Origin of the sequence: Paenibacillus solani, from assembly GCF_050475945.1 — a bacterium.
In the GTDB taxonomy this organism is placed as follows: Bacteria; Bacillota; Bacilli; order Paenibacillales; family Paenibacillaceae; genus Paenibacillus_AQ; species Paenibacillus_AQ solani_A.
On record NZ_JBCMXJ010000015.1, the window covers coordinates 687,139 to 780,343 of the forward strand.

Consider the following 93,205-nt stretch of genomic DNA (forward strand, 5'->3'; position numbering starts at 1 on the left):
CCAGCGTTGGTTACCGATGATGTCCCACTGCTCTGACGGAAACGAGCGGCGAAGTCCGGGAGCAATATTCCAGGCCATCATCGCGGCTTCGATCAGAATCGTTCCGGACCCGCAGCACGGGTCATACAGTGGGCGATGCGGGCCCCAGCGGCTTAGCTGCAGCAGAGCGGAAGCCATAGTTTCCTTGAGCGGAGCTTCCGTAACCAGCTTGCGGTAGCCGCGTTTATGCAGGGCAGGTCCCGTTGTATCGAGCGTCAATATAGCCCGATCCTTGAGCAGAGATACCTCGATTACATACCGTGGACCATCCTCGGGGAACCACTCGGTATGATGCGAGAGCTTCAGCTTCTCCACGATTGCTTTTTTTACGATGCCCTGACAGGCGGGAACACTGCTGAGCTGCGATTTATGGGAGCGTCCTTCCACAGGGAACTCGCCATCCGCCGGAATCCAATCTTCCCAAGGAAGTGCCTTTGTTCCTTCAAAGAGCTCATCGAAGGTGAGTGCCTTAAATTCTCCCATCTTAACGAGAATACGATCCGAGGTCCGGAGCCACAGATTGCAGCGGCAAATATCGATCAGGTCACCCGAAAAGGTAACTCTTCCATTCTCTACTTCCATGTCGGTATACCCGAGCTCCTTCAGCTCGCGGGCAACGACGGCTTCAAGCCCCATGGGGGCAGTCGCGATCAATTGTAATCGAGGCATTAACGATGTCAACTCCATTTAACATGTGTACGGCGATAGACGCCGCCAGTTTAATCTATATAGTATAGGCGATTGCATTGACTAAGACAATTATCATATGATAGTTCTCGTTAGGTTTAACGGGAAGAAATGATACATTGCCAAGAAGAAGGAGGCAGCCACAGTGCTTACGACCCCTGATGATTATGTTAACCAATTATACCCGGAGGATGAAGAGCTACAGCTTGTGCTTGAGGCTATCCGCGAGCAAGGAATGCCAGAAGTTTCAGTAGCACCGGCATACGGCCGACTGCTGACCATGCTGGTTCAGATGGCAGGCGCGCGGCATATTCTCGAAATCGGTGCACTTGGCGGTTATAGCGGCATCTGTCTGTGCCGGGGTCTTCCCGAGGACGGCAAGCTCACCTCCCTGGAACTGAAGGAAGAATACGCGGCACTGGCAGGCAGGCATCTGGAGAAGGCCGGATTCAAGGATCGGGTGGAATACCGAATCGGTCCAGCTGCGGATAGCTTATCGGCTTTGAAGCAGGAGGGGCGGAAATTCGATTTCTTCTTTATCGATGCGGATAAGGAGAATTATCCTGTATATCTGGACTATGCGATGGAACTTGCCAATCCAGGAGCCCTGATCGCAGGGGACAACTGCTTCTTGCGGGGCAGAACATTGAACTCGGAGAAGAACGGACCTTCCGTCCAGGCCGTGCGCCGTTTTAACGAGATCATTGCATCTGATGAGAGGCTTGTCAGCACGCTGCTGCCTGCCTATGACGGGTTGATTCTCGCCCGCGTGAAATAAGCTCATAATAACCATAAAGAGGGCTGTCCTTCGGGTCTATGGAAGACCACGGGACAACCCTCTTATTGGTTCATGATGAGATTGTGAGTCTAACTCTGAGCCTAAGCGTCGGGCGTACATCCTTATGTCACGAAAAGACAGGCGTCAGTCAGATTAACGGTATTTAGGTGAAGGGTGGTGGGAGAACAGCTTCCTTCTCACCCAAATCATATTGATGATCAGCAGGCAGCCTGACGTAATAAATAGTCCTTCGATTCCGATGAAGCCTGATAAAAAGCCGCCAATGACCGCACCCAGCATATTGCCAAGTGCAAGGGAGCTTGTGTTGAAGCCGAAGGAGCGGCTCTCCATGCCGTCCGGTGTATAGGAGCGAATCAGAGCGTTTACGCTGGGCAGTAAGCCGCCCATGAATACGCCCATCATAAAGCGTACAATGATTAACTGCCATACGGATTGAACAAAAGCCTGTGGTATCAGTGTAAGTCCCGTACCGATCAAGGCATACGTCAATATGCGATGGGCACCAACCTTATCGCTAAGTTTGCCGAGGATCGGGGAGGCAATCATATTCGACAGGCCTGTTACAGCGACAACGAAGCCGGCCCATATGGCAATGTCTGCCGCGGTTCCATGAAGCTTCTGAACATACAGAGGAAGCAGCGCCATGGGGCTGATCATAGCGAATTGAAGCAGGAATGTAACGGCGAATAGCGATGGCAGCTGTGGAATGTGGCTGAGCTCCTTAAGTCCCGCTATAACCGAAGGCTGAGGTAACTTTGCTGCTTGCTCGCGGTTGAAATTCTCTTTAACCAGAAACAAGGCGAGCAGCGAAGCCGCAAATATCAGTGCGCCAGTAATATAGAAGATGGGCCGGAATCCAACCCAGCTGGCCATAAGTCCGCCGATCAACGGACCGAGTATCGTGCCTGCAACTTGTCCGGATTGCATGATGCCCATAGCGAATCCCATGCGGTTCTTGGGTGTCGTACCCGATACGAGAGAGATCGCCGCGGGGTTAAATCCCGAAATCGTACCATTTAGAAGGCGCAACACGAGCAGATGCCACGGGTGGGTGGCAAAGCCCATGCAGGCAATGACAAGCGCCATACCGAAACCCGAGCGCAGCAGCATCAATTTACGACCGTATTTGTCTGCAACTTTGCCCCAGATTGGCTGAAAAATGAATGATGTCAGGAAATTGGCCGCGAATATCAATCCGGCCCATACTCCTATTTCCCGGTCCCCAACGACATTCAGATCTTGTGCCAAATATAATGTCAGGAACGGGGTAATCATGGTCATTCCCGAATTGACTAAGAATTGACCAAACCATAGCACAATGAGATTAATTTTCCATTTAGCCAATATGCCCTTCACTTCCTTTCTAAGCTGTCCGAGGCTGAATGAACCGGACGTATGAAAATTTGTCCTGAAAAAAAGCCGTTCTTTCAGTATAGCATATTTAAAAAATGCCAAAGGCCAACAATGTCATAAGATTGTCATGTGATTTTCATAGGATATCCATGTAAGGCAGTTGTTACTTACTTTTAAAAAGGGCATAATGATCTTTAAGAGACTTTTTATATTGATGGGGGCCTAATCATGACTTATAATGATCAGTTTATCCGTGCTTGCCGAAAGCAGGAGGTAAGCCACGTTCCTGTATGGTACATGCGACAAGCAGGACGCTACGACCCGGAGTATCGAAAGATCAAAGAAAAGTATTCATTACTTGAAATATGCAGTCAACCGGAGCTGGCGGCAGAAGTAACTTTGATGCCGGTACGCAAGCTCGGCGTCGATGCGGCTATTTTATATTCCGATATTATGAATCCTGTTGCCTCAATCGGGATAGACTTCGATATTGTGAAGAATATCGGTCCTGTGATTGACAATCCGATCCGATCGGCGGCGGATATTGAGAAGCTTCGTCCGATTGATGTGGAGGGGGATCTGGGACATGTCCTCGAGACCATCCGAATTTTGGACAAGGAGCTGGAAGTGCCTCTGATTACGTTCGCCGGGGCGCCCTTTACGATTGCGAGTTATCTCATTGAGGGAAGGCCATCCAAAAACTATCTCCGCACAAAAGAGCTTATGTACAGCGAGCCAAAGGTGTGGTTCTCGCTGATGGACAAGCTTGGTGACATGGTTATCGCTTATTTGCGTGCTCACGTTGCTAACGGCGGAAAAGCATTTCAATTGTTTGACAGCTGGGTGGGTGCGTTGTCTTCACAGGATTTCCAGACATACGTCCTTCCAACCATTAAACGCATCTTCTCAGAGCTTCAGGATCTGAACGTTCCGAAGATTTATTTCCCAGGCGTAAGCTCGGGGGAACTGCTGCCTACACTTACGGATCTCAGTGCAGATGTTATCGGTCTTGATTGGAGAGTGTCCATAACCGAAGGCCGCCGCCGTTTAGAGCATAAGTATGCCGTTCAGGGGAATCTGGACCCGACTGTTCTGACCGGTCCGATGACGGTCATTCAGCAGTATGCAAAGGACATCATTGATCAGGGAATCCAAGAGCCGGGCTTTGTATTTAATCTGGGACATGGCTTATTCCCAGAAGCTTCGCTCGAGAAGCTGCGTGATTTAACATCGTACATTCACGAATACTCCGCTCAAGTAATTAAGGCAGGAGCACAACGCTCGTAATTGGCGAATATTCTATTAGTCAGAGGTGAGACGGTATGAAGAACAAAATTGGTGTATTGGTAATGTCCTACGGCACACCTGAAAGCATGGAAGGAATCGAAAGCTATTACACACATATCCGCCGGGGAAATAAGCCGTCGGAGGAGCAACTCAAGGAACTGACTGACCGCTATGAGGCCATCGTGGGAGGCGTGTTTCCACTTCGTGCGAACACAGATCGGCAGGTACGTTCACTCCAGGATACCCTTAATGCGGATCCCCGAGCTATCGATCTTGAATTTGTATGCTATCAGGGATTGAAGCACGCAGCCCCATATATTGAAGATGGTGTTGAGCAGATGGTGAAGGATGGCATTAAGGAAGCTGTCGGTATCGTGCTGGCTCCTCATTACTCCACCATGAGCATCGGCTCCTATGTGAAGCGCGCTCAGGCTAAAGCGGATGAACTGGGACTGGAAATTTCGTTCGTGGAGAGCTATCACATTCATCCAAAACTGATCGAGGCTTTTGCAGACCGGGTGTCTGCCAAGCTGAATCAATTCGAGGAGGCTGGAGCTGATCGGGACAGCGTGAGAGTATTATTCAGTGCTCACAGCTTGCCAGAGCGTATTTTGTCAATCGGCGATCCTTATCAGGATCAACTGCTTGAGACATCCAAAGCCGTAGCCGAGAAGGCAGGTTTGAAACAGTGGCAGTTCACTTGGCAAAGCGCCGGACGGACGGCTGAGCCTTGGCTTGGTCCCGATATCCTGGATACGCTGCAAACGCTGAATAAGGAAGAACAGGTAGAGGATGTTCTGGTTGCGCCTGTTGGCTTCGTCTCCGATCATCTGGAAGTGCTCTATGATCTGGATATCGAGGCTAAGAGCATTGCGAAGGAAATGGATATGCGGCTTGAACGCATTGACTCCCTGAACAGTGATCCGCTTTACATGGAAGCACTCAGTGATTCCGTGATCACCTTGATTGGTTTGTGAACGCGTTATACTACATCCAAGCATGAATAGAAGCGGTACCTAGAACTCCCCGGCAACGGGGGGTTCTATTCTTTACCTGGAAGCTGGTATAATGGGAGAAGTGAATCATAACGTGAATTATTATTAGTTTAATAAGCGAATAAGTAAATAGAGGAGTGACCTATGCAACTGTCACGATCAGAGAAGAGCAAAGCTGAGAAGAAGGTACGTAAGCAGAAGACCGGCCAGATCTGGATGATTCTAAACGTATGCCTGATTATTTTGATTGCTGCTTTGCTAGTCTATCATTTTAAGTTTAGAGAAGATCCGCTGCAGCAAACGGCCTCCTTGCCAGGTATGCCGGACTTTGTTATGGAAGAAACTCATGCGGATAGTCCGGATACCGAACACCAAACGGACGGTGAGGGAACCAATCCAGATCCGGCGAAGCCAACCGGAGACGACGAGTCTTCAGATCCCGATATATCCGGACAGGAAGACGATAGAGCGGATGAAGCTGTCGATCCCGATGGATCGAAGCGGGTGGTCATGCATTTTGCCGGCGATACCTTATTCTCTGGCAAGGTGGGGGAACTGCTTAAGAAGCAAGGGTATGATTATCCATATGAGCACTTGGGTTCTATGTTTCTGGAGGATGATCTTACCGTGCTGAATCTGGAAACCCCGGTTACGACGGGAGGCGTTGGCGCGGCCAATAAACAATTTGTGTTCAAGTCCTCCCCGGATGTACTTCTAGCTATGCGGGAAGCAGGCGTAGAGGCTGTGAATCTGGCTAACAATCATATCCTGGACCAAGGCCAGGAAGGGCTGCTGGATACGTTGAAACATTTGCAGGACCAAGGTATTCGGTACGTAGGAGCCGGCCGGAATGAGGAAGAGGCCTTTAAGGCTCAGTATTTCGAGCTCCAAGGTATGACGGTTGCTTTACTCGGGTTTAGCCGGGTCCTTCCAGAGACGTCCTGGTATGCGCTCGAGAACAGGCCGGGGGTAGCCGGGGCATATGATCATGTGCTGCCTAAGGCGGTTGAAGCTATCCGGGAGGCTCGGTCCAAGGCTGATCTGGTGGTCGTCATTGCGCATTGGGGAGAAGAGCTGCACAAGACGCCGAATGGCCATCAGATCAATCTGTCACGCGCATTTATCGACGGCGGGGCTGACCTGATTATCGGCGGGCATCCGCATGTGCTGCAAGGATTGGAGCAGTACAAAGGCAAGTGGATTGCTTACAGCACCGGTAATTTCATTTTTACCAAATCTTCGAATGCCGATACATGGAAAACAGCGGTTTTCCGAGCTTCATGCAGTAAGGAAGGAGACTGCGATCTGCAGCTGACCCCTTACCGGACGGAGATCGGGAAGGTTATTCCACTGGAAGGAGAAGAAGCGGTTTCTGTGCTTAAAGAGGTGCAGAAACGTTCTATCGGTGGTGTCAAAATAACGGAGACTGGGGAAGTTATATCAGGAAAACCAACGGACTAATTCATGAACAGTGACAGCAAGGAGGTTCCACCATGGACAATTTATGTGTGGCGCACCGCGGCTTTTCCGCAAAAGCACCTGAAAACACGCGCACAGCGATTCAGATGGCGATGGATGAGCCTTTTGTGCAGTGGATGGAAATTGATGTGCAGTTGACTCGGGACGGGGTCCCTGTCGTGATTCATGACTATAGCGTAGATCGAACGACGAGCGGGAAAGGCAAGGTCAAGGATCTGACCTGGCAGCAAATCCGGAGAATGGATGCCGGTGAATGGAAAGGACGCCAGTTCAGGGGAGAGCAGGTTCCTTCACTGGATGAGGTGCTGCAGCTTGTCAAGGGACGATTGAAGCTTAATATCGAGCTGAAAACGAGCGGAAATATGTATCCTGGCCTCGAGGAGGCTGTGCTGGAACGGATTCATGCCCATCGGATGCTTTCGGATGTTGTACTCACTTCGTTTGAGGCAAAAGCTTTAATTAAAGCAAAGGAATTGGATTCGGATGTGAATACAGGGCTTATCATTGATGCCCATCCACGTAATCTTTTGGCAAGATTAAAGCAAATGAAATGTTCTTTTTTATCGATTGGATTCTCTCACCTTGATGCGGCTTTCGCGTCGGATCTGGTGAAGAACGGTATTACGCCTATGGCTTGGACAGTGGACGATGCGAAGAGCATGAAGTCCCTGGCCAGAATGAATCCGGCTATTATGATCTGCACGAATCGGCCGGATACATGGGGTCAGACCTTTATTCATAAAATTGCACCCAAGGTTCCATTCTGGAGAAGAAAATGGAGGTTTTAATATATGTGCGCCTTAGTAAATAACGTTTATTGTGTAGGCCGTAATTATCGACTGCATGCCGAGGAGCTTGGCAATGCCGTTCCTGAAGAGCCGATGATCTTTCTGAAGCCTTCGCATGCCGTTGTTCCGATGAACGGCAGTGTCCTCAAGCTGCCTATGGACCGCGGCAGTCTGCATTTCGAAGGAGAGCTTGTCATTCAGCTGGCGGAGGATTATGCTCCCGGAAAAAGTGTAGACGAGCTTGTAAAAACGATGGCACTTGGCATTGATTTCACACTGCGTGATGTTCAATCAGCCATTAAAGCGAAGGGGCATCCATGGACAGCGGCCAAAGCGTTTAAATCTTCTGCGCCGCTTACACCATCCATCGCCTTCCCGGGGACAGCGGAGCTTGCGGATGTTGATTTTACGGTATGGAAGAACGGCCAGGTGGTCCAGCGGGGGAATGTGAAGGATATGATCTTCTCCCTTCAGCGTATCATTGATTATATAGGCGAGAACTATGGTCTCGGTAAAGGCGATTTGATCTTCACGGGTACCCCGGCTGGTGTAGGACCAACGGAATCCGGCGATGTATTTGAGCTCTACTGGGGCGATGTACGTCTGGGGCGCTGCGAAATCGGGTAATCCGGCATGCTTTATTATGGGAGGGATCATGGATGGATTGGCTGATCGGTGCGGCAGGTGCCATCATCGTGGCAGGTGCCGCTTATAGGAAACGATCATTATCGGGTTCGGGAGCCGCAGCCGCTATTCTGATGGGGACTATATACTACGGAGCAGGGAACTTGTTTTGGTTCGGAACCCTGCTTCTTTTTTTCATCACATCTACACTGCTTTCCCGCTATGGAAAAAAACGTAAGGCAGATTTGGAGAAATCCTATGCCAAGACGGGCCGGCGGGATGCTGGACAAGTATTCGCCAATGGAGGAATTGGTATGGTGCTGTGCCTATTAAATGCATGGTCACCATCTGATCTCTGGGTATTTCTGTTTATAGGTGTTATGGCTACGGTAACGGCCGATACCTGGGCCACGGAGCTTGGCAGCCTTAGCCGGAAGCCACCGCGCTCCGTCCTAAACGGCAAGGTACTGATTGCCGGGGAATCCGGCGGCGTCTCCTGGTTCGGCTCTACGGCCGCAGCGGCAGGGAGCATTCTGATTGGGGCGGGCGGATGGTTACTTGCAGAATGGAGCGGTATAGAAGCAGAATTATTACCGTATGTTCTGGCAGCTCTTGCGGGCGGATTGGTTGGTGCTTTTGCCGATTCGTACCTTGGTGCGACCTTACAAGTGATGTATCGCTGCCGGGTCTGCGGTAAGTCGGTGGAGGTATCTCAGCACTGCAGCGAAGCTACCGAGCGTACACGCGGGTATTTCTGGATGTCCAATGATGCGGTTAATCTGATCAGTTCACTTCTCGGCGGCGCGGCGGCTTATGGGATTGCCGTACTGATTGCGTTATAATATATCCATCTTGCCAATGAACGAGCGATCAACGAAATCTATAGATGTAAGTAGGGATCATAACAATGAATATTTTGACCGTCGAACAGGTTACAAAAACTTATGGTGACAAAATTCTGTTTCAAGATGCGTCCTTCGGAATGGAGGATCAGGATAAAATCGGTATAATCGGCGTAAATGGTACAGGAAAATCGACATTCCTGCGCGTCATTGCAGGGCTCGAGCCGTCCGACTCTGGGAAAATATCGATGGGCAATCGCATCCGGGTGCGTTATCTGGCACAAAATCCGGAGTTTGACTCGGATAAAACCGTCCTGCAGCAGGTGTTCGAAGGCGATCTGCCGGAGATGAAGGCGGTGCGGGAGTATACCGAAACGATGGAACTGCTGGAGCTGAATCCGAGTCATGAGGAGCTGCAGCAGAAACTGCTGAAGCTCAATCAAACGCTGGATACGCTGCAGGCGTGGCAGCTGGAGAGCGATGCAAAAACCATCCTGTCCAAGCTGGGAATTCGGAATTACGAGGCGAAGATGGGGACGCTGTCTGGCGGCCAGCGTAAACGGGTGGCGTTAGCCGCCGCCTTGATACAGCCTTCCGATCTGCTTATATTAGACGAGCCAACGAACCATATCGACAATGAATCTGTCGCCTGGCTGGAGCAATATTTGCAAAAGCGGCGCGGCGCCCTGCTCATGATTACGCATGATCGGTATTTTCTCGACCGGGTAGCTAATGTCATGCTGGAGCTGGATCATGGACGGCTGTTCCGATATGAAGCGAATTACAGCCGATTCCTGGAGCTGAAGGCAGAACGCGAGGAGCGTGAAGCCGCTTCTGAGCAAAAACGCCAGAATTTGCTGCGCAGCGAGCTGGCCTGGATTCGCAGAGGCGCAAAAGCCCGCACGACCAAGCAGAAGGCGAGGATTGAACGCTTCGAGAAACTCAAGGATCAGGAGATCGTGCACAGCTCGGGAGAACTGGACGTTTCGGTCGCTTCTACTCGACTAGGACGCAAAATTCTGGAGATCGAAGGTCTCCGGAAGAAGGTCGACGATAAAGTATTAATTCAGGACCTTTCTTACATCGCTGTTCCCGAAGACCGCATTGGTATCGTAGGCCCGAACGGTAGCGGCAAATCTACGCTGCTCAATCTGATTGCAGGAAGACTTCAGCCTGATGGCGGGGAAGTTATACTCGGACCGACAGTCAAGCTCGGTTACTTTACGCAGGAGCATCAGGAGATGGATGGCAGTCAGCGTGTGATTGAATATATCAAGGATGAAGCAGAGGTAGTACGTACGGCAGACGGTTCGGCGATTACCGCGGCCCAGATGCTGGAGCGCTTCCTGTTTCCGCCCGCACTGCAATGGACGCCGATTGCGAAGTTGTCCGGAGGCGAGAAGCGCAGGCTGTATCTGCTGCGAGTGCTGATGAGTGCACCGAATGTGCTGCTGCTTGATGAGCCGACCAATGATCTGGATATTCAGACATTGTCCGTTCTGGAGCAGTATTTGGATGAGTTTCCGGGCGTCTGCATTGTGGTGTCCCATGACCGGTTCTTCCTGGATCGAACGGTGGACAAAATTATGGCGTTTGAGGGGAATGGACATATCCGTGTCCATGTCGGATCTTACAGCGAATATGCGGAATGGATGCAGCGTCATGGCGGAGAAGCTGCCGGGAGCAAGACGGAAGCCTCCGGGCCCAAATCTTCTTCGGGGAGCAATGGAGGCACAGGCTCAGGCAGCGGTTCGGCACAGGAAGCCCCACGAGAGCGCTTGAAATTCAGCTATAAAGAACAGCGGGAGTATGAACAGATAGATGGTCTCATCGAATCCGCAGAGGGCAAGCTGGCATCGATTCAATCCGAGATGGAGACTGCTGGCAGCGATGCAGCTCGGCTTCAGGAGCTGATGAAGGCTCAAGAGGAAACGGAAGCTGAGCTGGAGCATCTCATGGAGCGTTGGACTTATCTGAATGAGCTCGCGGAGAAAATTGAGCAGAGCAAGAAATGATAATCATTACGCGATCCATATAACTGAATAATAAAGGGGCATCCCCAGGCAGAGTATAATGCCTTGTCGGGACGCCCCTTTTTGTTAAGTTATAAGATGTTTAAGCTTTCAGTGTATGTTGTTCAAGAAAGTTTTTATCTGACGTAGGCTGCCAGCAGCTTGACGGTATTAAGAACCGCTTGTTTATGGGTTCTTTCCATGGCATGGGATGCGTGAACACCGGGACCGATCAGTGCGGCCTTGATGTTGTTGCCAGCGGAGAGCGCCGCGGAGGCATCAGAACCGTAATGAGGATAGACATCCACTGCATAAGCTATGCCTTCGCTTTCGGCTAGCTCGATCAAACGGCTGGTCATGTCATAGTCATAGGGACCGGATGAATCCTTCGCGCAGATGGATACATCGGTTTCCTTGCAGCTCAGGTCATCGCCGATGCAGCCCATATCGACAGCAATCATTTCATTGATATCGGCAGGAATGTAGGCTGCGCCATGCCCTACTTCTTCATAGTTCGAGATAAGAAGCTTTACATTGTGTTTAGGTTTCCAGTTATCCCGCTTCATGCTTTCGAGCAAGCCGAAGAGTGCGGCAACGCTGGCTTTGTCATCCAGATGGCGAGATTTGATGTAACCGCTTGGTGTAATAACTGCGCGTGCATCGAAAGAGACGTAATCTCCAACCCCAATGCCGAGTTTCTTCACATCATCGGCCGATTCCACCAATTCGTCGATCCGGACCTCCATATGGGCTTCCTGGCGCTTGAAATCGCGTGCATCGCTGTAGACGTGAACGGAAGGATGCGTGGACAGGATGGTACCCGTATATTTCTTGCCGCTGCGGGTATGGATAATGCAGTATTCATTCTCAATACTGTTCATCATGTATCCGCCAATGGAGGTAAGGCGTAGCGTACCCTCTGTTTTTACGGCACGAACCATTGCGCCAAGCGTGTCCACATGGGCGCTCAGACCAATCGTGCGGCTGCTGTCTTGTCCGGGTACGGACAGAATGGCACCGCCTTTTTCATTCCATTCGAGCGAAACATCAAGCGCTGTGGCTTCCTGCTCAACCCGCTTCATAATGTCATGCGTATATCCAGTTGGGCTCGGTGTATCCAGCAGTTCTTTTAACAGATCCAGTATATAGGTTTCGTTCGGTTGTGTAGTCATTGTGATGTTATACCTCCTAGATTCGGTTCACTTCATTCATGATGGCTATAGACTTCCATCTACGGTTCCACCGGCATGTCCTGCTGCTCTTTTTTCTTTTCCTCTTTGGCGGCTTGCACTTCAGGTGTGTATCCCGTTGCTTGACGGATATGTATAAGTTGCTCTGCCAACGAACGGATTTCCTTCTGCATTTGGTACTGGCGGTAAATGCCGAAAGTTCCGACAATCAGTCCTCCGATCAAGGAGCATCCGATAATCAGCAGAATAAGGGGTACGTTAACGGTTCCGAATAACAGATTTACTGAAACCGGATTGACATTGATTACTGCAAAAACAGCTGTAATCAGGGCAAACAATAAGGCTGCGATTAATGACCATTGAATTTTCATGGGGAATACCTCCTTCCTCCAAACAGTATAAAATCCCTTGCCTGTAAAGGGCAAGGGATTTTATTCCACTGGTCAATTTGAGAGCGTAATATCTTGCTGTTGCGGTGTTTATTTCGTCAATTGCTCCATTTGACGGATGATATCTTCAAATACACTCATAGCCTCGCGGATCGGCTCTGGAGAAGACATATCCACGCCAGCTTTTTTAAGGATGTTGATCGAATAGTCGCTGCCGCCGCTCTTCAGGAAGCCAAGATAACGATCGACAGCCGGCTGGCCTTCCTCGAGAATCTGCTTGGAGAAGCTTGTTGCAGCCGAGAAGCCGGTTGCGTATTTGTATACGTAGAAGCTGTTGTAGAAATGGGGAATACGAGCCCATTCCATTCCGATCTCCTTGTCGACCTGCATACCTTTGCCGTGATACTTCACATTCAGCTCATAATAGATGTCGGAAAGATCCTGAGCCGTCAGGGATTCTCCGCTCTCCGCACGTTCATGAACGATCTTCTCGAACTCGGCAAACATCGTTTGACGGAATACCGTGGTCCGGAATTGATCGGCATAGTAGGTAAGCAGGTACATTTTCTGCTTCGGATCCTTGGCATTTTTCAATAAGTAATCCATCAGCAGCGCCTCGTTCGTGGTGGATGCCACCTCAGCGAGGAAGATGGTATACTGTGCATCGCGATATTTCAGTGCATTGTCAGAATAGTAGGAGTGAAGAGCATGACCCATCTCATGAGCAAGGGTGAACATGCTGTTCAGATTATCTTTATGGTTCAGCAGCACATAAGGGTGGGTGCCGTAAGCGCCCCAGCTATATGCGCCAGTCCGTTTGTTCTCGTTCTCATAGACGTCAATCCAGCCGTTGTCATACCCTTCTTGCAGGCTGTTCAAATAGTTTTCACCAAGCGGCGTAAGACCTTCCTTGGTCATTTGCTTCGCTTCTTCGTAAGTGATATCCCACTTATACTCTTCGACGAGTGGCGCGAATAAATCATACATGTGAAGCTCATCTACACCCAGCAGCTTCTTGCGAAGCTCCATGTAGCGGTGGAGGAGAGGCAGGCTCTCATGAATCGTATCGATCAGGTTCGTGTAGACTTCCTTCGGAATGTTGTCGCCATAAAGGGCCATTTCCAGAACGGAAGGGTACTTGCGAACACGAGAGTAGAAAATATTCTTGTTGATATTGGCATTCAGCGTAGCCGCAATCGTGTTTTTTTGCTTGCCATAGGTTTCGTACACGGCTTTGAAGGCACGCTCGCGAACCTCGCGGTTCGGGCTTTCCAGGAATTGAATGTAGTTGCCGTGCGTGAGTTCAACTTCTTTGCCATCTTCGTTTGTGATTTTCGGGAACTTCATATCCGCATTGTTCAGCATGCCGAAAATGGTCTGCGGGGCAGAGGAGAGGTTGCCGACTTGGGCCAGCAGCGCTTCTTCCGTTTTGGACAGTACATGCGCTTTCTCCCGCTTCATTTCGGTCAGCGTGAATTTGAAATCCTGAAGTGAAGGATCATCAATCAGTTTGTCTAGCTCTGCTTCAGACAAGGATAGAATTTCCGGCGTGATGAAGGAAAGAGCTTCTCCAGCCTCCACATTCAATTTTTTGGCCTTGGCAGACAGTGCTTGATATGTAGGGTTTGCTGTATCCTCATCATGATGCATATGAGCATACACATATAGACGCTCCGCGTTATATGAAATTTCGTCTTCAAGCTCGAAGCAGGCTTTAATGGAAGCTGCGTTGTTTAGCTTTCCTTGATAATCGGCTGCACGTTTCAGGAGATTCTTTAATTCGGCAAAGCTCTCGTCCCAAGCCTTCTGATCAGCGAACATATCCTCAAGCTTCCATTGATGTTCTTTAGGTACATCTGCGCGTTTTAACAATTGTTCCATGGAAATCCTCCTTGAAAGATAATTATTGGTTGAAGTCCGGGTATCTTTGGATAAAACTTCGGAGCGGGTAGTAGAAACAGCGGTTAGGCAGATTGCTAATGTAATACAGAGCACCCTGGCGCCTCGCATGGCAATGACCTCCTCGAATTGAAGCATCCGAGCGATAGTATGCCGCGTACCCGTTCCTTTCATGCTCTTTAATTTAAGAGGAACCCGGATTCAGGAAACTGTATACAATAAGGAAAAAGGCAAACAGGATGAAGGCGACGGCAATCAGGGCCATACCTCTCCTCAGTCTAGGTGGTATTTTCTCACGGTACATGATCATGATGGCACCGAGACTGAAGGCGAGAATAATAAAGATCACAATATTCGTATAATCCATAACTTACACCTGCTTAAAGGCAGTCATCATTTCTCTCCACTCGTCTTCCCGTCCTTCGAAATCTGCTTTGGGAAAACGGTTTTGAGCCCAATGCATTAAAGCTGGCCGACTCATGAAGGTATGTGTTTCCTCACCCCATTGGTCAGAAATTTCGCGGAGAACAATGTAGCGGCCCTGCACTTCGACCGTCATCATATTCCACTTGTCTTTTTTGTATATTTCATGTTTTTTGATCATATGCATTCTCCGTTTGCTACTTAGGCTTTTGGGTAAATGATAACGCACTCAGAGGCTTAAAAGCAAATAATCTTCCGATTAATATTGCGGTTTAAAAAAAGCCCCACAGGGTGATTTGACGGATTGCATTGTTGGAAAACATGGGATATAATATGGATATTCGCCATAGATGGCGGTATTTTTAGGAGGTTGTTCATTTGAAAGGTACAGTTAAATGGTTTAACGCAGAAAAAGGCTATGGCTTCATTTCCGTTGAAGGTGGCGAGGATGTATTCGTACACTTCTCCGCAATCCAAGAAGAAGGCTTCAAGAGTTTGGAAGAAGGCCAAGCGGTAGAATTCGACATTACTGAAGGTAACCGTGGTCCTCAAGCAGCCAACGTAACAAAACTGTAAGTTAGCTCCAGACCGGAGATCTTATAGAATTACCAAGGCATGAAGCACAGTTCTCGTCAGAGAACTGTGCTTTTTTGTTTTTCAGCGGGTCAAGCCCCATGTCGCTGCCTTCGATTAGGAATAAGGAACAGTAATCGTCAATATTCCTGCCACTTCCGTCTATGATATGCGTTATTTGTGCAATTTGAACGATCATATTATAATAGGGGTGATTTGGATAGGGATAAAAAGACAACCATGTGGAGGCAGAGTTCATTGAATAATCAAGAGCTAAGCCGTAAGGTTCCGCGCAGTCCAGTCGGACTAATGACCCGGGTTTACAAATTTATACTCCCGGAAGTGCGGATCGAATTGGATAAATGGCGCCGGGAGGCTGAGCTAATTCCCGATGAGGAGCTTCGTAAGCAGGCTCTTGCCAGCATAGAGACCAAACGGTTTCATTGTCAGGGGGGAGCTGTTTATGCCGCAGCTAATTTGCCGGAAAAGCATATACTCATTCCATTGATTGTGGCTTACCAGACGATAAGTGACTACCTTGATAATCTATGTGACCGCAGCACTTCACTCGATCCGGCGGATTTCAGACAGCTTCATCAATCCATGCTGGATGCTGTTACGCCAGAAGCGGAGCCGGCTGATTATTATGCACTCCGCACCGAGAGAGAGGATGGGGGATATCTTCTCCGTCTTGTGCAGAAATGCAGGGCATGTATTAGTGAATTATCTGGGTATGAAGCAGCAAAGCCCTACATAAGGGATCTGGCAGGACTGTATACCGATCTTCAGGTGTATAAGCATATCCATCCGGATAAAAGAGAAGCGGCGCTGCTCGAATGGTGGTCCCTGCATGCACACCGAACGCCTCATTTACGATGGAACGAGTTTGCTGCTGCTACAGGCTCAACTTTGGGTGTATTTATGCTGTTTCTGGCTGCAACCGATCCGTTTCTGGATGACGAGGATGCATCTTCCATCCATGCGTCTTATTTTCCGAATGTATGCAGTCTCCACATTATGCTGGATTATCTTATTGATCAAGACGAAGACAGGCTGGGCGGCGATCTGAACTTCTGTAATTATTATGAAGACGCCGATATGATGCTGAGCCGGATTGCTTCCATTGTTGAATGGGCCCGGAAGGATGTCAGAACAATTCCCTCGACCACGTTTCATCGTATGATCATTGAGGGGTTACTGGCGTTATATTTATCCGATCCCAAAGTCAGCGAGCAGCAGTTGGTTCGCACCGCATCCAAGCGTTTGATGAAGAATAGCCCAATGGCACGGATTTTCTTCTACGTCAACAGCCGATGGATTCGCAAGCATAAGTATGAGTGACATTGAAGGAGGAATAAGAAACATGGCAGAAGTTAAAAAAATAGCAGTTCTTACAAGCGGTGGCGATTCTCAAGGTATGAACGCCGCGCTTCGTGCAGTTGTTCGAAGCGGTTTGTACTATGGACTTGAGGTTTATGGAATTCAACGCGGTTTCCAAGGGCTTTTGGAGAATGACATTATTCCTATGGATCTGCGCAGTGTAGGGGATATTATCCAGCGTGGAGGTACGATCCTTCGTTCTGCCCGCAGTCAAGATTTCAAGACACCGGAAGGCCAGCAGAAGGGCGCTGACATTCTGAATCAGCACGGCATTGATGGACTGGTCGTTATCGGAGGAGACGGTTCATACCAAGGTGCTAACAAGCTGAGTAAGCTTGGAATCAAAACGATGGGTCTTCCAGGTACGATTGATAACGATATCTCCTTTACAGATTATACAATCGGCTTTGATACTGCCGTCAACGTCGTGGTAGACGCAGTAAACAAATTGCGCGATACCATGTCTTCGCATGCCCGCTCCTCTGTTGTAGAGGTAATGGGTCGTCACTGCGGCGACATCGCCCTTCATGCTGGACTGGCCTCGGGAGCAGAAACCATTCTGGTTCCGGAAGTGAAGTACGACCTGAAGGAAGTGGCTGCACGATTGCAGGAGAATTTTGCGAAGGGTAAGCGTCACAGTATCATCATTGTGGCGGAAGGTGTTGGACGCGGCGAGGATATCGTTCGTGATCTGAAGGAATGTCATGCCTCGATTGATGCCCGTGTAACGGTGCTCGGCCATATTCAGCGCGGTGGGGCTCCAACTCCATTTGACCGTAATTTGGCTAGCCGTCTTGGCGATTTTGCGGTTCGCAGTCTGATTGACGGCCAATCCGATAAAGGATGCGGCATGATCAAGGGCGAACTGGTCCTCACAGACATCGACAAGGTCGTGAACACGAAGAAGGAATTTGACCGCGATCTGTATGATTTGGCACTTCGCTTGTCTCAATAATCAGGCAGCTTAGTGAATAGAGAAGCTATATTTCAAAAAGACCGTCTACCGATTCAGAATGAATTCTGAACGGAGACGGTCTTTTATTCGTTCTAGCGCATTACGTTACGGTTCTCTTATGAATTAGATCGAGACGGGGCTGCTTGCTCGCGAGCGAATTTGCGCTGGACTTTGACTAAACGCATAAGCATGAGGACAGCGCCGACTGCTAATCCTGTGATCAATCCGATCCAGTAGCCAAAGGCTTGCCAGTCTGTAAAGTTGGCAAGGACATATCCAACAGGCAGCCCTATGATCCAGAACGACAGAAACGCGAGCATAAAGGCGACGTTGACATCTTTGTAGCCGCGGAGCGCTCCTTGAGTCGGTGTCGCGATCGCATCGGAAATCTGAAAGAAGATTGCGAAGAGCAGGAAATGCTGAATCAGCGCCACAACCGCAGGTTCGTTGGAATATAATCCAGCAACCTGGCGACCGGCCATAAACAGGATGACAGCGGTGATTAATGACAAGAAAACAGCTGTGCCGATCCCGAGTTTGGCATACTTCCAAGCATCCTTTGTCCGTCCGGAACCCACTTCATAACCTACAAGGATCGTTAGACTCATACATATGCTCAGCGGCAGCATATAAAGTGTCGTAGCGAAATTTAGGGCAGCTTGATGTGCGGCAATGGTGGCGGTATCGAAGCTGCTCATGAGCAGGGTCACGGCCGCGAAGACCGCGGTTTCGAGAAAGATGGAGAATCCAATGGGCACCCCGATTTTCAATAGGTCCTTCCATGCTGCCAAAGATATTTTCTGAAGCTTCTGGAAGATACGAAATGAGGTGAACGGATGGTTCTTATGAATAATGACGATAGCAATCACCAGTAAGGTCCAGTATGTAATGGCAGAAGCAAGACCAGCGCCAACACCTCCCAGTCTAGGGAAGCCCCAGAACCCATAGATTAACAGAGCATTCAGCCCGACATTCACCGGCAGGGCGATCAAAGTAATGACCATAGAGATTTTGGTTTGGCCCAAGGCATCGATGAAGCTGCGGAGCACGGTGTAGGCAAACAGCGGAATGATGCCTAACGATATGGCGGCAAGAAATTGTGAGGCGACTCTTCGTACCTCCGGCTCCAGCTGCATAGCTCCGAGAATGCCTGGCACCACGGCATACCCGAGTGCAAGAACAATAATCGCGAGCAGGGTAGACAACCAAAGTGCCTGGTTCACCTGATAAGCGACTTTATGTTCCTGTTTCTGGCCGACCAGCTGAGAGACGATAGGGGTAATCCCCATTAAGATGCCGCTAAGCCCGGTTTGAACCGGAATCCAGATGCTTGTAGCGATCGCTACGCCTGCCAAGTCGATTGAGCTGAACTTTCCGGACATATTGGTATCAAAAAAAGTAATAGCTGATAAGGCAAGCTGTGTAACCAGTATGGGGATCAGAATGATCGCAAACTGCTTCAGCTTTCCGCTTGTTGTATACGTCTGCTGCATGGATGATTAGCCTTTCTAATTGGAATGAAGGAATTTTGAGGGTGACTTATTCCCATGATCCATCATAGCATTTCCTGTCAAGTGATCCCTCCAGAATAAATAAAGGGCAAGCCATTCGTATGGCTTGCCCTTTATTTATGAATGATTAATATTATTTATGATTGACGCCTTCCGTATATCGGTTGGAAGCATTCCAGAGTAAATACTCCTCTACATTCGTATCCTTCAGGGCACGAATCTGCTCTTCAACTTCCTTTTTACCATACTTAGCATAATTTCCGCTTCCAAGCCAACTGGCGGTAAAGTCCTGAATCCAAGGTCTTATGATGGGTTTTTGTTCTCCTAATTCCTCCAGCTTCTTGTGGGTATCCTCCATGGAGCCCTTAATGGTCTGGTAAGGAGCCTTGTCCGGGACAGGGGAGCCGAACCAACCTGCTGTATAGTGACTTGGGTAAACCATGGGGCTAATAATATCCACATTTTTGGAAATCTTGACGAAATCCTGCCCAATGCCTTCCGCAGCTGGCACAGAGGCGGCATAACCAAAGATATCGACAGATACACGTATGCCGAGCGGTGCTAACTCTTCACGTGCATATTGTACGAAGTCAGAAATGACATCCACGCGAGATTGTTCCGTTTTGGTGTACTTCAGGGAATCGGCGCGTTTCTCGAAGCCTTCCGGAAAACGGACATAGTCAAACTGGATTTCTTTGAAACCAAGCTTTGCGGCTTCCTTGGCAATTTCGATGTTATAATCCCAAACCTCCTTGCTGTACGGGTTGACAAAGCTGTCGCCGCCACCGTTGGCCCAGACGCTGCCGTCTCCCTTACGGAAGGACAGTTCAGGATTTTTCTTGGCGAGGATCGTATCCTTGAATACTACAATCCTGGCGATGGGATAGATATCATGCTTTTTCAACCGTTTCATAAGCTGATCGATGTCTCTAATAAAAGGCTGGGGTTTGCCGAGTTCCTGCAGTTTAGGATTATCCGTCTTGTATGTTATGTATCCTTCATCATCCTTAATATCGATGACCATGGCATTAAGATCTGTATTGTCCATCAGATCCACGAGCTGATTCATTCTGGAGCCGCCTGCGCTATAAGCCGTTACATAAATCCCTTTGACTTTAGGTGCGTCAATTTGCGGATCGATTGTTGTCGTATTAGGCTTTATGCCACCCCCGCCTTGGTTTGATTGGTTGCTTTGGTGTATGCCTTGAATCATGGCGGTATTAATAGATGCCTGCAGTTTGGTGCCAAGACTGTCTTCTTGCGCCCCCGAACCGCTTAAGCCTGCAGAGGCCAAGATGAATAAAGCCAAGATGATATTCATAATTACTCTCTCCCTTGTGTACATTCACACTATGATTATAAAGGAACCGATGCGCTCAAAAAGAACAGGATTGTTACATTCGACAAAAATTTGGCAACGATGGGCGAGCGTACTTAGTTTATTAAACGGGGGAGGGGCTTTTTAAACGGAATTTAGCGAATTTATCAAGTTAACTTATGAAATTCGGGAGACATGCATAAGTACAAGAGCAATAGCTACAACTGGAGGAGAATGCTGGCAGAGATCTTTTTGGATGGGGAATATGTGCTTTTAGTCATTTACATTTACTCACAAAAAAATGCCGTTATTCTCCGGCGGATTTAACCGGTAAATAACGGCATTCGTCGTGCGAATGTCACGCATTGCATAAAATTAATGAAGCGGAGTTTGATTCTGATGCTCGCAAATGCTGAACTGAATAATTTCAAGAGCGTCCTCCTGCTCCAAAATCCTCAGCCCGTCCCTAAGAACGATCATGGAATTCAGCTCGTTCTGTCTGAAGAACGGTATCATTTCCGGGAACCACTTCATGACGATTTGTGACAATTTTACCGTTTCCATTTCCATCCAAAATCACCCTTTCCCTCCGAATTGGTTAGGCAGGACGTTCTTCTGTAAAACGGAAAAACAATTAAAATTGGGCCAAAAGGATGCCCGGGAAACAGATCTCATGAATATTGTAGGAACCGCGCATAAATATTATACCACAAATTTACCGATTCTTCACTGGATGAAACATTTAGTTTTTCCGGAATTGTCCCATGACAGCTGTAGTTTCCACGATGTTTACAAAAGCTTCGGGGTCTGTTTCTGTGATGATTTGCTTCAGCTCAGCTAGCTCATACCGAGTCGTAACCGTCATGAGCATATCCTTCTCTTTATGGCTAAAAGCTCCTTCGGTTTTAATCTTGGTTATGCCGCGGGGACGCTTAAGCAGCTTCTCCAAGAAGGCCTCTGTTTGGTTCGTAACGATAAAAACGGTAACCTTGATATGGCTAACGTGAAGCATATCCACCATTTTCCCGGCTACATAGATGGAAGCCATGGAGGCGAGCGCCAGATTCCAGTCTTTCTCTAAATAAGCAACCGCCATAATGACGATGGCATTGAGTGTTACGAGCACACTGCCAACCGGAAAATCGCGATATTTGGTCACGATGGAACCGATGATATCAAATCCCCCGGTTGAACCGCCAACTCGAAAGGAAAGGCCGGTACCGAATCCGACGAGCACTCCGCCGAACACGGAAGACAGCAGCATATCGCTTGCAACGGGAGTAACCGGGATAAACTCCAGGAATAAGGTTGTTATGACAACAGAGAGCACGCTGAGACCAACGAATCTTTTGCCCAGCTTGAACCACCCGGCAATCAGGATCGGAATGTTGAGCACAAAATACAGGATACTGATATTAAGCGGCGTGAAATATCCGATAATCAATGCGACGCCGGATACGCCGCCACTAAGCAAATGATGGGGGATCAGAAATAGATTAAATCCACCGGCAATAAAGATTCCGCCAAGCACGATCGACATATAGGTCCATAGACGCCTCAACATAGGAATCACCTCCCGGTTATTATGACTTCTTTAAGCTTGCTGGTATTCCAGAATTGTTTTGTGATATAATGTATTGGATATTCTTGAGTAGTCCGTTACATTGATAACTTTGCAAGCTTATCAGGATGATTATACATTAACCAGTCCTTACACTGGTGATAAGAGAAATATACCGGTTCACCTTATGCAGAAAATCCTGCTGGCCGGGAAAGCCTATAAACGTTACCACTACTTAAGAATACAGAGAAGAAAGTGGATGTCCACAGATAGAAGGAGTATGAACCTATTGAAAAATTTCGCAGATTTTGGCTTGGAGCCGCGCGTGCTGCAAGCAATCACTGAGCTTGGCTTTGAAGAAGCCACACCGATCCAATCCCAATCGATTCCGATCGCTCTAACCGGAAAAGATATGATTGGACAAGCACAGACAGGTACAGGAAAGACAGCGGCATTCGGACTGCCTCTGATTCACAAGATCGCTAAAGAGGAAGAACGTATCGTCGCCCTCGTTATGACACCAACCCGTGAACTTGCCATTCAGGTCGCAGAAGAAATCGGCAAACTGTCCCGCTTTAAAGGTATCCGTTCCTTGGCCATTTATGGTGGACAGGATATCGGACGTCAGATCCGCGCTTTGAAAAGAAAGCCTCAGATTATTATCGGTACACCAGGCCGATTACTTGACCACATTAACAGAAAAACCATCCGTCTTGATGACGTACAAACCGTTGTACTGGATGAAGCGGATGAAATGCTGGATATGGGCTTCATGGAAGACATCCAGTCGATCCTAAAGCTTGTTCCAGAAGAACGTCAAACCTTGCTGTTCTCCGCAACGATGCCGCCTAACATTCAGAAGCTGGCATCCCAGTTCCTGAATGAACCCGAGCATGTATCAGTTATTCCTAAGCACGTAAGTGCTCCACTGATTGACCAAGCATATATCGAAGTCCCTGAACGTCAAAAATTCGAAGCCTTGAGCCGCCTTTTGGATATGGAATCGCCAGAGCTTGCGATCGTTTTCGGTCGTACCAAGCGACGTGTCGACGAATTGGCAGAAGCTTTGCAAAAACGCGGATATTCAGCAGATGGGCTTCACGGCGATCTGTCCCAGCACCAACGTGATACCGTTATGCGTAAATTCCGTGACGGCAGCATTGATGTTCTCGTGGCAACAGACGTGGCAGCGCGTGGTCTTGATGTATCCGGCGTTACACATGTTGTTAACTTTGACTTGCCGCAGGATCCGGAGAGCTATGTACACCGTATCGGCCGTACAGGACGTGCGGGTAAAGAAGGTACTGCCTGGTCTTTCGTTACGCCGCGTGAGATGGATCATCTGTATTTCATCGAGCGTGTGACGCGTCATCGCATTCCTCGCAAGCCGCTTCCGACGATCGCTGAAGCGATTGAAGGCAAACAACGCATCATCGCTGAGCGAGTGATCGAAGTGATTGACCAAGGCGAATTGACTGAGTACAAAGGCCTTGCCATTCAATTGCTGGAACAGTATGATTCCGTTCAATTGCTGGCAGCAGCAATGAAAATCTTGACGGGCGACAAGAAGGAAGCATCTGATATCCACCTTACGCCTGAAGACCCGATTCGCGCAAAACGCCGGAAGCCGGACATCCGCAGTGGCCGCAAGCCAAGTGGCGGATATGGTGGTCGCAGCAACAACGGCGGATATCGTCGTGACGGCGGCAGTGGTGGAAACCGTGGTGGCTACTCCAAAGGCGGATATAACCGTGATGGCAACAGCAGCTACGGCAACCGTGATGGCGGTGGTTATAACCGCGACCGTAACAGCAGCGGTGACCGTAAACCACGTTCCTACAACAATGATCGCCGCCCTAGCCGTGGCGGAGATGAATAAGGGATAAATCGGTTGACTTCTTGATGAAGTAACCGAGTAAAAGACGAAGTAACTGCCTTTAGGAAGGGCTGTGCTTCGTCTTTTGTTCATGATTAAAGGAGATGCACCTAGGCGCATCTCCCTTAACTTTCAGCGTATAAGCATGATTACTGGATCATCCAAAGTCGATTAGATATAGAATGTGCTAAGAATGATTACAAGGAGAATGAACAGAACCAAGACAATACCAACATTACTTCCGTAACCGTAACCGCCGCCACCTTCACAAGACATACATAATCCCTCCTCGGTAATTTGGATAATGAATTGTTTGTTTGGATTACGTGATATGGTATGGTGAAATAACGGTACCGGATTGGATATATACCCAGATCGAAGAAAATTAGGCTCTGGCAATGCATGCATAAAATAAGGTATATTAATAGATACATGCATGATTTGAGTGAGGAGGAAACGGATTTGGAAATGAAAGGAGCCATGGGTGGCTTATATAAGCTCACCGAATGGATTACTCGTATTGCTTTTTCGAACGTTTTGTGGGTTCTATGTACATCGCCCTTCTTGTTTATTGTTTTAACCAAATTTCTGATGGCTGCTCAGACACCGGATGCGCATAATGAGCAGTTGCTATCGAATTGGTTCCTGGGAATATTATCGCCTTTTGTATTATTTCCGGCTACAGCGGCTATGTTTACCGTTGTCCGCAAATGGGTCATGGGCAATCCTGATGTTCCGGTGTTCAAAACTTTCTTTAGAGGGTATAAAGAAAACTATAAGCAGAGTATGATCGGCGGTATTTTTTATACGCTTCTGTTCGTCATTATGTATGTGGATTACACCGTGTACATGACACAGCTTGAGGGATTCCAGCTTGTCGGTATCATCATGCTGGTGCTGCTCATCCTGTTGTTTGTATCCTTGTTTAACTTCTTCTCCATGACAGTGCATTATGAGATGAAGACCCTGCAGTTGTTGAAAAATGCTGTGCTTCTTACCTTGATCAGACCGTTCCGTGTATTTACAACTTTGGTCGGAAGCGCTGTCTTGGCATATATCGGTACCCAAATGCCAGTGCTGTTCATCTTCTTCCTGTTCTGTCTGATGGCACTGTTTGCTTTCTTTAACTTCTATGCAACCTTCACCAAAATGCAGGAACAACAGGAGAGAATGAGGAAAGCTGAAGAAGAATCCGAGACGGAGCAAGCGCTGCTGGATAGCATGGATTCCGTCAAAAAGGAAGATAATGGATCGAAATCTTAGCGGTGAAAGGTTTACTTTTGCGGCAAAACCCCCTATAATAAGACTACATCCTGCGATGTTCGTTTCGGTTTTCCGTTGTTTTGAACCAATGACGATGTCTAGGGAGATCTATATGTAACCGTGGCTGGAATGCCCTGTCTATATGACAAGGGGAATTCATAAGCGGTTCTGCGGTCACCCACCTGCTATAGCAGGTTCGAAGACAATGTTTACCGGACGGCATAGGCGGGTTTCGTTAGACCAATGAATGGGCATCTCTTTTATTTCGAACTCGAAATGAGAGGGGTGCCTTTTTGCTATATATTATGGTTTGCTGAAAGCATAAACAATGTTAAACTAGAGTATGGAAAGGAACGGTCATTTATAAAGGAGGAACGGTCTTTGTCATTAAAACGAGTTCTAATTGGTTTGGTGCGCAGCTATGACGGCACAAGCGACCGTGCTAAAGATCCCAAGCTGAAGACGCGTTATTACAATCTATCAAAAGAAAAGTGTTTTGAAGAGGTTTCCTCGACACTAAAAAAAATTCAGGGCTACAAAGTACTGCATGAGGTTCAATCCGTGGGAGAGATTACACTTGAGAAAAAAACCTCCTTTGGGCGCACACTGGACATTACCGTATCCGTGCTTGGCATCAGCCCGGTTCGCAGTGCAGTTGATATGTATTCGGCGTCTCGCGGTTCCCTCGGGGATCTGGGAGCGAACTACCGGGTCATTCTAAATTTGTACGCGGTTCTCGACAAAAAACTAAGCAAATATAAAGTGGATGCTTAGTCCAATAAGAAAAAGCGGGAGAGTTGCTCTCCCGCTTTTTAAAAGTGTGCTTTATATGTAACCTTAAGAGTGTTACCGCAGAGATTTCACGGCTTCCACGGCAGCTTCATAATTCGGATGCTCTGTCATTTCACCGAGGTATTCGGCATAAGTGATCTTATCGTTAGTATCGACAACGAAGATCGAACGCATGTCGAGCTGGAACTCCTTAATAAGCACACCATAGGCTTCACCGAAAGAGCGCGATTTATAGTCGGAAAGCGTAATGACACGGTCTACGCCAGCGGCTCCGCACCAACGAGCTTGGGCAAATGGAAGGTCTGCACTGATTGTAAGTACCACGACATCATCACCCAGTCCAGCGGCTTCCTCGTTGAAACGGCGTGTCTGTGCGTCACATACTCCGGTATCGAGGGAAGGAACGACGCTGATCAGCTTGATTTTACCAGCATAATCTTTAAGGGAAACATCCTCGAGCAGGTTCTTGCTTACTGTAAAATCTGGCGCGGCATCACCAGCCTTGAGCTGTGGTCCGATGAGAGTAATAGGATTGCCTTTAAAAGTGGCAGCTCCTGAACGTTCTTGAGCCATGATAAATCTCCTCCTTGGATATCAAAGTTTGGTGATCAGGTTCATGGTACATTATAATCTTTTTAAAAAGGGAATGTCCACTAAGAGACATCCCTGTCCTGATTTTGGATGAGGAGGATGCTATGATATTCGTACGATATGAGAATTGGAGAAAATACCTGCGTTATTACCCGGTTACATCGCTGCTGATTGTGATTAACCTGGTGATGTTCGTCCTGACGTCGATTGACGGGGGATCGAGAAATCCATTGACCTTGATGAAATACGGGGCTTTATCGGATTTGCCGCAGTTTGTTGATGAAGCGTGGCGATATTTTACCGCGATGTTTCTCCATAACGGATTTGATCATTTGTTGTTTAATAGCTTCGCACTGCTGGTGTTTGTACCCCCGCTGGAGAGAATTATGGGGAGCTGGAAGTTTGCGATCCTGTATTTGCTCAGTGGCCTGCTCGGCAATATAATCGGATTGGCATATTATGAGCGCATGGAGGGTTTCCACTTCCTTGTCGGCGCTTCTGGAGCCATATATGGTGCTTATGGCGCTTATCTGTACATTGCGCTGTTCCAGCAGCAAGTCATTGATGAGTCGTCTCGCAAGACACTGTTCACCCTGCTTATTTTGGGAATTCTGTTCTCGTTTACTCCAGGGGTCAGTCTTATAGCCCATGTGGGCGGATTGGTAGGTGGATTTTTCCTCTACGGTCTCATGATTCGATTATTCAAACATCGAACATAATCGGGCCTTAGAGGGTCTGTTATAATAGAATTGTAGGGAATAAGAATGGAGCGATAAAAGGCGTGGAATTACGACAGTTGCAATACTTTGTAAAGGTTGCGCAAAAAGAACACGTTACCCAAGCGGCAGAAGAGCTTCATGTGGCTCAGTCAGCCGTTAGCCGTCAAATACATCAACTGGAAGAGGAACTTGGTGTTAATTTGTTCATGCAAAAAGGCCGGAACCTGCAATTAACCCCGGTAGGTCAGCTTTTTTGCAAACGGGTGGAGAGCATTATGAAGGACTTGGACCGTGCGGTTGTCGAGATACATGAATTTCTGGATCCCGAACAAGGGGAGATCCGCATCGGATTTCCTCATAGCCTGGGCATACATCTCATTCCGTCCATCGTGGCTGAATTCCGCAAGAAATACCCGAACGTGAAGTTTCGCTTCAAGCAGGGGATGTTCCCGACACTGATCCGGGATGTGGTTGGGGCAGAAGTGGATTTGGCCTTTGTGTCTCCGTTTCCGGAGCGTCATGATCAAGTGGATGGAGATGTCGTCCTAACAGAAGAGCTGTTTGCGATTCTGCCGCCGAATCACCCGCTTGCCGGGGAGCAGTCGATTAAGCTGGAGCAACTGAAGGAGGAGCGCTTTGTGTTGTTCAGCAAGGGTTACTCCTTGCGTCCCATCGTATGGCATGCCTGCCTCGAAGCCGGATTTACACCGAAAATCGCTTTTGAAGGCGAGGAAACGGATACGATCCGCGGTCTGGTTGCTGCGGGTATGGGAGTCAGTCTGCTGCCTGAAATGGCGTTATTCCAGACGAATCCGTTGCAGCCGGCACGTGTCCGAATCTCGGAGCCGAAGGTAACACGTTCGATTGGTCTGATTCACCGTGCGGATGAGAAGCTTCCGCCAGTTGCGCAGGCGTTCCGTACGTTCCTGCTTCAATATTTTGGGATTGACCCATCATCCAAAAAGGAAGAGAAGGCGGATTCCGCTGCGTCTCCCTAAGGCTTCATTACATTACGAGAATGACATTATTGAATTATACAAAAAGAGGGCTTTCCTCTCCACCGATCGATGGTAGAGAGGAAAGCCCTTTGTTTTGCTAAGAATGTTCATTTAATTTAAGTAACTGCTTAGTCCCGATTGCTTGTAAAAATCATGATATAACGGATCAGCTCGAGCAGGGAGATCAAGGCTGCAGCGACATAAGTCAGGGCTGCGGCATTCAAGACTTTAGCAACCCCGCGCTCCTCGTTATTGGCGATATAGCCTTCTTGAACCATGAGTTGACGAGCACGGTTACTTGCGTTAAATTCAACCGGCAGGGTGACAAGCTGGAAGGCAACGGCGCAAGAGAAGAAGATAATTCCGATACCGACCAGGTTCATCGCATTAAACAGGAATCCTGCAATCAATAGAAATGGAGCGATGCCGGATGCAAAGTTAACGACAGGGAACATTTTGTGCCGGGCGACAAGCATCGGATAATGTTCCGCATGCTGGATCGCATGGCCGACTTCGTGGCAAGCAACAGAGACAGCCGAGATGGAACGTTCGTAGTATACAGGCTCGGACAACCGCACAACGCGTTTGGTAGGGTCGTAGTGATCCGAGAGCGTGCCTCGTACCGGTTCAATCGGTACATCGTGAAGACCGTTGGCATCCAGCATATGCCGGGCTGCATCGTAGCCGGTCATGCCAGTGCTGTTCTCCACTTTAGCCCATTTATTAAAAGTGCCCTTCACACGGAATTGTGCCCATAGTGAGAAAATAAACGCAATAATTATGAGTATAAACATCCAGTCAGAATACATTTATCATACCCCCATACATAGTTGTCAATTGGTGTGGCATCGTTACATTGAAGTAAAGTGGTTCAGCAAAATTTGAATGGACTCGATGCAAGCCGCTCCCTTAGGAAGAATATTAGCAAGCACTTCCCTTGCTTGACTGGGTTTTAATTCACTCAGCAGCGGGTTTAGTTCCTTAACGTCTCTCTCAAGCTGTCTCATCTGGATTTCGAGCTTGGTTAGCTTCTCCGTCATTTCCGTATCATCCGAAACTGACTTCCACCGATCCAGTCGCTCCTTAATCTCATCCAGAGTATATTTCTCTTGCTTTAACTGATTAATACGTTCGAGAGTGCTTAAGGTTTCATTGCTGTATAACCTGTAATTCTTTAACGTCCGTTTTTCAGGGGAAATCAAACCCAACTTCGTATAGTAATCAATGGTTCTCTCGCTGATTCTAGCAGCTTTTGCCAGTTCGCCTATCCGGAAGAGGCTACCGCTCTTGATCCCCATAATTCATCACCTCACAAGACATCATGGAATTGGACATTAATGATTGCATATATATTTTCATTTTAATAGAAATATGATACATGATCTTCAACCATACAGTCAAACGTTGTAGTTGAAACGGAATATTAGCATGGATTCTTGGTGTGGAGTGATATCAGGTATGATGTTATGAGATTCGAGTTGATTATGTTATATTATATTACACAAAACTTGTGTTATTTGATTATTTTGTAAAAAACACATTGCGAATTATAGCTAATCCCTCGTATACTGGCCATAAGTACTCAATTATATGTAAATAAAACTAACATTAGGAGTGAGGGTATGAAGAGGAAAACATGGCTGAGTGTGATGATTGGGGCAGCAGCGTTACCTGCTTTCCCGGGTAGTGTGTTCGCCTCCGGTGAAGGAGCAACGAATGTTGAATTAACGGTTGGTTTGAACTCCGTCTTCGTATTCTTGGCAGCATTGCTCGTATTTTTCATGCAAGCAGGGTTTGCACTGCTGGAGGCTGGGTCGGTTCGAATGAAGAATGCAGGACATGTGGCAGGCAAAACTTTTTTGACCTTCGGGATATCCATTGTGGCTTTCTGGGCATTAGGGTTTGGTTTGGCCTTCGGTAACGGAAACAGCTTCTTCGGATTCGAAGGTTTCTTCTTAAGCGGTGACCATGCTTCGGGATCATTTGATTCCTTATCCGGATATGACGTTCCAACCACCATCATGTTTCTATTCCACTTATCTTTCGCCGCTGTATCTCTGGCTATTGCTTGCGGAGGCATGGCCGAACGTGCAAAGCTCAGTGTGTATATCGTGTTCGGATTGTTGTTCACCATTGTGATTTATCCTATTGTAGCTCATTGGGTATGGGGCGGCGGCTGGCTTGGAGCATTAGGAATGCAGGACTTTGCCGGGTCGACAGTTGTTCATCTGACTGGGGCTACAGCAGCTCTTGCGGCTACCATTCTGCTGAAGCCTCGGCTTGGCAAATATAATAAAGACGGCAAGCCGAACAGCATACCGGGTCACAATCAGGTTCTATCTGTGCTGGGTGTCTTCATTATCTGGATCGGTTGGTTCGGATTTAATCCAGGCAGTACTATCTCAGCACTTACTGATGGATTCTTTGGATTTGTGGCATTGAACACGAATATCGCTGCGGCGGCGGGAGCACTTGCTGCATTGCTGATCTCTTGGGCAGTGCTTGGCAAAGCCGATATTCCCAGCATGCTTAATGGAATTCTCGCTGCTTTTGTAGCCATTACGGGGGCTTGCGCCTTCGTTGAGCCTTGGGCTGCTGTCGTGATCGGTGCTATAGCTGGTATAATCACTTTCTTTACGGCTCAATGGTTTGACCGCAAAGGGATCGATGATCCCGTATATGCTTTCTCCGTGCATGGTATTGCCGGTATGTGGGGGGCTGTATCGACCGGTTTGTTCGCAGCACCGCGGCTTGTTGAAATTACGGGCGTAGGCAGCAAAGGGGCTTTTTATGGCGGAGGCTTCGGGCAGCTTGGGGTTCAGCTTCTGGGTCTGATCGGTACGTTTGCATTCGTATTGGTGATCTCATTCATCATACTGTATATCATGAAAGTTACGATGGGTATCCGCGTGACGGAGGAAGAAGAAGTGATGGGGCTTGATATCAGTGAGCATGGAACTTACGGATATCCGGAGCAAATGAAGCTCCACGCAGAATCGGAAGGGCAGTCCCGGGAATATAGCGCTGCCGGAAGCGATGCAACATGAATAGCACTGGAACAAACGATTCTGACAGAGCGAAGCCCCATAAGGAGGGCCGGCATGAAACCTCAGAAGTCTGAACATGAGTTTCCACTATTATCGGAAATATGGAACGCATCGAGTGCACAGCAATTACGAGATCAACGAATTGCTTGTCAGAACCAACTGATCGATATGCGCAGTGAGCTGGAATTAAGGGAATGGATTGCACTTATCAATGTGATGCATGATGTCATTGGACAGCGTGCTGCGGCGATCTGTGAACAGGACATGTGGAAGGCTGGCTTTGGCCGGCCTCCTGCACGTTATGCGTTTGTTGCTTTTGGCAGCAGCGGGAGACAGGAAGCTACGCTGTGGAGTGATCAGGACAACGGATTGATCATCGGGGATGAGCTGAAGGAGGAAAGTCACCCTTATTTCCGGGAATTTGGCCTTCGGCTGGCGAATCTGCTGGAGTATGCTGGCTATCCCAAATGTCCGGGAAAGGTGATGTGTTCCGAGCCCTTATGGAGCCAGAGGCTTGGGGATTGGAAACATCAGATCAGCAAGTGGTGTGAAGACCAACAGTGGGAGCCGATTCGCTATTTCGTCATCGCCTCGGATCTCCGTCATATTGCTGGAGACAGCGAGTTATCTGAGGCATGGGTTGACCACTTTCGATGCTCCGTCAAGCTGCACCCGGACATCGGTCATGCCGTGCTCCGAAACACAGTCAACCACAAAGCTACACTAAATGTGATGGGGCGGATTGTAACCGAACGAACTGGTGAGCATGCTGGTGATTTTGATGTGAAGTACGGGGTTTATATCCCGCTTGTGAACAGCATTCGTACCTTGGCTTTGCAGCGAGGCATCATCGAAACCTCGACGCAGAAGCGCATGGAGAAAGTACTACTGCTTGAAGAAGGCAGCTTGCTGCTGGAGAGCGTGGATCGTACATGGTTGACGGGGCTTCGTCTAAGAAATAACACGCCTGCTCGGATTGAAAAAGGAATCGTGGTGAGCAGCAGTTATATTCCCGGGGAGCTGCTCAAGAACAAAATCATCCAGTACGAGCTGCGTGATACGCTAGCTGTCGTGAGACGGCTGCACCGGGCATTGCAGCGAGAGCAGCGTCTTGCAGAGAGAAGGAGCCTGTGAAGGAGCCGGATCGACCAAGTGTAGGCTTCTGGAATTCAATTCGTTCAGGAAAATTTCATTCTGCCTTTGCCTTCATGCGCGAAGCACAAACAGCTCAGCAGCTCGCGTTCATCCGCTCCCTAATGAAAGACAACCGACGGCCGGAGATCCTGGGTATCCCGCTGAATGAACTTGAGGTTGTCGTGTTTGATCTGGAGACGACAGGGTTTCATTACCAACAGGGAGATGGGATTCTATCATTTGGTGCAGTCAGAGTCATCGGAGAACGGGTGATCGAGCATGAAACCTTTTATACGATCGTTAACAGCGGGATTCTTGTTTCTCCATTCATTACTGAACTTACAGGTATTACGCAGCCTATGGTTGAAGCTGCTCCGTCACTGCTGGAGGGGCTGCATGATTTTATGGCTTTTGCCGGAGGCAGTGTGCTTGTGGCCCATGCGGCGGCACATGACCGCGGTTTCTTGAATGCCGCGTTATGGAAGACATCGAAGGTTCGATTAAACCACCGCTTACTGGATACGATGATGCTCGCGAAGAGGTTATATCCGGAGCAGGCGGATTATAGTCTGGATGAGCTGCTGCGCAGCCGAGATATCCCCGTGGAAGGCAGACATCATGCATTGTCAGATGCTTGTATGACCGCGCGGTTATGGACAGATTACATGAAGACGATCCGGACTCTTGGTCATGCAGAGACGCTCGGAGATATTTATGTTTATTTAAGTAAGGGATAATTGAGATTCATGCGTGTTTGAAAGTTGGGGTTTTCGGGGTACAATAGGGACTATAACTTCGCTCAGCAAAGGAAACTATCCCTATGAAACGTAACATCATTATTATCGTCCTGCTTATAGTTGCAGCAGGTGCTGTTATCTATAATCAGGCCGGTGAGAATATTAAGGCTGCCTTTATGCAGGAAGAACCACTTCCGACGGAAACAGGAGCCAAAGCTGGACTGCTTGCTCCGACCTTTACTTTGAAGGGTATGGATGACAAGTCATATACCGGTGGAGGAGCTCGTGATAAGGCGATGATTATTAATTTCTGGGCATCGTGGTGCGGGCCATGCAAAGAGGAAGCCCCGGAACTGTCCAAGCTCGCGGCGGAATACGCCGATAAGCTTGAAGTATACGGTGTCAACGTGTCCAAGTATGACTACGAGAAGAAAGCCCGTCAGTTCGTTCAGGATTATCAACTCCAATATCCGATCCTAATGGATCGTAAAGGAGAGGTATTCGAAGGACTGTACAAAGGGCAGGTCTTCCCTACGAATGTGCTGGTTGATCGGAACGGCGTAATCCAGGAGATTATTCTGGGTGCCCCGGACCCCAAGGATCTTCGTAAAAAGGTGATCAAGCTGTTGAAATAGCTTTAGCCCATGAAACATAAAGAAGAATGAAACATACAGAAAAAGCGCGGCCGCGATGCATAAGCTATCGCGAAGCCGCGCTTTTTGTATGAAGAGAAACTAGTGGTTAACCAAACCTTGCCTAGTTGCCGATTGATGCACATGCTCTGGCGAGATTTGACCGAGTAGTGCGTAGCGCATACTGTCGACAAGAGCTTCCCAGCTCGCTTCAATGACGTTGCTTGAGACTCCAACCGTGTTCCAGGAGTTCTCAAAGTTCTTGGATTCGATAAGCACCCGTACTTTGGCTGCGGTTGCATCCTTATCATCGAGCACCCGTACTTTATAGTCTGCGAGATGCATTTCTTTAAGTGTAGGGAAGTATTGAACGAGCGCTTTGCGCAGTGCGTTATCCAGCGCATTGACCGGACCATTGCCTTCCGCTGCAGTATAAATGCTCTCACCGGCCACATTAACTTTGACGAAGGCTTCGGAGACGACCGGCTGTCCGGCTGTCTTCTCTACCAGCATTTTGAAGGATTCGAAGGTAAACAGCTCTTGAAGTTCTCCGTTCGCTTCCCGAAGAAGCAGTTCCAGCGAAGCGTCTGCGCCCTCGAACTGGTACCCTTCATGTTCAAGGTCTTTAATCTTCCCGATGATAGACTTGGCTTGTTCACTAGCCGGATCAAAATCCAGACCCATGTCTTGAGCTTTGGATACGATATTGCTCTGGCCAGCCAGCTCCGAAACGAGCACACGCTGTTTGTTTCCGACTTTTTCCGGTTCGATATGTTCGTACGTTCTGGAGTCGCGGAGGATTGCTGATACATGAATGCCTCCCTTATGGGCAAAGGCAGCGTTACCAACATACGGCTGGTTAACCGGCATGTTGACGTTGGCGATCTCGCTGATGTAACGGGCTGTATTCGTCAGCGTACCGAGGTTGTCGTCTCCAATGCATTCGTAATCCAGCTTCAACTGCAGATTCGGGATGATGGAGCAGAGGTTTGCATTTCCGCATCGTTCCCCATATCCGTTCATCGTCCCTTGTACCTGCCGGACACCAGCTTGCACGGCGCTTAGGGTGTTCGCAACAGCAAGCTCGCAGTCATTATGAGTGTGGACACCAAGAGGTGCACCTGGTATTTGGTTCGTCAGCGATGTGACAATGCTTGCGACCTCGTGCGGGAGACTGCCTCCGTTCGTATCACACATGACAAGCCAGTCCGCACCTGCATTCCGTGCCGTAGACATGACAGCAACGGCATACTCCGGATTATTCTTGAAGCCGTCAAAGAAGTGCTCGGCATCAAACATCACTTCGAGGCCCTTCCGTTTCAGAAAAGCGATGGAATCATGAATCATGGCCAAATTCTCTTCGAGGGTCGTCTGGAGCGCAGTGTGGACGTGGAAATCCCATGATTTACCGACCAAGGTAGCTGCAGAGACACCGGATTCCAGAATCCGCTGTAAATTAGCATCCTGATCAGCAATTCCACCTTTGCGGCGGGTGCTTCCAAAAGCAACTACTTTAGAAGTGAAGCCGAGATCTTGGACTCTTTTGAAGAATTCGATGTCCTTGCTGTTGCTTCCCGGGATACCGCCTTCAATATAATGAACACCAAGAGCGTTGAGTTTCTTGGCGATTTTGACCTTGTCATCCGCTGACAAGCTGATTCCCTCGCCTTGGGTTCCGTCGCGAAGTGTCGTATCAAAGATGGATATGGACTTAGACATGATGTCCTCCTTTTGGTGTCCGGGAGTGGACCGCATTTTTTATATTTTTGTATTATAACATTTCTTTGCGGGAAAGTAACAGAGTATAGCAAACTTTTCCCATACTCTCTCATCTTGACCACCATAGAGGGGAACGGTATGCTGAAGGCACTGGCATATAGCGGAAGAAAACCGTATCGAAAGAAAGAGGGAATCCTGCGTGGGACATATTGACGATTATTATCCGGCCAGCGGCCGGGTTATACTTCATGTGGACATGAATGCTTTCTATTGTTCTGTGCATGAGGCAGAGGAGCCGGAGCTCTACCGTGGCAAGCCGACTGCTGTCGCAGGCAGCATCGAGCTGCGAAAAGGCGTCATCGTGACCAGCTCCTACGCAGCACGTTCACTCGGCATACGCACAGGACTGAATGTAAGGCAGGCGCTGCGCATCGTTCCTCACCTGATCATCATACAGCCGGATTTTCAACTCTATCGGAAGTACTCCAATGCATTTATGAATATAGCTTATGCTTATACGCCCCTTCTGGAGGCGACTTCGATCGATGAATGTTATTTGGATATTACGGGTTCGAAGCAGTTCGGTACCCCGCTGGATATCGCCAGGGAGATTCAGGAGCGCATTCGCGAAGAGTTGTCGCTGCCGTGTTCCATCGGCATTGCCCCCAACAAATTACTGGCAAAAATGGCCTCGGATATGAAAAAGCCTAACGGGCTGTCCATCCTACGAATTCGGGATGTGCCGCTGGTACTATGGAACAAGCCCTGTGCGGAATTGTTCGGCATCGGAAACAAGACGGCTGATAAGCTGCGGAAGCTGAACATTCTGACCATTGGACAGCTGGCAGCTGCCGATGAAAGCCTGCTTATCTCGACCTTTGGAATTACGGGGTCCTGGATGAAGCGAGCGGCCAGCGGCATCGATCACGCCCCGGTCGTCGCAGAGCGGGAACAGAGCAAATCGATTGGACATACGACTACTCTGCCGCATGATGTCACTTCAGCTGAGGAGGCCAGAAGGGTGCTGCTGAACCTGAGCGATCAGGTGGCCCGCCGGCTTCGCAGACAAGAATTGATGACTTGCGGTATACAGATTACGCTTCGTACGCCGGATATGAAGACCATTACCAGGTCAAAACATCTTGCTGTTCCGACGGAAAATACGGAAGATATTTATCGGCAAGCCTGCGAGTTGTATGATCGACACTGGCAGCCGGACAAGCCGCTGCGTCTCCTCGGTGTAACGCTTCAGCAGCTTGCAGCGAGGGAAGAATCCGCCATTCAGCTGGATTTGTTCGATTATGAGAAACAGCCAAAGAAAGAATCTCTCACCCGAGTCATGGACGAGCTGCGGAATAAATTCGGCGAGAGTGCGGTGCTGACAGCCGGAATGCTTGGCGACGATCCTTCTTCACTTATTCGTAATCATAAACGGAGAGGAACGTCGCTGCAGATGGATTTTGTAAGGGAACTGGGAAGCAAGAACGAGCATCCCGATCACCCGGCATCCAAGGAACCGAATCACGATTAAACAGTGTATTTGGTGATAATGCTGCTGAATCCCTGTGAGCGGGCCGAATTATGTAGGAAAATGTTAGGGGATTTAATTGTATTCCTAAATAATATGTATTAATATATGTAAATGGTGGCGGCTGAGCCGTCAGCTTAATTAGGTTTATAGAGATGTTTATAGATATACAGGAGGAAGAGAGAATATGGCGAAGTTTACTTGGGTAGATAAAGATACATGTATCGCTTGCGGCGCATGCGGCGCAACGGCACCCGATATTTACGATTATGATGACGAAGGCCTGGCAGAAGTCATTTTCGACGGAGACAACAACCGCGGGGTAACTGAAATTCCAGAAGATATGCATGAAGATATGCTGGATGCTTGCGACGGCTGTCCGACAGATTCAATTCGGATTGCTGACGAGCCTTTTAACGCAGAATAATATAATTGCTCGATCCCTGATATTCCATCTTGAACTTATACCGACGCCCTTTGCCGAACAGGCAGAGGGCGTTTTTTCAAGATCCTTCATTACCTAAAACTTACACTTGTGGACTTTCCGGTTACTTTTAAAATTTTTACGACTGACACCTTCTTTCTAAGAGAATGTGCGTTGTAAGACGTTTTTCTTATGGAGGGCGATTCATACATATTTGGAGTGTTTATACCGATATACAGAATAGTAGTGCTGAAAATGTTTATATAGGGGGCTCTCGCATGAACAATTCACTATACCTCAAGCGGTATGTGGAGATGCATCCTGATAATAAAATGGCCTGGTACCTCTTGGGCAAGGAATACGAGCAGGCAGGCGAACAGGGAAAGGCAAACTATTGCTACAACAAGGCGGAAGGGGTCTATGAGGCCTTCGAGCTTAGCCAGGTTCCGTCTGATATATGGAAGAATTATGAACAGCGCTTGCTGGAAATGGAGAAGGAAAAGGAACGAAAACGAAGAAGAAACCGGCGTTTGCTTACAGCGCTTGTATTCTTGCTGCTCGTTTTTCTTCCCCCTGCCCAGGCACCGGGAATCGCTTCAAGGGATGCTGTACAAGGGGGTTACCTGACGGATGAACCCGCCGCGGTAACAACGGTTGGCAAAGAGCAGCGTGATTCGCGCAATGAGCCGCTGTACACCGCAATTGCTTCCAAGCAAGGAAAGGACGCAAGCGGGGTCCTGTCCTCGCTGCTTCAGCATCCGCAGCAATTACCTGATTGGTCCGTTGCCCTTGGGATGGAGCGCTCCGGCAAATGGCTGTTATGGAGCAAGGACATGGAGCGGTTATATGGGCTGCGCCGGGATGATCAAGGAGCCATTGCGATTCAACCTTATGAAGGAGCGGCAGAAGAATGTAACTGCAAACCTGCGAATAGCTCGAAGTTGAAGCAGAGTGCGACAAAATGGGCTGATCTGCAGGTGGAGACGGCCGTTCTGCAGGAAGCAGCCAATCAGTATAAGGCTCGGCATGGACGCTTGCCGAAAGACTTGGATGAGCTGACGCAGCCGTTTCCGAACAATTGGCTGTCAGGCCGTTCAAAAGCGATGGAGGATATGTTTGGGGGGTTAATGAAGCAGCGAGCCTCAGAGGCAGGTGGACAAGGGAATGAGCCGGGTACGGCTCAGGGAGAGCTGGGATATTGGGGAACTTCCCCGAAGGGAGATCCTTTTTTTGAACAGCCTCTGCAGGTTGTTATTGACCGGAAGCGTCATCGGCTTGCCGTCGTGAGCGGCTCTGTCATCATACGCAATTATGCGGTCGGCCTTGGCGGAGCCAAAACCCCGCTGGGAGATTTCAAGATCAATGACAAGGTTGTGAATCCGAACGGGACCACGAAGGGTCCCTATGGAACGCGAGGAATGCAGCTATCTGATACGTCGTATGCCATACATGGGACGCTTGATGTGAACAGCATCGGGGCGAATGAATCCGAGGGTTGTATCCGTATGCTTATACCGGATGTAGAGGAGCTGTTTGACCTGGTTCCGATGGGAACCTCCGTGAAAATCCAGGAAGGGGTCCTGCCCGAAGATCTGTGGACGCCGAAAGAGCGATTTAAGCTCAAGCCGTCCCAGAATCAGACCAACCCCAAGAAGGTATATCACTGGCTCGATTAAGGCTGGGCAATCACAATCAGAACGATAATCAGGATAATAAGAAGAGCGATGCCGGAGCTGATCCATAGTATGGCCTTCTTATTTACCTCTTCTTTTTTCTGCTGCAAGGTAGGAGGCTTACGTTTGGCTGACATGTCTTTCCCCTCTTTCTTTCATCATCGTGAAATGATTAGTATTAATGGACAACCTACCTTCATTGTAAGGGGTTTGTGCAGAAAATGCCATATCGCTTTCTCATCAGGATGATTGCCCGGATTGTGCCGAGGAACTTTCTTTTTGAGGCAGAAACGGATAAACTGAAGGATAGAGAAATAAGTGGATGAGAGGAAGAGTGGATGTGCTGTACCGCAACTTAGGCAAACCTATATTTTTTAAAATGGATCCGGAAAAGGCGCATCATCTTGTCGTTGGCGGTCTTGGACGTGCCTCCGGCGTAGCCGGCGCAGAGGCTGTCATGCGGGGAATGTACGGAGTTAGCGAAACACCGGATTTGGCAGTAGATTTGTTCGGACTTCATTTTCCGACACCGGTCGGACTTGCTGCCGGACTGGATAAAAATGCCCAGGCTGTCAAAGGTTTCTCCTCCATCGGCTTTGGATTTATGGAAGTCGGCACCGTGACTCCAAAGGGACAGCCCGGCAATGAACAGCCACGTTTATTCCGGCTCCCGCCGGACGAGGCACTCATCAACCGGATGGGCTTCAATAATGAAGGGGCCGAGGCTATGGCGAGAAGGCTGTCTTTACTTAAAGAGCGCCGGATTCCGGTTGCTGTCAACATCGGCAAGAACAAATCGACGCCGAACGAGAAAGCCAACGGGGATTATGAAGCTTGCATTCAAGCTTTGTTTCCGTATGGCGACTTTTTTGTGGTTAATATCAGCTCTCCGAATACACCGGACTTGCGCAGTCTTCAGCATGGAAGCGAGTTGTCCTCCCTGCTGGAAGCGGTCAAGAACGAAATGTCGAGACAAGCCAAGATTCATGGCGGCGAGAAGGCTGTTCTGGTGAAGATTGCGCCGGATGTGAGTGATGAGGAACTGGAATTTATGGTGGATACGATTCGTGAAAGCGGCGTTTCCGGTATCATCGCTACGAATACGACGCTTTCACGGGCGGGGCTAACACACAATAACGCCAAGGAAACCGGCGGGCTTAGCGGAAAGCCGCTGCGTAACCGTTCAACCGAAATTGTATCCCGGATCTATAAGCAAACCGGAGGAGCGCTTCCGATTATCGGATCCGGCGGGATTTTTACAGCAGAGGATGCTTATGACAAGATACGCGCAGGCGCAAGCCTGGTCGAAATTTATACAGCGCTTATCTATGAAGGACCCGAGGTAAACCGTAAGCTGCATTCCGGTCTCCGGGAGCTGCTTGCAAGGGACGGCTTCAGCCATATATCCGAAGCTGTCGGGGCGAATCATCGGTAATGGGGTAAAGACAGGAGGCAAGGCGATGGACGTTAGAGACTGGGGGACTTTTTTACTTCCGTATGAACAGGCTGTTGAAGAATTGAAGGTCAAATTCAAGACGATGCGCTCCGAATTGAAAAAACGCGAGGAATACGCACCTATCGAATTCGTGACGGGTCGGGTCAAGCGGATCTCAAGCATACTGGACAAAGCGAAACGCCTGGATGTGCCGATGGACCAATTGGAAACCGGAATTGAGGATATCGCAGGCATTCGGATTATGTGTCAATTCGTGGAGGATATCCGGCGGGTAGCCGAATATATCCGTGCGCGAAAGGACCTGACCGTATTGTACGAGAAGGATTATATTACCAATTTCAAAGAGAGCGGCTACCGAAGCTTTCATATGATTGTGGAATATCCGGTTCAAACAGCCTTGGGCCAAAAAATAGTGCTAGCCGAAATTCAGATCCGTACACTGGCGATGAATTTCTGGGCTACCATCGAGCATTCGCTTAGTTACAAATACCGGGAAAGCCTTCCGGACGACATACGAGCACGGCTGAAGAAGGCCGGAGAAGCGGCGAATACGCTGGATACCGAAATGTCGAGTATTCGCGAGGATATATTGGAAGCGCAGCGGCAGTTCGAGGATGATTCGAATATTACGACACAGGTTCTCAATGCGATTCACAAGTTGTACTTCTTCCATTTGGTCAATGAAGCGATTGCGTTTCAGGGGAGGTTTAATGCCATATGGCAAGATCATGACATGGATGCGATGAAGGAGCTTCTCGATGAAGTGAAGGAGCTGCTGGCTGAAGCCAAAAAGAAAGTAAACGAACATGACCTATGAGCCGCTTTATGTCGCTTACCTTGTATATTTCAACCGGGACCAGGATTATTTCGAATGTCACGAGGTGCTTGAGGAATTGTGGCTTAAGCAGGACCGGGACCCGAGATATAAAGGGCTACTGCAAGTGGCCGTGGGACTCTTTCATTTCCGGAACAACAATGTAAGAGGGGCATACAAAATGTTCACAAGCGCCGTATCCCGGCTTGAATCCTATCCCAGTAATGAGCTTGGAATCGCAATGGGGAAGCTGCTGAGCGAGGTGCGAAGCTACGCCGAGCAGCTGTCCTCGTATGATACAAATCCCTTTGCTTATCGCGATTTGACGATTGAGATCGAGGATATGGAACTTAAGCAAGCGGTGGAGCTGGCAGAATCGCGCATCAAGCCGAACATTCCGCAGCGACGAAAGCCGGAGCGGGCGAGGGCAACTTAAGTAACACCGAAGGATAAGTAAAAAAAGAGCGGCTCACAAGTGGTACATCTACTTGCGGGCAGCTCTTTTCGTTATATTCTGAGTCCGTACTGTATTAGGATTCGGTACCCTTATACTTGTTATCGATGAACTCTTTAATTTCGTCAACGGATTTACCTTCATCATGGAGTCGTTTGGCGTCTTGCAGTTCGGTCAGGCAGATACCGCATTGAGCGCCATGGTCCGTCCATTTAACCTCACCGTCCTTATTCTCGGCGATGAAGCAGCGGCGAAGTGAATCGTGATAACCGGTTTCCTCATCCATACAGCCGCAATAACATTTAATTTCCTTAATGACGTCCATTAATTCATTAACCGTGGCATAGGTTGCCTGTGTATTGTCGGTGTAATTCGCCAGAAACTCCGGCATAGTTGTCAGACTGGCTGTAGTTTCGTATCGCTCGGACTTGGCTCCGTGCTGATGTTCTGCAGCGGATTCTTTGCCGCCGCATGCAGTCAGCAGCATGCCGGAGATGACGAATGTAAAGAGAATCGCGCGAGTTCGTCTCATTTGGTCACGCTCCCTTTATATTTGTCCAGAAATTGCTTAAAGTCATCGACGGAGTAGCCTTGAGTGGAGCCTTCAGGCTTCAATCCACCGATCATACGTTCTTTCTCTACGCCATTCTCGAAGTAAACCAGCGTCGGAGTGAATTCTATGTTGTACTCTCTCCAACCTTCCTGATATTCACGAAGATTGTACTGCGGCATCGATACGCCAGCATCCGCCGCAAGCGGCATCAATTCCGGGGTCGTTGCACGGCAGTGCGGGCAGTCGGAGGCAAAGAAATAGACGAAGAAGTTCTCTTTGTTGTCGACCTTACTCTTCAGCTGATCCGGCAGGATGATCTGTTGATAATTCGGATCTTTAAGGAGTTCTTGGGTAGCGGGGTTCAGCTCGGAGATTTTCTTGCCGCCATATAATTCGCTTGTTCCCCCTTGACCGTTCAGAAAAATGAGTGCGGCAACCAACAGGACGAATACTCCGCCGAAGGCGTATAGTGCAGTGTGCTTGTTCTTTTTGTTACGGTTCATTAATCCACCCCCTCATAAGATTAATAATAAGTAAGGACTTGTCCATTTGGATGTAGTTTATTATACAATATTAAAAGTCGGAGCGGAACAAGCGGTAGTCTCTCTTCGCATGAGTAAAATCATCTTCAATCGGTTATGATTTCGTACAGGCAGTTACTTAATGATGCGTTCCGTCTGTGTTTCTGGTTTTTCGCAGGGATGCATTTTCATTACCGTGAGAGTTATGACAATTTTATGACGTCTTGGTCTGGCATGGGTACGTATGTGATCAATCGCATAGAAGCTAAAGCAGCGGATTGTATGTTAAGGTTGTATAGAGCTCCCTTGGCTGGTTAGAACGATGACCGGATCAGGTTTCATACATAAAAATATCCGGCATATTGGAGGTGGTCATCAGTATGAGTACTGGGAGAAGAACGCAAAGACTGGACAAGGTGCTGTCTAATCTGGGATTCGGCTCACGGGCGGAATTGAAGAAAAAGGCAAAACAAGGAAGCATCATGGTTAACGGAATGGTTATTAAAGATCCGGGGAAACATGTTGATCCCTATAAAGATATCATAGAGTTCGACGGGGAAACGATTCAATACCGGGAGTATGTGTACCTGATGCTGCACAAACCGCCGGGCGTCATATCTGCAACGGAAGATCTTCGCGATCGTACAGTGCTGGATCTCCTGGATGCAGAGCATCTTGTCTTCGAGCCGTTTCCGGTGGGCAGACTGGATAAAGACACGGAAGGTTTACTGCTGCTAACAAACGATGGCAAGTTGGCTCATGAGCTGTTGTCGCCCAGGAAGCATATCCCTAAAACCTATGAGGCGATTGTAGAGGGGCGTGTAAGCGAAGAGGATGTGCGGTCGTTCGCTGAGGGAGTCATCTTGGACGACGGATATCATACATTGCCCGGAGAACTGGTCATCCATTCTTATGAAGAACAAGATGAGGGGCCAGTGCGCTCACGTATCTCGCTGACGATCCATGAAGGCAAATTTCATCAGGTTAAGCGGATGTTTGAAGCGGTAGGCAAAAAAGTCGTGTATCTCAAAAGAGTCAGCATGGGTGACCTTCATTTGGATGAAAATCTTGAGATGGGTACATACCGCGAGCTGACCGAGGATGAACTGGCCATAATCGGAAGGCCAGTGTCAGACTAAAGAAATAACTTTTTAAAGGATGGATGGAGAATGTCTCACAAATATAAATTGGTAGCGCTCGATGTTGACGGGACGCTGCTGAATGATGATCACGAAATTACAGAGAAAACGAAGAATACAGTGATGGAAGCGGCTAAACAAGGAGTGGAAATCGTCCTGTGCACAGGACGGGGACCGCTCAATTCGATTCCTTTTATGAAGAGCATGGGGCTTGGCGGTTATGTAATCAGTCATAATGGCGCAGCTACGGTTGAAGTGGAAACTCATAACATTGTCCATCAATTCGGCATGGATCCGCTGGAGTTGGAACCTTTCATGGCATACTGCCGTGAACAAGGGGTGCATTTCGATGTGAATACCGCTTTCGAAATGTACGTGGACCAAGTGGAAGAGCTTGCCGGCCCGGTTCGATCCATGTATGAAAACTATTTAATGCTCCCAAGTAATCTGCCGGCATGGGAGGAGTTGTCCGATCCACTCGTCAAGTTCACAGTATTCGGCGAATCGGCTGATATAGACCGGGTTTTCGCGGATTGGAGCAATTGGACCCTTCCGTTTAATATGCTGCGTAGCGGCGAGTTTTTTATTGATCTGATGCACAACGAAGCGTCCAAAGGAAATGCACTAAAACAGCTGGCTGCAAAAAGAGGTTACCAAGCGGATGAGGTGCTGGCTATCGGCAACTATTTTAACGATATTACGATGCTGACCTATGCAGGTATGGGCATAGCCATGGATAATTCCCCCGTGGAGGTTAAGGCTGCTGCAGATGTGGTGACGGCTTCGAATAATGAGGACGGCGTGCATGAAGCGCTGGTGAAATACTGCTTGTCGTAAAAATTGGATATTGTAGGAGCGAGAACCCGCCATAGGACACTTGAAAAAAGTGCCTAAGGGCGGGTTTTTTGCGTGAATTGGAGACGGTTAACCGTTTGCTCTAAGATGATGGAGACAAGAATATCCTTCCAAATTTGGATTGACACGATAAAAGCGGCATGCTATTTTTATCAATGAAAATGATAATCATTATCAGTTATTGAAGTGGAAACGCCTGCATATCGTTTTATCGAAAAAAGGAGGCAACTCATGCGTACAGAAGAAGAGCTGAACATAGATAGCGCATCGGATTCGGATCGTAGCGGAAAAACCAGCCTGGTGGAGATCAAGGAGTACATCGACAGTCATTATCACGAGGCGTTAACCATTGGCGAACTGGCCGGAAAGGCTAATATATGTCCCAAGTATTTTGTGGACCTGTTCAAGAAGACATTCGGCCAGACCACGATTGATTACCTGACGCATGTTCGCATGAATCACGCCAAGCGTTACTTGGCCGAATCGGACGATCGACTTCGGGATATCGCACAGAAGGTTGGTTATAAGGACGAGTTCTATTTCAGCCGGATTTTTAAAAAGAAGGTGGGCATGTCGCCGTCGGAATATGCCCGAAATTCGAGGCAGCTGATCGCGGCCTGTTCTTCTGCAATCATCGGGCAGCTGGTGGCGCTGAACGTCATTCCAACCGCCGCGCCGCTTGATGCGAAGTGGACCCCGTTTTATTACAATGCCTACAACTCAGAGATCAAATCGCGCTTGAAATTGACGAACCCTTATCCGGACAGCTGCTTTGAGGAGAATATCGAGCAGCTGTTCCGCGCCAAACCCGACGTCATTATCGGCATGGATCACCTCGCTCAAGAGGAAATCGCCAAGCTGGAGCCTATTGCCCCCACCTTCATTGTTCCGTCCCATGCGGGGTGGAGGAAGCAGCTGGAGCTGATCGCGGCATTCTTGAACAAAGAAGAAACGGCAAAATCTTGGATCGGGCAGTATGAGCGGAAAGTGGCGCATGCACGCTCACGATTGCAAGAAGTGGTGGGGAAAGATCGTGTTGCCGCGCTGCGGATATATGGGCAAAATCTCTATTCCTACGGTAATCAGGGGCTTGAGGAAGTGCTGTTTCAGGATTTGCAGCTTAAAACTTGCCGATCCCATGCCAGCCGGAATCAGCAAATAACGCTGGATGATTTGTTGCAGTGCGATCCGGACCGAATTCTGATCGCGGTATGCCCGGAAGCCGCATCGCGGCGCTATTGGCTCGCGCTCCAGCATTCCGCCGAGTGGCATACGCTTCGAGCTGTTGCTCAAGGAAGGGTCTACACGATCTCGTCCGATCCTTGGTTCGAATACTCTGCGCTTGCCGTGACGAGAATGCTGGACGAGGCGATGCTGCTATTCACAGGAGATAGTCCAAACGGAGTTCTGGATAAAAGCCATGGTGAATCGTTTGCTACGTAATATATACTCGTCTTAATTGAGAATCATTATCACAGGAGGAGATACATTGTGGCAAAACGTTTCAATCGTGGAAAGAGAATTTGGAGGATCAACATATCGACACTTGCGTGCTGTGCCGTCATCATAGGCTTGCTGTCAGGCTGCGGAGACAAGGCGGAGACCGAAGCGTCGGGTGTTGATCAGGAGGCAGCGAAGGCCTCAGCGGTGGAGACGTCTGGTAAAGCAGAGAGCAGCCAAGCGTCGTCGGAGGAGCCAGGGACGAACCATGAGGAGACGTCCACGAAGGAGGAACGTACAGTAACGGATGAGCTTGGGCATGAAGTGAAGATTCCGGCCGCGGTAAACAAGGTGTTTGCGCCGAACATGGAAGATTCATTGCTGAAGCTCGGCGTGAAGCCCGTTGCCCAATGGGCCAACGGCAAGCTGGGACACTCTTATTTGCAGGAGGAGCTGGACGGTATTCCCTTGATCGATTTTTCGGGAGGCTTGCCTTCACCGGAGGCCCTGATGTCATTCGAACCGGATCTTATCGTGCTTCACACCGAGACTTACGCGGCGGACGGCACTTATGAGAAATACGCCAAAATCGCGCCAACGTACGTGTTCAAAAATGCTTCCGGGAATGTCGAGAAATCGCTGACCACCCTAGGCGATCTGCTCGGGAAAGTGTCGGAGGCCGAGACCGCCTTGAAAAATTATCAGCAAAAAACAAGCGAAGCGAAGGCGAAGCTGAGTTCTGTGGTAGGGGACAAGAATGTGGCCATTATCCGTTTCGCACCCAGAGGAGTAAGTTTGATGGGCGGAAATTACCTGTGCGGATATGTCATCCATCAGGATCTAGGTCTGGGTAAGTCCAAGCTGGTCGAGAACGAAAATGCAGCTAACATATCGCTAGAAATACTCCCGCAGCTCGATGCGGACTATATATTTGTCATCAACGCTTATGATCAAGGAACGGAACGCCTGAAGGAAATAACGGAAAGCCCGATCTGGAAAGGCATGTCGGCTGTCAAGAACGGACAGGTCTATGAAGCCGATAACGAATACTGGCTGGGAAGCGGCTTGATCGCCTACGAGAAAATCGTGGATGACGTCGTTCGCTCCATCACGGGGCAATAGGAGGAACATATGAGCCATCCTACGACTTCCGTTGACATGATGAGGCACAGCGTGGTGCTGGCCCGTGCGGAGCATTGGGTGATGCACTCGAGGGGCGGGCGACGCTATCGAATCATAACGGCACAGCCGACGGGACCGGCCCCGCCGTCTGGATATCCGGTCATCTATTTACTGGACGGCAACAGCGTGTTTCACACGATGGTTGAGACGCTGCGCCTGCAGTGCCATAGACCGGACAAAACCGGGATATTGCCGGCTGTCGTTGTCGGCATCGGTTACGAAACGGAAGGGCAGTATGCTTCGGACCGGTTCTATGATTACACGCCCTATCCGAACACGAAGTTCAGGAACAAGCTGGACGGGGATTCCGTGCCGGAGCAGGGGGGAGCGGCTGAGTTTCTGCAATTCATCGAGGAGGAGCTGAAACCGCAGATCGAGGGCGAGTTCAACATTGACCGACATCGCCAGACGATATTCGGCCATTCCCTCGGTGGACTGTTCACGCTTTATGCCATGTTCAGTAAACCGCAGGCGTTCTCGTGTTACATCGCCGGCAGCCCTTCTATTCACTGGAATTCGGAGTATTTAGGGGAACTGGAGCAGTGCTATGCCGATCAGATCAAGGAAAAACCTTATCCTGTTCGGCTGCTGCTTGGCGCAGGTGAGCTCGAAAGGTCCCATGTCACCGGCAATTGCATCCGTGCTTCTCAACTCGCCGAACGCTTGGCTGATCTGTCCGAGTATGGCATGCATGCTGAATTCAAGGAGTTTGAGGGGGAAGGGCATCTATCTGTGCTGCCAGTCCTCATCAGCAGAGCATTACGGTTTGCCCTTCACCCTGAACACGAAGGAGATGATCACCATGGAGAGCACAGGCATTAGAGGGAAAGTAGCGCTCGTGACCGGTGCCGCCCAAGGAATAGGCGAAGCGGTGGCACGGGCCCTTGCCCGGCAAGGAGCCGTTGTAGCTGCCTGCGACCGGAAGGAAGCCGAGCTGCTCCGCCTTGCGGCCGACCTATCCGGCTCAGGCGTTCATGTCGCGGCTTACAAGGCTGATGTCAGCCGCAGTGCCGAGGTTGAAGCGATGGTCGAACGGGTTGAGGATGAACTCGGACCGATCGAGATTCTCGTCAACGTAGCGGGAGTGCTGCGGGTCGGTGGAGTCGAGTCGCTTACCGACGAGGATTGGCAGGCCCACTTTAACGTTAATACCAACGGCGTATTCTACACGTCACGCTCCGTCGTAAGGCGGATGGCGAGCCGTCATTCCGGAGCTATCGTGACGGTAGGCTCGAATGCATCCAAGGTTCCGCGGTCCCAGATGTCGGCCTATGCCGCCTCCAAGGCGGCATCCACGATGTTTACCAAATGCCTGGGGCTCGAATATGCCCGCCATCATATCCGTTGTAACGTGGTTTCCCCGGGCTCTACGGATACCGAAATGCAGCGTTTGTTGTGGAAGAATGATCATGGTGCAAGGCCCATTATCGAGGGGGCGCCGGACTCCTTCCGCCTCGGCATACCGCTTGGCAAAATTGCGCTCCCGTCGGACATCGCGGATGCGGTCGTATTCCTCGTATCCGATCGGGCTGGGCACATGACGATGCAGGACGTATGCGTGGATGGTGGCGCGACGTTGGGCTGCTGAGGATTTACGGGGGGGGGTCATACTTGATTTTCTTAATTTAATAAACTAGGTAGGCTCATAAGCAGAGAGGAGACTGAAATGTTACACTATGATGCTCCAACCGCAGCGGAGGCTGCGCAACTTATGGAACAATACCAGGTCGGTTCGTCTTTCTTCTTCTCATCCCCGCGCAAGACGCTGTTAACGCATGGAGAGTACTCAAGATTGCCGGTTCCCACGGGGACCGGGCATAGATCGCTACCGGAACGCGTCGGTGAACTGTTGGAATTTGCGAAGCAAGCAGGACGGCGGGATGCCGTTGTTGTCGGCGCCATACCTTTTGATATTAAAAAACCGGCCAGTCTGTTTATTCCACTTTCAGCGAAGTGGCACGATTCCCTTCTATTCTCTGAAGGCAAGGATCGGGAAATGTCCCGAATTTCCAGTTACAAGGTGCTTTCCGTTCCGGAGCCGACGGCGTTCAAGGAAGGCGTGAACCGGCTGCTGGACCTCATTTCTCAAAAGAAACTCCATAAAGCGGTGCTTTCCCGAACGCTGGATATCACGCTTCCTCATGCCCTGTCCATTCCACAGATATTGACTCATTTAGCTTATCACCACTCCCATGGCTACACGTTTGCCGTACCGTTGGCACCCGAATTGTCCCACACTTCAAGCCCGGATGCCGTTGCATCCACCCGGACGCTGTTTGGCGCAAGCCCCGAACTCTTAATTACGAAGAAGGGTTCACGAATCAAAGGAAATCCATTGGCGGGTTCTGCGGCACGAAGCGCCGATCCCGCTGAAGATCAGCGGCGGGCGGCAGCCCTGCTGTCATCCGCCAAAGACCGATATGAGCATGCCATCGTAATTGATGCCGTGGCATCGGCCTTGCAGCCTTATTGCAGCAAGCTGGAGGTTCCCACTGAACCTTCGCTCGTACAGACCAAAGCCATGTGGCATCTATCCACCGAAATCAACGGCGTCCTGAAGGATGAATCGGTAACGTCATTGGAGCTTGCCCTGGCCATGCATCCGACACCGGCAATATGCGGCACGCCGACCGATGCGGCCCGGGATGCCATACAAGAGATCGAGCCGTTCGATCGTGGCTTCTACTCGGGAGCCGTCGGTTGGTCGGATGCCAACGGGGACGGCGAGTGGGCGGTGACGATTCGCTGCGCGGAAACGGAAGGAACCTTGCTGCGGGTATTCGCAGGGGCAGGGATCGTGACAGGCTCCATAGCGGAAGCGGAGCTGGCTGAGACTTCGGCCAAATTCCGCACGATTCTGGCCGCGATGGGCTTGAAGGAACAATAAACAACGATGTTGGAGGAGGAATGAGGAATGTTGGCAGGTTGTAAGGCTTGGCCGGAGGAATTTGCCGCCCGCTACCGGGAGGCAGGCTGCTGGCAGGGCGAAACCTTTGGAGAGCTCTTGCGTAAACGGGCTGCAGCGCATGGGGAACGGGTTGCGGTCGTGTGCGGCGACCGGCACATAAGCTACGCCGAACTGGACAACCGGGTGGATCGATTGGCCGCGGGATTTCTTAAGCTCGGCATTAAGTCACAGGAACGGGTTATCGTTCAGCTGCCGAATATCGCTTCATTTTTCGATACGATATTCGCGCTGTTCCGGATCGGAGCGCTTCCCGTCTTCTCTCTGCCCGTTCACCGCCGGTACGAAATCGTATATCTGTGCGGCTTTAGCGAAGCCGCCGCGTATATCATTCCGGATATGGATTCGGGCTTCGATTACCGGGACCTGGCAGTTCAAGTTCAGGCGTCGGTTCCTTCCCTCCGCCATGTCATCGTAGCCGGGGACCCGGGTCCAGGGGCGTTCGTAACCCTGAAAGATTTGTACCTCGATGATTCGGAGTGCTCTTCATACGGGGCAGATCCGGAAGGCCCTGAGCCCGGTGATGTCGCATTTCTCCAGCTGTCGGGCGGGACGACCGGACTCCCGAAGCTCATTCCGCGCACGCATGACGACTATATTTACAGCTTGCGCATGAGCGCCGAAATCTGCTCGCTGGATAAGGATAGCGTTTATTTGGCGGTATTGCCCGTCGCGCATAATTTTCCGCTTAGCTCGCCGGGCGTGCTGGGGACGCTGTATGCCGGAGGAAGAGTAGTTCTTGCCCGGTCAGGGAGTCCGGATGCGGCATTTCCGCTGATCGCCTCCGAGGGAGTCACGATAGCGGCGGTCGTTCCGCCCCTGGCCTTGATTTGGCTTGAAGCGGCACCATCCTGTTCCGAAGACCTCTCCAATCTGCAAGTGCTGCAGGTAGGCGGGGCCAAATTCAGTGCGGAGGCGGCCAAACGCGTGCAAACGGTGCTTGGATGTAAGCTGCAGCAAGTGTACGGGATGGCGGAAGGCTTGGTGAACTATACCCGGCTGGATGACCCCGAAGACATAACGGTGTACACGCAGGGGCGTCCCATGTCCCCTTACGATGAAGTGAGGCTGGTTGATGAGGATGATGTCGAGGTAGCCCCCGGCCAGGTCGGGGAATTGCTAACACGGGGGCCTTATACGATTCGCGGATACTATAAAGCGGACAAGCATAACGAGAAGGCTTTTACCACGGACGGCTTCTATCGCACAGGCGATCTGGCCAGTTTGACGCCTTCAGGGTACCTGGTGATCGAAGGCCGTTCCAAGGACCAAATTAACCGCGGGGGCGACAAGGTTGCGGCCGAGGAGATCGAGAACCATCTGCTTGCCCATCCCAGCGTGCACGATGCTGCCGTGGTCTCCATGCCGGACGAATATCTTGGCGAGCGGACCTGCGCTTTCGTTATCGTTCATAATGGCGCGGTTAGTGGTAATGAGCTGAAGGCATTTCTTAGAAATAGAGGGCTCGCTGCGTATAAAATCCCGGATCGGGTGGAATTTATGGATTCTTTTCCCCGCACGGGTGTCGGCAAAGTAAGCAAAAAGCAGCTGCGGGAGCTCGCGGCGCAGAATCAGGACGCACGGCTGAATCTTTCAAAATAATATTGAAATGAGGAGATATGGATGGCACTTCCTAAGATTGTACCTTATCCCATGCCAGGGGAGACCGACCTGCCCAAGAACAAGGTAGCATGGACGGCGGATCCAAGCCGTGCTGTGCTGCTCATCCACGATATGCAGCAATATTTCATCGACGCGTTCACGCCTGATCAATCGCCTGTCTTGGAACTGATCACCCATATTCAGAAGCTGCGTTCCTGCTGCGCAGAGCTTGGCATTCCCGTGATCTATTCGGCGCAGCCCGGGGGCCAGGCACCGGAGCAGCGCGGCCTGCTTCAGGATTTCTGGGGATCCGGCATCAACGACGGTCCCTACCAGAAAAAGTTCGTGGATGCGGTGGCGCCGTCGGAACGGGATATGCTGTTGACCAAATGGAGATACAGCGCCTTCCAGAAGACCAATTTGCATGAAATCATGCGCGAGCTAGGACGCGACCAGCTGATGATCTGCGGGATATACGCTCACATCGGCTGTCTGCTCACCGCCGGCGAAGCTTTCATGAAAGACATACAGCCGTTCTTCATTGCGGATGCCCTAGCGGATTTCTCGTTAGAGAAGCACCGCCTGGCCCTTGTTTATGCTGCGGAACGCTGTGCCGTTACGCTAACCACGGAAAATCTGATCGCTTCGTTGGCTAAAGCGCAGCACCCCGTCTCAGGTGAATCCGAAACCCCAAGCGGAGAAGGAAGACACGTAGATGCTGCGGAGGGGCAATCGCGGCTGACGCTGCAAACCTTGCGAGTGAATGTAGCGGAATTGCTGCAGGAACAACCGTCGAATATCGGGGAGGATGACCATTTGATTGAATACTGGGGACTGGATTCTATTCGCATCATGAGTTTGGCCGAGCGCTTCCGGCGCGAAGGAATGGATATCAGCTTTGTGGAGTTAGCTGAGCAGCCGACGCTGGCGGGCTGGTGGGGATTGCTGTCGGACAAGCAGAACATGCGCGTGTCACCGCCCAATTATGATTACTATTCGGTGTAGAAGGAGGGAATTCATATGCTTGAGCAAAAGAGGGAGCGCTGGTCCCTGTCCGGCGCGCAGCTGGGGATATGGTATGCCCAGCAGATGGACCCAGACAATCCGATATTCAACACGGCGGAATGCATTGAGATTCGAGGACCTGTAGATCCGGTTCTGTTCGAGAAGACTTTGCGCCAAGTGGTGGGAGAGGCCGATGCCCTGTTTGCCCGCTTCGGCGAAGATGCGGACGGTCCTTGGCAGTCGATCGATCCCTCTCCTGACTGGCCACTGTACGTGATGGATGTCAGCGGGAAGGAGGATCCTCATCTTGCTGCCCAAAGCTGGATGGAGCATGACCTTGCCCAAGCTATCGATCTGAGCCGAGGACCGCTATTTACGGAGGCGCTGTTCAAGCTCGCTGCCGATCGCTACTATTGGTACCAACGCATTCATCATATCGCGATCGATGGATTCGGCGCATCGCTTCTTCTGCAAAAAGTTTCCGAAGTCTACACGGAATTAACGGGCGGAGCCTCGTCAGGCATAGGCGCGTTCGGCAGATTCCGGACGATCCTGGAAGAAGATGCGTCATACCGCATATCGCAACAGCTCGGCTCGGATCGCCAATTCTGGCTGCAGCGCTTTGCGGATGAGCCGGAGGTGGTCAGCTTAGGGGGACAGGCACAGCGGTCAGCGCGGAGCTTCCTGCGCCGTTCGGCGCAGCTTCCGGCATCTTCGATGCAACGCTTACAGGCGGCTGCCCAAGCTTCAGGGGGGAGCTGGCCGGATGTGATTGCGGCTGCAGCAGTCCTATATGTCCATCGTATAACAGGCGCAGAGGAGATTGTGCTTGGATTGCCATTGATGTGCCGCTTAGGCTCGTCATCCATCCGTATTCCGGGCATGGTCATGAATTTGCTGCCGCTCCGGGTGAGCGTCAAGCCCGATATGACCCTAATCGACCTGCTGCGGCAGGTCGCACGGGAGATTCGCGAGATCAAGCGACATCAGCGCTACAGGCATCAGGACATCCGGCGTGATCTCAAGCTGCTTGCGGACAACCGCAGGTTATTCGGACCGCTCGTGAATGTGATGCCTTTTGCGGAGGAATTGGATTTTGGCGGTTTCCGCGGCAGTGTCCGCAATCTTGCCTCCGGTCCCGTGGATGATTTGACGATGAACGTGTACGGCGGAATGGGCGGGCACGGGCTTAGAATTGACATGGATGCCAATCCGCTGATCTACAGCGCAGAAGAGACAGAGTCCCATTTGCAACGCTATTTGTATTTGCTGGACAGCCTTGTCGAAGCGAAGCCGAATGATCCCGTCGGGGGCTTGGCCTTTATTCTGCCGGACGAACGCGAGAAGGTGATTGTTCGGTGGAACGATACGGCCCGCGCTTTGCCGCAGCTCAGCGTGCCGCAATTATTCGAGGAGCAGGCTGCCCGTACACCGCAGGCGGAAGCGGTCATATGCGAAGGGTTATCCCTTCGTTACGAGGAGCTGAACAGTCTGGCGAATCGCCTGGCCCGCTTGCTGATTGCCCGGGAAATAGGGCCTGACCGAATCGTTGCCCTGTCGCTGCCACGGTCGGTGGATATGCTTGTTGCCATCCTCGCCGTGCATAAGGCTGGGGCGGCATACTTACCATTGGATCCGGACTATCCGGATGAACGGATCGCTTATATGCTTGCCGATGCCAACCCGGCATGCTTGATAACGACCCGGCAGCTGTCTGAATATTTCGCGGCCGTCATGGAGGATAAGGACGTAATCCTGTTGGATGCCCCGTCTACCCTTCAGCGATTGGAGCAGCAGGCTTTTCATAATCCTACAGACGCTGATCGCGTACGTCCACTGCTGCCGCTTCACCCGTCCTACGTTATCTATACTTCCGGATCAACCGGCCGGCCCAAGGGGGTCATGCTCACGTTCGAAGGCCTGGCCAATCTGCTGTCGGATATGTGCGAGCGTTTGGGTATCGGAGAGCGGGACCGCTGGCTGTCGGTCACCACGATGTCATTCGATATCTCGGTCATGGAGATGCTGCTGCCTCTGGCATGCGGTTCGACGCTCGACATCGTGATGCGGGAGACGATTCTCGACGCCGCGGCGCTCATACGCCGAATCCGGGAGACGGGGACCACCATCATGCAGGCAACCCCGACATTATGGCAGTCGATTGTCGCTTGCCGTCCAGGGAAATTTGAGCGGCTCAAAGTCATTACCGGTGGCGAGGCGCTGCCGGTCGGCCTTAAGCTCGCGCTTCAAGACCTGAACTGTGAAGTGAACAATCAATATGGACCGACGGAGACAACGATTTATTCGACGGCGGCAAAGCTCGATCAAGCACCAGAAAAACCGTCCATCGGAGGACCGGTGTGGAATACGAAACTGTATGTGCTCGATTCTTCGCTCTCCCCGGTTCCGCCAGGCGTAACGGGCGAGCTGTATATTGCAGGCTTGGGGCTCGGTCGGGGGTATTTGGGGAGACCCGACTTGACGGCGGATCGGTTTGTCGCGGACCCTTATGGACCACCGGGCTCCCGGATGTACCGAACAGGCGACCTTGCCCGCTGGCTGGAGAACGGCTGGATCGATTATTTGGGACGCGCCGATCATCAGATCAAGCTGCGCGGCTTCCGGATCGAGACTGGCGAGATCGAGTCCGTGCTTGTGGCTCATCCGGCAGTGGAGCAGGCCTTTGTCATGGTCCGTGAGGATCGGATCGGCGATCGCCGGCTTGTGGCTTATATCGTTCCATCGTCAGCCGGGCCATCTTCCATCGAATCGGCAGATTTACGGAGCTATGCCGCAGAGAAACTGGTTGAGTATATGGTGCCGTCTGTCATCGTAGCCCTTGAAGCGCTGCCGCTTACGCCGAACAAGAAAGTGGATCGCCAAGCGCTTCCCGTACCTGATGTTCGGCTGGCGTCCGGGCGTATGCCCCGAACGCCGCAAGAGGAGATGCTGTGCACGATTTTTGGCGAGGTGCTGGGCTTGCCGAGGGTTACCATTGACGATGATTTCTTCGAGCTTGGCGGTCATTCCCTGTTAGCCGGCCGGGTCATGGTCCGTATCCGGGAAGCTTTCGGCGCAGAGCTTAGCATTGGCAGTCTGTTCGAAGCGTCAACGGCCGCAAGTCTCGTCAAGCGGCTCGATCATGCGCAGGCAGCCAGACAGGCCGTGCGTCCCGCTGCAAGGGACGAGCGCTTGCCGCTGTCGTTTGCGCAGCAGCGGTTATGGTTTTTATATCGGTTGGAGGGTCCGAGCCCAACTTATAATATTCCTCTTGTCGCCCGCTTGACAGGTGACATCGATCTGGCATCGCTGCGTATAGCATTGGGGGATGTAGTGGCTCGTCATGAGTCGCTGCGCACGGTGTATCCTGAGAACGACGGGGCTTCGTATCAGCACATTTTGGATGCCGAGGGAACCCGGACGGAGCTGAATGTAACCGAGATTAGCGAAGCGGAGCTTGCGGATCGATTGGCCGAAGCCGTCAGGTACCGTTTCGAGCTTGCAGCCGAAACTTCCCTGCGGGCTGAGCTGTTCAAGCTGGACGATCAAGAGTTTGTCCTGCTGTTGCTGCTGCATCATATCGCGGGAGACGGCTGGTCGCTTACCCCGTTGACGCGGGATCTATCGGATGCCTACGCGGCAAGGTGTCTGGGGAGTGAACCGAAATGGACTCCGCTACCGGTACAATATGCGGATTATGCCGCTTGGCAGGAGAAGCTGCTTGGCCGCTCGGGCGAGGAGAACAGCCTGATTGCCCGTCAGCTGGAATATTGGACCGAAGCGCTTTCCGGCTTGCCGGAGCAATTGGAGCTGCCTACCGACTATCCGAGGCCCCCCGTGGCCAGCTATCAGGGCGGCAGCGTGCCGTTTTCGATATCCCGTGAGCTGCATCAGCAGTTGAATGCGCTCGCGCAAAGCAACAGGGCAACTTTATTTATGGTATTTCAGTCCGCGATGGCTGCGCTGTTTACGAAGCTGGGTGCAGGTACGGACATTCCGATCGGAAGTCCCGTATCGGGTCGGAATGACGACAATCTGGATCACTTAATCGGTTTCTTCATCAATACCCTTGTGTTTCGTGTGGATACGTCGAATGACCCGACGTTCGGTGAGCTGCTGCGACGGGTGCGGGAAAAGAGCCTGGCAGCCTTCGAGCATCAGGACGTGCCGTTCGAGCGCCTTGTCGAGACGCTGAACCCTCCGCGTTCCCGGTCGAGACATCCGCTCTTCCAAGTGATGCTGGTGCTGCAGAACACGCCGGAAACTTCGCTTGAGCTTCCGGGAATCAGCTCGAAGCTGCAGCTGCAAAACGTGGGCACTTCGAAGTTCGACTTAACCTTCGAACTGACCGAGCGGCGGGATCAATACGGAGAGCCGGACGGAGTGGACGGCTTCATTGAATTCAGCTCGGATTTGTTCGAGCGCGCCACGGCGGAAGCGATGGCAGAACGATACGTGCGCGTATTGGAAAGTGCTGTCGTTGAACCAAGTAAATCCATCAGTAAACTAGATATTTTAACCGTTGATGAACGGGAGGACATTCATCGACAATGGGGCGCGCCGCTGCCAGTCACCGAGCCGGCAACCTTGCCCGAGCGGTTTGAAGCGCAGGTCAGCCGCTCGCCTCAATCGGTTGCGATTGTCCATGACGGCCAGTCTCTGAGTTATGAGGAGCTGAACGAGCGCGCTAACCAGCTTGCTCATTTCTTGATTGCCTCCGGCGTCGGTACGGAGCAGATCGTAGCTCTCGCACTGCCGCGTTCCGTGGATATGGTCGTCGGCATTCTGGCCGTACTTAAAGCAGGAGCCGCTTACCTGCCTCTGGATCCGGAGTATCCGGAGGATCGACTGGCTTACATGATGGAGAATGCTTGTCCGGTATGCGTCATGACGAGCGTTCACGTGATGAATCAGTTGCCGAGTTTCGGACGATGGAAACACGTTGTCATCGATGAGCCTGAACAAGCATTGCGACTGCTGGATTATTCCAAGGAGAATCCAAGAGACCGTGAGCGTTCTGGACGGCTTATGCCGCAGAATGCCGCTTACATCATTTATACTTCCGGTTCCACCGGGAAACCGAAGGGCGTGCTCGTGCCGCATCAGAATGTTGTTCGGCTATTCGATTCTACCCGGCATTGGTTTCCGTTTGATGAAACCGATGTATGGACCTTATTCCATTCGTATGCCTTCGATTTCTCGGTGTGGGAAATATGGGGGCCGCTCTTGCACGGCGGCCGGCTCGTCGTGGTTCCACATACGGTCAGCCGATCGCCTGAAGAGATGTTAAGCTTGCTCGCCCGGGAAGGCGTGACCGTGCTGAATCAGACTCCGTCGGCGTTCTATCCGTTGATTCAGGCGGATCGGGAGCATCCGGAGACGGGTCGGCAATTGTCGCTGAGGTACGTTGTGTTCGGAGGCGAAGCCTTGGAGCTTGGACGGCTTACGGACTGGTATCGGCGTCATGCCGACGATGCTCCGCGATTGATCAACATGTACGGCATAACGGAAACCACCGTGCATGTCAGCTATATGGAGCTGAACCGGAACCTGGCGCTGCCAGGAGCCAGCCTGATCGGCGAAGCGATTCCGGATCTGCGGGTATACGTGCTAGATGACAGGCTTCAGCCCGTTCCGTACGGCGTGATCGGGGAAATGTATGTCGCCGGCGCAGGATTGGCTCGCGGGTACTGGGGGCGGCCCGACATTACCGCCGACCGGTTCGTGTCCGACCCATACGGCCCGCCGGGGACAAGAATGTACCGAACCGGCGATTTGGCGAGGCGTTTTGCCAATGGCACGCTGGATTATTTGGGACGGTCCGACCATCAGGTGAAGATACGCGGCTTCCGGATCGAGCTTGGCGAAATCGAATCGGTCCTCGTGCGTCATGAGACGCTCTCGCAGGCGGCTGTCATCGTGCGTGAGGATCAGCCCGGAGACCTGCGGCTTGCGGCTTATGTCGTTGGCAATCCCGGCGAGTCGCCTTCGGGTACGGAGCTGTGGCGTTATGCCGCTTCGCTGCTTCCTGATTACATGGTGCCATGGGCCTTCGTCATGATGGACAAGCTGCCGCTTACGCCTAACGGAAAGCTGGATCGCAAAGCGCTGCCGGCCCCCGAGATGTCGCCGGATGCGGATGGGCGCAATCCGCGAACGCCGCAGGAGGAAGTGTTATGCGAGTTGTTTGCCGAAATACTAGGCGCCAAGCGGGTCGGCATCGATGACAGCTTCTTCGAGCTCGGCGGTCATTCCTTACTGGCCGTCCGGCTTATCAGCCGGGTTCGCGAAGCCCTCGGCAAAGAATTGAGCATCGCAGCATTATTCGAAGCACCGACGGTAGCGGGGCTAGTCGACAAGCTTGAGATGGGCGGCGGGAACAGCGCGCTGCAGGTCGTGCTTCCGCTTCGGTCGCATGGAGATCAAACCCCACTGTTCTGCGTGCATCCGGCAGGAGGATTAAGCTGGTGCTACGCTGGTTTAATGAAGCATCTCGGCATGAATTATCCGATTTACGGCTTGCAGGCGAAGGGGATTGCCCAAGCTGAGGAGCTTCCGAAATCTCTGGAAAAGATGACGGCAGACTATATCGACCATATACGCTCCCTTCAACCAACGGGACCATACCGGCTGCTTGGTTGGTCTTTGGGTGGCAATGTCGCTCAGTCGATTGCAGTGCAGCTGCAGGAGGTGGGTGAAGACATTGAACTACTCGCCATTCTGGATGCTTACCCCAGCCATTATTTACCGATCAAGGATGACCCCGATGAAGACGAGGCTTTAACCGCGCTGTTGGCGCTTGGAGGTTTTGACAAGGAGACCATTGAAGAGGGCCTTGGAGACACACCGTTAACCATTGCCACAGCGCTTGAATTGCTGCGCAATGAGAGCAGTGCATTGGCATCCCTTGAGGAAGACACCATAATGAATCTGAAGACGACCTATGAGAACTCGGTTCGACTTTTAAAGGCATATGTTCCGAAGCGATTTAAGGGAAATATGTTATTCTTCCACTCCACCATCATCCCCGATTGGTTCGACCCCATTGACCCGGAGATGTGGGAGCCTTTTGTGAGCGGAGGGATTGAACGGCACGATATCGAATGTCGGCATAAGGATTTATGTCAGCCCGGTCCTCTGGAATATATCGGCAAGTGCATTCTAAGCAAGCTGGAGGATATGGCGACTAAAACGGATATAACGACGGATAGGAGGGAACTGATCTATGACCAATCCTTTTGAGCATGCCGACGGCAAATTTCTAGTACTGATGAATCATGAGGGTCAATATTCGCTCTGGCCGGCTTTCGCGGCTATTCCGGCTGGCTGGCATCAGGTTCTGGGTCTTAGTACGCGGGAAGAATGCTTCGCCTATATTAATGAGAACTGGGTTGATTTACGGCCCCGGAGCTTGTGTGATAATACACGGCTATTACCGGAACACAGACCATGAGCAGTTGGTTGAGTTCGAAAAGGGTATTATGCATCGTCTATGTGGCAGCGATGTTTGTTGTTGCTATGGATGCAACTGTGCTGAATGTGGCGCTGCAGACGATTAGTCGAGAGCTTGAAGTGCCGTCTGCGGCCTCTGGGGTCCTGAATGTCGGTTACCTGGTCAGTCTTGCCATCGTTCTTCCGATGGCCGGCTGGCTTGGCGACAAATGGGGCACGAAGCGAGTGTTCCTGCTAGCTCTGGCCATTTTCACAGGAGCATCCGTATTGTGCAGTTCTGCAAATAGTTTAGCTTCGTTGACATTATTTCGAGTCATCCAAGGTATCGGCGGTGGCCTGCTGACTCCGGTCGGCATGGCGATGTTATTCCGTATGTTCCCGCCGCAGGAGCGTGCGAAAATCTCTCGTGCACTCATACTTCCTATAGCGATTGCGCCTGCAGTTGGGCCGATAGTGAGTGGTCTGCTGGTTGAGTACTTTACATGGCGGTGGATCTTCTACGTGAATTTGCCGATCGGCATTCCAGCGTTGGTGTTTGGTCTATTCTGGTTGAGGGAACATAGGGAGCCGAATGCCGGAAAATTGGATGTATCTGGCTTGCTTCTATCTGGGCCTGGTCTTGCGCTGCTTATGTACGCACTGAGTCAGGGGCCGCTGCATGGGTGGCATGCTCCACAGGTATGGATCGCGGGCATGGCAGGGATAGTATTGCTGGCTGCACTGGTCAAAGTAGAACTGAGTGTTGAGAAGCCGCTCTTGGATCTGCGGCTGTTAGGCAATCGCTTGTTCCGAACGACAGGCTTTATCGCGATGTGTGCATCAGCTGGACTTCTGGGCATGCTGTACGTATTCCCATTAATGTATCAGAACGCTCTGCGTGTATCCGCCCTCGATACAGGGCTGGCTACGTTTCCCGAAGCCATCGGTCTTATGATTGCCTCGCAGCTCGTACCCTGGACATACCCAAGACTTGGTCCAAAAAGAGTGATTATGATGGGCTTAGTCGCTACAGCAATTATCTTCATCATGCTCAGCATGGTAGACGCCAGCACGAATCTATGGTTTATCCGAGCCTTGTTCTTTGGTATCGGTATTTTTCTTGGGCAAACGGTTGGGGCTGTACAGATTGCGGCCTTCGCTACGATCCCGCCAGCTTCGTTGGGTCGTGCCTCGACTTGGTTTACGGTGCAGAACAGACTCGGTCCTGCAATCGGGTTGGCCATTCTATCAGCCATATTGATAGCGGTCGGTACGGGAACCGCCAACGCAGCAGGGGAGATGGAGCCGAATCTGATGGCTTATCGGGCGGCATTGCTTGGGGCTGCAGGATTCCTGCTCTTCGGAGTGGGTGCAGCATGTTGGATTCGGGACGCTGATGCTGCAGCCACGATTCGCAAACCTGCCGCCAAAACCCCAGCGAAGGAACAAGCCGCTCCGGCTGAGAGCTGAACAAAAGGGAAAGAAAGCAAGAATGATGAGCCTGGGGGATGTATCGTTGATCAGGAGAATTGGGTGCTGTACGAGGAGATGGTGAAGCCTCCAAACCAGTGGGCGTTATTCGGGAGTGATGATATCCCAATATGATGAAGTAAATAAAAATTGAGGGGCTATTCTCCCTGCATATGAATGCAGATAGATAGCCCCTTTTTACATACTCACTTCAGAGTTCAGATGTGTTATCCATTGCGTGAGGAATTCCATCTGGATGGTACATTCCGATTAGCAACAGTGGTGTTATTTAGGGATTTCGCAATCCTTTGGGCAGGTGATTCTTAAGCTGTCCTCCGCTGGCTTTGCCCCAACCAAGGGGAAGTCCATCGGTGGTTACGAGAGTCCAGCCTTGATACTCAGGAGGGACCGAGAGTACCTCTCCTCGCAAATAGGCATTCACCTCGGCAGAGCCTGAGGGCAGATCCCATTTTTTGGCGGCCTGGTCAGGACGCAGGGACATCGCCAGCGCGTGGGCGGGTTCGATCCGATTCTTCTTCAAATGGCCCAGATGAAGTCCGGCACGCGGTATCTTCAGCCCTTTCAGCTGCTTGTCATCCCATATCAAACTTTCGCTGAGTGGCAGCCAGTACAGTGTTTCACCGAAAATAATAGGCGTGCCGTCGTTAAGCTCAAGACCGGGAATGTTTTCCTTGGCCCATTCTTGGAAATCGGCGAGAGCCGAAGCCGCAGCAGTTTGCTTGCTGTTCCGATGCGATCTGGTTTGAGATTTGCTGCTGTCGGAAGATGAAATGAGGTCTTCATGAAGAGATGTGGCATTTGCAGACTTGACCAGGATCGCAACAAAATGTCCCTCACCCCGCTCCAAATGCGGCCATAGACGTTTTATGAATTGCAGCTCCATATCGGGATAACGGGAGATGATTCGCTCGATCATCTCTTCATTCTCGGCCGTGTTAAATGTACAAGTGGAGTAGGCTAAGGTTCCGCCCGGTTTGAGCATTCGGTACGCTTCCTGTACAATGTCCCACTGTCTGGCGACACATAGGTCTACATGTTCGGGTGACCATTCGGTAATCGCCGCAGCGTCCTTTCGAAACATGCCTTCACCGGAACATGGGGCATCCAGCATGATCCGGTCAAAGCAGGCAACGAAACGGTGGGCTAGCTGATCGGGTGCCGCGCACGTAACGACTGTATTCGTAATTCCCATCCGTTCCACATTCTCAGCGAGGACACGGGCCCGTTCAGGATGAATTTCGTTGGAGACAAGCAGTCCTTGACCCATCAACTTCGATGCAATATGAGTGGTCTTGCCTCCGGGAGCGGCTGCGAGATCCAAGATGGTCTCTCCAGGTTGCGGATTCAGCAATTCTACAGCAGACATGGCCGAGGGTTCCTGAATATAATATAGTCCGGCGGCATGATAGGGGTGCTTGCCTGGACGAACGCTTGCCTCATAATAATATCCGGAATCACACCAGGCTACCGGCTCAAGCTGGAATTGCTGGATGAGATTCTCTACGTTCTCGGCGGCATGGATCGTCTTGAGCCCATTTAAACGCAGCCCGTGGGTGCGGGGCAAATCATAGCTGTCCCAGAAATCGCAAGAAGCGTCACCCAGAATTTCATTCATGTTCGTGACATAGCCAACAGGCAATAGTTCCTTTCCCATTCGTTTAATAGCTCCTTCTTTAGAATAAAGCACATTTTATCATTGTGCCTCGCGCAAAGGCAAAAAAATCCCTGGTCAGAGACCACCCGGTTCTCTGTCTTTAAGGAATCGGTCCTTAGTTTATCACGTTGCTGCCGGAATAGTAAAGAAATGTAAAGAAAAAAAGACTGCCCTCTGTAAGCGAGAAAGGGCAGCCTTACGGTACGAGCTATCCGATGGATTCCACGGGTTCTGACGATACGTTTCTTAGGGAGCGGTAATCGGATACTTTGTTTTTGCCAGTTGTTTTGGATTGATACATCGCTTTGTCTGCTTGTTTCATAAGTTCATCGCCGCGTACTCCCTTACGCAGCACGCTGTATCCAATGCTGATCGTGACGATGGTTTCTTCTGCGACTCTGGCTCGGATATTCTCGGCAACCTGCGCTGGCTTGATTCTGCGGTCAATCACCAGGGCAACCAGCTCCTCACCACCATACCGGCCTGTAATGCCGATTCCATCAAGTTCTTCTTCCATAATGCGGGAAACTTGCTTCAACACTTCATCCGCTTTTGCATGACCCTGCGTATCGTTTAGTTTCTTAAAATTGTCGATGTCGCAGAAGATGGCGGAAATTTTTAATTCCTGTGATGTGTAGTGATCCAGAAGCTTCATAAAATGTCTTCGATTAAACAATCCCGTCAATCCGTCCGTAATGGCCGATCGATAGATCGACTGCATCAGTTCGACAATGCGGATGAACAGAATAAAGCACACGACACTATAGAAGATGACCGGCAGAGAAAGCGCCAAGGCTTGAAGCGTCGGTGACAAAGCAATTGAATAGGTATGTATAGCTTGCAGAATTACCCAGAGAACGTATACCGTAAGGCCCATCGCATATTTAATCGGTTGCCCGATGCGCGGGGTGACTTTCGTAAAGGCCAGATAAACGGCAATGAGCTGGAAAACTTCTAGATATATTTTTTTCCATATCGGATCTAAGGTGAAGGGAAGGAAGGATGCGAGCATGAGCGGCAGCATAAGCAGTGCCACTGACAGTAATGGAAGCCAGTATTGCATGGTCTTGATTTTACGGTACAGCATGACAACCGAGATGTTCAGAAGGACGAATGAAAAAAGTTGGATGTTACGCAGAATGTCCGGCTCCGCTGCAAAAACAGACAATCCTGTCCATGCTGAATGGATGTTCAGACCCTCGTATGTCATAATAAAAAAGAAAGCTGCGGCCATATAAATATAGGCACTCTTGCGCTGCTTGCTGTACATAAATAAACACATCATCAGCATCATGAGAGCGATATAAGCCCCGCATACAGCAAAGATGGCGGGGAGTGGAGAAGTGGACCAGTAGCTCAATTCATAGGACAAATCGATTCACTCCTATAAAAGGATAGATTTCCTTTGCACGAAACATATGTTCTAATATATCATATCAAAAAAGAATCGTAAAAAGAGATTCAAGAGAGAAAGGGGGATCCCCATGAAACTTCTTCAAGCTTTATTCTTCCCTCCTGAACAGCCGGGCGGCGTCTCGTCCATGATTCCTTATTTACAGGAACGATTCAATTCCACTCGTTGGGAGATGGAAATGTTCTGGCTGCCTAAACGGATCCGCAATAAAGGACATGATGAACCGGTATTTCACACCTTTGATTGGAGAGAGTTCGAAGGGAGTCCCATTGTAGCTAAGTACGTTCAAACCTATCAGGATTATCTATGGTGGGCGCGCCTGCGCATACAGAAGCCTTATGATCTCATCCATAGCCATCACCCTATTGCAGGCATGACGATGAAGGCTGTCTTCCCTGAAGTGCCGCTCATTCAAACTGTGCATTCCAGTTACGAGCGGGAGCTGATTTTGAACGGAAGAATCAAGGAAGGGGAGCTTGAGCACCGATTCCTCGTTTCGTTATACAGAGAACTGGAGTATATCAGTGATCGTTTGCTCACAGTGTCCAACTCTTTTAAAAAATATATGTCTCCCTATGTGAATACGCCGGAATCCATTGGTGTCATTCATAATGGCTTTGATGATAAGCGATTTAAACCCGTGCCGCATGAAAATGCAGTGCCCCAGCTGATAACGGTATGCCGTTTAGTACCTGCCAAAGGATTGGATATATTACTGCAAGCCTGCGCGGAACTGAAACGGAAGGGATATGATTACGTCCTACATATTATCGGCGACGGACCGTCCCGTCATGAGCTCGAAGAGATGGCCAAATCATTGGATATCTATCAGGAGACGATTTTTTACGGATATACGCTGCATCCTGAAGAATTTATGCCGTTCTTTGATATTTTTGTGCTGCCATCGAGAGCAGAGGCATTCGGCTCGGTGTTTGCGGAGGCAGCACTTAGCTGTCTTGCGCTCGTAGGCACCGATGTTGGCGGAATTGCAGAGCAGATTGAGAATGGGGTAAACGGTTTGCTTGTTCCATCGGAAGACCCGATCGCTCTCAGCAATGCACTTGAGAAAGTCATCAGCGATCCGTTATACCGTTACGAGCTGGCCCGCACTGCTTCGGATAAGGCCAAGAGTCAATACTCGCTCTCCAGAACTGTGCATGAGCTTAAAAAAATGTACCTGAAATATCAACCCAAGAAAGAGAGTTAAATAACGATTATGGCGTCTTTTCGATTTATTCATGCTGCGGATTTGCACCTGGACAGTCCATTTATCGGCATAAGCGGACTTGATGATAGCCTGCGGTCATTCGTGCAGGAATCAACCTTCCGTGCGCTGGAGCGTCTAATGAAGCTTGCGATCGATCAGCAGGTTGATTTTATCGTTATAAGTGGAGACGTATATGATAGCTCCCATATTTCCCTGCGGGCACAGCTGCGCTTCCTGGATTTCCTTGAGCGTTTGGGAGCGGAAGGGATTGCCGTATATGTCATCCATGGCAATCATGATCCGCTGGATAGTACCAAGCTTTCCATGAAGCTGCCCTCCCATGTACATGTATTTGGAGCCGAGCCAGGCAGCGTCACGGCGAAACGCCGCTCGGACCATCAGGAAGTAGCTGTGATTACCGGAATGTCATATCCGACCTCTAAGGTAACGGATAATATTGCGCTACGTTATCCAGCACCCTTATCAAGGCTTTATCATATCGGACTATTGCACGCGAATGTGGATGGAGACCCGCAGCATGAGACGTATGCCCCCTGTTCAAAAAAGGATCTGATTCGAGCCGGTTATCATTACTGGGCGCTTGGACATGTTCACACCCGTCGCACCTTGCAGGAAACTCCTTATATCGTATATCCCGGCAATATCCAGGGCCGGCATGTACGGGAGACGGGCCCCAAGGGTTGCTATGTGGTTGATGTGGACGATAATTTTAACACGAGGCTAAGTTTTCATGAGCTGGATTCCATGCGCTGGGTCATCATTGAAGCACCTGTGGATTCTTGCCGGGACGTCGACGAATGGAGACGGTCTCTGGCCTCCATTCTTGCACGGACAGCCAGCGAGAATGCAAATCAATTGAGCATGGTGCGTGTGCGCATTACGGGACGCGGACCAGTTCATCGCCAGCTTGAAGGCGGTTATGTACTGGATGAGCTGCTGGCCGAATTGCGAAGAAAAGAGGCCTCGAAGGGGGCGACAAACGGATATCGCGGATGTGTCTGGATCGAAAGCTTCTCCCTTCAGTCCGGTGACTCCTTCGATACGCAGCGGCTGCTTGCCGAAGACAGCTTCGTGGGTGATTTGCTGCGCCTTGTCCGGTGTGAACAGGAGCAGCTGCAGGCGCCTGACGGAGTTATAGCGGCCAGCCTGGAGCCTTTGCTTGAGCATGCAGAAATCCGCACCCTGCTTGAAGAAACAACACCTGATGAGATGGAGGACTGGGTGCGCAGAGCAGAGGAACTGACGCTTGGGTTACTGTTACGTGATCGCTTGCAGGAAGAAGGTGTTGAGCCGTGAGACTTGAGCGGATCAACATTGAAGGCTTTGGGGGTGTTCGAGACAAGAGCTTCTCTATACATGCTCCGGTCACTGTGTTATATGGACCGAATGAAGCCGGAAAGAGCACGGTGCTATATTTTATTAGAGCCATGCTTTACGGATTTCCGGGCAAGGGCACGCCGGCAGAACGTGGGGAGCCTTCCGGGGAAGGCGTCCATGGAGGCGAACTGCGCTTTCTGGATCAAGAGGGGATACCCTGGGTAATCCGGCGTTACAACCGATCCAGAGAAGGAAATTCAGCCTTCGGCAAAGGCGAACGTGTACATATTCATCAACAGACGGATAACGGGATGGTGATCGAGCTCGGGCAGAAGGAATTGGAGCAGCTTGCTCTGGGCGGCATATCAAAAGATATGTTTCGTCAGCTCTTTGCCATTTCGCTAAGCGAGCTGCAGGAAATCCGGAATCTTCAGTCTGCCGAGATGAGCAGCTATCTGTTTCATGCGGGTATTGGCGGCGGCGCTTATATATTGGAAGCTGAGCGCAAGCTGTCGCAAGAGATGGATAAACTGTATAAACCGCGCGGCAAGGTACAGGAAACGGCGAAGCTTCTGCAGTCGATTGAGCATATGAGGTCCCGGGTTATGGAAAGCCAGTCGTATGTTGCCCGCTTTAATAAGGTAACTACAGCCATTCTGGAAATCCAGGAAAGGTTGAATTTGCTGGAACAGGAACACGACAGGGATGCCAAGGATGCATCGCTGCTTCGAAAAGCACAGGACATTCGTCCGGCTTGGCTGGAATGGCGTGAGGCGAAGCTGGCATTAAAGGATCTGATGAGCAGTGAGCATTTTCCACCGGATGGACTTGCCCGATACGAGAAGCTGCAAGACGAAGAACGTCATCTTATCACCCAGTCCATTCGTATAGACCAGGCGATAGAAGATGCGGTGGACAAGCTAAACGCCCTGCCTCCAAATACGTTCATGGAACAGTACGGGGAACGGATTGAGGAGCTATGGGCGAAGCGAAGCCTGCATGAAGCAGGGAATCGGGAGCTAGCCGAGCTTTCGACCGAATATAAAGCTCAAGAAATTCGGCTGGAACAGCTTCTTCGGGATATCGATCCGGCATGGACACGTGAAAAGCTGTTATCTCTGCCTCTATCTGCGTCAGACCGAGAGGAGGTTCGGCGATTAGGGGCGGCCTTCGCGGGGTATGATCGCCGGATGGAGGGGCTCTTCATTGAGCAGCGTGCCTCTCAGCGTGCCGCCGCAGCTGCAGAATCGGTGCTCCGGGAAGCCAAGAGGCTGCTGCGCGAGGAAGTGGCTCGTGGACAAGAGGCCTTTGCGATGATTAAGCCCAAGGCGCCCCATGAGACTGCTGCGCTCTGGAGCCAGCTTCAACTGGAGATCGAGCATTGGCGAGAGAGGAGATTGACCCGTGCTTCGTCTGAGCCTGCCTCTTCACGCCTTACGAAAAAAGGCAGTCGTTTGCCTCGAATACATGCAAGGCTGCTGGCGGGAATGGCTGTAATGACGCTGCTATTGGCAGGGGTCATGTTATGGGCGTCAACACCAGCAGCTGCTGGAATTACGAGTATTGTGATGCTGCTTGGTATGGGCTACGTATTCTGGAACGGTCGGCATGGTCGTGAAGCACAGCGGGCAGCTTCAGATGATTCGCAGGTTCTGGATGAAGGAGGAATCGAGCGGGTTGACCAGCTCTATTCCAGACTCGTCTCATCTCCTTATGCTGCTGTCTCGAGTGAGAATACGGATGGACGCCGGCATCTAGCCGCAGCACTGACTCGCGATCCCGTCAGGATTGAAGTACAGATGCGTGAGCTTCGAGCCGTGATGGAGGGCTGGCAAGCTTGGCGGCAGCGGCTTGATCGATTGACGTCTGACTGTGCAGCGGCTGAGGAGAAGTCTGCTCTGCAAACTGCGGAATTAAAGACGGTACAGAACACGGTTGAGCAGGAGGAAAGGCGCTATCTGGAGCTGGAAAGGCAGTGGGAGGCCTGGCTGAAGTCCCGAGCTCTCCCAGAGAGTCTCTCGCCTGATGTGATGCTTGATGTGTTCATCAAAGTTGAGCAGGGACAGGAGTTAATCCGGCAGCAGAAATCGCTCGGAATGAGAATGGATGTACTGCTAAGAGAAGCGGAAGAATATGTTTCTCAGTGCAATGAAATCGTTACAGCAGAATCCAATGGGCGCATCGATAGCCAAAATTCCGTGGCTGGGCTTGATCATGTTCATTCTCGCTGGAAGGCATACCAAGAGGAATCCAGGCAGAGGAAGGTCCTTGCGGATCGGATTCAGGAGCTGCAGAACGAGGCGGCCGCGTTAGAAAGGGAACGAGAAGACGTTCAGCAGCGCAAAGCGAGTCTGGTTGAACTGTCCCAATCTGCGGATGAGGAATCCTTTCTGCGCATGGGAGCTGCCGTGAAACGACGGGAAGAGCTTGTTCAGGCGATTCGGCACCATGAAATCAGCATGTTTAGCGGGTGGGATGACACCGGGCGCCTTCAGCTTGAACAGCTGCTCGAGCATACGGATGCAGCCGGACTGGAGGCTCAGTGCATTGAGAAGGAGGCGTCCGTATCGGCGGCTGTGAAGCTGCGGGACGAGCTTCAGGAACGGCGGGGACGACTGCTCCAGGAACGGGAGTCTCTGGAATCTGCGGGAAACCAGGACTCTGCCTTACAGCAGCTGGAAGAGCAGCGTGCTGCCCTGCGCGAGGTCGTCGCTCAGTATGCGGTTCGTTCGATGGCTTCCGAGTTCATCAAACGAACGCGCCGCATATACGAAGAAGAGAAACAGCCGCAGGTATTGTTATTGGCTTCCCGATACTTCTCATTGCTTACCGGCGGGGAGTATAGCCGGATTGTGATGCGTATGGGCGATCAGAGTCTGCTTGCAGAACGTCCGTCAGGGCAGCTGGTGGAGAGCAGCCGGCTAAGCCGCGGTACGGCAGAACAGCTGTATCTGTCAATGCGGCTAGGACTGATCCAAGCGATGCCTCATGCGAACGGCATGCCTCTGCTGCTTGATGATCTGTTTGTTAATTTTGACGACAAACGGACAGGGTATGCGCTTCAGGTCATCTCCGAGATGTCGCAGACCCGGCAGGTTATTTTGATGACTTGCCACCAGCATGTGGCAAAGCAGGTAGAGGCAGCGATACCCGGTGCACAAATCATTACGATGCAGTAAATAAGAACAGGGCTTCCCAAAGGCAGGCGTCAGGCACCTTTGGGAAAGCCCTGTTTATTTTCCCCTCATCTCGGGAGTTCCGAAGAGAGTCAACCGGAGCACCCAGAGCAGGCACAGCCCTCCAAATATGGGATAGAGCAGGGATAGTAAGGAGCTAAATCCAAACTGGCTGAAGAAGTAGCAGAACACCATGATGCTCAAAGTAATCACTTTTGGTGATAGTGAGGTGCGCTGCTGTACCTGTAGAGTAATTCCGTAGATATTGGCGACGAAGGTGCTGAAGATTTCCAGAAAGATCAGAATGAGATAAATAACTTGAACCACCTGGCCCAGCTGATCGGCTATACTGCCCATGGGAATTTCATATTGAGAGATGCCGGGCATGTGGGCTGACATTGCAAAATGAGCTGCCATCAGCATGAAGCCTACGCCAGTGCCTCCCATAATGCCTCCCAAGGTTACGGTACGGGAGCTTTCTGTTTGGCTGCCGAGCGGGACTAGTACGGGCATGGCCATCACCAGATTAAAGGAAGTGTAGAGCAGAGGGGCAAGCCAGACTACCGGCAGGCTATGGTCTGTAGTAAGCGTTAAGAATCGGGTGGCGCCAGGTGTATGAATCGTCTGAGAAATAATAGCGACTGATAAGGTCAGCATCATGGGGACGACCAGGCTGTTCATGGTCATAATGGACTGGATGCCTTTCCTAAGGATGAAGTAGGTACCGATCATCGTGATGAACAATCCAGTTTGGTAACTCATATTTAGATGCTCCACAAAAACCGACCCGGCACCGGCAAGCATAATGCTGTTTACACCGAGCAGGATGACAAACATAAACAAGCTGATCCACACGCCGGCTTGTTCACCAAACAGATACTTGTTTAAATCTTCAAAAGATCTGGCACCGATCCGTCTGGAAATCGTCATGATTTTCGTTCCAAGCCAGATGAATAACCCTGTCGCAAGAACAATGGTAAGTGTTGCCCAATGGCCATACTGGGTAAAAAATTGAAGAATCTCCCGTCCGGTAGCAAAGCCAGCGCCAACAATCGTACCAATGTATGTAAAGGCGATTTGGAATACGCGAATAGAATGACGCAAATGCCGTGCCTCCCCTGTACGTTAATAGTTCTGCATAATACAAGGTATGCTTGGTTCCACTTGGACATGACTCCTACCTGTCCAAGATGAGGACTAGAAAGCAACCTTAGCTGGTGAACTATTGGGGAACGGAGGTTCATGTCAGAAATTGTGACGGAAACCGTACAGTTAAGTGACGGCGACCTCGGTTTTACTTGCCGTGCATAAAGGAATATGTTACTTTTACGACAAAGAAATCATGGGAGGGCTTTGGATGGATTGGTTGAAAGAGCGGATCGTTAATGAGGGTGTTGTATTATCGGATCAGGTGCTCAAGTTGGATGCCATACTGACGCATCAGGTAGACCCTGCTTTAATTATGGAAATGGGTCGCGAATTTGCAGCGAGATTTAAAGAGAGCGGTGTGACGAAGGTGGTTACTCTGGAATCTTCGGGGATTTCCGTTGCATTTGCGGCGGCGCTAGAATTAGGGGTCCCGATGGTATTCGCAAGGCGCAAGAAGACGCTGCTCGCTGATCCGGATGCCTTATGTGAACGGGTTCCGTCTTTCACCAAAGGAATCGTAACCGATATTATGATGTCGCGCCAGTTTATCGGCAAGGAGGACAAATTGCTCTTCATCGATGATATTATTGCAAATGGCGACGCAGCAAGAGGCCTAATCAAGATTATTGAACGTGCTGGCGCGGAATTAATCGGGCTTGGCGTCGTGATCGAGAAGAGCTTTCAAGCCGGGGCAAGAACGCTGCGTGAACAGGATGTGCGTGTGGAGTCGCTGGTTACCATCTCATCACTGGAGAATGGCAAAATTTCATTCATCTGAAAAAATGCCGAATTTTATTGAGATTTCCGCCTAAAAACGCAACAAAATCTTTTCGCGTTTATGTTTTTGGCTTATAATGAAGAGGTAGGCAAGAGAGAGGAGGAGGCACCATGGGGAAACAACCTGTAACCGAGCCGTTTTTGATTGAAAAGCTGAATGAAGCAAAGGTACATTTTGAACGTGCTTTGGATTGTAAACATACGGAGTTTGATGATCTATATCCCTATATGATTGAACATCCTCAGTTTTTCTGGTACAAACGCTATGTTGCCTGGTCGGAATTGCTGACGATTGCTGGATTATGCGAGGAGGTTTCCTTCGAATGGAAGGAACAGTTTACGCCCCAGCAAGTAGAGTATATTGAGAAGCGTGTCATGTCTTCCACTGTGCTTGATTACTGGTATGAGAAGAATGACAGCATCGAACCGGCACAGCGTTAAGTAGGATATAGAACATCTCATTATGGGATGTTTGACGATACGGCACTGCATTCAAGCGACCTAAATGAATTCATTTAGGTCGTTTTTTGCACAATAATATACTGGAGGAGGTATAGCGATGATTAGCGATGAAAGACTGGACGAGCTGCGGCTCTCGGGCGAGTTGGTCCGGGTGGTACGTGATGGGCTCGAAACCAATGATATTATAGGTTTTGTAGTGGCATGGGACCCGGAACAGGTCATTATTCGCCGCAGAAACCGACGAGTGGTAAAGCTGGACCGCCGCTACAGCTATCAGCTCAAAAAAGAGCCAAGAGTAAGTCCCATCGAATAGGGATAAGCATAGATCTAGAAAATGTCGGACAACTTAACCTCATACCTAAGTTAGGAAGAGGGGCTATAAGCGATGGAAATCTCCAATGACAAGATCACGGCGTACAAAAATGAAATACTGAATTTGAAGCAGACCATGCCACAAATGGCTGAGTCGTATCACCAGTTCACGGGAGCTTGCTTTCAGGAAGGGGAACTGGATGAGAAAACGAAGCATTTGATTGCACTCGGCATTGGACTGTTTGCCAATAACGAGCTGTGTACGTTCTATCACATGGAAGAAGCCCGTGCCAAAGGGGCCACGGATGCTCAGATCATGGAAACCGTTGCTGTGGCTTCGGCAGCCAGCGCGGGACATGCTCTCTCTCAAGGGCTGACTCGCGTACAACAGAACCTGCATTGATCGATAATACAAAAATAACCGTCTCGTGACTAACTTTAATGGTTAGGATAGTGAGACGGTTATTGTCTATTTACAGGGACAATCCTTAATGGTTGGAGACAGCAGCAGGAGCGTGAGACAGTTCGGAGGAAGCGGTATCTGGGGAAACCAGACCCAGATAGGCGCGCATACGATCCATCATCTCTTCACGGAAGGATGGCCATAGGATGTTGATCGATCCAATGTAGCCGCGGCATGCATATCGTGCCTGAATCCCTTCCTGGCTTTGCCCGACATCATACACCTTGATCGCACGCTTAATGAACTCCTGCTTCACTTCCCGAAGAAGCACGGCGGCCCGTTTGGCGCCATTGCCTACTACTTCTACGTATAATTGAGGGGTCTTGAAGACACCGCTCTCCTGAATGATCCGGCAATCCCGTTCAAACACTTTATGGATGTACATGAGCAGCAGGTAACTCTTGATCAACGCACGCTCTTCCCTGGTCACAGCTGGTATGGCCATCAACATCACCGCCTTTATATAGAAAATAATTATTCAATGAGAACTTATGTTCTTATTTTAACCGAAATACATGGTTTTAATCAAGTTCAAAAAAAATGTTGACTCGATTTATTTAGCGTGATATTATATATCTTGTCGCCGCTGATGTGAGCTTGGCTCAAGAGCGGATGATCATGATACGCGGTCGTGGCGGAATTGGCAGACGCGCACGGTTCAGGTCCGTGTGGGCTTACCCCCGTGGAGGTTCGAGTCCTCTCGACCGCATCAAAATAAACAGGTTCTTGTATTGGCTAACGCCAGCAAGAACCTGTTTTTTTGTATGTCCAAAAGATCAATCCTTTACCAGATTGAAGAAACAAATCAATTCAGTAAAATTGTTTATGGAAATAAATTCCTTGGTAATTTGATGAAGTGGATTATTTGCTGCGGATCCCCTTATTTCTACATATTTGCGTGCCTATTCTCAAACAATAAGATTTAGGCTGTTAGTAAAAATGTGAAAGGGGTGCAGATATGAGGGATCTATATATCAAAACGAGTATCTTGCTAAGCGTGTCATGGATGGCTATGAACGGCGTACAGACCGGATATGAAATCCGATCGGACAAGGTGGATGCTCCAGCTGCCCAGAGCAGGCTGGTACAACCTGAATTCACACAGCCAATCACGTTTGGTGAAGAACAGAAAGTCAAGAAACTTGCGATCATTATTGATGATTTTGGCAATAATCAGAAAGGAACTCGGGAAATGCTGAGTTTGCCTGTCAAAATCACGGCTGCCGTCATGCCTTTCCTGGCTACAAGTAGAGAGGATGCGGAAGCGGCGCATAAGCAAGGACATGATGTTATCATCCATATGCCTATGGAACCGAAGCGAGGACCTGCTTCCTGGCTTGGACCGGGTGCCATTCTCAGCTCGCTTACCGATCAGGAGATCCGAAAGCGTATGGAAACTGCCATTGATTCGGTTCCTCATGCCATTGGGATAAATAATCATATGGGTTCCAAGATTACAGAGGATAAACGTGTGATGTCTATTGTACTTGATGTGTGTAAGGAAAGAGGTTTGTTCTTTATCGACAGTAAAACGAACCACCGCAGCGTGGTGGGTAAACTGGCAGCAGAAAAAGGTGTGCCTTCTATAGATAATGACATATTTCTGGACGATGTTCACGCCGTTCAACATGTAAAGAAGCAGCTTCTGACAGCAGCACAGTATGCGGAAGAGAAAACATTCTGTATTGCTATTGGCCATGTCGGTGCATACGGAAACCGGACAGCGGAAGCGCTGAAAGGATCCATCTCAGAACTGCAAAAAAAGGTGGAGTTTGTCGGGATTAGTGAGTTGGTCCAGGAACGTACAAGCTGGAGACCCGATCTGCTGCCAAAGAAATAGCTGAAGGCAGGATGATCCATCTCGGCTAAACTTGAAGGTAAAACTGGTTTTAAGCCTAGATGTATAGGCCTTTGCTTACAAAAAAACAGCCTTCCATTTATGGAGCCAGTACATTACCGGTTCCCTGGATGGAAGGCTGTGTCAGTTAAAGCCATAGAGCGCTACAGAGCTGTTAAATAGCTGATGATACCATCGGCGATGGCCTCGGCAATCTGCATTTGCCCATTGCGGCTGGTTAATAGCTGCCGATCCTCCGAATTGCTGAGGAAGCCGGTCTCAACGATAACCGCCGGTACCTGTGTTTGGTTCAGTAAGTAATAGGCCTTGCCTAAGGTGATGTGGTTGTGGCTATGATAAACGCGATTTAATTTGTCTTGAATGATGTCCGCTAACAGGATGCTTCGTCCCTCGGATTGATGCAGAACGATGCCTCCTCGTTTGGAGGTGTTCTTTCCCCAATTCACATGAACACTGACAACCAGCTTGGTCGGAATCTCGCTGCTGAGCTGCTTACGCTGTGATAAATCCCGGCGATGTCTGGAAGAGCTGCGATGCCAGCGATTGTCATCGCTTAATGCATAATCGGCATCTCGGTTTAATATGGCATGGTAGCCTTCCTGCCGAAGAAGCATAAACAGTTTGCGGGAGATTGCCAAATTAATATCTTTTTCCAGAATATCGCCATACGAAGTTCCGCCATCGATTCCGCCATGTCCCACGTCAATCAGAACTACTTTTTGCGGGAAAGGATATAGATTATGGAGCTTGGCATGATCGTTTTCTTGCCCTGAAGAGGGTGTGGATTCGGGTGCCTCGGGTATAGCTTGGATTCTTATTTTGCTCTGGTGAACGGCTCGTAGGGGGTGTGTCTTGGCTGAATTCTCCATAGAACTGGCTTCCGCAAGGGTGTTTGGAATTGCGAGTGCAAGGAGAAGCAACCACAGCCCTGCTGCTTTAACCATGATGGATTCCTTCCTTCACGTAAAATATCGGCTTAATTAGAATGTGCATTTGAAGGAGAAATCATGCTGCAGGAGGACAACGTCTACAATGACTTGAAATGGAGCACACTGATTCTAATGATGGATTAAATGAGGAGTTGAGGCATGTGGCAAGCAGCGATGAATTAATTAAATATATTACAGAACGCGTAGTCCATTATATGGATACCCCTAGGGAGGTCCGGCGAAAATCAAAGGTAAAGGAAGCCTGGAGCACCCGATGGTTCGGCATGATACCTTTGTCCATGACACTGTGGAAAGAGGAGGTCACCTCCAAACGCAAACATAAGAAGAAGTAGGGCTTTATCATGTTAACGATTCATGATTGATTCCTCTTTATATCAGGTTAGGCAAAGAATTATGTTCTTTGTTATACTGGGGCTAAAGTTTCATGGCAGGGAGGAATTTACAGTGGAAGTTATCGGTCTGACCCATGTTCGCATAGCAACTGAAACAGAATGTATAGAAAATGGTTCCATCTTGATTGAGAATGGACGCATTACGGCTATCTATGAGGATATCCCTACGTTTCCGAAGGGGAGTAAGATTATGGATGGTCAGGGCAAGCTCCTTATTCCCGGTATGGTCGATGTCCATATTCACGGGGCTAACGGTTATGACATGATGGATGGAACGACCCGAAGTATTCAAGAGGTATCCAAAGCCTGTGCCGCTACGGGCTGCACTTCGTTTCTGGCAACTTCCGTCACCTCAGAATTGGAAGCGCTTCTTCTAATGATCGATAATGTCAAACAGGTTATGGGGTGTGAGGAGGGAGCATTGATCGCCGGAATTCATGCCGAAGGGCCTTATTTGAACCTGAAAAGAAAAGGAATGCAGAACGAAGCTTACCTTCGGCATCCGGACCGGGCCGAAATGGAAGTAATCTTGGAGAGAGCAGATTCTGCCCTGCGTATGGTTACCATTGCTCCAGAGCTTCCGGGCGGAATGGAGATGGTATCTTTTTTGCATGGAGCGGGAATTGTGGTTGCCGTCGCCCACTCCGATGCGACTTATGAAGAAGCCAAAGAAGCATTCCGCCTGGGCGCGAGTCATATTACACACTGCTTTAATGGCATGCGGCCAATTCATCATCGGGATCCGGGAGTTGTTGTAGCGGCTTTTGAAGAGCCGAAGGTATCATTACAAGCCATCGTAGACAATGTGCATCTTCATCCAGCTATTGTACGAATGATGTTTCGCATGAAGGGACCAGAGGGCATAGTATTGATTACGGATGCGCTTCAGGCCATGGGGCTGGGAGACGGTGAGTATGAATTTGGCGGACATCAAGTGAAGGTTCAGGATGGAATCGCCAAGTTACATGACGGGACGCTGGCCTCCAGTACCGTTACAATGAATGAAGCCCTGAGAAATACGGTAGAACTGGGTATTCCTCTCCTGGAGGCGGTCAGAATGGCAAGTACCACACCAGGGAGCGTGCTGGGCCTGGCTTCCAAAGGACGTATAGCTCCTGGCATGGATGCGGATGTAGTACTGCTGGATTCTGATTTCCAAGTGGAATGGACGATGATCGGCGGAAATGTCGTTTATCGGAAGGAAGAAGAATCAAAACCTACCGGATGATACCTAATTGTTCGCACTTATCTGACTGTCGTGCCCTAACTGTAGGGTCCTTTTTGTTGGTTCCTAACTGTTGACCTATCTGTTGGCATCTAACTATTGCACCTATCTGTTGGCATCACACACAATCGATACCGACTCGGTTTACTTATCGACAGAGGCATAGAAGACGCCTTCTTCAAGGAGCCGCGATGCGGGCAGATAGCGAAGGGTATCGGAATTCCGCAGGGGAACCGAAACATAGATCGCAGACGGTTTCTCGTTATTCCCGGACGACCAGCTCTGCCATCCGTTTAATTGAAAAGGGGAGCCGAATGCAGCATTATGTGCTGCAGACCTGAATATTAGCGTGGAACGCTCCTCCAGTAAATGCAAGAGGTCTGTGCTATTTCCTGCCTCTAAAGGGGCAGAGGTGAGCCAGAGAAGGTTATCGTAAGGGTCTTGCTCACCCACAGATGAGGTGGAAGGCGTAGCGGATCTCCAGGTGCCTGATACTGTCGAAACCACTGCTCCCTTGGCAAGCGAAGGAAGGGATACTGATGTTGCTGATGTCTGTGTAAGCGGAAGCTGATCCGGAAGAAGCTCGCTGTTTAAGGCACTGTAGTAGAGCGGCTTCTTCCCGGGGAGCTCCACTTGCCAGACCGGTGACACATCATACAACTTGCGGACGATGCTTCCTGCAGGCAAAGTGGTTCCGCCTTTCAATAATCCCTCGGCTGCAAGCCGCTCATTCAATGGTGCTTGACTGAAGGGCAGGGTAGGGCCGATTCCATATTCGCTGAGTACATAGCCGCCGTCTTCGCTTGCACTGATTATCATATATCCTTGTGGTAATCCATTCTCGGTAATGGTCACCAACCATCCGTGTGTCCCTGGACCAAGCGGTGTAACAGCCAGCTCGGCTTCGTCCCAAGTTGTGAATGGCGCATGGACTGATAATTGATTGACGGTATCCTCGGCAAAATTCATAACACTGTCTGGCACTCGAGCGGCTTCGCTGCTCTTCTCACTTACGGACTGCGAATTATTTAAGGTATGCAACGAGATCAATGGAGGCGTGCTGCCTGATGCATGCTGCAGGATCGCTTCGTCAGCTTTAGCTGCACTTGCCGGTGATGAGTGTATCCCCACACCGAGCAGAGTGGTTGCGATTATGGTGACAGACAATATCCGAAAAGGGAGCATCCGTTGGTTATTGCTGTATTTTGGCTTGTCATTGCCATCCATGTTATGGATTTTCATAATCTGTCGTTTCAAAGTAAAACCGCCTTTCCTTGGCCTAAATGCGCCATGGATGTGATGGAATCATCATATCGGACAAGCTGTGCAAAGACTGTTACAAGCTGTCGCGGCTGGCGAAAGACGTAAGGTTCTATTTTTGCCTGCTTTTGTTGAGTGGCGTCATGAGGGCGCACTCACAGGCGAACACAGATGAAACAGACCGCAGGTTATGACGGACAAGCTCACTTTAGGCTCATACTGCCACTGCATTTCGGAACGGCGGATCTTATATTGCTCCTCAATGAGTGCTTTTTTCTCTTCATCCTGCTCCTTAAGCAAGTCCTCATAATAGCCGTCAATGACAAGCAGTTCATCTTCAAGACGTTCTCTTGCTTGAGCGGCCCAATCGTAGTCCAGGTTGCTTAACTTGTCGATGAGATGGTTCTCCAGTGCTGCTGCGGCCTGCTGGAGGGTAAGCACAGCCGGGCGTACGTGAACGCTCTCGGGCAAACGGGGGGTCAGGTCACGTCCATCCAAGCATGCCGGAAAGTCTTGCGCGATGGCGCGGCTTGATAGCGATATTCCGAGAAAAAATAATTCCTCCCGCTTCAAATCGCAGCTGAACTCTACCTTGAAGCAGACGCCGAGCCACTGCTCATAAGGCGTGGAGCGTCCCCTGGGACGCGGCTCCGTATCGCGCTGCTGGAAGAGATAGACGCATTTGCCTTCTTCCCGAGAAGCATTCCAGATTTGGGCGAGCCGGCTGCTGCCGTAGCCGATGTTCTCGCGCTGAATGCGGCCGGGACCGAGGACAGGCAGAACCGGGGCGTTCCCGTAAAAGCGGGCCAAGAGCGGATCCTGTGCAGGAGCAGCGAGCTGCGCCTTGGCTTCGGCTTCTTTGGACTTGGCAAGCCGCTCGTCATATTTTTTCGGGTCAAATACGAAATTGAACGACAACGTTTCGGCGGGAGCGCCGGTACGTTCAACGAAGCCCCAGTAATAGGGGCGGTTGGTGAGCATTTTGTCAGCCTGTGGTGACAGTTTCACGGTGACATGCTCGGGCGATTTTTCAATGACGGTGCATTCGGTGGCTTCCAAATAGGCCATGAAGTGCTGCTGCACCTCCTGCGGCGTCATGGTCATATTAGGCTTCTTCCTCTCTGAGAGTTTCTCCAGCTGTGCTTTCCAGCTCGATGTCCTGCTTGATATGGTGAATCGATTCGCCCAATGTGCTGATGCGCTGACGGATTTCATCATCATTACCGGACTCCAGCATAATTTTGTACAGGCTCTTCTCGATGGATTCCTTCTTCTCAAAGCGCTCCAGAATGACATCCAGTCCGCCGATCACCATCTCGAACATATTAATCTTCTCGTGCAGCAGGTTCAGGATATGCTCTTCAATGGTGCCGGATGTGGACAGATTGTAGATCTTCACGTCATTGGTCTGGCCGAGACGATGCACACGTCCAATCCGCTGCTCAACCCGCATGGGATTCCAGGGCAAATCAAAATTGATCATATGGTGGCAAAATTGCAGATTGATGCCTTCGCCGCCGGCTTCCGTCGCGATCATGACCTGCGCTTTCCCCCGGAAGAGATCCATCATCCAATCCTTCTTGCCGCGGTTCATTCCGCCCCGGTACGGAACGGAGATCAGTCCATGATCGCGGAAATAATTCAGCAAGTATTCCTGTGTAGCACGGTATTCCGTAAATACGATGACTTTCTCGTTCATCTGCTGGATCAGCTCAATGGCTTTCTCTGCCTTGGTGTTGGCTTTGATGGCCTTGATGAGATAGACGAGCTCCCAGATTTTATCACGCAGCGGGGAGTCTTCGGGCAGTTTCTTGGACAGATTAACGAGTGTCACGAAGACGGCATCGCGGCTGCTGCACACTTCGCGCTGAAGGGTAACGAGGGATAGCATACTGCTTAAATTTCCCCCTGCTGCCTGATACTGATCTTTGACGAAGGATGTGACCCCATCGTATAATGACTGTTCTTCGGGCGAGAGACTAAGCCCTACATTGCGAACGGTTCGCTTAGTGAACTTGACTTCACCTTCCCCGCGGCGGTTACGGATCATAACCTTCGCCAGCTCATCCTTGAGCTGATCCTGGTTCTTCGGTCTTCGTTTATCGACAACAAAATTAGCGGCAAACTGCCCCTGACCTCCAAGCTGGCCCGGCTTCAGCAGGGTGATCAGATTGAAGAGCTCGCTGAGATCGTTCTGCACCGGTGTGGCTGTCAGCAGGAGGCAGTATTTTTTGCGCAGCTTTTGTATGAATTGATAGTTGGAGGTTTTCTTGTTCTTGAGCTTATGGGCTTCATCGATGATGAGCATATCGTATTCCTCGTTTAGCAGAATCTCCTGATGGGGATCGCGTTTGGCCGTATCCATGGAGGCCACAACGATATCATTGCCCCAGGAATAGGCTTTTTTCTGCGCAACCGCAGGAATGCCAAATTTGGAGTTCAGCTCCCGTACCCATTGCAGTACAAGTGAAGCCGGTACGAGAATCAACACTTTCGATACCAGACCGCGAACGATATATTCTTTAAGTATAAGACCGGCTTCGATCGTTTTTCCGAGTCCTACTTCATCGGCAAGAATGGCTCTCCCTGACATCTCAAACAATACGCGTCTGGCGGTTTCGGTCTGGTGAGGAAGCGGGGATAAGCCGCCAAGGTGCTTGAGACATTGCAATTCTTCGAAGCTTGTAACGAGTCGCGACTTCTCACCCTCAAGGGCCAGACGGGACAGACGGTAGTCGCCCCAAGGGCCGCCCTTGTCCAGTCGACCGGTGAGATCATCCAGCCAGGAACGGTCGATCTGTAATGGAACGGGAAGACGCGGGTCTATGATCATGCCGGATTCGGCAGTTGGCTGTTGGTTCATGTCGATCTCCTCCAGTCGTAAAAATTCCATTCCGGGCGAAGCGGTGTATTTGTAGTATGGACGAAAAAAGAAGTCTTCATAACCTTGCACGGATTCGGAAGGCACTGAATACCTTATAGGACGCACGGCTGCTGGGATTGGAGATTTTCATCCTCTTTTTCATAGGGATCAGCAAAAAAGAGAGCGTGAGGAAGAAAGCGTAAGCTTGCGGGAGGAGCCTCCGAATAGGCGTCTTAATTTTCACATTATCGGCATAGTTATCCTATATATAGTGTAGTATAATGGAAGGACAACACTATATATGGTGTATATAGTGCTTTTGCATGTTTGATCGGCTACATAACAGGTTATGTTGTTGGTGAACACAATGCGGCAGAATCTATTTTATTTTTATTTTATATAGGAGGTAGTTGCTCTTGAGTACGATGCATAATCAGCGGCTGGAAGGTTTAAGTGAGAAGATCTTTTTGGACCGGTATGCCTGGAAGGATGCGGACACCAACAATGCGAAGGTTGGCGATGTGGTGCTCGTTCTGACGAAGGATGATCCTAAATTTCCGACAAAGGAAGTTGGCGAAATCGTAAAGCGCGAAGGCCGCAAGGTCACCGTGAAGACACGAAAGGGCGAGCTCGTAGAATCGGATGTGGAGAAGCTGACGTTAACCATCGAGAAAACGCCGGAAGAAATGTGGGATCGACTCGCGGCTGCCATGTCATCGGTAGAGGCAACGCCGGAACTGCAGAAAGAGTGGCGCGGAAAATTCCGTGAAATTCTGGATGATTGGAAACTCGTACCGGGCGGACGGATTGCCGCTGGAGCAGGTGCAAGCGATGAGTTGACGCTGTTTAACTGCTATGTAATCCCTTCGCCGAAGGACAGCCGGGGCGGTATTATGGAAACTTTGACCGAAATGACGGAGATTATGGCACGTGGCGGCGGTGTGGGCATTAACTTGTCTTCTCTGCGTCCACGACGCGCGATCGTCAAGGGTGTGAATGGTTCTTCCAGCGGTGCTGTATCCTGGGGCGGATTGTTCAGTTATACAACAGGCCTGATTGAGCAGGGAGGTAGCCGCCGCGGTGCGCTGATGTTGATGATCAACGATTGGCATCCGGACGTGGAGGATTTCATCACCGTGAAGCAGACGATGGGACAAGTTACGAATGCGAACCTGTCGGTATGCGTCAGCAACGATTTCATGAAGGCTGTAAAGGAAGATCTGGACTGGGAGCTCGTATTCCCGGATACCACCGATCCCGATTACGATGAGCTGTGGGACGGCGATTTGGAAAAATGGAAAAAAGCCGGACGCGCTATCATTCCATACAAAACGGTCAGAGCACGCGAGGTTTGGCATACGATCATCGAATCCGCCTGGAAATCGGCAGAGCCGGGCGTTGTCTTCATGGAATACTACAATCAGATGTCCAATAGCTGGTATTTCAACCCGATTATCTGTACAAACCCTTGCGGTGAGCAGGGACTTCCAGGCTGGGGCGTATGCAACCTGTCCGCGATGAACCTGTCGAAGTTCTATGATGAAGCGAACCATGATGTTGCCTGGGATGAGCTGGCGACGACAACGCGTTATTCCGTGCGTTTCCTGGATAATGTCATTGACCGGACGCCGTATCATTTTGAAGAAAACGAATTGAACCAGAAGAAAGAGCGCCGCGTTGGTCTTGGCACCATGGGCCTGGCTGAGCTGATGATCAAGCTGAACATCCGTTACGGCAGTCCGGAATCGCTGGAGTTCCTGGATAAGCTGTATGGCTTCATCGCGCGTGAAGCATACCTCGCTTCTGCTGATATTGCTGAGGAGAAGGGTTCCTTCCAGGCATTCGATGCAGAGCTTTACTTGCAAAGCGGCTTCATGAAAAATATGGCCGAGGTGTATCCGGAAGTAGCTGAAGCGGTACGCAAAAAAGGTGCACGCAACGTAACCGTCATTACCCAAGCGCCAACGGGAAGCACGGGTACGATGGTTGGAACGTCCACAGGGATCGAGCCGTACTTCGCCTTCAAATACTTCCGTCAAAGCCGTCTTGGCTTCGACGAGCAGTTCGTGCCGATCGCGCAGGATTGGTTGGACAGCCATCCGGGTGAAGAGCTTCCGGACTATTATGTGACTGCGATGAGTCTATCTGCTGAGGATCATATCCGCGTGCAAGCGGCGATTCAGCGCTGGGTGGATAGCTCCATCTCGAAGACAGCAAACTGTCCGTCCGACTTCACAGTTGAAGATACGAAGCGCCTGTATGAGCTGGCATTCGATCTGGGATGCAAAGGCGTCACGATCTACCGCGATGGCAGCCGTGATGTGCAGGTGCTGCAAACGGAGAAAAAAGAAGATAAAGCCGCAGAAGCAGCGACAGCATCTGCAGAGAAAACAGCTCTGGAGCAAAGTGCTGTAGGGCAAGCCGCAGAGGATGCGACTAGCGTAGAGCCGGCTGCTGCAAGCGTAGCAGTAACTCCAGCGAGCAAGAGTGGGCTGGATAAGCAATACAAGAAGCGTCCGCAGGTTCTGCACGGTGCAACCTATAAAATGAACACGCCATTCGGCATGGCGTACATTACCATCAACGACCTAGACGGCATTCCAAGCGAAATCTTCCTGAACGTTGGTAAAGCGGGATCGGATGTATTCGCGATGGCGGAAGCTTTGGGCCGCGTCTGCTCGTTGTTCCTCCGTTACGGGGATCACGGCAACAAGGTAGAGCTGCTGATCAAGCACCTCAAGGGTATCGGGGGCACGGGCGCAATTGGCTTTGGCGCGAACCGCGTAGAGTCCATCGCCGACGCTGTCGCGAAGGCGCTTGAGACGCATGTGGCCAACAATGCCGAGTTGGAACATGACCATGATCCGGCACCGGTCGCAGCCACGATGGCACCGGCGGATGCAGGTGAAGCCGGAGCGACAGCTGCTGTGGGACACGGTGGCGGATTTGGCTCGAACACAGGCGGCAGCTCCATGTCGCTGGATCTATGCCCTTCATGCGGCGGGGCTTCCTTGATTAACATCGAGGGATGCAAGACCTGCGGGAACTGTGGATATAGCAAGTGTTCATAATCGATGTGTTACCGTTAATCTATTGAAGAGTGTGAGCTGTATTAATTTTTCAGAGTTATAGAGGATGGAAAGTCACCTGTTTTAATATATGTATTATCGCCTGATCCTTGATGGATCAGGCTTTTTTTAGTTTATAATGCATGCTATGTTTGAAGTTATTCAGAATGGTTCATTATTTGATGATGATAGGCAGCGGGATAGAACCGCAATTTTTCGACATTTTATTGAAATAATATTACCTAAATTAAATATAATATTGTAATTTTATTTCTATTCCTATACACTAGTATCAGATAGAAGAGGAGATGATAGAGTGCTGCATGAATTGCAAACAGAGAAAAGAAATCCGCACACGATGGATTTGGACCAGCTGCCAACACTTTCGGTCCTCAGACTTATGCAGGAGGAGGATGAGAAAGTATCTTTATTAATTAAAGAAAAATTGAACGAGATCGAACGTGTTACGGAGTGTGTGATTCACAGCTTTAAACAGGGTGGTAGACTCATCTATATCGGGGCTGGGACTAGTGGTCGGATGGGAATTTTGGATGCTGTTGAATGCGTTCCCACTTTTGGTACCAATCCGAGTATGGTCCAAGGCGTGATTGCTGGCGGAGAAGAAGCTATTCGCTTCGCTGTAGAAGGAGCAGAGGATTCACTTGAACAAGGGATGGAAGATCTGGCGAAACTGAATTTAAGTGACAAAGATACCGTTATCGGCATTGCTGCCAGTGGTCGAACTCCCTATGTCATTGGCGCATTGCAATATGCGAGCCGGATTGGAGCGACAACAGCAAGCCTGGCATGCAACGAAAATGCCGAAATTAGTAAATACGCCAAATACTCGATTGAAATTGTAACGGGTCCGGAATTATTGACTGGATCGACCCGCCTTAAAGCTGGAACAGCTCAAAAAATGGTGCTAAATATGATTTCCACAGCTGCCATGATCGGTATTGGTAAATCGTTCGGCAACTTGATGGTGGATGTTCAGCCTACGAATGAAAAATTAGTAGAGCGGGCAAAAAGCATGATTCAAGAGATTACAGGCTGTGATTACGAAACCGCTACCAATTACTACGAATGGAGTCATCAGCATGTGAAGGTAGCAGTGATTATGATTCTTACGGGCTTAAATTATGCAGAAGCTAAGATAAAGCTGGATCAGTCGGAAGGTTTTGTACAGCGAGCCATACAACCAAACTAAAGGAGACATCAACATGGCTAAAGAAAAAGATTTGGCTTTAGGTATACTAGATACAATTGGCGGAATACAAAATGTTAAAATGGTAACCCATTGCATGACTCGTGTCCGTCTCACGTTGCGAGACCTTGAAGCAGCTGATATCGAACAATTGAAAAAAGTGCCCGGGGTAATGGGCGTTATTGTCGAGTCTACTCTTCAGGTCATCGTCGGACCAGGCCTGGTCGGCAAGGTCGCACAGGTAATAGCGAATATTAGCGGAGTAGAGATGGGTGAAGAAATTCCATTGAATACTGCGAGTTCCAGTATAGACAGTGAACAAACTAGCAATAAAATGAAAGCCTCCCAATTAGCATCTGAAAATAAGAAGAAGTATAAGGAACGGAATAATACACCGATTAAGAATTTTTTGAAATCGATTTCACATATCTTTATTCCGCTGGCGCCAGCTTTTGTAGCCGCTGGTTTATTGGCAGGAATTACGGCTGTTATTGCCAACTTAATTACATCTGGTCATTTATCCGGTGATGGCTGGCAGCAATTCAGCCTTATCCTGAATGTGATCAAGAACGGGATATTCTCCTATATGGCGATTTTTGTAGGGATTAACTCGGCCAGAGAATTTGGCGCAAGTCCATCGCTGGGGGGAATCATCGGGGGCGCCACACTGCTTACAGGTGCGAGTGCAGAGCTCCCTATTATCAACTTGTTTACGGGCGATCCACTTATTGCTGGACAAGGCGGGATCATTGGCGTTGTTCTGGCTGTATGGATATTATCTCTCATCGAGAAAAGACTGCATAAAGTTATTCCGAATTCGATCGATCTCATTGTAACCTCCTTCATCAGCGTGTTGGTAACCGGTCTGTTGACCATCTTCGTCATCATGCCATTTGCCGGCTTTGTTGCAAGTTATCTATTGACAGCGGTTAACTGGATTCTGGACGTTGGAGGAGCCCTATCCGGATTCTTGTTAGGCGGAATTTGGCTGGTGATGGTAATGCTCGGAATGCACCATATAATGACTCCGATTCATATTGAGCTGATCAATCAGACTGGTGTTACTATCCTGCTACCAATTCTGGCTATGGCAGGAGCTGGGCAGGTTGGTGCAGCACTTGCGCTTTGGGTTCGCTGCTACAAGAATAAACCGCTTATTAATATCATCAAGGGTGCCTTGCCTGTTGGGGTAATGGGAATCGGCGAGCCGCTTATTTACGGTGTAACCCTTCCACTGGGCAAGCCATTCGTAACAGCATGTTTAGGAGCAGGGTTTGGCGGTGCCGTGATTGGTTATTTCGGCAATGTTGGAGCCATTGCTATCGGAGCATCAGGTATCGAAATGCTTCTTTTGATCGCGGACGGTAAATGGTGGATCTACTTGCTCGGCCTTATCACAGCCTACTTCTTTGGGTTTTTGTGCACTTACTTCTTCGGTGTACCCAAAGAAGCAAGACAACCTAAAGAAGCTTAAACCTAGTGAACGCTAAATATATGATGAACTAAAAGGAGTGTTGGAACCATGGCTGGTGTACTTGTTTCATTGACAGAACAAAGCATAGACCGTACTATAGAATACTTGGCTTTCATGCGACCTTACGGATTTGATACGATATTCACCTCATTGCAGATTCCCGAGGAAGCGGCAGAGAATCTTATGGAGCCGCTGGGGCAAATCGGTCGATTTGCTGAGGAGCATAAGATGGAATTGATGGTGGATGTGTCTCCAAGAACTTTTGAAAACTTCACGCTGGATCAGTTGAAGCAGCAGGGTGTTACAGGACTGAGAATAGATAACGGAATGGAAAATGCCGAGATTGCAGCGCTAACTCATGATTGGCAGGTTTCTCTTAACGCCAGCACGATTGATCCTTCTTTTCTGAACGAGCTCAGAAGTTTGAATGCAGACTTTGCCTCGCTAGAAGCTTGGCATAATTATTATCCACGACCGGAGACGGGCCTTGAATGGAGCACATTCAAATCACAAAACGAATGGTTAAGATCTCAGGGGCTAAAGGTGGGTGCCTTTGTTCCGGGTGACGGTCAATTGCGGGGGCCTTTGTATGAAGGGTTGCCTACACTTGAGCAGCATCGTTACCAATCGCCATTTGCAAGCTTTCTCGAGCTGCATACTGAAGGAGCCGTGGATCTAGTCATCATTGGAGATTTATCGCTAAGTGAGTGGACCATGTCCCAATTTAAGTCTTGGCATGAAGGAACCGTGCTGGTTGGCGTCCGGGGACAGCTGGCGTCCCATGTGTGGAGTGAAACTCATCATAACCGGCCGGATATCGCACGTGATGTAATCCGTTCAGAGGATGCGCGAAGATATTTTAAAGGGGATATTCCTCCGGAGAATTGTGTGGAGCGGCCTCGGGGAGCACTGACCCTGGATAATGATAATTACAAGCGTTATAAAGGCGAGTTTCAAATAGTGCTGAATCCATTGCCTCCTGATGAACGGGTGAACGTTATCGGATATGTGACCGACGAGGATCTTTCATTACTGCCATTCTTGCAAAAAGGGCGATATTCATTCCGTTTTGTTGCTAGAGAGCCGAATAGGGAATAATATAATAGTATTGCTATTTTAATTGATTAGATGGAGGCGTTAGCGTGGGTTTTGGTCAGATTTTATCACGAATTGAGAATGTGATACCTAAATTGACGCAGTCCGAGCAGAAGGTAGCCAGGTTCGTCCTGTCAGTTCCTGAAGAAGTGATGTTTATGTCCGTTCAGGAGATGGCGAGCCGCTCCCTATCCAGCAGTGCTTCCGTTGTCCGCTTTTGTCGCTCCCTAGGCTTGAAGGGCTTCCCGGAATTAAAAGTGGCGTTATCGGCCGATCTAGCCCAGGATCAAAAATCTGGCTATTACGATCTAAACAAAAATGAGAATACTACCGATCTGGTTGATAAAATTCTATCCAATGCGGTTCAGTCTTTGAGGGATACTGTGGGCCTGCTCGATACGAAAATGATAGAAAAAACAGCTCATGATCTGTATAATGCACCGGCCATTTTCGCTTTCGGTGTAGGTGCATCTGCTCTGGTAGCGGAGGACATCGCACAGAAATGGCTTCGTTTAGGAAAGAATGTTTATGCATTGTCTGATATTCACGTTCTAACGATGAGTATGGCGAATGCGCCTAAGGGCAGTGTGTTTATAGGGATTTCTTACAGCGCGGCTACAAAGGAAGTTGTCCAGCTCATGAAATTTGCTAAGAAAATGGGGCTGGTGACGATCAGCTTCACGGGGTTTGGAAAAAGTGAGCTTTCAGAGCTCAGTGACTATAATCTGTTTACTTCCCTGGCTCCAGAAGCCAAGGTCAGAAGTGCAGCGACGGGGTCGAAGCATAGTCAATTTTTCATTGTAGACGTACTGTATTATGTTTGCGCATCGATTGATATTGAAACTTCACTGGACAAAATTCAAAGGACCAGCGATGCGATCCAAGATTTGAAGCAGTTCGATGCAACCGATCGAAGTAATCGAGAGAAGAATGATTGATAACAAATAAAGTTTGGAGAGTCCCCTTTAAGTAGACAGCGTGTACATGGCGCATTGAAGTTTACTTGGAGGGGGTTTTTTCAAGAAAATTATCGTTTAGCGCATGTAAACCTGTTAAATCATAACCGAGAGGATTGAGCTTTTGTGAAACAATTAGAGAATTCGATATTAAATTTTATAGAGACAATGAATAAATATCCTCAAATAGAATCCCCAGTTGTTAAGAAAGGTGGAGTGCGTTATAGGTCAGAATCAGTAAAACTACAAGTAGATGACAAAATTCATCTTTCTCCTGAGCTGAAATATTTTTATGAACATTGTGAAATAATTTGTGATGTTCGACACGATGGTCATGAGCTAAAAAGCATGGGAATTGATTTAGGTAATGCACTTCTTAGTCTTTGGTCTTCTAAAAATCTTGTTCTTAGACAAGATGGGTTCCGATGGATTGGAGTAGATCGGAAAGAAGATCCAAATTGGAATCCATATTGGCTCGTCATTGCAGATGTAAATGATGATCCTATCGTAGTTGTAACTGATAAAGAAGGCTCACCAGTCACGGCATCTTATGAAGGAGGCGCTCTTTTTCCGATTGCAAACTCTTTGTCCGATTTTCTGGATTACCTTTCAGCTACAATAGAATTGATACAGGAAAAATATAATGGGGAAATCATAAATGATGAAACTTGTGAATTGCTCGAAGGATTTATAGAAGATTTAAAAGAGACGCTAATTAAGATGAATAATAGCAATGAACTTATTGATAATTTTATCGATTATTTATATGGTTAGGCAGACAAGATTGGAAATAGGTAGATGGTTCGAAATTTAATATATATGCAAATAATCTTATTTTTGATACAATAGTAAAAATATTACTTTTCGAACAAGACCATTACATACACTTTCTCTACTGACATTTCGTATCAAGAAGGGAGGTGAATTAATGAAAAAAGTAGTTTTGCTCTTATTATTAGCGTGTTTTTCTTTTTCTACTAGCGCATTTGCTGCCTATACTGCAACATCCCATGATTTATACGTTGGCCAATCTGCTCAATATAAATTAAGTGTTGGCCTCTGGAGTTCTACAAATGAAACGGTTGAGCTGTCGCTGTATTCCAAAGGACCATCCGGTCAGCTTAGCAGAGTATTCTCGACTACTGTGAATATTGGCCCAACCACTCCAAGCCCTGTCGAGTATTCAGTAGGTTATCTCAGCCCAGGAACTTATGTCGTTAAAGGTGAATTCCAAGGCTCTTCTGGAAGTCTCGGACCTGTTAGTTTGAATCAAGTTTATTAATGAAAAGCTAGAGTTGAGAACGGCCAAGCGAGACTTCAATCGTTTGGTCGTTTTGTTATTAGAAGTGGAATTGTTTTAATAATAGTAAAATAATAGTTTTATTCCAAAAGAATTGGAGATTTCCGCGTAAGCCGGAGTCTCCTTTTTTTATGTGATTAGAGAATGGAGAGAGGGAAAATGATGAAGGAGAAGGAGCAGAAAAAGCACCCCTATGTTGCTCTGTATGATGGCAACTCGTGTGTATTGCTGAAGGTACCCTATGTTCCGAAATGGATTGAATGTGTACGTCGAATTCCCGGCCGCACCTGGGATCAAGACAAAAAAGTATGGCAGGTTCCGGCACAACATGAGACGATGGTGATATTATGCAGTTTTTTAGAAAACACTCCGGTAAAAACGGTGGACCGATCATTGTATGAGCGTTTCCCTGAGCTGCTTAGACTATGCACACCGGAGGATTATGCAGCAATGGGGAAGCTGGATGAGTTACTAAGAAGGAAGGGATACAGCAGCAAAACGCGTAAAGCATATCTTGGTCATGCTGAGCGTTTTATTCGGCAATCCGCAGTATCGGTTGAGGGAGTGACCTCTGTACATTTGGATACTTATTTCATGCGATTAATTGAGGAAGGACATTCCCGCTCTTATGTAAATCAGGCCATAAGCGCACTTCGATTCTGGTTTAAGGAGACACTTAAGCGAAGTGGTTTCTCCAAGGCATGGGTACGCCCAAAATCTGATCAAACGCTTCCCACGGTATTATCAGAAGATGAGGTGCTGTCATTGTTCAAATCCACACAGAACCTAAAACACAGGCTGCTTCTAACTCTTGTTTATTCTTCTGGCCTACGCGTCAGTGAAGTCGTCCGCTTACGTAAACAAGATATCGATGTCTCCCGCAAAATGATTCATATCAGACAAGCGAAAGGTCGCAAAGATCGGTACAGTCTCCTGTCCGGGACGGTAATCGAGATGATGCAGACATATTTGGAGACCCATGCGGTGCTGGACTATCTATTTCCTGGAGCCGACAAGAGTGCCGGGCATCTCACGGAGCGTTCCGCCCAGTATATGTTTGAGCGGGCCAAGCGGAAAGCAGGAATTGTGAAGAAAGCCTCGATCCACACATTACGACATTCATTCGCTACGCACTTACTCGAGAATGGCACCGACCTGAGGCATATTCAGGAACTCCTCGGTCACTCCAGCCTGAAGACAACCGAAATTTACACACATGTCGGACTAAAGAATCTCCAGCGCATCCAAAGCCCGCTCGACCGCATTATGGAGAACAAGTTGCCGGAGCGAGGGGAGGATTGACCACCTGTTCGTCTAATATATAGGTATGCGTGTATTATATGAATTCGTACATTTGGCCAGGTGTGGGAAATGGGCGAATTCGGGGAAAAGACGTTATAAGAAATCGGCGAAGAGCGTAAAAAATCATTAGAGTTGGTGATCTCGATGAAGGATCCAGT

The 93,205-nt window shown here is 49.8% G+C and carries 83 protein-coding genes, 1 tRNA gene and 1 other RNA gene (1 of these 85 cut by a window edge); 58 read left to right on the forward strand and 27 right to left on the reverse strand.

The window, feature by feature from the left end; translation table 11 throughout:
* Positions 1-708, reverse strand: partial view of a THUMP domain-containing class I SAM-dependent RNA methyltransferase gene (locus tag ABEQ74_RS18110; protein ID WP_430123511.1) — the 5' portion only. 444 nt of this gene lie to the left of the window's left edge; the window shows 708 of its 1,152 coding nt (coding positions 1-708); its start codon is at positions 706-708; its stop codon lies off the left edge, out of view.
* A gap of 163 nt (positions 709-871) precedes the next feature.
* On the opposite strand from ABEQ74_RS18110, the gene ABEQ74_RS18115 reads away from it, so the two are divergent.
* A complete protein-coding gene (locus tag ABEQ74_RS18115) occupies positions 872-1,504 on the forward strand; it encodes an O-methyltransferase (protein WP_430123512.1) in 633 nt (210 codons plus the stop codon).
* A 153-nt stretch (positions 1,505-1,657) separates the two neighbouring features.
* Here ABEQ74_RS18115 and ABEQ74_RS18120 read toward each other — a convergent pair whose 3' ends face one another.
* Complete coding sequence (locus tag ABEQ74_RS18120) at positions 1,658-2,869, reverse strand: MFS transporter (protein WP_430123513.1); 1,212 nt, start codon at positions 2,867-2,869, stop codon at positions 1,658-1,660.
* 237 nt (positions 2,870-3,106) lie between these two features.
* Here ABEQ74_RS18120 and hemE point away from each other — a divergent pair, with 237 nt between their 5' ends.
* The 7 genes from hemE to taeA all read left to right on the forward strand — a co-directional run bounded on the left by hemE (position 3,107) and on the right by taeA (position 10,908).
* On the forward strand, positions 3,107-4,165 hold the full coding sequence (gene hemE, locus ABEQ74_RS18125) for a uroporphyrinogen decarboxylase (RefSeq protein ID WP_430123514.1): 1,059 nt from the start codon (positions 3,107-3,109) through the stop codon (positions 4,163-4,165).
* A gap of 35 nt (positions 4,166-4,200) precedes the next feature.
* On the forward strand, positions 4,201-5,142 hold the full coding sequence (gene hemH / locus ABEQ74_RS18130) for a ferrochelatase (RefSeq protein ID WP_430123516.1): 942 nt from the start codon (positions 4,201-4,203) through the stop codon (positions 5,140-5,142).
* Positions 5,143-5,304: 162 nt separating this feature from the next.
* The gene (locus ABEQ74_RS18135; RefSeq protein WP_430123517.1) at positions 5,305-6,621 is read left to right on the forward strand and encodes a CapA family protein; all 1,317 of its coding nucleotides are present in this window, start codon (positions 5,305-5,307) and stop codon (positions 6,619-6,621) included.
* Between the two features lie 32 nt (positions 6,622-6,653).
* Positions 6,654-7,427: a glycerophosphodiester phosphodiesterase gene (locus ABEQ74_RS18140; protein ID WP_430123518.1), complete on the forward strand. Its 774-nt coding sequence runs from the start codon at positions 6,654-6,656 to the stop codon at positions 7,425-7,427.
* A gap of 3 nt (positions 7,428-7,430) precedes the next feature.
* Positions 7,431-8,054, forward strand: a complete 624-nt coding sequence (locus ABEQ74_RS18145) for a fumarylacetoacetate hydrolase family protein (RefSeq protein ID WP_430123519.1) — start codon at positions 7,431-7,433, stop codon at positions 8,052-8,054.
* A gap of 32 nt (positions 8,055-8,086) precedes the next feature.
* Complete coding sequence (locus ABEQ74_RS18150; protein ID WP_430123520.1) at positions 8,087-8,893, forward strand: DUF92 domain-containing protein; 807 nt, start codon at positions 8,087-8,089, stop codon at positions 8,891-8,893.
* Between the two features lie 65 nt (positions 8,894-8,958).
* The gene (gene taeA / locus ABEQ74_RS18155; RefSeq protein ID WP_430123521.1) at positions 8,959-10,908 is read left to right on the forward strand and encodes an ABC-F type ribosomal protection protein TaeA; all 1,950 of its coding nucleotides are present in this window, start codon (positions 8,959-8,961) and stop codon (positions 10,906-10,908) included.
* A 134-nt stretch (positions 10,909-11,042) separates the two neighbouring features.
* Here the strand turns inward: taeA and ABEQ74_RS18160 are convergent, their stop codons facing one another.
* The 5 genes from ABEQ74_RS18160 to ABEQ74_RS18180 form a co-directional block, all read right to left on the reverse strand.
* A complete protein-coding gene (locus ABEQ74_RS18160) occupies positions 11,043-12,077 on the reverse strand; it encodes a M42 family metallopeptidase (RefSeq protein WP_430123522.1) in 1,035 nt (344 codons plus the stop codon).
* A 59-nt stretch (positions 12,078-12,136) separates the two neighbouring features.
* Positions 12,137-12,466 carry a LapA family protein gene (locus ABEQ74_RS18165; protein ID WP_430123523.1) on the reverse strand — a complete coding sequence of 110 codons (330 nt, stop codon included), beginning with the start codon at positions 12,464-12,466 and terminating at the stop codon, positions 12,137-12,139.
* A 108-nt stretch (positions 12,467-12,574) separates the two neighbouring features.
* A complete protein-coding gene (gene pepF / locus ABEQ74_RS18170; protein ID WP_430123524.1) occupies positions 12,575-14,365 on the reverse strand; it encodes an oligoendopeptidase F in 1,791 nt (596 codons plus the stop codon).
* Between the two features lie 202 nt (positions 14,366-14,567).
* Entirely contained in the window at positions 14,568-14,750 is a 183-nt protein-coding gene (locus ABEQ74_RS18175) for a hypothetical protein (protein WP_430123525.1), read from the reverse strand.
* 3 nt (positions 14,751-14,753) lie between these two features.
* Positions 14,754-14,987 (reverse strand): hypothetical protein, encoded by a 234-nt coding sequence (locus ABEQ74_RS18180; RefSeq protein WP_430123526.1) that lies wholly within the window; start codon positions 14,985-14,987, stop codon positions 14,754-14,756.
* 197 nt (positions 14,988-15,184) lie between these two features.
* On the opposite strand from ABEQ74_RS18180, the gene ABEQ74_RS18185 reads away from it, so the two are divergent.
* The 3 genes from ABEQ74_RS18185 to pfkA all read left to right on the forward strand — a co-directional run bounded on the left by ABEQ74_RS18185 (position 15,185) and on the right by pfkA (position 17,714).
* Positions 15,185-15,382 carry a cold shock domain-containing protein gene (locus ABEQ74_RS18185; protein ID WP_006211711.1) on the forward strand — a complete coding sequence of 66 codons (198 nt, stop codon included), beginning with the start codon at positions 15,185-15,187 and terminating at the stop codon, positions 15,380-15,382.
* Positions 15,383-15,637: 255 nt separating this feature from the next.
* The gene (locus ABEQ74_RS18190; RefSeq protein ID WP_430123527.1) at positions 15,638-16,720 is read left to right on the forward strand and encodes a tetraprenyl-beta-curcumene synthase family protein; all 1,083 of its coding nucleotides are present in this window, start codon (positions 15,638-15,640) and stop codon (positions 16,718-16,720) included.
* A 22-nt stretch (positions 16,721-16,742) separates the two neighbouring features.
* On the forward strand, positions 16,743-17,714 hold the full coding sequence (pfkA, locus tag ABEQ74_RS18195; RefSeq protein ID WP_430123528.1) for a 6-phosphofructokinase: 972 nt from the start codon (positions 16,743-16,745) through the stop codon (positions 17,712-17,714).
* Between the two features lie 116 nt (positions 17,715-17,830).
* On the opposite strand, the gene ABEQ74_RS18200 is transcribed toward pfkA, so the two are convergent.
* The 4 genes from ABEQ74_RS18200 to ABEQ74_RS18215 form a co-directional block, all read right to left on the reverse strand.
* Positions 17,831-19,207 carry an MATE family efflux transporter gene (locus tag ABEQ74_RS18200; protein ID WP_430123529.1) on the reverse strand — a complete coding sequence of 459 codons (1,377 nt, stop codon included), beginning with the start codon at positions 19,205-19,207 and terminating at the stop codon, positions 17,831-17,833.
* Between the two features lie 151 nt (positions 19,208-19,358).
* Positions 19,359-20,546 carry a putative glycoside hydrolase gene (locus ABEQ74_RS18205; protein WP_430123530.1) on the reverse strand — a complete coding sequence of 396 codons (1,188 nt, stop codon included), beginning with the start codon at positions 20,544-20,546 and terminating at the stop codon, positions 19,359-19,361.
* Positions 20,547-20,918: 372 nt separating this feature from the next.
* Complete coding sequence (locus ABEQ74_RS18210) at positions 20,919-21,113, reverse strand: hypothetical protein (RefSeq protein WP_053492128.1); 195 nt, start codon at positions 21,111-21,113, stop codon at positions 20,919-20,921.
* A 172-nt stretch (positions 21,114-21,285) separates the two neighbouring features.
* Positions 21,286-22,107, reverse strand: a complete 822-nt coding sequence (locus ABEQ74_RS18215; RefSeq protein ID WP_430123531.1) for a YitT family protein — start codon at positions 22,105-22,107, stop codon at positions 21,286-21,288.
* A 286-nt stretch (positions 22,108-22,393) separates the two neighbouring features.
* Between ABEQ74_RS18215 and ABEQ74_RS18220 the strand changes: the two genes are divergently transcribed.
* Entirely contained in the window at positions 22,394-23,983 is a 1,590-nt protein-coding gene (locus ABEQ74_RS18220) for a DEAD/DEAH box helicase (protein ID WP_430123532.1), read from the forward strand.
* 168 nt (positions 23,984-24,151) lie between these two features.
* Here the strand turns inward: ABEQ74_RS18220 and ABEQ74_RS18225 are convergent, their stop codons facing one another.
* The gene (locus ABEQ74_RS18225) at positions 24,152-24,256 is read right to left on the reverse strand and encodes a YjcZ family sporulation protein (protein WP_207383580.1); all 105 of its coding nucleotides are present in this window, start codon (positions 24,254-24,256) and stop codon (positions 24,152-24,154) included.
* A gap of 186 nt (positions 24,257-24,442) precedes the next feature.
* Between ABEQ74_RS18225 and ABEQ74_RS18230 the strand changes: the two genes are divergently transcribed.
* The 3 genes from ABEQ74_RS18230 (at position 24,443) to ABEQ74_RS18240 (ending at position 26,017) form a co-directional block, all read left to right on the forward strand.
* Positions 24,443-25,243, forward strand: coding sequence for a YesL family protein (locus ABEQ74_RS18230; protein WP_430123533.1), 801 nt, complete (start codon positions 24,443-24,445; stop codon positions 25,241-25,243).
* 44 nt (positions 25,244-25,287) lie between these two features.
* Positions 25,288-25,479: non-coding RNA, 6S RNA (gene ssrS / locus ABEQ74_RS18235), on the forward strand.
* A gap of 145 nt (positions 25,480-25,624) precedes the next feature.
* A complete protein-coding gene (locus ABEQ74_RS18240) occupies positions 25,625-26,017 on the forward strand; it encodes a DUF1499 domain-containing protein (protein ID WP_053492132.1) in 393 nt (130 codons plus the stop codon).
* A gap of 72 nt (positions 26,018-26,089) precedes the next feature.
* Here the strand turns inward: ABEQ74_RS18240 and tpx are convergent, their stop codons facing one another.
* Entirely contained in the window at positions 26,090-26,608 is a 519-nt protein-coding gene (gene tpx / locus ABEQ74_RS18245) for a thiol peroxidase (protein ID WP_430123534.1), read from the reverse strand.
* Positions 26,609-26,730: 122 nt separating this feature from the next.
* Between tpx and ABEQ74_RS18250 the strand changes: the two genes are divergently transcribed.
* Together ABEQ74_RS18250 and ABEQ74_RS18255 are read left to right on the forward strand one after the other, a co-directional pair.
* On the forward strand, positions 26,731-27,345 hold the full coding sequence (locus ABEQ74_RS18250) for a rhomboid family intramembrane serine protease (RefSeq protein WP_430123535.1): 615 nt from the start codon (positions 26,731-26,733) through the stop codon (positions 27,343-27,345).
* A 62-nt stretch (positions 27,346-27,407) separates the two neighbouring features.
* Positions 27,408-28,343 carry a LysR family transcriptional regulator gene (locus tag ABEQ74_RS18255; RefSeq protein ID WP_054403378.1) on the forward strand — a complete coding sequence of 312 codons (936 nt, stop codon included), beginning with the start codon at positions 27,408-27,410 and terminating at the stop codon, positions 28,341-28,343.
* 128 nt (positions 28,344-28,471) lie between these two features.
* On the opposite strand, the gene ABEQ74_RS18260 is transcribed toward ABEQ74_RS18255, so the two are convergent.
* Positions 28,472-29,152 (reverse strand): zinc metallopeptidase, encoded by a 681-nt coding sequence (locus ABEQ74_RS18260; RefSeq protein WP_430123536.1) that lies wholly within the window; start codon positions 29,150-29,152, stop codon positions 28,472-28,474.
* A 42-nt stretch (positions 29,153-29,194) separates the two neighbouring features.
* Positions 29,195-29,641, reverse strand: coding sequence for a MerR family transcriptional regulator (locus ABEQ74_RS18265; protein ID WP_430123538.1), 447 nt, complete (start codon positions 29,639-29,641; stop codon positions 29,195-29,197).
* A gap of 324 nt (positions 29,642-29,965) precedes the next feature.
* On the opposite strand from ABEQ74_RS18265, the gene ABEQ74_RS18270 reads away from it, so the two are divergent.
* The 4 genes from ABEQ74_RS18270 to ABEQ74_RS18285 all read left to right on the forward strand — a co-directional run bounded on the left by ABEQ74_RS18270 (position 29,966) and on the right by ABEQ74_RS18285 (position 33,896).
* The gene (locus ABEQ74_RS18270) at positions 29,966-31,390 is read left to right on the forward strand and encodes an ammonium transporter (protein ID WP_430123539.1); all 1,425 of its coding nucleotides are present in this window, start codon (positions 29,966-29,968) and stop codon (positions 31,388-31,390) included.
* A 54-nt stretch (positions 31,391-31,444) separates the two neighbouring features.
* Positions 31,445-32,524 carry a DUF294 nucleotidyltransferase-like domain-containing protein gene (locus ABEQ74_RS18275; protein ID WP_430123540.1) on the forward strand — a complete coding sequence of 360 codons (1,080 nt, stop codon included), beginning with the start codon at positions 31,445-31,447 and terminating at the stop codon, positions 32,522-32,524.
* Entirely contained in the window at positions 32,521-33,261 is a 741-nt protein-coding gene (locus ABEQ74_RS18280; protein ID WP_430123541.1) for an exonuclease domain-containing protein, read from the forward strand. The genes ABEQ74_RS18275 and ABEQ74_RS18280 overlap by 4 nt, the downstream gene beginning before the upstream one ends.
* Positions 33,262-33,344: 83 nt before the next feature.
* Positions 33,345-33,896 carry a TlpA family protein disulfide reductase gene (locus tag ABEQ74_RS18285; protein ID WP_430123542.1) on the forward strand — a complete coding sequence of 184 codons (552 nt, stop codon included), beginning with the start codon at positions 33,345-33,347 and terminating at the stop codon, positions 33,894-33,896.
* A gap of 99 nt (positions 33,897-33,995) precedes the next feature.
* Here the strand turns inward: ABEQ74_RS18285 and cimA are convergent, their stop codons facing one another.
* Positions 33,996-35,612 (reverse strand): citramalate synthase, encoded by a 1,617-nt coding sequence (gene cimA / locus ABEQ74_RS18290; RefSeq protein ID WP_430123543.1) that lies wholly within the window; start codon positions 35,610-35,612, stop codon positions 33,996-33,998.
* Positions 35,613-35,811: 199 nt separating this feature from the next.
* Between cimA and ABEQ74_RS18295 the strand changes: the two genes are divergently transcribed.
* The 3 genes from ABEQ74_RS18295 (at position 35,812) to ABEQ74_RS18305 (ending at position 39,240) form a co-directional block, all read left to right on the forward strand.
* Positions 35,812-37,143: a DNA polymerase IV gene (locus tag ABEQ74_RS18295; protein ID WP_430123544.1), complete on the forward strand. Its 1,332-nt coding sequence runs from the start codon at positions 35,812-35,814 to the stop codon at positions 37,141-37,143.
* 184 nt (positions 37,144-37,327) lie between these two features.
* Positions 37,328-37,567 carry a ferredoxin gene (locus tag ABEQ74_RS18300; protein WP_053492143.1) on the forward strand — a complete coding sequence of 80 codons (240 nt, stop codon included), beginning with the start codon at positions 37,328-37,330 and terminating at the stop codon, positions 37,565-37,567.
* Positions 37,568-37,842: 275 nt separating this feature from the next.
* Complete coding sequence (locus ABEQ74_RS18305) at positions 37,843-39,240, forward strand: L,D-transpeptidase (RefSeq protein WP_430123545.1); 1,398 nt, start codon at positions 37,843-37,845, stop codon at positions 39,238-39,240.
* On the opposite strand, the gene ABEQ74_RS18310 is transcribed toward ABEQ74_RS18305, so the two are convergent.
* Positions 39,237-39,374: a hypothetical protein gene (locus ABEQ74_RS18310; RefSeq protein ID WP_015736685.1), complete on the reverse strand. Its 138-nt coding sequence runs from the start codon at positions 39,372-39,374 to the stop codon at positions 39,237-39,239. The two genes, ABEQ74_RS18305 and ABEQ74_RS18310, sit on opposite strands and share 4 nt — an antisense overlap.
* Before the next feature lie 203 nt (positions 39,375-39,577).
* Here ABEQ74_RS18310 and ABEQ74_RS18315 point away from each other — a divergent pair, with 203 nt between their 5' ends.
* Genes ABEQ74_RS18315 through ABEQ74_RS18325 form a run of 3 tightly spaced genes read left to right on the forward strand, consistent with a single transcriptional unit; the run spans position 39,578 to position 41,943 of the window.
* A complete protein-coding gene (locus tag ABEQ74_RS18315) occupies positions 39,578-40,672 on the forward strand; it encodes a quinone-dependent dihydroorotate dehydrogenase (RefSeq protein ID WP_430123609.1) in 1,095 nt (364 codons plus the stop codon).
* 25 nt (positions 40,673-40,697) lie between these two features.
* Positions 40,698-41,510, forward strand: a complete 813-nt coding sequence (locus ABEQ74_RS18320; RefSeq protein WP_430123546.1) for a GTP pyrophosphokinase — start codon at positions 40,698-40,700, stop codon at positions 41,508-41,510.
* Positions 41,500-41,943 (forward strand): DUF309 domain-containing protein, encoded by a 444-nt coding sequence (locus tag ABEQ74_RS18325; RefSeq protein WP_430123547.1) that lies wholly within the window; start codon positions 41,500-41,502, stop codon positions 41,941-41,943. The genes ABEQ74_RS18320 and ABEQ74_RS18325 overlap by 11 nt, the downstream gene beginning before the upstream one ends.
* 94 nt (positions 41,944-42,037) lie before the next feature.
* On the opposite strand, the gene ABEQ74_RS18330 is transcribed toward ABEQ74_RS18325, so the two are convergent.
* Together ABEQ74_RS18330 and ABEQ74_RS18335 are read right to left on the reverse strand one after the other, a co-directional pair.
* Complete coding sequence (locus ABEQ74_RS18330; RefSeq protein ID WP_430123548.1) at positions 42,038-42,493, reverse strand: PCYCGC motif-containing (lipo)protein; 456 nt, start codon at positions 42,491-42,493, stop codon at positions 42,038-42,040.
* A complete protein-coding gene (locus ABEQ74_RS18335) occupies positions 42,490-43,017 on the reverse strand; it encodes a thioredoxin family protein (protein ID WP_430123549.1) in 528 nt (175 codons plus the stop codon). The genes ABEQ74_RS18330 and ABEQ74_RS18335 overlap by 4 nt, the downstream gene beginning before the upstream one ends.
* Positions 43,018-43,415: 398 nt before the next feature.
* Here ABEQ74_RS18335 and ABEQ74_RS18340 point away from each other — a divergent pair, with 398 nt between their 5' ends.
* From ABEQ74_RS18340 to ABEQ74_RS18395, 12 genes are all read left to right on the forward strand, one after another.
* The gene (locus tag ABEQ74_RS18340) at positions 43,416-44,174 is read left to right on the forward strand and encodes a pseudouridine synthase (RefSeq protein ID WP_430123550.1); all 759 of its coding nucleotides are present in this window, start codon (positions 43,416-43,418) and stop codon (positions 44,172-44,174) included.
* A gap of 30 nt (positions 44,175-44,204) precedes the next feature.
* Positions 44,205-45,011 carry a Cof-type HAD-IIB family hydrolase gene (locus ABEQ74_RS18345; protein WP_430123551.1) on the forward strand — a complete coding sequence of 269 codons (807 nt, stop codon included), beginning with the start codon at positions 44,205-44,207 and terminating at the stop codon, positions 45,009-45,011.
* 249 nt (positions 45,012-45,260) lie between these two features.
* The gene (locus tag ABEQ74_RS18350; RefSeq protein ID WP_430123552.1) at positions 45,261-46,472 is read left to right on the forward strand and encodes an ABC transporter substrate-binding protein; all 1,212 of its coding nucleotides are present in this window, start codon (positions 45,261-45,263) and stop codon (positions 46,470-46,472) included.
* A 48-nt stretch (positions 46,473-46,520) separates the two neighbouring features.
* Entirely contained in the window at positions 46,521-47,591 is a 1,071-nt protein-coding gene (locus ABEQ74_RS18355) for an ABC transporter substrate-binding protein (protein WP_430123553.1), read from the forward strand.
* Between the two features lie 9 nt (positions 47,592-47,600).
* On the forward strand, positions 47,601-48,473 hold the full coding sequence (locus tag ABEQ74_RS18360; protein ID WP_430123554.1) for an alpha/beta hydrolase: 873 nt from the start codon (positions 47,601-47,603) through the stop codon (positions 48,471-48,473).
* On the forward strand, positions 48,454-49,239 hold the full coding sequence (locus tag ABEQ74_RS18365; RefSeq protein WP_430123555.1) for a 2,3-dihydro-2,3-dihydroxybenzoate dehydrogenase: 786 nt from the start codon (positions 48,454-48,456) through the stop codon (positions 49,237-49,239). Before ABEQ74_RS18360 ends, ABEQ74_RS18365 begins: the two co-directional genes overlap by 20 nt.
* A gap of 78 nt (positions 49,240-49,317) precedes the next feature.
* The gene (gene dhbC / locus ABEQ74_RS18370; protein WP_430123556.1) at positions 49,318-50,538 is read left to right on the forward strand and encodes an isochorismate synthase DhbC; all 1,221 of its coding nucleotides are present in this window, start codon (positions 49,318-49,320) and stop codon (positions 50,536-50,538) included.
* 27 nt (positions 50,539-50,565) lie between these two features.
* Positions 50,566-52,218 carry a (2,3-dihydroxybenzoyl)adenylate synthase gene (locus ABEQ74_RS18375; RefSeq protein WP_430123557.1) on the forward strand — a complete coding sequence of 551 codons (1,653 nt, stop codon included), beginning with the start codon at positions 50,566-50,568 and terminating at the stop codon, positions 52,216-52,218.
* A gap of 21 nt (positions 52,219-52,239) precedes the next feature.
* Positions 52,240-53,223: an isochorismatase family protein gene (locus ABEQ74_RS18380; RefSeq protein ID WP_430123558.1), complete on the forward strand. Its 984-nt coding sequence runs from the start codon at positions 52,240-52,242 to the stop codon at positions 53,221-53,223.
* A gap of 15 nt (positions 53,224-53,238) precedes the next feature.
* Complete coding sequence (locus ABEQ74_RS18385; protein ID WP_430123559.1) at positions 53,239-60,465, forward strand: amino acid adenylation domain-containing protein; 7,227 nt, start codon at positions 53,239-53,241, stop codon at positions 60,463-60,465.
* Positions 60,449-60,676 (forward strand): MbtH family protein, encoded by a 228-nt coding sequence (locus tag ABEQ74_RS18390; RefSeq protein WP_430123560.1) that lies wholly within the window; start codon positions 60,449-60,451, stop codon positions 60,674-60,676. Before ABEQ74_RS18385 ends, ABEQ74_RS18390 begins: the two co-directional genes overlap by 17 nt.
* Positions 60,673-62,124, forward strand: a complete 1,452-nt coding sequence (locus tag ABEQ74_RS18395) for an MDR family MFS transporter (protein WP_430123562.1) — start codon at positions 60,673-60,675, stop codon at positions 62,122-62,124. The genes ABEQ74_RS18390 and ABEQ74_RS18395 overlap by 4 nt, the downstream gene beginning before the upstream one ends.
* Before the next feature lie 289 nt (positions 62,125-62,413).
* Here the strand turns inward: ABEQ74_RS18395 and ABEQ74_RS18400 are convergent, their stop codons facing one another.
* Together ABEQ74_RS18400 and ABEQ74_RS18405 are read right to left on the reverse strand one after the other, a co-directional pair.
* The gene (locus ABEQ74_RS18400; protein ID WP_430123563.1) at positions 62,414-63,799 is read right to left on the reverse strand and encodes an RsmB/NOP family class I SAM-dependent RNA methyltransferase; all 1,386 of its coding nucleotides are present in this window, start codon (positions 63,797-63,799) and stop codon (positions 62,414-62,416) included.
* Positions 63,800-64,007: 208 nt separating this feature from the next.
* Positions 64,008-65,171, reverse strand: a complete 1,164-nt coding sequence (locus ABEQ74_RS18405) for a GGDEF domain-containing protein (RefSeq protein WP_430123564.1) — start codon at positions 65,169-65,171, stop codon at positions 64,008-64,010.
* A 112-nt stretch (positions 65,172-65,283) separates the two neighbouring features.
* On the opposite strand from ABEQ74_RS18405, the gene ABEQ74_RS18410 reads away from it, so the two are divergent.
* From ABEQ74_RS18410 to ABEQ74_RS18420, 3 genes are read left to right on the forward strand one after another with little or no spacing between them, the layout of a single operon-like run.
* Positions 65,284-66,420, forward strand: coding sequence for a glycosyltransferase family 4 protein (locus ABEQ74_RS18410; RefSeq protein WP_430123565.1), 1,137 nt, complete (start codon positions 65,284-65,286; stop codon positions 66,418-66,420).
* Positions 66,421-66,429: 9 nt separating this feature from the next.
* The gene (locus ABEQ74_RS18415) at positions 66,430-67,737 is read left to right on the forward strand and encodes a metallophosphoesterase family protein (RefSeq protein WP_430123566.1); all 1,308 of its coding nucleotides are present in this window, start codon (positions 66,430-66,432) and stop codon (positions 67,735-67,737) included.
* Entirely contained in the window at positions 67,734-70,937 is a 3,204-nt protein-coding gene (locus ABEQ74_RS18420) for an AAA family ATPase (RefSeq protein ID WP_430123567.1), read from the forward strand. Before ABEQ74_RS18415 ends, ABEQ74_RS18420 begins: the two co-directional genes overlap by 4 nt.
* Positions 70,938-70,991: 54 nt before the next feature.
* Here the strand turns inward: ABEQ74_RS18420 and ABEQ74_RS18425 are convergent, their stop codons facing one another.
* A complete protein-coding gene (locus tag ABEQ74_RS18425) occupies positions 70,992-72,038 on the reverse strand; it encodes a YkvI family membrane protein (protein WP_430123568.1) in 1,047 nt (348 codons plus the stop codon).
* A 253-nt stretch (positions 72,039-72,291) separates the two neighbouring features.
* Here ABEQ74_RS18425 and ABEQ74_RS18430 point away from each other — a divergent pair, with 253 nt between their 5' ends.
* From ABEQ74_RS18430 to ABEQ74_RS18445, 4 genes are all read left to right on the forward strand, one after another.
* Positions 72,292-72,861, forward strand: a complete 570-nt coding sequence (locus ABEQ74_RS18430; protein ID WP_430123569.1) for a xanthine phosphoribosyltransferase — start codon at positions 72,292-72,294, stop codon at positions 72,859-72,861.
* Positions 72,862-72,971: 110 nt separating this feature from the next.
* A complete protein-coding gene (locus ABEQ74_RS18435; RefSeq protein ID WP_009594840.1) occupies positions 72,972-73,301 on the forward strand; it encodes a hypothetical protein in 330 nt (109 codons plus the stop codon).
* A gap of 118 nt (positions 73,302-73,419) precedes the next feature.
* Complete coding sequence (locus ABEQ74_RS18440; protein WP_430123570.1) at positions 73,420-73,635, forward strand: hypothetical protein; 216 nt, start codon at positions 73,420-73,422, stop codon at positions 73,633-73,635.
* A 72-nt stretch (positions 73,636-73,707) separates the two neighbouring features.
* Entirely contained in the window at positions 73,708-74,037 is a 330-nt protein-coding gene (locus ABEQ74_RS18445; protein ID WP_430123571.1) for a carboxymuconolactone decarboxylase family protein, read from the forward strand.
* Positions 74,038-74,122: 85 nt separating this feature from the next.
* Here ABEQ74_RS18445 and ABEQ74_RS18450 read toward each other — a convergent pair whose 3' ends face one another.
* Positions 74,123-74,542, reverse strand: coding sequence for a hypothetical protein (locus ABEQ74_RS18450; protein WP_430123572.1), 420 nt, complete (start codon positions 74,540-74,542; stop codon positions 74,123-74,125).
* Between the two features lie 180 nt (positions 74,543-74,722).
* On the opposite strand from ABEQ74_RS18450, the gene ABEQ74_RS18455 reads away from it, so the two are divergent.
* Positions 74,723-74,806: transfer RNA gene (locus tag ABEQ74_RS18455), tRNA-Leu, on the forward strand.
* A gap of 249 nt (positions 74,807-75,055) precedes the next feature.
* The gene (locus tag ABEQ74_RS18460) at positions 75,056-75,937 is read left to right on the forward strand and encodes a divergent polysaccharide deacetylase family protein (protein ID WP_430123574.1); all 882 of its coding nucleotides are present in this window, start codon (positions 75,056-75,058) and stop codon (positions 75,935-75,937) included.
* Positions 75,938-76,098: 161 nt separating this feature from the next.
* On the opposite strand, the gene ABEQ74_RS18465 is transcribed toward ABEQ74_RS18460, so the two are convergent.
* Positions 76,099-76,899, reverse strand: coding sequence for an N-acetylmuramoyl-L-alanine amidase (locus ABEQ74_RS18465; RefSeq protein ID WP_430123575.1), 801 nt, complete (start codon positions 76,897-76,899; stop codon positions 76,099-76,101).
* A 146-nt stretch (positions 76,900-77,045) separates the two neighbouring features.
* Between ABEQ74_RS18465 and ABEQ74_RS18470 the strand changes: the two genes are divergently transcribed.
* Both ABEQ74_RS18470 and nagA read left to right on the forward strand, forming a co-directional pair.
* Positions 77,046-77,237: a YqzE family protein gene (locus ABEQ74_RS18470; RefSeq protein WP_430123576.1), complete on the forward strand. Its 192-nt coding sequence runs from the start codon at positions 77,046-77,048 to the stop codon at positions 77,235-77,237.
* A gap of 112 nt (positions 77,238-77,349) precedes the next feature.
* Entirely contained in the window at positions 77,350-78,525 is a 1,176-nt protein-coding gene (nagA, locus tag ABEQ74_RS18475; RefSeq protein WP_430123577.1) for an N-acetylglucosamine-6-phosphate deacetylase, read from the forward strand.
* 141 nt (positions 78,526-78,666) lie between these two features.
* Here the strand turns inward: nagA and ABEQ74_RS18480 are convergent, their stop codons facing one another.
* The 3 genes from ABEQ74_RS18480 to ABEQ74_RS18490 form a co-directional block, all read right to left on the reverse strand.
* Positions 78,667-79,779 (reverse strand): hypothetical protein, encoded by a 1,113-nt coding sequence (locus ABEQ74_RS18480; RefSeq protein ID WP_430123578.1) that lies wholly within the window; start codon positions 79,777-79,779, stop codon positions 78,667-78,669.
* Positions 79,780-79,923: 144 nt separating this feature from the next.
* Positions 79,924-80,886: a YqhG family protein gene (locus tag ABEQ74_RS18485; protein ID WP_430123610.1), complete on the reverse strand. Its 963-nt coding sequence runs from the start codon at positions 80,884-80,886 to the stop codon at positions 79,924-79,926.
* Position 80,887: 1 nt separating this feature from the next.
* Positions 80,888-82,645 (reverse strand): DEAD/DEAH box helicase, encoded by a 1,758-nt coding sequence (locus tag ABEQ74_RS18490; protein ID WP_430123579.1) that lies wholly within the window; start codon positions 82,643-82,645, stop codon positions 80,888-80,890.
* A gap of 425 nt (positions 82,646-83,070) precedes the next feature.
* Here ABEQ74_RS18490 and ABEQ74_RS18495 point away from each other — a divergent pair, with 425 nt between their 5' ends.
* From ABEQ74_RS18495 to ABEQ74_RS18530, 8 genes are all read left to right on the forward strand, one after another.
* Positions 83,071-85,716 (forward strand): adenosylcobalamin-dependent ribonucleoside-diphosphate reductase, encoded by a 2,646-nt coding sequence (locus ABEQ74_RS18495; protein ID WP_430123611.1) that lies wholly within the window; start codon positions 83,071-83,073, stop codon positions 85,714-85,716.
* Positions 85,717-86,029: 313 nt separating this feature from the next.
* Positions 86,030-86,923, forward strand: coding sequence for an N-acetylmuramic acid 6-phosphate etherase (gene murQ / locus ABEQ74_RS18500; protein ID WP_430123580.1), 894 nt, complete (start codon positions 86,030-86,032; stop codon positions 86,921-86,923).
* Between the two features lie 13 nt (positions 86,924-86,936).
* The gene (locus ABEQ74_RS18505) at positions 86,937-88,394 is read left to right on the forward strand and encodes a PTS transporter subunit EIIC (protein ID WP_430123581.1); all 1,458 of its coding nucleotides are present in this window, start codon (positions 86,937-86,939) and stop codon (positions 88,392-88,394) included.
* A gap of 48 nt (positions 88,395-88,442) precedes the next feature.
* On the forward strand, positions 88,443-89,492 hold the full coding sequence (locus ABEQ74_RS18510) for a DUF871 domain-containing protein (protein WP_430123582.1): 1,050 nt from the start codon (positions 88,443-88,445) through the stop codon (positions 89,490-89,492).
* 44 nt (positions 89,493-89,536) lie between these two features.
* Complete coding sequence (locus ABEQ74_RS18515; protein ID WP_053492180.1) at positions 89,537-90,427, forward strand: MurR/RpiR family transcriptional regulator; 891 nt, start codon at positions 89,537-89,539, stop codon at positions 90,425-90,427.
* A 144-nt stretch (positions 90,428-90,571) separates the two neighbouring features.
* Positions 90,572-91,219, forward strand: coding sequence for a hypothetical protein (locus tag ABEQ74_RS18520; protein WP_430123583.1), 648 nt, complete (start codon positions 90,572-90,574; stop codon positions 91,217-91,219).
* Between the two features lie 154 nt (positions 91,220-91,373).
* Positions 91,374-91,727 carry a hypothetical protein gene (locus tag ABEQ74_RS18525; protein ID WP_082361131.1) on the forward strand — a complete coding sequence of 118 codons (354 nt, stop codon included), beginning with the start codon at positions 91,374-91,376 and terminating at the stop codon, positions 91,725-91,727.
* 177 nt (positions 91,728-91,904) lie between these two features.
* The gene (locus tag ABEQ74_RS18530) at positions 91,905-93,047 is read left to right on the forward strand and encodes a tyrosine-type recombinase/integrase (RefSeq protein WP_430123584.1); all 1,143 of its coding nucleotides are present in this window, start codon (positions 91,905-91,907) and stop codon (positions 93,045-93,047) included.
* Positions 93,048-93,205 lie beyond the last annotated feature (158 nt).

Bases quoted from the DNA above. Each gene is read 5' to 3' on its own strand.
- ABEQ74_RS18265 (WP_430123538.1), bottom strand. From the start codon at position 29,641: ATGGGGATCAAGAGCGGTAGCCTCTTCCGGATAGGCGAACTGGCAAAA.
- ABEQ74_RS18330 (WP_430123548.1), bottom strand. From the start codon at position 42,493: ATGAGACGAACTCGCGCGATTCTCTTTACATTCGTCATCTCCGGCATG.
- ABEQ74_RS18260 (WP_430123536.1), bottom strand. From the start codon at position 29,152: ATGTATTCTGACTGGATGTTTATACTCATAATTATTGCGTTTATTTTC.
- ABEQ74_RS18485 (WP_430123610.1), bottom strand. From the start codon at position 80,886: ATGACCATGACGCCGCAGGAGGTGCAGCAGCACTTCATGGCCTATTTG.
- ABEQ74_RS18445 (WP_430123571.1), top strand. From the start codon at position 73,708: ATGGAAATCTCCAATGACAAGATCACGGCGTACAAAAATGAAATACTG.
- ABEQ74_RS18415 (WP_430123566.1), top strand. From the start codon at position 66,430: ATGGCGTCTTTTCGATTTATTCATGCTGCGGATTTGCACCTGGACAGT.
- ABEQ74_RS18530 (WP_430123584.1), top strand. From the start codon at position 91,905: ATGATGAAGGAGAAGGAGCAGAAAAAGCACCCCTATGTTGCTCTGTAT.
- ABEQ74_RS18320 (WP_430123546.1), top strand. From the start codon at position 40,698: ATGGACGTTAGAGACTGGGGGACTTTTTTACTTCCGTATGAACAGGCT.
- pepF (WP_430123524.1), bottom strand. From the start codon at position 14,365: ATGGAACAATTGTTAAAACGCGCAGATGTACCTAAAGAACATCAATGG.
- ABEQ74_RS18385 (WP_430123559.1), top strand. From the start codon at position 53,239: ATGCTTGAGCAAAAGAGGGAGCGCTGGTCCCTGTCCGGCGCGCAGCTG.
- ABEQ74_RS18310 (WP_015736685.1), bottom strand. From the start codon at position 39,374: ATGTCAGCCAAACGTAAGCCTCCTACCTTGCAGCAGAAAAAAGAAGAG.
- taeA (WP_430123521.1), top strand. From the start codon at position 8,959: ATGAATATTTTGACCGTCGAACAGGTTACAAAAACTTATGGTGACAAA.
- ABEQ74_RS18460 (WP_430123574.1), top strand. From the start codon at position 75,056: ATGAGGGATCTATATATCAAAACGAGTATCTTGCTAAGCGTGTCATGG.
- ABEQ74_RS18350 (WP_430123552.1), top strand. From the start codon at position 45,261: ATGCGTACAGAAGAAGAGCTGAACATAGATAGCGCATCGGATTCGGAT.
- ABEQ74_RS18430 (WP_430123569.1), top strand. From the start codon at position 72,292: ATGGATTGGTTGAAAGAGCGGATCGTTAATGAGGGTGTTGTATTATCG.
- ABEQ74_RS18375 (WP_430123557.1), top strand. From the start codon at position 50,566: ATGTTGGCAGGTTGTAAGGCTTGGCCGGAGGAATTTGCCGCCCGCTAC.
- ABEQ74_RS18300 (WP_053492143.1), top strand. From the start codon at position 37,328: ATGGCGAAGTTTACTTGGGTAGATAAAGATACATGTATCGCTTGCGGC.
- dhbC (WP_430123556.1), top strand. From the start codon at position 49,318: ATGTTACACTATGATGCTCCAACCGCAGCGGAGGCTGCGCAACTTATG.
- ABEQ74_RS18390 (WP_430123560.1), top strand. From the start codon at position 60,449: ATGACCAATCCTTTTGAGCATGCCGACGGCAAATTTCTAGTACTGATG.
- ABEQ74_RS18400 (WP_430123563.1), bottom strand. From the start codon at position 63,799: ATGGGAAAGGAACTATTGCCTGTTGGCTATGTCACGAACATGAATGAA.
- ABEQ74_RS18305 (WP_430123545.1), top strand. From the start codon at position 37,843: ATGAACAATTCACTATACCTCAAGCGGTATGTGGAGATGCATCCTGAT.
- ABEQ74_RS18135 (WP_430123517.1), top strand. From the start codon at position 5,305: ATGCAACTGTCACGATCAGAGAAGAGCAAAGCTGAGAAGAAGGTACGT.
- ABEQ74_RS18410 (WP_430123565.1), top strand. From the start codon at position 65,284: ATGAAACTTCTTCAAGCTTTATTCTTCCCTCCTGAACAGCCGGGCGGC.
- ABEQ74_RS18495 (WP_430123611.1), top strand. From the start codon at position 83,071: ATGCATAATCAGCGGCTGGAAGGTTTAAGTGAGAAGATCTTTTTGGAC.
- ABEQ74_RS18150 (WP_430123520.1), top strand. From the start codon at position 8,087: ATGGATTGGCTGATCGGTGCGGCAGGTGCCATCATCGTGGCAGGTGCC.
- ABEQ74_RS18200 (WP_430123529.1), bottom strand. From the start codon at position 19,207: ATGCAGCAGACGTATACAACAAGCGGAAAGCTGAAGCAGTTTGCGATC.
- ABEQ74_RS18285 (WP_430123542.1), top strand. From the start codon at position 33,345: ATGAAACGTAACATCATTATTATCGTCCTGCTTATAGTTGCAGCAGGT.
- ABEQ74_RS18180 (WP_430123526.1), bottom strand. From the start codon at position 14,987: ATGATCAAAAAACATGAAATATACAAAAAAGACAAGTGGAATATGATG.
- ABEQ74_RS18250 (WP_430123535.1), top strand. From the start codon at position 26,731: ATGATATTCGTACGATATGAGAATTGGAGAAAATACCTGCGTTATTAC.
- hemE (WP_430123514.1), top strand. From the start codon at position 3,107: ATGACTTATAATGATCAGTTTATCCGTGCTTGCCGAAAGCAGGAGGTA.
- ABEQ74_RS18205 (WP_430123530.1), bottom strand. From the start codon at position 20,546: ATGAATATCATCTTGGCTTTATTCATCTTGGCCTCTGCAGGCTTAAGC.
- ABEQ74_RS18325 (WP_430123547.1), top strand. From the start codon at position 41,500: ATGACCTATGAGCCGCTTTATGTCGCTTACCTTGTATATTTCAACCGG.
- ABEQ74_RS18440 (WP_430123570.1), top strand. From the start codon at position 73,420: ATGATTAGCGATGAAAGACTGGACGAGCTGCGGCTCTCGGGCGAGTTG.
- ABEQ74_RS18360 (WP_430123554.1), top strand. From the start codon at position 47,601: ATGAGCCATCCTACGACTTCCGTTGACATGATGAGGCACAGCGTGGTG.
- ABEQ74_RS18395 (WP_430123562.1), top strand. From the start codon at position 60,673: ATGAGCAGTTGGTTGAGTTCGAAAAGGGTATTATGCATCGTCTATGTG.
- ABEQ74_RS18175 (WP_430123525.1), bottom strand. From the start codon at position 14,750: ATGGATTATACGAATATTGTGATCTTTATTATTCTCGCCTTCAGTCTC.
- ABEQ74_RS18275 (WP_430123540.1), top strand. From the start codon at position 31,445: ATGAAACCTCAGAAGTCTGAACATGAGTTTCCACTATTATCGGAAATA.
- ABEQ74_RS18270 (WP_430123539.1), top strand. From the start codon at position 29,966: ATGAAGAGGAAAACATGGCTGAGTGTGATGATTGGGGCAGCAGCGTTA.
- ABEQ74_RS18505 (WP_430123581.1), top strand. From the start codon at position 86,937: ATGGCTAAAGAAAAAGATTTGGCTTTAGGTATACTAGATACAATTGGC.
- ABEQ74_RS18335 (WP_430123549.1), bottom strand. From the start codon at position 43,017: ATGAACCGTAACAAAAAGAACAAGCACACTGCACTATACGCCTTCGGC.
- ABEQ74_RS18435 (WP_009594840.1), top strand. From the start codon at position 72,972: ATGGGGAAACAACCTGTAACCGAGCCGTTTTTGATTGAAAAGCTGAAT.
- ABEQ74_RS18145 (WP_430123519.1), top strand. From the start codon at position 7,431: ATGTGCGCCTTAGTAAATAACGTTTATTGTGTAGGCCGTAATTATCGA.
- ABEQ74_RS18365 (WP_430123555.1), top strand. From the start codon at position 48,454: ATGGAGAGCACAGGCATTAGAGGGAAAGTAGCGCTCGTGACCGGTGCC.
- ABEQ74_RS18215 (WP_430123531.1), bottom strand. From the start codon at position 22,107: ATGTTGAGGCGTCTATGGACCTATATGTCGATCGTGCTTGGCGGAATC.
- ABEQ74_RS18525 (WP_082361131.1), top strand. From the start codon at position 91,374: ATGAAAAAAGTAGTTTTGCTCTTATTATTAGCGTGTTTTTCTTTTTCT.
- ABEQ74_RS18345 (WP_430123551.1), top strand. From the start codon at position 44,205: ATGTCTCACAAATATAAATTGGTAGCGCTCGATGTTGACGGGACGCTG.
- ABEQ74_RS18380 (WP_430123558.1), top strand. From the start codon at position 52,240: ATGGCACTTCCTAAGATTGTACCTTATCCCATGCCAGGGGAGACCGAC.
- ABEQ74_RS18490 (WP_430123579.1), bottom strand. From the start codon at position 82,645: ATGAACCAACAGCCAACTGCCGAATCCGGCATGATCATAGACCCGCGT.
- cimA (WP_430123543.1), bottom strand. From the start codon at position 35,612: ATGTCTAAGTCCATATCCATCTTTGATACGACACTTCGCGACGGAACC.
- ABEQ74_RS18210 (WP_053492128.1), bottom strand. From the start codon at position 21,113: ATGGAAATGGAAACGGTAAAATTGTCACAAATCGTCATGAAGTGGTTC.
- ABEQ74_RS18165 (WP_430123523.1), bottom strand. From the start codon at position 12,466: ATGAAAATTCAATGGTCATTAATCGCAGCCTTATTGTTTGCCCTGATT.
- ABEQ74_RS18160 (WP_430123522.1), bottom strand. From the start codon at position 12,077: ATGACTACACAACCGAACGAAACCTATATACTGGATCTGTTAAAAGAA.
- ABEQ74_RS18225 (WP_207383580.1), bottom strand. From the start codon at position 24,256: ATGTCTTGTGAAGGTGGCGGCGGTTACGGTTACGGAAGTAATGTTGGT.
- ABEQ74_RS18465 (WP_430123575.1), bottom strand. From the start codon at position 76,899: ATGGTTAAAGCAGCAGGGCTGTGGTTGCTTCTCCTTGCACTCGCAATT.
- hemH (WP_430123516.1), top strand. From the start codon at position 4,201: ATGAAGAACAAAATTGGTGTATTGGTAATGTCCTACGGCACACCTGAA.
- pfkA (WP_430123528.1), top strand. From the start codon at position 16,743: ATGGCAGAAGTTAAAAAAATAGCAGTTCTTACAAGCGGTGGCGATTCT.
- ABEQ74_RS18450 (WP_430123572.1), bottom strand. From the start codon at position 74,542: ATGGCCATACCAGCTGTGACCAGGGAAGAGCGTGCGTTGATCAAGAGT.
- ABEQ74_RS18510 (WP_430123582.1), top strand. From the start codon at position 88,443: ATGGCTGGTGTACTTGTTTCATTGACAGAACAAAGCATAGACCGTACT.
- ABEQ74_RS18140 (WP_430123518.1), top strand. From the start codon at position 6,654: ATGGACAATTTATGTGTGGCGCACCGCGGCTTTTCCGCAAAAGCACCT.
- tpx (WP_430123534.1), bottom strand. From the start codon at position 26,608: ATGGCTCAAGAACGTTCAGGAGCTGCCACTTTTAAAGGCAATCCTATT.
- ABEQ74_RS18340 (WP_430123550.1), top strand. From the start codon at position 43,416: ATGAGTACTGGGAGAAGAACGCAAAGACTGGACAAGGTGCTGTCTAAT.